General features: G+C 74.7%; 98 protein-coding genes, 1 tRNA gene and 1 pseudogene (1 of these 100 only partly in view). 55 read left to right on the plus strand and 45 right to left on the minus strand.

The features are described 5' to 3' along the window. The 6 genes from hpnH to PV410_RS10875 form a co-directional block, all read left to right on the plus strand. Positions 1-626, plus strand: partial view of an adenosyl-hopene transferase HpnH gene (gene hpnH, locus PV410_RS10850; RefSeq protein ID WP_500323860.1) — the 3' portion only. It extends 403 nt beyond the left edge of the window; only the last 626 of its 1029 coding nucleotides appear in the window; the start codon falls outside the window, past its left edge; its stop codon occupies positions 624-626. A gap of 7 nt (positions 627-633) precedes the next feature. Next, positions 634-1800 (plus strand): flavodoxin-dependent (E)-4-hydroxy-3-methylbut-2-enyl-diphosphate synthase, encoded by a 1167-nt coding sequence (ispG, locus tag PV410_RS10855; protein WP_500323861.1) that lies wholly within the window; start codon positions 634-636, stop codon positions 1798-1800. A gap of 37 nt (positions 1801-1837) precedes the next feature. After that, positions 1838-3763 carry a 1-deoxy-D-xylulose-5-phosphate synthase gene (dxs, locus tag PV410_RS10860; RefSeq protein ID WP_500323862.1) on the plus strand — a complete coding sequence of 642 codons (1926 nt, stop codon included), beginning with the start codon at positions 1838-1840 and terminating at the stop codon, positions 3761-3763. Further along, a complete protein-coding gene (locus tag PV410_RS10865) occupies positions 3744-5147 on the plus strand; it encodes an aspartate aminotransferase family protein (RefSeq protein WP_500323863.1) in 1404 nt (467 codons plus the stop codon). Before dxs ends, PV410_RS10865 begins: the two co-directional genes overlap by 20 nt. Before the next feature lie 83 nt (positions 5148-5230). Then, positions 5231-5848: a helix-turn-helix domain-containing protein gene (locus PV410_RS10870; protein ID WP_500323864.1), complete on the plus strand. Its 618-nt coding sequence runs from the start codon at positions 5231-5233 to the stop codon at positions 5846-5848. A 14-nt stretch (positions 5849-5862) separates the two neighbouring features. Further along, entirely contained in the window at positions 5863-5988 is a 126-nt protein-coding gene (locus tag PV410_RS10875) for a DUF6126 family protein (RefSeq protein WP_500323865.1), read from the plus strand. 20 nt (positions 5989-6008) lie between these two features. Here the strand turns inward: PV410_RS10875 and PV410_RS10880 are convergent, their stop codons facing one another. After that, on the minus strand, positions 6009-6833 hold the full coding sequence (locus PV410_RS10880) for a tyrosine-protein phosphatase (protein WP_500323866.1): 825 nt from the start codon (positions 6831-6833) through the stop codon (positions 6009-6011). Positions 6834-7077: 244 nt separating this feature from the next. Between PV410_RS10880 and PV410_RS10885 the strand changes: the two genes are divergently transcribed. Further along, on the plus strand, positions 7078-7869 hold the full coding sequence (locus PV410_RS10885) for an SGNH/GDSL hydrolase family protein (protein ID WP_500323867.1): 792 nt from the start codon (positions 7078-7080) through the stop codon (positions 7867-7869). A gap of 31 nt (positions 7870-7900) precedes the next feature. Here PV410_RS10885 and PV410_RS10890 read toward each other — a convergent pair whose 3' ends face one another. After that, positions 7901-8281: an ATP-binding protein gene (locus PV410_RS10890; RefSeq protein ID WP_500323868.1), complete on the minus strand. Its 381-nt coding sequence runs from the start codon at positions 8279-8281 to the stop codon at positions 7901-7903. Between the two features lie 214 nt (positions 8282-8495). On the opposite strand from PV410_RS10890, the gene PV410_RS10895 reads away from it, so the two are divergent. Further along, on the plus strand, positions 8496-9362 hold the full coding sequence (locus PV410_RS10895) for a Sco1979 family transcriptional regulator (protein ID WP_500323869.1): 867 nt from the start codon (positions 8496-8498) through the stop codon (positions 9360-9362). Positions 9363-9447: 85 nt separating this feature from the next. After that, positions 9448-10254: an SAM-dependent methyltransferase gene (locus tag PV410_RS10900; protein WP_500323870.1), complete on the plus strand. Its 807-nt coding sequence runs from the start codon at positions 9448-9450 to the stop codon at positions 10252-10254. A gap of 21 nt (positions 10255-10275) precedes the next feature. Here PV410_RS10900 and PV410_RS10905 read toward each other — a convergent pair whose 3' ends face one another. The 6 genes from PV410_RS10905 to PV410_RS10930 are packed head-to-tail and all read right to left on the minus strand — an operon-like array spanning position 10276 to position 16432. Continuing rightward, positions 10276-11166 carry an STM4011 family radical SAM protein gene (locus tag PV410_RS10905; protein ID WP_500323959.1) on the minus strand — a complete coding sequence of 297 codons (891 nt, stop codon included), beginning with the start codon at positions 11164-11166 and terminating at the stop codon, positions 10276-10278. Positions 11167-11177: 11 nt separating this feature from the next. After that, complete coding sequence (locus tag PV410_RS10910) at positions 11178-12557, minus strand: STM4012 family radical SAM protein (RefSeq protein ID WP_500323871.1); 1380 nt, start codon at positions 12555-12557, stop codon at positions 11178-11180. After that, a complete protein-coding gene (locus PV410_RS10915; RefSeq protein ID WP_500323960.1) occupies positions 12554-13363 on the minus strand; it encodes an STM4013/SEN3800 family hydrolase in 810 nt (269 codons plus the stop codon). Before PV410_RS10915 ends, PV410_RS10910 begins: the two co-directional genes overlap by 4 nt. Position 13364: 1 nt before the next feature. Beyond that, a complete protein-coding gene (locus PV410_RS10920; protein WP_500323872.1) occupies positions 13365-14522 on the minus strand; it encodes an STM4014 family protein in 1158 nt (385 codons plus the stop codon). After that, complete coding sequence (locus PV410_RS10925; protein WP_500323873.1) at positions 14503-15468, minus strand: STM4015 family protein; 966 nt, start codon at positions 15466-15468, stop codon at positions 14503-14505. Before PV410_RS10925 ends, PV410_RS10920 begins: the two co-directional genes overlap by 20 nt. Positions 15469-15475: 7 nt before the next feature. Then, the gene (locus PV410_RS10930) at positions 15476-16432 is read right to left on the minus strand and encodes an STM4015 family protein (protein ID WP_500323874.1); all 957 of its coding nucleotides are present in this window, start codon (positions 16430-16432) and stop codon (positions 15476-15478) included. A gap of 221 nt (positions 16433-16653) precedes the next feature. Between PV410_RS10930 and PV410_RS10935 the strand changes: the two genes are divergently transcribed. Both PV410_RS10935 and PV410_RS10940 read left to right on the plus strand, forming a co-directional pair. Beyond that, positions 16654-16980: a DUF8820 family protein gene (locus tag PV410_RS10935; protein ID WP_500323875.1), complete on the plus strand. Its 327-nt coding sequence runs from the start codon at positions 16654-16656 to the stop codon at positions 16978-16980. Between the two features lie 21 nt (positions 16981-17001). Beyond that, positions 17002-18090: a DUF6745 domain-containing protein gene (locus PV410_RS10940; protein ID WP_500323876.1), complete on the plus strand. Its 1089-nt coding sequence runs from the start codon at positions 17002-17004 to the stop codon at positions 18088-18090. Here the strand turns inward: PV410_RS10940 and PV410_RS10945 are convergent. From PV410_RS10945 to wecB, 5 genes are all read right to left on the minus strand, one after another. Further along, complete coding sequence (locus PV410_RS10945; protein WP_500323877.1) at positions 18066-18989, minus strand: carbohydrate kinase family protein; 924 nt, start codon at positions 18987-18989, stop codon at positions 18066-18068. The two genes, PV410_RS10940 and PV410_RS10945, sit on opposite strands and share 25 nt — an antisense overlap. 170 nt (positions 18990-19159) lie before the next feature. Continuing rightward, entirely contained in the window at positions 19160-21322 is a 2163-nt protein-coding gene (locus PV410_RS10950) for a glycosyltransferase family protein (RefSeq protein ID WP_500323878.1), read from the minus strand. Then, entirely contained in the window at positions 21319-23136 is a 1818-nt protein-coding gene (locus PV410_RS10955) for a hypothetical protein (RefSeq protein ID WP_500323879.1), read from the minus strand. The genes PV410_RS10950 and PV410_RS10955 overlap by 4 nt, the downstream gene beginning before the upstream one ends. Beyond that, positions 23136-23777 carry a class I SAM-dependent methyltransferase gene (locus PV410_RS10960; RefSeq protein WP_500323880.1) on the minus strand — a complete coding sequence of 214 codons (642 nt, stop codon included), beginning with the start codon at positions 23775-23777 and terminating at the stop codon, positions 23136-23138. The genes PV410_RS10955 and PV410_RS10960 overlap by 1 nt, the downstream gene beginning before the upstream one ends. Next, on the minus strand, positions 23770-24855 hold the full coding sequence (gene wecB / locus PV410_RS10965) for a non-hydrolyzing UDP-N-acetylglucosamine 2-epimerase (RefSeq protein ID WP_500323881.1): 1086 nt from the start codon (positions 24853-24855) through the stop codon (positions 23770-23772). Before wecB ends, PV410_RS10960 begins: the two co-directional genes overlap by 8 nt. A gap of 62 nt (positions 24856-24917) precedes the next feature. On the opposite strand from wecB, the gene PV410_RS10970 reads away from it, so the two are divergent. From PV410_RS10970 to PV410_RS10980, 3 genes are read left to right on the plus strand one after another with little or no spacing between them, the layout of a single operon-like run. Next, on the plus strand, positions 24918-26348 hold the full coding sequence (locus tag PV410_RS10970) for a glycosyltransferase (protein ID WP_500323882.1): 1431 nt from the start codon (positions 24918-24920) through the stop codon (positions 26346-26348). 18 nt (positions 26349-26366) lie between these two features. Continuing rightward, positions 26367-27626, plus strand: coding sequence for a nucleotide sugar dehydrogenase (locus tag PV410_RS10975; RefSeq protein WP_500323883.1), 1260 nt, complete (start codon positions 26367-26369; stop codon positions 27624-27626). Next, positions 27626-28777, plus strand: a complete 1152-nt coding sequence (locus PV410_RS10980) for a glycosyltransferase (protein ID WP_500323884.1) — start codon at positions 27626-27628, stop codon at positions 28775-28777. The genes PV410_RS10975 and PV410_RS10980 overlap by 1 nt, the downstream gene beginning before the upstream one ends. Positions 28778-29091: 314 nt before the next feature. Here the strand turns inward: PV410_RS10980 and PV410_RS10985 are convergent, their stop codons facing one another. Beyond that, a complete protein-coding gene (locus PV410_RS10985) occupies positions 29092-30123 on the minus strand; it encodes a saccharopine dehydrogenase family protein (protein WP_500323885.1) in 1032 nt (343 codons plus the stop codon). A gap of 229 nt (positions 30124-30352) precedes the next feature. Here PV410_RS10985 and PV410_RS10990 point away from each other — a divergent pair, with 229 nt between their 5' ends. Continuing rightward, positions 30353-31264 carry an alpha/beta hydrolase gene (locus PV410_RS10990; RefSeq protein WP_500323886.1) on the plus strand — a complete coding sequence of 304 codons (912 nt, stop codon included), beginning with the start codon at positions 30353-30355 and terminating at the stop codon, positions 31262-31264. 320 nt (positions 31265-31584) lie between these two features. On the opposite strand, the gene PV410_RS10995 is transcribed toward PV410_RS10990, so the two are convergent. Then, positions 31585-32040, minus strand: a complete 456-nt coding sequence (locus PV410_RS10995; RefSeq protein WP_499515234.1) for a hypothetical protein — start codon at positions 32038-32040, stop codon at positions 31585-31587. A gap of 49 nt (positions 32041-32089) precedes the next feature. Here PV410_RS10995 and PV410_RS11000 point away from each other — a divergent pair, with 49 nt between their 5' ends. After that, positions 32090-32281, plus strand: a complete 192-nt coding sequence (locus PV410_RS11000) for a hypothetical protein (protein WP_500323887.1) — start codon at positions 32090-32092, stop codon at positions 32279-32281. Between the two features lie 136 nt (positions 32282-32417). Here the strand turns inward: PV410_RS11000 and PV410_RS11005 are convergent, their stop codons facing one another. The 3 genes from PV410_RS11005 to PV410_RS11015 are packed head-to-tail and all read right to left on the minus strand — an operon-like array spanning position 32418 to position 36118. Then, on the minus strand, positions 32418-33485 hold the full coding sequence (locus tag PV410_RS11005; RefSeq protein ID WP_500323888.1) for a maleylacetate reductase: 1068 nt from the start codon (positions 33483-33485) through the stop codon (positions 32418-32420). Continuing rightward, entirely contained in the window at positions 33482-34348 is an 867-nt protein-coding gene (locus tag PV410_RS11010) for a dioxygenase family protein (RefSeq protein ID WP_500323889.1), read from the minus strand. The genes PV410_RS11005 and PV410_RS11010 overlap by 4 nt, the downstream gene beginning before the upstream one ends. Positions 34349-34360: 12 nt before the next feature. Beyond that, positions 34361-36118, minus strand: coding sequence for an FAD-dependent oxidoreductase (locus PV410_RS11015; protein ID WP_500323890.1), 1758 nt, complete (start codon positions 36116-36118; stop codon positions 34361-34363). 69 nt (positions 36119-36187) lie between these two features. Between PV410_RS11015 and PV410_RS11020 the strand changes: the two genes are divergently transcribed. Genes PV410_RS11020 through aroQ form a run of 3 tightly spaced genes read left to right on the plus strand, consistent with a single transcriptional unit; the run spans position 36188 to position 38645 of the window. Then, positions 36188-37333: a helix-turn-helix domain-containing protein gene (locus tag PV410_RS11020; RefSeq protein WP_500323891.1), complete on the plus strand. Its 1146-nt coding sequence runs from the start codon at positions 36188-36190 to the stop codon at positions 37331-37333. 60 nt (positions 37334-37393) lie between these two features. After that, positions 37394-38155: a pirin family protein gene (locus tag PV410_RS11025; protein ID WP_500323892.1), complete on the plus strand. Its 762-nt coding sequence runs from the start codon at positions 37394-37396 to the stop codon at positions 38153-38155. 22 nt (positions 38156-38177) lie between these two features. Next, positions 38178-38645 carry a type II 3-dehydroquinate dehydratase gene (aroQ, locus tag PV410_RS11030; RefSeq protein WP_500323893.1) on the plus strand — a complete coding sequence of 156 codons (468 nt, stop codon included), beginning with the start codon at positions 38178-38180 and terminating at the stop codon, positions 38643-38645. A 43-nt stretch (positions 38646-38688) separates the two neighbouring features. On the opposite strand, the gene grpE is transcribed toward aroQ, so the two are convergent. Continuing rightward, positions 38689-39384 (minus strand): nucleotide exchange factor GrpE, encoded by a 696-nt coding sequence (gene grpE, locus PV410_RS11035; protein WP_500323894.1) that lies wholly within the window; start codon positions 39382-39384, stop codon positions 38689-38691. Next, a complete protein-coding gene (dnaK, locus tag PV410_RS11040; protein ID WP_500323895.1) occupies positions 39381-41249 on the minus strand; it encodes a molecular chaperone DnaK in 1869 nt (622 codons plus the stop codon). Before dnaK ends, grpE begins: the two co-directional genes overlap by 4 nt. Positions 41250-41391: 142 nt before the next feature. Here dnaK and PV410_RS11045 point away from each other — a divergent pair, with 142 nt between their 5' ends. The 3 genes from PV410_RS11045 to PV410_RS11055 all read left to right on the plus strand — a co-directional run bounded on the left by PV410_RS11045 (position 41392) and on the right by PV410_RS11055 (position 43378). Beyond that, positions 41392-42237: an NUDIX domain-containing protein gene (locus PV410_RS11045; RefSeq protein WP_500323896.1), complete on the plus strand. Its 846-nt coding sequence runs from the start codon at positions 41392-41394 to the stop codon at positions 42235-42237. 53 nt (positions 42238-42290) lie between these two features. Next, entirely contained in the window at positions 42291-42821 is a 531-nt protein-coding gene (locus tag PV410_RS11050; RefSeq protein WP_500323897.1) for an O-acetyl-ADP-ribose deacetylase, read from the plus strand. Positions 42822-43117: 296 nt separating this feature from the next. Next, positions 43118-43378 (plus strand): hypothetical protein, encoded by a 261-nt coding sequence (locus PV410_RS11055; protein ID WP_500323898.1) that lies wholly within the window; start codon positions 43118-43120, stop codon positions 43376-43378. 41 nt (positions 43379-43419) lie between these two features. Here PV410_RS11055 and PV410_RS11060 read toward each other — a convergent pair whose 3' ends face one another. Genes PV410_RS11060 through PV410_RS11070 form a run of 3 tightly spaced genes read right to left on the minus strand, consistent with a single transcriptional unit; the run spans position 43420 to position 47101 of the window. Beyond that, on the minus strand, positions 43420-44955 hold the full coding sequence (locus PV410_RS11060) for an ATP-dependent DNA ligase (RefSeq protein ID WP_500323899.1): 1536 nt from the start codon (positions 44953-44955) through the stop codon (positions 43420-43422). A gap of 47 nt (positions 44956-45002) precedes the next feature. Continuing rightward, entirely contained in the window at positions 45003-46139 is a 1137-nt protein-coding gene (locus PV410_RS11065) for a site-2 protease family protein (protein ID WP_500323900.1), read from the minus strand. Between the two features lie 17 nt (positions 46140-46156). After that, positions 46157-47101, minus strand: coding sequence for an AraC family transcriptional regulator (locus tag PV410_RS11070; RefSeq protein ID WP_500323901.1), 945 nt, complete (start codon positions 47099-47101; stop codon positions 46157-46159). Between the two features lie 362 nt (positions 47102-47463). On the opposite strand from PV410_RS11070, the gene PV410_RS11075 reads away from it, so the two are divergent. Together PV410_RS11075 and PV410_RS11080 are read left to right on the plus strand one after the other, a co-directional pair. Next, positions 47464-47703: a hypothetical protein gene (locus PV410_RS11075; RefSeq protein WP_500323902.1), complete on the plus strand. Its 240-nt coding sequence runs from the start codon at positions 47464-47466 to the stop codon at positions 47701-47703. A gap of 525 nt (positions 47704-48228) precedes the next feature. After that, the gene (locus PV410_RS11080; protein ID WP_500323903.1) at positions 48229-48879 is read left to right on the plus strand and encodes a DUF4360 domain-containing protein; all 651 of its coding nucleotides are present in this window, start codon (positions 48229-48231) and stop codon (positions 48877-48879) included. Between the two features lie 69 nt (positions 48880-48948). On the opposite strand, the gene PV410_RS11085 is transcribed toward PV410_RS11080, so the two are convergent. Then, positions 48949-49833: an alpha/beta fold hydrolase gene (locus PV410_RS11085; protein WP_500323904.1), complete on the minus strand. Its 885-nt coding sequence runs from the start codon at positions 49831-49833 to the stop codon at positions 48949-48951. A gap of 68 nt (positions 49834-49901) precedes the next feature. On the opposite strand from PV410_RS11085, the gene PV410_RS11090 reads away from it, so the two are divergent. From PV410_RS11090 to PV410_RS11110, 5 genes are all read left to right on the plus strand, one after another. Next, a complete protein-coding gene (locus PV410_RS11090) occupies positions 49902-50537 on the plus strand; it encodes a GNAT family N-acetyltransferase (RefSeq protein ID WP_500323905.1) in 636 nt (211 codons plus the stop codon). 39 nt (positions 50538-50576) lie between these two features. Further along, positions 50577-50978 carry a hypothetical protein gene (locus PV410_RS11095; protein WP_500323906.1) on the plus strand — a complete coding sequence of 134 codons (402 nt, stop codon included), beginning with the start codon at positions 50577-50579 and terminating at the stop codon, positions 50976-50978. A gap of 139 nt (positions 50979-51117) precedes the next feature. Beyond that, a complete protein-coding gene (locus tag PV410_RS11100; RefSeq protein ID WP_500323907.1) occupies positions 51118-52965 on the plus strand; it encodes a DUF2264 domain-containing protein in 1848 nt (615 codons plus the stop codon). A gap of 7 nt (positions 52966-52972) precedes the next feature. Next, entirely contained in the window at positions 52973-53401 is a 429-nt protein-coding gene (locus PV410_RS11105; RefSeq protein ID WP_500323908.1) for a PPOX class F420-dependent oxidoreductase, read from the plus strand. Between the two features lie 310 nt (positions 53402-53711). After that, entirely contained in the window at positions 53712-54878 is a 1167-nt protein-coding gene (locus PV410_RS11110) for an MBL fold metallo-hydrolase (protein WP_500323909.1), read from the plus strand. Positions 54879-54958: 80 nt separating this feature from the next. Here the strand turns inward: PV410_RS11110 and PV410_RS11115 are convergent, their stop codons facing one another. From PV410_RS11115 to PV410_RS11135, 5 genes are all read right to left on the minus strand, one after another. Beyond that, entirely contained in the window at positions 54959-56125 is a 1167-nt protein-coding gene (locus PV410_RS11115; RefSeq protein ID WP_500323910.1) for an MFS transporter, read from the minus strand. Beyond that, positions 56122-59082 carry a glycoside hydrolase family 2 TIM barrel-domain containing protein gene (locus PV410_RS11120; RefSeq protein WP_500323911.1) on the minus strand — a complete coding sequence of 987 codons (2961 nt, stop codon included), beginning with the start codon at positions 59080-59082 and terminating at the stop codon, positions 56122-56124. The genes PV410_RS11115 and PV410_RS11120 overlap by 4 nt, the downstream gene beginning before the upstream one ends. Positions 59083-59395: 313 nt before the next feature. Then, complete coding sequence (locus tag PV410_RS11125; RefSeq protein WP_500323912.1) at positions 59396-59950, minus strand: P-loop nucleotide/nucleoside kinase family protein; 555 nt, start codon at positions 59948-59950, stop codon at positions 59396-59398. An 89-nt stretch (positions 59951-60039) separates the two neighbouring features. Beyond that, positions 60040-61917 (minus strand): tetratricopeptide repeat protein, encoded by a 1878-nt coding sequence (locus PV410_RS11130; protein WP_500323913.1) that lies wholly within the window; start codon positions 61915-61917, stop codon positions 60040-60042. Between the two features lie 165 nt (positions 61918-62082). After that, positions 62083-62805, minus strand: coding sequence for a transporter substrate-binding domain-containing protein (locus PV410_RS11135; RefSeq protein WP_500323914.1), 723 nt, complete (start codon positions 62803-62805; stop codon positions 62083-62085). Positions 62806-62978: 173 nt separating this feature from the next. Here PV410_RS11135 and PV410_RS11140 point away from each other — a divergent pair, with 173 nt between their 5' ends. The 5 genes from PV410_RS11140 to PV410_RS11160 are packed head-to-tail and all read left to right on the plus strand — an operon-like array spanning position 62979 to position 75525. Next, on the plus strand, positions 62979-63833 hold the full coding sequence (locus PV410_RS11140) for a DUF4132 domain-containing protein (protein ID WP_500323915.1): 855 nt from the start codon (positions 62979-62981) through the stop codon (positions 63831-63833). Continuing rightward, positions 63830-68809 (plus strand): hypothetical protein, encoded by a 4980-nt coding sequence (locus tag PV410_RS11145; RefSeq protein ID WP_500323916.1) that lies wholly within the window; start codon positions 63830-63832, stop codon positions 68807-68809. Before PV410_RS11140 ends, PV410_RS11145 begins: the two co-directional genes overlap by 4 nt. Next, a complete protein-coding gene (locus tag PV410_RS11150; protein ID WP_500323917.1) occupies positions 68806-69975 on the plus strand; it encodes an ATP-binding protein in 1170 nt (389 codons plus the stop codon). Before PV410_RS11145 ends, PV410_RS11150 begins: the two co-directional genes overlap by 4 nt. 4 nt (positions 69976-69979) lie before the next feature. Next, positions 69980-73747: a vWA domain-containing protein gene (locus PV410_RS11155; RefSeq protein ID WP_500323918.1), complete on the plus strand. Its 3768-nt coding sequence runs from the start codon at positions 69980-69982 to the stop codon at positions 73745-73747. Continuing rightward, positions 73744-75525 carry a hypothetical protein gene (locus PV410_RS11160; protein WP_500323919.1) on the plus strand — a complete coding sequence of 594 codons (1782 nt, stop codon included), beginning with the start codon at positions 73744-73746 and terminating at the stop codon, positions 75523-75525. Before PV410_RS11155 ends, PV410_RS11160 begins: the two co-directional genes overlap by 4 nt. A 34-nt stretch (positions 75526-75559) precedes the next feature. On the opposite strand, the gene PV410_RS11165 is transcribed toward PV410_RS11160, so the two are convergent. The 3 genes from PV410_RS11165 to PV410_RS11175 are packed head-to-tail and all read right to left on the minus strand — an operon-like array spanning position 75560 to position 79428. Then, on the minus strand, positions 75560-75868 hold the full coding sequence (locus tag PV410_RS11165; RefSeq protein WP_500323920.1) for a ribosomal protein L7/L12: 309 nt from the start codon (positions 75866-75868) through the stop codon (positions 75560-75562). Between the two features lie 33 nt (positions 75869-75901). Continuing rightward, positions 75902-76756, minus strand: a complete 855-nt coding sequence (locus PV410_RS11170) for an ABC transporter permease (RefSeq protein WP_500323921.1) — start codon at positions 76754-76756, stop codon at positions 75902-75904. Then, entirely contained in the window at positions 76753-79428 is a 2676-nt protein-coding gene (locus PV410_RS11175; RefSeq protein ID WP_500323922.1) for an alpha/beta fold hydrolase, read from the minus strand. The genes PV410_RS11170 and PV410_RS11175 overlap by 4 nt, the downstream gene beginning before the upstream one ends. A 119-nt stretch (positions 79429-79547) precedes the next feature. Here PV410_RS11175 and PV410_RS11180 point away from each other — a divergent pair, with 119 nt between their 5' ends. Beyond that, positions 79548-80513, plus strand: a complete 966-nt coding sequence (locus tag PV410_RS11180) for an aldo/keto reductase (protein ID WP_500323923.1) — start codon at positions 79548-79550, stop codon at positions 80511-80513. A 241-nt stretch (positions 80514-80754) separates the two neighbouring features. On the opposite strand, the gene PV410_RS11185 is transcribed toward PV410_RS11180, so the two are convergent. Both PV410_RS11185 and PV410_RS11190 read right to left on the minus strand, forming a co-directional pair. After that, the gene (locus PV410_RS11185) at positions 80755-81696 is read right to left on the minus strand and encodes a transketolase family protein (protein ID WP_500323924.1); all 942 of its coding nucleotides are present in this window, start codon (positions 81694-81696) and stop codon (positions 80755-80757) included. A gap of 29 nt (positions 81697-81725) precedes the next feature. Continuing rightward, a complete protein-coding gene (locus tag PV410_RS11190; RefSeq protein WP_500323925.1) occupies positions 81726-82427 on the minus strand; it encodes a thiamine pyrophosphate-binding protein in 702 nt (233 codons plus the stop codon). Positions 82428-82481: 54 nt separating this feature from the next. On the opposite strand from PV410_RS11190, the gene soxR reads away from it, so the two are divergent. Then, positions 82482-82961 (plus strand): redox-sensitive transcriptional activator SoxR, encoded by a 480-nt coding sequence (soxR, locus tag PV410_RS11195; protein WP_500323926.1) that lies wholly within the window; start codon positions 82482-82484, stop codon positions 82959-82961. Here soxR and PV410_RS11200 read toward each other — a convergent pair. Continuing rightward, positions 82942-83232: a YiaA/YiaB family inner membrane protein gene (locus PV410_RS11200; RefSeq protein WP_500323927.1), complete on the minus strand. Its 291-nt coding sequence runs from the start codon at positions 83230-83232 to the stop codon at positions 82942-82944. The genes soxR and PV410_RS11200 overlap by 20 nt on opposite strands. 181 nt (positions 83233-83413) lie before the next feature. Between PV410_RS11200 and PV410_RS11205 the strand changes: the two genes are divergently transcribed. Together PV410_RS11205 and PV410_RS11210 are read left to right on the plus strand one after the other, a co-directional pair. Further along, positions 83414-83487 (plus strand) — tRNA-Pro (locus tag PV410_RS11205). A gap of 336 nt (positions 83488-83823) precedes the next feature. After that, a complete protein-coding gene (locus tag PV410_RS11210; RefSeq protein ID WP_500323928.1) occupies positions 83824-85638 on the plus strand; it encodes an ABC transporter ATP-binding protein in 1815 nt (604 codons plus the stop codon). Between the two features lie 18 nt (positions 85639-85656). Here PV410_RS11210 and PV410_RS11215 read toward each other — a convergent pair whose 3' ends face one another. After that, positions 85657-86136 (minus strand): winged helix-turn-helix transcriptional regulator, encoded by a 480-nt coding sequence (locus PV410_RS11215; RefSeq protein WP_500323929.1) that lies wholly within the window; start codon positions 86134-86136, stop codon positions 85657-85659. Between the two features lie 143 nt (positions 86137-86279). On the opposite strand from PV410_RS11215, the gene PV410_RS11220 reads away from it, so the two are divergent. The 3 genes from PV410_RS11220 to PV410_RS11230 all read left to right on the plus strand — a co-directional run bounded on the left by PV410_RS11220 (position 86280) and on the right by PV410_RS11230 (position 88474). Beyond that, a complete protein-coding gene (locus PV410_RS11220; protein ID WP_499515277.1) occupies positions 86280-86636 on the plus strand; it encodes an MmcQ/YjbR family DNA-binding protein in 357 nt (118 codons plus the stop codon). Beyond that, positions 86633-87667, plus strand: coding sequence for a TIGR03617 family F420-dependent LLM class oxidoreductase (locus PV410_RS11225; RefSeq protein ID WP_500323930.1), 1035 nt, complete (start codon positions 86633-86635; stop codon positions 87665-87667). Before PV410_RS11220 ends, PV410_RS11225 begins: the two co-directional genes overlap by 4 nt. Before the next feature lie 123 nt (positions 87668-87790). Beyond that, on the plus strand, positions 87791-88474 hold the full coding sequence (locus PV410_RS11230) for a RibD family protein (protein ID WP_500323931.1): 684 nt from the start codon (positions 87791-87793) through the stop codon (positions 88472-88474). 689 nt (positions 88475-89163) lie between these two features. Here PV410_RS11230 and PV410_RS11235 read toward each other — a convergent pair. Next, the gene (locus tag PV410_RS11235; protein ID WP_500323932.1) at positions 89164-89970 is read right to left on the minus strand and encodes a CDP-alcohol phosphatidyltransferase family protein; all 807 of its coding nucleotides are present in this window, start codon (positions 89968-89970) and stop codon (positions 89164-89166) included. Between the two features lie 116 nt (positions 89971-90086). Between PV410_RS11235 and PV410_RS11240 the strand changes: the two genes are divergently transcribed. The 5 genes and pseudogenes from PV410_RS11240 to PV410_RS11260 all read left to right on the plus strand — a co-directional run. Next, the gene (locus PV410_RS11240; RefSeq protein ID WP_500323933.1) at positions 90087-91067 is read left to right on the plus strand and encodes a zinc-dependent alcohol dehydrogenase; all 981 of its coding nucleotides are present in this window, start codon (positions 90087-90089) and stop codon (positions 91065-91067) included. 24 nt (positions 91068-91091) lie between these two features. Beyond that, positions 91092-91490 carry a 6-pyruvoyl trahydropterin synthase family protein gene (locus tag PV410_RS11245; protein WP_499515282.1) on the plus strand — a complete coding sequence of 133 codons (399 nt, stop codon included), beginning with the start codon at positions 91092-91094 and terminating at the stop codon, positions 91488-91490. Further along, a complete protein-coding gene (locus tag PV410_RS11250) occupies positions 91487-92611 on the plus strand; it encodes a glycosyltransferase family 4 protein (protein WP_500323934.1) in 1125 nt (374 codons plus the stop codon). The genes PV410_RS11245 and PV410_RS11250 overlap by 4 nt, the downstream gene beginning before the upstream one ends. Beyond that, positions 92608-93477, plus strand: a complete 870-nt coding sequence (locus PV410_RS11255; protein WP_500323935.1) for a methyltransferase domain-containing protein — start codon at positions 92608-92610, stop codon at positions 93475-93477. Before PV410_RS11250 ends, PV410_RS11255 begins: the two co-directional genes overlap by 4 nt. A gap of 59 nt (positions 93478-93536) precedes the next feature. After that, positions 93537-94304, plus strand: a pseudogene (locus PV410_RS11260) (lysylphosphatidylglycerol synthase transmembrane domain-containing protein); the annotation flags it as partial. A gap of 107 nt (positions 94305-94411) precedes the next feature. On the opposite strand, the gene PV410_RS11265 reads toward PV410_RS11260, so the two are convergent. From PV410_RS11265 to PV410_RS11275, 3 genes are all read right to left on the minus strand, one after another. Further along, the gene (locus PV410_RS11265) at positions 94412-94921 is read right to left on the minus strand and encodes a GNAT family N-acetyltransferase (RefSeq protein WP_500323936.1); all 510 of its coding nucleotides are present in this window, start codon (positions 94919-94921) and stop codon (positions 94412-94414) included. Between the two features lie 510 nt (positions 94922-95431). Then, positions 95432-96883 (minus strand): MDR family MFS transporter, encoded by a 1452-nt coding sequence (locus PV410_RS11270; protein ID WP_500323937.1) that lies wholly within the window; start codon positions 96881-96883, stop codon positions 95432-95434. Between the two features lie 142 nt (positions 96884-97025). Further along, positions 97026-97802, minus strand: coding sequence for an enoyl-CoA hydratase-related protein (locus PV410_RS11275; RefSeq protein WP_500323938.1), 777 nt, complete (start codon positions 97800-97802; stop codon positions 97026-97028). Between the two features lie 133 nt (positions 97803-97935). Between PV410_RS11275 and PV410_RS11280 the strand changes: the two genes are divergently transcribed. Further along, positions 97936-98721 (plus strand): tyrosine-protein phosphatase, encoded by a 786-nt coding sequence (locus tag PV410_RS11280; RefSeq protein WP_500323939.1) that lies wholly within the window; start codon positions 97936-97938, stop codon positions 98719-98721. Between the two features lie 91 nt (positions 98722-98812). On the opposite strand, the gene PV410_RS11285 is transcribed toward PV410_RS11280, so the two are convergent. Beyond that, positions 98813-99469: a maleylpyruvate isomerase N-terminal domain-containing protein gene (locus PV410_RS11285; protein WP_500323940.1), complete on the minus strand. Its 657-nt coding sequence runs from the start codon at positions 99467-99469 to the stop codon at positions 98813-98815. A gap of 98 nt (positions 99470-99567) precedes the next feature. Next, positions 99568-100527, minus strand: a complete 960-nt coding sequence (locus PV410_RS11290; RefSeq protein WP_500323941.1) for a LysR family transcriptional regulator — start codon at positions 100525-100527, stop codon at positions 99568-99570. A 116-nt stretch (positions 100528-100643) separates the two neighbouring features. Between PV410_RS11290 and PV410_RS11295 the strand changes: the two genes are divergently transcribed. The 6 genes from PV410_RS11295 to PV410_RS11320 are packed head-to-tail and all read left to right on the plus strand — an operon-like array spanning position 100644 to position 107466. Next, positions 100644-101516, plus strand: a complete 873-nt coding sequence (locus PV410_RS11295; protein ID WP_500323942.1) for an FAD binding domain-containing protein — start codon at positions 100644-100646, stop codon at positions 101514-101516. A gap of 1 nt (position 101517) precedes the next feature. Then, on the plus strand, positions 101518-102039 hold the full coding sequence (locus tag PV410_RS11300) for a (2Fe-2S)-binding protein (RefSeq protein WP_500323943.1): 522 nt from the start codon (positions 101518-101520) through the stop codon (positions 102037-102039). Then, the gene (locus PV410_RS11305) at positions 102036-104408 is read left to right on the plus strand and encodes an aerobic carbon-monoxide dehydrogenase large subunit (RefSeq protein ID WP_500323944.1); all 2373 of its coding nucleotides are present in this window, start codon (positions 102036-102038) and stop codon (positions 104406-104408) included. The genes PV410_RS11300 and PV410_RS11305 overlap by 4 nt, the downstream gene beginning before the upstream one ends. Positions 104409-104416: 8 nt before the next feature. After that, a complete protein-coding gene (locus tag PV410_RS11310; protein WP_500323945.1) occupies positions 104417-105376 on the plus strand; it encodes an XdhC family protein in 960 nt (319 codons plus the stop codon). Then, positions 105366-106265 carry an AAA family ATPase gene (locus tag PV410_RS11315; protein WP_500323946.1) on the plus strand — a complete coding sequence of 300 codons (900 nt, stop codon included), beginning with the start codon at positions 105366-105368 and terminating at the stop codon, positions 106263-106265. The genes PV410_RS11310 and PV410_RS11315 overlap by 11 nt, the downstream gene beginning before the upstream one ends. 34 nt (positions 106266-106299) lie before the next feature. Beyond that, the gene (locus PV410_RS11320; protein WP_500323947.1) at positions 106300-107466 is read left to right on the plus strand and encodes a vWA domain-containing protein; all 1167 of its coding nucleotides are present in this window, start codon (positions 106300-106302) and stop codon (positions 107464-107466) included. A gap of 40 nt (positions 107467-107506) precedes the next feature. On the opposite strand, the gene PV410_RS11325 is transcribed toward PV410_RS11320, so the two are convergent. Together PV410_RS11325 and PV410_RS11330 are read right to left on the minus strand one after the other, a co-directional pair. After that, positions 107507-108493 carry an NAD-dependent epimerase/dehydratase family protein gene (locus PV410_RS11325; RefSeq protein ID WP_500323948.1) on the minus strand — a complete coding sequence of 329 codons (987 nt, stop codon included), beginning with the start codon at positions 108491-108493 and terminating at the stop codon, positions 107507-107509. Between the two features lie 33 nt (positions 108494-108526). Next, positions 108527-109246, minus strand: a complete 720-nt coding sequence (locus PV410_RS11330; RefSeq protein ID WP_500323949.1) for a TetR/AcrR family transcriptional regulator — start codon at positions 109244-109246, stop codon at positions 108527-108529. A gap of 144 nt (positions 109247-109390) precedes the next feature. Between PV410_RS11330 and PV410_RS11335 the strand changes: the two genes are divergently transcribed. Together PV410_RS11335 and PV410_RS11340 are read left to right on the plus strand one after the other, a co-directional pair. After that, on the plus strand, positions 109391-110908 hold the full coding sequence (locus tag PV410_RS11335) for an APC family permease (RefSeq protein ID WP_500323950.1): 1518 nt from the start codon (positions 109391-109393) through the stop codon (positions 110906-110908). A gap of 82 nt (positions 110909-110990) precedes the next feature. Next, positions 110991-112643 carry an amidohydrolase gene (locus tag PV410_RS11340; protein ID WP_500323951.1) on the plus strand — a complete coding sequence of 551 codons (1653 nt, stop codon included), beginning with the start codon at positions 110991-110993 and terminating at the stop codon, positions 112641-112643. Positions 112644-112658: 15 nt separating this feature from the next. Here the strand turns inward: PV410_RS11340 and PV410_RS11345 are convergent. After that, the coding region (locus tag PV410_RS11345; protein ID WP_500323952.1) for an AbrB/MazE/SpoVT family DNA-binding domain-containing protein at positions 112659-112842 on the minus strand (184 nt) is incomplete at its 5' end.

Raw genomic sequence — 112842 nt, forward strand, 5'->3', positions numbered from 1 at the left:
TGCGTGAGCGGCACGACGAGTCGGTCGCCAAGGAAGGCGTCTTCGACGAGGCGGTGGAGGCGATCAAGGAGGCCAAGCGGCGCGGATTCCGGGTCACCACCAATTCGACCTTCTTCAACACCGACACCCCGCAGACCATCATCGAGGTGCTCAACTTCCTCAATGACGACCTGCAGGTCGACGAGATGATGATCTCGCCGGCCTACGCCTACGAGAAGGCTCCCGACCAGGAGCACTTCCTGGGCGTGGAACAGACCCGGGAACTGTTCAAGAAGGCCTTCTCGGGCGGCAACCGGAAGAAGTGGCGGCTCAACCACAGCCCCCTCTTCCTGGACTTCCTCGAAGGCAAGGTCGACTTCCCCTGCACCGCCTGGGCGATCCCCAACTACTCCCTGTTCGGCTGGCAGCGCCCCTGCTACCTGATGAGCGACGGTTACGTGACCACGTACAAGGAGCTCGTCGAGGACACCGACTGGAGCAAGTACGGCCGCGGCAAGGACCCGCGCTGCGCCAACTGCATGGCGCACTGCGGCTACGAGCCGACCGCCGTCCTGGCCACGATGACCTCCCTCAAGGAGTCCATCAGGGCCACCCGGGAGACCATCGCCGGCAACCGCGGGAAGTGACGTCGCGATGACAGCTGTCGAGCCCGTCCAGCTCGGCCTGCCCTCCGTCCCGGCCCGGCCGCTAGCGGAGCGCCGCCGTTCGCGGCGCATCCAGGTCGGGTCGGTGGCGGTGGGCGGCGACGCCCCGGTCTCCGTCCAGTCCATGACGACCACGCTCACCGCCGACGTCAACGCGACCCTGCAGCAGATCGCCGAACTGACCGCGGCGGGCTGCCAGATCGTACGGGTCGCCTGCCCCTCGCAGGACGACGCGGACGCGCTGCCGCAGATCGCGAGGAAGTCGCAGATCCCGGTGATCGCGGACATCCACTTCCAGCCGAAGTACGTGTTCGCGGCGATCGACGCGGGCTGTGCGGCGGTGCGGGTGAACCCGGGCAACATCCGGCAGTTCGACGACAAGGTGAAGGAGATCGCCAAGGCGGCCTCCGAGGCGGGTGTGCCGATCCGGATCGGGGTGAACGCCGGGTCGCTGGACAAGCGCCTGCTGGAGAAGTACGGCAAGGCCACCCCGGAGGCGCTGGTGGAGTCGGCGCTGTGGGAGTGCTCGCTGTTCGAGGAGCACGGTTTCCGGGACATCAAGATCTCGGTGAAGCACAACGACCCGGTGGTGATGGTCAACGCGTACCGCCTGCTGGCGGCGCAGTGCGACTATCCGCTGCACCTGGGCGTGACCGAGGCGGGTCCGGCGTTCCAGGGCACGATCAAGTCGGCGGTGGCGTTCGGTGCGCTGCTGAGCGAGGGCATCGGGGACACGATCCGGGTGTCGCTGTCGGCTCCTCCGGCGGAGGAGGTCAAGGTCGGCATCCAGATCCTGGAGTCGCTGAACCTGCGGCAGCGGCGGCTGGAGATCGTCTCGTGCCCGTCGTGCGGTCGTGCGCAGGTGGACGTGTACAAGCTGGCGGACCAGGTGACGGCGGGCCTGGAGGGCATGGAGGTCCCGCTGCGGGTCGCGGTGATGGGCTGTGTCGTCAACGGTCCGGGCGAGGCGCGCGAGGCCGACCTGGGGGTGGCCTCGGGCAACGGCAAGGGGCAGATCTTCGTCAAGGGCGAGGTCATCAAGACCGTGCCGGAGTCGAAGATCGTGGAGACCCTCATCGAGGAGGCCATGAAGCTCGCCGAGCGCATGCAGGCCGACGGAGTGCCGTCAGGAGAGCCCCAGATCAGTGTGAGCTAAAGCGAAACAATCCCCGGCAGGGGAGCGAGGTGGGAAAGTGTCGCTGCTCGAGAACATCCGTGGTCCACGCGACCTGAAGGCCCTTCCGCCGGAGCGGCTGGGCGAACTCGCCGTGGAGATCCGTGAATTCCTGGTGCAGGCGGTGGCCAGGACCGGGGGGCACCTGGGACCCAATCTGGGCGTGGTCGAGCTGACGGTCGCCCTGCACCGGGTCTTCGACTCGCCGGCCGACCGCATCCTGTGGGACACGGGTCACCAGTCCTACGTCCACAAGATCCTGACCGGCCGTCAGGACTTCTCCAAACTGCGCGGCAAGGGGGGCCTGTCCGGCTACCCCTCGCGCGCCGAGTCCGAGCACGACCTCATCGAGAACAGCCACGCCTCCACGGTGCTCGGCTGGGCCGACGGCCTGGCCAAGGCCAACCAGGTGCTCGGCCGACAGGACCATGTCGTGGCCGTCATCGGGGACGGCGCGCTCACCGGCGGCATGGCCTGGGAGGCGCTGAACAACATCGCCGCCGCCAAGGACCGTCCGCTGATCATCGTCGTCAACGACAACGAGCGCTCCTACGCCCCCACCATCGGCGGCCTCGCCAACCACCTGGCCACCCTGCGCACCACCGACGGCTACGAGCGCTTCCTGGCCTGGGGCAAGCAGGTGCTCCAGCAGACGCCCGTGGTCGGCAAGCCGCTGTACGAGTCCCTGCACGGCGCCAAGAAGGGCTTCAAGGACGCCTTCGCCCCGCAGGGCATGTTCGAGGACCTGGGGCTGAAGTACCTCGGCCCGATCGACGGCCACGACGTGACCGCGGTCGAGTCGGCGCTGCGCCGGGCCCGGCGCTTCCACGGCCCCGTCCTCGTCCACTGCCTCACCGAGAAGGGCCGCGGCTACGCCTTCGCCGAGCGCGACGAGGCGGACCGCTTCCACGCCGTGGGCGCCATGGACCCGCTCACCTGCGAACCGCTCACCCCGTCGAGCGGCCCGAAGTGGACCTCGGTCTTCGGCAACGAGATGGTCCGGATCGGCGCCGAGCGCCCGGACGTCGTGGCGATCACGGCGGCCATGCTGCAGCCGGTCGGGCTGGAGAAGTTCGCCAAGGCGTTCCCCGACCGCGTCTACGACGTCGGGATCGCCGAGCAGCACGCGGCGGTCTCGGCGGCGGGCCTGGCGACCGGCGGGCTGCACCCGGTGGTCGCCGTGTACGCGACCTTCCTCAACCGCGCCTTCGACCAGGTCCTGATGGACGTCGCGCTGCACAAGTGCGGTGTGACCTTCGTGCTGGACCGGGCGGGCGTCACCGGCGACGACGGCGCTTCGCACAACGGAATGTGGGACATGTCGATCCTCCAGGTCGTCCCGGGCCTGCGGATCGCCGCGCCGCGCGACGCCGACCAACTGCGCGCCCAGCTCCGCGAGGCGATCGACGTCGACGACGCGCCCACCGTCGTCCGCTTCCCCAAGGAGACCGTCGGCGAGACCCTGCCGGCCATCGACCGGGTCGGCGGCATGGACGTGCTGCACCGCGGCGACCGGCCGGACGTGCTGATGGTGTCCGTCGGCGCCCTGGGCTCGGTCTCCCTGGCCGCGGCCGCCCTGCTGCGCGAACGCGGCGTCGGCGTCACGGTCGTCGACCCCCGCTGGGTCAAGCCGCTCGACGCGGAGCTGCCCGCGCTCGCCGCCCGGCACCGCATGGTGGCCGTCATCGAGGACAACGGCCGGGCCGGGGGCGTGGGTTCTGCGGTGGCGCAGGCCCTGCGGGACGCGGAGACCGACGTGCCGGTCCGGGACTTCGGCATCCCGCAGCAGTTCCTGGCGCACGCCAAGCGCGGCGAGGTGCTGGCCGACATCGGGCTCACCCCGGCCGAGATCGCCGGCCGGATCGGGGCCACCCTGACCCGTCTCGCGGTGAACGAGCAGCACCCGAACGAGAGGCACGTGAGCGATGACATCGCCCGAACCTGAGCCCAAGGGGTTCGATCTGGCGACGCTGCTGGCCGAGCGCGGAGCCGAGCGCTACGACCTGCACGCCAGGTACCTCAATCACCAGTTGCCGCGGATGCTGCACACCATCGGCTTCGACAAGGTCTACGAGCGGGCCGAGGGCGCGTACTTCTGGGACGACGAGGGCCGGGACTACCTCGACATGCTCGCCGGCTTCGGGGTGATGGGCCTGGGCCGCCACCACCCCGTGGTCCGCAAGGCGTTGCACGACGTCCTGGACGCCGGGCTGGCCGACCTCACCCGCTTCGACTGCCAGCCGCTGCCGGGCCTGCTCGCGGAGAAGCTGCTGTCGTACGCGCCGGGGCTCGACCGGGTGTTCTTCGGCAACAGCGGCACCGAGGCCGTCGAGACGGCCCTGAAGTTCGCCCGTTACGCCACCGGCAGGCCCCGCGTGCTCTACTGCGACCACGCGTTCCACGGGCTGACCACCGGCTCGCTGTCCGTCAACGGCGAGGTCGGCTTCCGCGAGGGCTTCGACCCGCTGCTCCCCGACACCGCCGTGCCCCTGGGCGACCTGGCGGCCCTGGAGCGGGAGCTGGCCAAGGGCGACGTGGCCGCGCTGATCGTCGAGCCGATCCAGGGCAAGGGCGTGCACGCCGCGCCGCCCGGTTACCTGCGGGCGGCGCAGGAGCTGCTGCACCGGCACAAGGCGCTGCTCATCGCCGACGAGGTGCAGACCGGCATCGGCCGCACCGGCGACTTCTTCGCCTACCGGCACGAGGAGGGCGTCGAGCCGGACCTGGTGTGCGTGGCCAAGGCGCTGTCGGGCGGCTACGTGCCGGTGGGCGCCACCCTCGGCAAGGACTGGATCTTCAAGAAGGTCTACTCCTCCATGGACCGGGTGCTGGCGCACTCCGCCAGCTTCGGCTCCAACGCCCAGGCCATGGCCGCCGGGCTGGCCACCCTCACGGTGATGGAGGACGAGAAGGTCGTCGCCAACGCGCGGGCCACCGGGGACCTGCTCCGCGACCGCCTCGCCGCCCTCGTCGACCGCTACGAGCTGCTGCACGAGGTCCGCGGCCGGGGCCTGATGATCGGCATCGAGTTCGGCCGGCCGAAGTCGCTGGGGCTGCGCAGCCGCTGGACGATGCTGCAGGCGGCCCGCAAGGGCCTGTTCGCGCAGATGGTGGTGGTGCCGCTGCTGCAGCGGCACCGTATCCTCACCCAGGTCTCGGGGGACCACCTGGAGGTGATCAAGCTGATCCCGCCGCTGGTCATCGGGGAGCGCGAGGTGGACCGTTTCGTGGACGCCTTCACCGCCGTGATGGACGACGCACACGGCGGCGGTGGCCTGATGTGGGAGTTCGGCAGGACACTGGTGAAGCAGGCCGTCGCCAACCGCTGACCCGGGCCCGCGTCCGGCCCACGGTGCTTTGCCCCTGAGGCAAACTTTTTGCCTCAGGGGCGAACCACGTCTATACCTGAGGCATGACCTCACCATCCGCGGACGAGGCGCCCCTGCCGGACGTCGCCCCCCAGTTGCGCGCGCTGCGCCGCAGGGGCGGGCTGACGCTGGAGGCGGCCGCGGCCCGCGCCGGGCTGTCGCCCGCGCACCTGTCCCGGCTGGAGACCGGGCAGCGGCAGCCTTCGCTCCCCATGCTGCTGACCCTCGCCCGCACCTACGGCACCACGGTGTCCGACCTGCTCGGCGAGACCTCCCCCGAGCGCGATCCGGTCGTCCGTGGCGGTTCCGTGCCGCCCGCGGAGGCCGGCGGCTGGACGTACTGGCCGGCCGGGAACCCCGGGCGGGCCATGCAGGCGCTGCGGCTGCACGTGCCGCCCGGCCCCCAGGAGGGGCTGGTCCGCGTCCACGCCGGCGAGGAGTGGCTGCACGTCCTGGGGGGCGAGCTGCGGCTCACCCTCGGGGACGCCGTGCACCGGCTGGTGCCCGGCGACAGCGCCCACTTCGACTCGCTCACCCCGCACCGCATCGCGGCGGCCTCGCCGAACGGTGTCGATCTGCTGTTCGTCCACACGCTGCTGCGGAGTTCCGTCGTAGAGCTGTGCCTGGGCGACGGCCGTTCCCCGCGCCCCCACGGCGCATGACGAGAGGACTGACCGTGTCCGGCAACTCCGGGGGCAAGGCCCCCATGGGCTTCAAGGTGCGCACCTTCATCTACCTGGTGGGGGTCCACGTCATCGCCGCGTTCTTCTTCCTGATCTTCCACCTGGCCGGGGCCAAGTAGGGCGGCCCCGCCGCCTCGTGTCAGGCCGGCTGCGCGCCGTCCAGGAAGAGCGCGCGCAGCCGCTCGCGACGCCCGGGGGTGAGGCCGAGCCCCTCCTCCAGGTAGCGGTCCACCGAGCCCCAGTGCTCCTCGATGGTGTCGAAGGCGGTCTCCAGGTACTCCTTGCGCGCGTCGAAGAGCGGGCCGAGCAGCTCCATGACCTCGGGGGTGGTCGCCGGTTCCGCGTCGTCGCCGCGCTTGATGCGGTAGCGGCGGTGGGCCTCGTTGCTCTTGAGGTAGTCCTCCACGATCGCGTCGCGCTCGACCCCGAGGGCGAGCAGGATGACGGCGACCGAGGTCCCGGCCCGGTCCTTGCCCGCGGCGCAGTGCAGCAGCGCCGGCACCGACTCGTCCTCGGCGAGCAGTTCCAGCATGCGGGCGTGCTCGGCGGTGCGGTCCAGCACGATGCGGCGGTAGGCCTGCACCATGCGCGCGGCGGCGCGGCCCTCCCCGAGGATCTGGCGCAGCGCCGCGATGTCGCCGTCGCGGACCGTCGTCCAGAACTCGGCGCCCGAGGCCGGGTCGCTCAGCGGCATGTTGACGTTGCGCACGCCGGGCAGCTCGACGTCCGGGCCCTCCAGCTTCATGTCGGAGGCGTTGCGGAAGTCGAAGACCGTGTGCAGCCCGAGGGTGGAGAGGAAGGCGGCGTCGGCGGCGGTGGCGTGCGCCAGGTGGCCGCTGCGGAAGAGCCGTCCGTACCGCACCCGGCGGCCGTCCGTCGTCGGGAGGCCGCCCACGTCGCGGAAGTTGCGCACCCCGGTCAGCTCGGGTTCCGACGGGGCGGTCTGCGGCGTCTGCTCGGTCACCGGGGCTCCTTCGGTTCAGGGGCCGGACGGTGCGGATCACCGGCGGCCGGACCACTCCCGACCTTACGACACCCGTGGCGGCCCGTACCGCGCGGTATGTGATCGCGGGAGGGGGCTGTGCGCGGCGGGCGCGGCACCGCCGTATTCCGCTTCCGGCGGATCCAGCCGGGTGGGATACATCACCCCCCGTCAACCCTTGGTTACGGTGGCGTAGGTCACTTGAGGAGGTGAAGTATGTGCTGACGTGCCAGACGATTCGAAGAGAAACAACAGTGCCGCCATCGGGTCGTACACCGCCCTGGGGGACAGCTTCACCGAAGGTGTGGGCGATCCGGGTCCCGACGGGACGTTCATCGGCTGGGCCGACCGGCTGGCGGTCCTCCTGTCCGACCGCCGCCCGGAGCACGACTTCCGGTACGCGAACCTCGCGGTGCGCGGCCGCCTACTCGACCAGATCGTCGAGGAGCAGGTGCCGCGGGCCGTGGAGCTCGCGCCCGACCTCGTGACCTTCTGCGCGGGCGGCAACGACATCCTCCGCCCCGGCAGCGACCCGGACGACGTCGCGGAGCGCTACGAGGCGGCGGTCGCCCGCCTCACCGCGTCCGTCGGCACCGTCGTGCTGTGCACCGGTTTCGACACCCGCGGCATCCCCGTGCTGCGCCATCTGCGCGGCAAGATCGCCACCTACACGGCCCATGTGCGCGCCATCGCCGACCGGTACGACTCCCCGGTGCTGGACCTGTGGTCGCTCCGTTCCGTCCAGGACCGCCGGGCCTGGGACTCCGACCGCCTCCACCTGTCGCCCGAGGGACACACCAGGGTCGCGCTGCGCGCCGCGCAGGTGCTGGGCCTCGAGGTGCCCGCCGACCCCGACCAGGCGTGGCCGCCGGAGCCGTTCCGCGCGCCCGCCGAGATCCGGCGGGACAACATCCAGTGGGCGCGCGAGTACCTCGTGCCCTGGATCGGCCGGCGGCTGCGCGGGGAGTCCTCCGGCGACAACGTGGAGCCCAAGCGCCCGGACCTGCTGCCGCTGTAGCCGGCGGGCCCGGGGCGCACCGCGCGCGGCGTCAGAAGGGCGAGGCCCCGGAGGCGAGTTCGGCCCACACGACACGGCCGCCACCGTCGTCGGTGGGCCGGACGCCCCATGCCTGCGAGAGCGCGCCCACCAGCAGCAGCCCGCGGCCGCCCTCCTCGTCGACGCCCGCCGCCCGCGGCCGGGGCGCAGTCGGCGCGTGCCCCTGATCGCTGACTTCCAGACGCAGCCGGGTGCCGTCGTAGCGCAGCCCGCAGGTGATGAACTCACTGCCGGTGTGCATGACGGCGTTGGTGAAGAGCTCGGAGACGATCATCTCGGCGTCGTCGCGGAGTCCCTCGTCCGCGTCCCACTCCCGCAACCGTGCCCGCACGCGGTGGCGTGCGTCGGCGACCGAGGACCCGTGAGCGGGCAAACGGAAGAGGTCCTGGCAGCGAAGGGCGTCGAGGTCGCCACGGCGCTCTAACCGCAGAGCGTCTGGTGAGGAGGCCACGTCGCTAACTATGCGGTCCCGTTCTCACTGTTGGCAAGATGCGATCTGTAATTTACAGAACGGCCGATGCGCACTGTCGGTTTTCGTTGACGGCATGACACACTGCTTGTGGCAGAGGGGAGTTGGGGAAGTGGTCGTGACGGACGCGCGGTCAGCCGGTGCCCCCACCGTCCTCCGTGTGGTGCTCGGAAAACGGCTCCAGGACCTGCGTGAGAAGGCCGGACTCTCCTTCGAGGACGCGGGCCGGGCGCTCGACGTCACCCACGCCACCGTCCGCCGCATGGAGAAGGCCGAGGTCGGCCTGAAGATCCCCTACGTCGAGAAGCTCCTGCGCACCTACGGGGTCGGCGACCCGGAAGAGGTCGAGGGGTTCCTGGCGCTCGCCCGCGAGGCCAACCAGCCGGGCTGGTGGCACCGCTACCGCGACGTCCTGCCCGACTGGTTCAGCGCCTTCGTGAGCCTGGAGGGCGAGGCCGGCGTCATCCGCGCCTACGAGCCGCACTACGTCCCCGGACTGCTGCAGACCGAGGACTACGCGCGCGAGGTGCTGCGGGCGGGGAACCCGGGCGCCGGCGACGCGGAGATCGAACGCGGGGTCGCGCTGCGCATGGAGCGCCAGGCCCTGCTCACCCGTGAGGACGCGCCGCTGGTCTGGATCGTCATCGACGAGACGGTGCTGCGAAGACCCATCGGCCTTCCGGCGGTCATGCGCGCCCAGATCGCCAAGCTGATCGACTCCTGCGCGCTGCCCAACGTACGGCTCCAGATCATGCCGTTCACGGCCGGACCGCACCCCGCCATGTACGGCCCGTTCCACATCTTCCGGTTCCAGACGCACGAGCTCCCGGACGTCGTCTACTCGGAAAGCCTGGTCGGGGGCGTCTACTTCGACGACCGCGACGACGTCTCGGCGTTCCTGGAGGCACTGGACCGGATGTGCGCACAGGCCGCGCCCACCCAGAGCACCGAGCGGATCCTCGTCGGCATCCAGAGGGAGACGTGACCATGGAGCGGACCCACGACGGCGACGAGATGACCGCACCGACCTCGACCCGCAAGGGTCACCGGAATCCGAACGGAGCAGGGCGTTGACCGACAAGGGCTTCCCCGCGGAGGAGATCGACACCAGCCGGCCGCACCCGGCCCGGATGTACGACTACTACCTCGGCGGCAAGGACAACTACGAGGCCGACCGCGAGGCGGCCGAGATGGTGATCCGCATGACCCCCGACGCGCGCCCCAGCGCCCGCGCCAACCGGGACTTCATGCAGCGCGCGGTGCGCTACGCGGCGGGGCAGGGCGTCCGGCAGTTCGTCGACATCGGCACCGGCATCCCCACCTCGCCCAACACCCACGAGGTCGCCCGCTCCGTCGTCCCCGAGGCCCGGGTCGCCTACGTCGACAACGACCCCATCGTGGCCGCCCACGCCGGCGCGCGGCTCACCAACACCGGCAACGCCGGCTTCTTCCTCGGCGACGTCCGTGAGCCCGAGACCATCCTGGAGCACGCCACCATCCGGGAGCTGATCGACTTCGACGAGCCCGTCGCCCTGATGCTCGTCGCGCTGCTGCACTTCGTCCGCGACGACGAGGACCCGGCCGGGATCGTGCGCACCCTGACCAAGAACCTCCCGTCCGGCAGCTTCCTGATCCTCAGCCACGGCACGACCGACTTCCACCGCGACGTCGACGCCGACGCCGGTGAGGCGTACAAGAACGCCACCTCCACCCTCAACCTGCGCAGCAAGCCGCAGATCGAGCCCTTCTTCGAGGGGTTCTCCCTGGTCGAGCCGGGCCTGGTGCAGGTGCCGCGGTGGCGCCCGGACTCCCCGTCCGCGCAGGAGGGCGAGCACGCCCGTGCCGCCTTCTGGGGAGGGGTCGGCCGCAAGGGCTGACGCGGGGGCGTCGGCCGCCCGCTAAGGGAGCGGGAGCGGCAGGAGCGGGAGCGGTGTCCGCCCCGGCGGCGGCGCGGCGGGGATCCGCTCCAGGACCCCGCCCGCGAACACGTCGTACAACGGCAGCGTCTCCAGGTGGACGTAGCCGATGTGGCAGTCGCAGACGGCCAGCGGGCACGCGCGCGGGCGCAGCGCCGCGCGGTAGGAGCCGTCGTAGAGGTTGCCCAGTTCCTCGGGGACGAAGTGGCAGCGGCGCACCGTGCCCTCGCCGTCCACCGAGATGACCGACTCGCCCGTGCGGCACGGCAGGCCCGCGCTGCGGTGCGGATGCCGGCTGTACGGGAAGAGCGGGTCCAGCGCGGTCCACCGCGCCGCCTCGGCGTCGGTGTAGGTGTGGCCCTCCGCGGCGTTGACCCACAGGTAGACGTGGTCCGGGAGGTCGGCCCGCAGCCGGCCGGCCAGTCCCAGGTGCTCCGGCAGCCCGACGACGCCCACGCTGTGGCGGACGCCGCGGTCCGCCAGCTCGCGGCAGCTGGCCAGGAAACGGTCGTAGGGCGTCTGGCCGGGGTGGAAGGTGCACCACAGGGCCAGCGTGTCCAGGTCGGCCTCGTCCAGCCACTGCGTGCGGCAGCTCAGATTGGTCTGGATCGCCACCCGGCGCACGTGCGGAAGCCGGCTCAGCTCCGCCAGCGTCCGCCGGTACCAGGAGCGCACCAGTCCCTCGCCCCACGGGGTGAACAGCAGGGAGAGCCGGTCGTCGGTCTGCCCGGCCGCCCAGCCCGCGAAGCGCTCCAGCGCGACGCGGTCGGCGGTCAGCTGGGCGCGGCTGTCACGGCGCTTGGCGAAGGGGCAGTACGGGCAGTCGTAGTCGCACGAGGCCAGCGGGCCGCGGTAGAGGATCGTCAGGTCCATGGCGGGGGCGCTCACTTGGGCTCGTAGGCGGCCATGCGCCGGTGGACGGCGGCGGAGAACAGCTCGGGTCCGGCCGCGTCGGAGTGGGCGAGCCCCTCGGGCGACAGCCGCAGCACCTCCGGCCCCGCGGCGGCGTCGAGCCAGCCCCGGTCGGCGAAGCGCTGCAGCTCCCCGGCGAAATCCTCCCCGGGAGCCGTGCCGAACCGGGTCCGGTACTCCGCGACGGGCAGGCCCTCGGCCTGCAGCAGGGACTGCAGCAGATGACGGCGGCGGGCCTCCTCGGCGTCCATCGCCCAGCCGAAGTCGGCGTGGGCGAACTCCTGCGTGGTGCGCGCCGTGTACTCGTCGAGGATGCCGCGGATGTGGTGCATGTCGACGGCGTAGTCGAAGGAGTAGTGCAGCGAGGAGGTGTACGAGCGGGCGCCGCAGCCCAGGCCCACCATGCCGTCGGTCTGGCAGGCGTAGTCCCCGCCGCCCGTGGTGGGCGCGCCCGCACGGCGGAACATGCGCATCGACACCTGCTCGTAGCCGTGCGCCAGCAGATGGTCGCGGCCGTGCCGGTACAGCCGCAGCCGCTGCTCGTCCCACGCCGCTTCGCCCCGCGCGGCGTCGGCCGCGTGGCGGCCGAGGCCGGTGAGCGGGCGGACGTACAGGGGGTACAGGTACAGCTCCTCGGGCCGCCAGGCGAGCGCCGCGTCGAGGGACTGCGTCCAGGAACCCTCGGTCTGGCCGTCGATGCCATAGATCAGGTCGATGTTGAGGACGGGGATGCCCGCTTCCCGGATCCTGCCCAGCGCCGCCTCGACGTCGGCCCGGCGCTGGGGACGGACGGCGGCGCGCGCCTCGGCGTCGACGAAGCTCTGCACCCCCAGGCTCAGCCGGGTCGTGCCGCGCTCCGCCAGCACCGACAGCCGGTCGGCGGTCGCGGTGGCCGGCGAGGCCTCCACGGAGAGCGGTATCGCCCGCAGGTCGGCCCCCAGGCCACGTTCGGCGAGATCGCAGAGCCGCTCCAGCTCGGCAGCCTCCAGGTACGTGGGGGTGCCGCCGCCGAAGGCGGCGTTGGCGAACCGCGCGCCCTCGCCCAGCGCCTCCCGCACCGCCGTGGCCTGGCGCTCCAGCGCGTCCAGGTAGGCGGTCGCCAGGCCGTCGGGCGCCCCGATCCTGGTGAAGAGGTTGCAGAAGCCGCAGCGGACCTCGCAGAACGGGATGTGGAAGTAGAGGGACAGCGCGTCCTTCGGCTCGTCCGCCCACAGGTCGCGCAGCCGGGCGTGCTCGCGGGGCAGCGCGCGGTAGGCCGTCTTGTGCGGGTACGCGTACACGTAGTGCCGGTACGGGCGCACGGCGGCCGTGGCCGGGGGCGTGGCGGAGAGCGTCACGTCGGTGAGGGTCATCGGGCGGCCCCGTCGAGGAGGAAGTGGGCGTAGGGCACCGTCCACACGACCTCGTGGCCGATGCGGTGGCCGGTGTGGCCGTCCTCGCCGTACGCTGTGCCGTGGTCGGAGCATACGACGGCCAGGCACGGACGGCGGCTGGAGGCGGCGGCGAAGAGCCTGCCGATGTGGCGGTCGACGTACTCCAGGGCGGCGGCGTGGGTGGCGCGCGAGTCGCCCGCCTCCCGGGTGGCACCCGGCAGGTGGAACCAGTTGGGCTGGTGCAGCGCCGACACGTTCACGAACAGGAAGAGCCGCTGCTGCGGCGGCAGGGCGGCGACGACCTCCTCGGCGCGGGCCACCTGGGCCTCGAAGGAGGTCGGGGAGGGCACCCCGAACTCCGGCTCCCAGTGGCTCTCCTGGAAGAGCCCGGGCAGCACCGAGCCCAGCGGCGCCTGCTTGTTGAAGAAACCGACGCCGCCGATGCACACCGTGCGGTAGCCGGCCCCGGCCAGGCCCGACACCAGGTCGGGGGTGTCGTACACGAAGGTGCCGTCCGCGGTGCTCTCACTGCCGGCGAAGCGCGCCGCGAACAGCCGCGGGTGGGGACCGGGCGTGGTGGGTGTGGGCAGGAAGCCCGCGAAGATCGCCTGGTGGGAGGCGTAGGTGAAGCTGCCGGGCGCGTGCCGGCGCTCCCACCGGCCACCGGGCAGATGGCGGGCCAGGTGGGGGATGCGGCCGGCCGCGGCGAGCTCCTCGGCCACGTCGTGGCGGAGGGTGTCCAGGGTGACCAGCAGGATGTCGTGGCTGCCCACGATCTGGTTCATGTCAAGCGGTGGCGTCATGGTGGTGCTCCTCGCGTCGCGCGCCGTGCATCGCGGCCGGTACGGCGGCGACCTGGGCGGCGTAGGTGTCCAGGCCCTCGGCGCCGCTGCCGGGGAGGCCGGTGAGCCGGGGCAGCAGATCCCCGAAGGCGTTGACCTCGCCGACGGCGAAGCGGCGCCAGCCGGTCGCGGGCAGGACGTCCACGCCCACGCAGAGCGTGCCGGGGAAACACGCGGCCGCCCGTTCGGCGGTCGTCAGCACGTCCCCGAAGTCGCCGCCCGCGGCGCGGATCGCCGCGCGGGCCGTGTCCAGGTCGCCGCGGGCGCCGCCGAGGTGCAGATTCGTCATGGGGTGCGGGCTGGTGCGGACGACGGCGTGCGTGGCGCGGCCCGCGACCACCACCACCCGCAGGTCGGCCGCCCGCCCGTGCTGGGACGCCTTGGGCAGCCAGCGCTCGACGTGCAGCCCGTCCGGGGCCAGCGCGTCCACGAGGGCGGCGACCTCCTGCTCCGTGCGGTACTCGCGGACCCGCAGCGAGTTGAACAGGCGTCCGTCGGCGGTGGTCTCCACCGAGGTCGTGGCCTTGACCCGGCCGGGGCCCGCCATCGCCAGCGCCACCACCCCGGAGGCGGAGGAGCCGTGCGCGGGCTTGAGGAACGCCCGGGAGATCCGGGCGGACCGCAAGCGCTCCCTGAGCTCGGCCCAGCCGCGCACCGGCGGCCCGTCGGGAGCGGGCGGCACCGGGACGCCCGCGGAGGTCAGCCGGGCGTGGCAGCGCCGCTTGTCGAACAGCACGGCGACCTCCCCGGCGTCCGCCGACGGCACCGCGCCGGCCCGGCGGGCCGCCTCCGTCACCTCGTGCACGGCGGCGGTGAAGCGGCGGTACCACAACGCGGTGCCCTCGACCCTGGCCGGGTCGTCGGCGCCCCGCAGCAGGCGGTCGACCTCCGCGTCCTCGCCGGGCGAGTCGACGCGCACGAACTCACCGGGCGCGAAGGCGTACCGGCCGCGCAGCACGTCGCGCCACGCCAGCACACGGGGCGCGGGATGGCCCGCGGCACGCACCGCGTCGGCGAAGAGGGTCGTCCTGCGGTTGCCGGGGTTGCCGACGACGGCGATGCGGAGCGCACCGCCGGTACCGCTACTCGGAGACGGCGACATAGCGCCACTCCTCGTTCCGCCAGTGATGCGGCTCGCGGTGCTCCGACAGGTCGACCTCGGTGCCCGCGGAGCCCACGACGGCGCGCAGCCGCTCGGCCACGGCTTCGCTCAGGTAGTGGTGGTGCAGGTCGAGCCGCTTGAGGTGGGTGAGCGGCTGGCCGCCCAGCAGTGCCTCGGCGCCGGTGTCGGTGAGGGTGCCCATGGACAGGCTCAGCGTCTCCAGCTGCGCGACGACGGGAGCGGAGGCCACGGCCGCCGCGATCTCGTCCTGCAACTCGCTGTCCTGCAGGCCGAGGTGGCGCAGCGCGGGGAAGCGGCCGCCGGCCAGGACCGGCGCGAGGTCGGCGACCGTGGAGTCCCCTCCGTACTGCTCCACGCCGAGCCACAGCTCCAGCCGCTCCAGCGCGGGCAGCTCGCAGGCGCCGACCGCCCGCACCACCGTGCCGGGGAGCCCGCCGGACTCCAGGCGCAGCACGCGCAGCGCCTCGTGACGGACGGGACGCAGCGACAGCGGCTCCTCGCCCAGCCCCTGCGAGTCGCCGCCACGGACACCGAACTCCTCCAGCAGCGGGAAGCGTTCGAGGACGGGCGTGACGTCGGTCAGCTGCAGCCAGGAGACCTCGCACTCCTCGCCGGTCACGTCGGCGAGGAACAGGGCGCGCAGCGCGGGGAAACGCTCCGCGTCCGCGAGCACCAGTTCCAGCGCGGGACGCAGTTCGGAGTACTCGTCGTCCCACCAGGGGCCGAGGACCAGCGCGCGCACCCGCGTGGTGTCGACCGCCGCGGTGAAGTGGCCCCACAGCTCGGGGAAGGGGATCTCGCCGGCCTCGAAGCAGTCCAGCCGCCAGGCCACGGCGTCGGGGCCGGGCAGCTCGGCCGTGCCGGCCTCGGGCAGCGTGTGCACGCGCAGCCCGTGGAAGGTCTCCAGGTGACGTGTGACGGTCATGACGGCCTCACTCCGCGACGGCGGTGTAGCGGTGGACCTCGCCGTCCCACTCGTCCTCGTCGCCGGGTTCGGAGAGGTCGACCTCGACGCCCGAGGGCTCGAGGGCGGCCCGCACGCGCTCGGCGACCGGCTCGGTGACGAAGTTGTGGTGCAGGTCCAGCCAGTTGAGGTGGGTCAGCGGCTGGCCGGCGAGCAGGGCGGTCACACCGTCGTCGGTGAGCACGCCCAGGGACAGGTCGAGCGAGGAGAGCTGGGCCACGACGGGGGCAGCGGCGACGGCGGCGGCGATCTCGTCCTGGATCTCGCTGTTGCGCAGGCCGAGATGGCGCAGCGCAGGGAAGCGGCCGCCGGCCAGGACCGGCGCGAGGTCGGCGACCGTGGCGTCGCCGCCGTACTCCTCCACGCCCAGCCACAGCTCCAGGTGCTCCAGCGCCGGGAGTTCGCTCGCGGCGACACCGCGGACCACCTCACCGGGCAGGCCGCCCGCCTCGAAACGGAGCGTGCGCAGCCGCTGGTGGTGGGTCGCAGGGAAGCGCAGTCCGGTGCCGCCGCGGACGCCGAACTCCTCCAGCCGCGGATAGGCCTCGAGCACCGGCGTCACGTCGGACTGCTCGATCCAGGAGATCTCGGCCTCCTCCATCTCCAGGTCGCCGAGGAACACGGCCTCCAGCGCGGTCAGCCGTTCGCGCGCGTCCACGAGCAGCCGCACGAGGACACCGGAGTCGTTGTCGTACGGCTCGCCCCACTGGCCCAGGACGAGGGCCCGCACGCCCGCGGGCTCGACCGTCTCCAGGAAGCGGTCCCACAACTGCGCGAAGGTCTCCTTCGCGTCGTCCTCCCAGGGGTTGACGGCCAGCCGCCACGCCACCGCGCCCGCCGCCGGGAGCTCCTGCCGCGCGCCGGGCGCGGGGAAGTCGAAGGCCGGCAGGCCGTTCAGTTCCTGCAGATGTTCGACGTGGGACATCGGTGGTCTCCCGAGGTGGACGGACGCGGTGCCTTGACGTGGTGGTGCCTTGACGTGGAGGTGCTTCGAGGCGGTGGTGCCTCGCTCGCGAAGAGTTCTACCAAGCCGCTCCGACAGTGCCTGCCGCGGGCTGTGCACAAGCCGTCGGGGGCGTTGTCACACCCCGCGCGTAGCGTCGTGGACATCGGGTCGGCGGGTGCCGACGGCGGAGGGAGACACGCATGTACCGGCAGGGGGACGTCCTGATCGTGCCCGTCGCGGAAGCGGCCGTGCCGCCGGGCACGGACCGGATGCCGCGGCAGGCGAGGGACGCGCGGGGCAGGCTCGTGCTGGCCCTCGGCGAGGTGACCGGGCACGCCCACGCGGTGGTCGGGCCGGGGACGCTGGTGCGCGAGCCCGGGCCGTTCGGGGCGGCGTACCTCCATCTCCCGGACGGCGGGCGGGTGGTCCACGAGGAGCACGCCGCGATACCGCTGCCGAAGGGGTGGTACCGGGTGGTGCGGCAGCGCGAGTACGTGCCCGGCGCGGTCCGCGTCGTGGCGGACTGACCAGGACGGGGGAGCGGAGCGATGACGACGGTGGCGAGCGCGGTGACGAGCGCGGTGACGGGTTCGGGCACGGGTACGGCGACGGAGCCGGCGGTGGACACGACGGCGCTGTGGCGCGAGGTCGTCGCGGCGACCGGACCCGCGGACCGGGCGGCGGCGGAGGAGGGGGTGCGCCTGGCCTACCGGCTGGCCGGGCTGCCCGAGCCGGAACGGATCGTGTGGGCGGCCTCGCCCCTGGAGGCGGTGGTCCTGGCCGTGCGCCTGACGGCGGACGGCACGGCGGGCGGCAGCGTCCGCGACGCCGTGCGGACACGGCCGTGGGCGGCCGCGCGGGAGCGGGTCGCCGACCGGCTCGGACCGGCCGGGTGGGCGGACCACTGGGCCGTCACGGGCGCGCAGTTGTGGGACACGACGGTGCTGCTGACCGAGCGGATACGGACCGCCGTGGTGGACGCCGGACCGAGGGTGCCCGGCGGCGGGCAGGCCGTGCGGCTCGCGTTGCTCGACGCCGTGCTCGGGCAGCACGACGCGGCGTGGCTGGCCGCCTTCGACGGGCAGGAGGGCACGCGGGAGCTGGCCGGGATCGCTGCGGTCGCCCGGAACGCCGGCTGGTGGTGGCCGTACGAGCGGACGGCGGTCGTCGCCGAACGCCCCCTGGAGCTGCACCGGGACGAGGCGGGCCGGCTGGACCGCGGCGACGGCCCCGCGCTGGCCTACGCGGACGGCTTCGCGCTGCACGCCTGGCGGGGCATGCCGGTCCCCGCCGAGTTCCTCGACGGGCTCGCCGGGCTGACCCCGCGCCGCATACGCGAGGAGGAGAACGCCGAGCTGCGCCGGGTGATGCTGGAGCACTACGGCTATGAGCGCTACCTGGAGGAGTCCGGGGCCGAGCCCGTGCAGCGGGACGCCGCCGGCGTGCTGTGGCGGATCGAGCTGGAGGGGGACGAGCCGCTGGTGATGGTCGAGGTCGTCAACTCCACGCCGGAGCCGGACGGCACCCACCGCACCTACTGGCTGCGGGTGCCGCCGCGGACCCGGACCGCCCGCGAGGGCGTCGCCTGGACCTTCGGACTGGAGGAGGCCGACTACGTGCCGGAGAGGGAGACCTGAGCGGACTCCAGCGTCGCGGCGTCGATGAGGGCGAGGTTGCCGCCAGCGGTGCAGGTGTGGGCACCAGCCGTCGCGCCGAGGCGGGCGCAGGACTCGAAGTCCAGTCCGCGCATGCGCCCGTGGAGGAAGCCGCAGAGGAAGGCGTCGCCCGCCCCGTTGGAGTCCACCACCGGGCCGGGCGGGGTGACGGCCGGGATGTGCCGGGGCGTGCTGCCCCCGTCGCGCGCGAGCAGGTAGGCGCCGCCCGCGCCCGCGGTGGCGATCACGGCCTGGGCGCGGCCGTCGCGCAGGATCGCGCGCATGATGTCCGCGATGCGCTCGCCCGCTCCTGCCGCGCTGAGGAAGACCAGGTCGGAGCGGCGGGCGAACTCCCGCTGGTGCTCGGCCAGTCCGTCCCAGTCGTGCAGGTCGGTCGAGACGGGCAGGCCGAGTTCCTCGATGTCGTCGTAGAGGAAGCGCGTGAAGTGCGAGATCGACAGGTGCACGTGCCGGGCCCGGCGCAGGTGCGGCAGGTAGAACTCGCGCGGCATCCGCAGGTGCTCCGGGTCGCGTCCGTCGTAGAAGGACATCCGGCGGCCCGTGGCGTCCACGAGGTTGACGGCCCGCCGGGTCCCGGCGGGGGAGATCAGCGGCTCGAAGTCGACGTCGCCCTTGGCCAGGCGCTCCCTGAGCAGGGTGCCGATCCAGTCGTCGCCGACGAAGTCGAGGAACTTCACGGTCATGCCGAGCGCGCGGCAGCCCAGCGCCACGTTGCCGCCGGTCTGGCCGGGCCACTCCCGGACCGGCTCCACCCCGAGGGAGTCCACGAGCGGTACGGGCAGGCTGTCCACCCGCACGACGGTGTCCACCCCGGAACCGCCCACGACGAGCACGTCGTACGGCGACTCTTCCGTGGTCATGTGCACCTCCAGTCACCACCCCGGCGCCATGTTACGGCCGTCCGGTGTCCCCCGGTGTCCGGTCACTGATGTGCTCGGCCGCCCAGGCGCCCCATTCCTGCTGCATCCTGCTGAAGCGCAGCCCCCACTCCAGGGTCAGCCGCCCGTAGAAGGCGAGGTCGCCGCGGGCGTCACGGCGCTGAGCCGGTGACCAGTTCCGTCCACGCCGCGCGGACGGTGTCGAGCCCGAAGGACGCGCGTAGCCAGTCGCGGGCCTGCTCGCCCGCCTCCTGCCAGCCGTCGGCCGCGAGCGCCGCGATCGCGTCCGCCATGGCCGATGGGGAGTCGTGGATCCAGCGGCGTTCGTAGATCGCATCGGCGCCCGGCCAGGGCAGCAGGGCGGGCACCGCGCCGGAGGCCATGCCCTCGGCGGGCGCGAGGTGGAAGCTCTCGTCGTCGCTGGTGGAGAGCACGAAGCCGACGCGCCGCAGCCAGCTCGCCACGTCGGGGCCGAAGTCGTCGAAGACCACGGCGTCCTCCAGCGGACCGGACTGCACACGGCGCAGCACGGCGTCGTAGTGCGCCCGCTCCTCGGGCTTGTTCCAGATCCACCAGTAGTCCCAGGGCATCTTGGACTTCACCGACAGCCGCCACCGCGGGTCCCTGGCCCGCAGCGCCTCGAGCACGTCCAGGCCCAGGTCGAGCCGCTTGCGCGAGGGCGCGATGCCGATCATGCCGAGGCGGTAGCGGGCGTCGGGGACCTTGGGGCGGTCCAGCTGCCGGTCGTCGACCCAGTTGGGGACGGTGACGAGCTTCTCCTGCGGCCAGCCGGTGCGTTCCCGCGTGAGCCGGTTGTAGTGCGGGCTGACGCACACGACGCGGTCGACGGCGTCGATGTCGACCTGCGCGGGGTAACCGGCGTACAGCTCGAAGCGGTGGAGGCGTACCAGCAGGCGGGAGCCGCGGCGCTTGTGGCGGCTGTACCAGACGGCCGCCGGCCCGCACCACTCCACGACCACGACGTCGGCCCAGGCGGCGAGTTCGCGGCCGGCGGCCGCGTCGTGCCGGGCCAGTGCCTCCCAGGCGTCGACCCGCACCTCGACCCCGGGCAGGGCCTGGAGGTGGTCCAGCAGACGGGTGAAGAACTTCAGGTCGTGCCCGGCGACGACGACCCGCAGCGGTCGGCCGCGTCCGGCGAGCGCGACCGGCGCCGCCGGCAGCGCCCGTTCGACCAGGCCGCGCAGCCGTTCGGCGGCCCGGTCCAGTGAGAAGTGCGCGGCGGCCTCGCGGCAGCGCCGGGCGGCCGTGCGGTAGGCCTCGGGGGAACGGGCGGCGATGGCGACCGCCTCCGCCGCGTCGTCGAGGGTGCCGCGACCGGGGACGAACAGCGGGTAGTCGGCGCCGAGCAGCGCCTCGTGCGCGGGCGTGCGGTTGAGCACGACGGGCAGCCCGAGCGTCCCGAACTCCAGCACCTTCGTGGACAGTTCCAGGCTCGCGTCCAGTTCCGGATGACGCCAGCCCAGCCCCAGGTCGCATCCCGCGGCGATCCGCATGGCCGCCTGGCGGGGGGTGCCGCCGTGGTGCACCACGCCGGTTGCGCTCCGCAGCGCACGCTCCATGGCCGCGTGGAAGCCGGGGTGCCGCGGGTCGTCGTGGACCTTGTCGCCGACGGTGTGCAGCTCGGCCCGGATCCCGCGGGTGGCCAGCGCGGCCGGCAGTTCCGTCATCTCCAGGGTGTTCCAGCGCGGTGCGAACTTGCCCGTGTACACCAGGCGGACGGGGTCGCGCGCCGCGTCGTGCCCCGGCACCGCGAAGTCCGGGACGGGCACGCTCGGCGGGTACAGCACGCACTTGCCGCACGCGGCCGGCACCCAGGCCTCGATGAAGCAGCGCAACTCCTCGGTCTGGCACAGCAGGTAGCGGGAGGCCTCGGCGATCCGGGTCAGCTCGTCGACCGCCTCGTCCGACATCTGCGCCGCCGACTGCGGGATGTCGGTGAGGTACGCCCAGATCCGGCCGTCGAAGGCGCCGTCGGCGACGACCTGCGCCACCAGCCGGCGACCGCGCAGCACCAGCAGGTCGCACGGCTCCCGTTCGTCCTGCTCGCGCAGCACCCGCGAGGCCTGGACGGGGGACAAGGCGTGCCCGGTCGGTACGACGGACACCCCCGGCAGCTGCGCCAGCGGATCGACCAGCCGTCCGGTGCGCACCGGAGCCTTCAGCACCAGCCGGGTCCCGCAGCCGGCCCGCGCCAGCGCCTGCACCGTCGACTGGGCCCACACCGCGGAACCGTCGATGAGGTTGAGGTCCACGTCCCCGTAGACCATCGCCCTGACCGTGCGCGTGCCCGTCATCGGACCTCCTCCGGGCGGATCGTGAACAGCCGTGCCGCCCCGGGGGACGGCCAGAGCGTCCTGCGCAGCAGGGCCGGGCGGAAGCCGTTGACGTGCGGAACGAAGCCCGGGGCGTCCGCGCTGAAGCCCACCGCGTCGGCCCCGGAGCACTCCTGGGCGCACATCAGGTCCAGCAGGTGGACCGCCGGCCGTTCCTCGGCGAGGTCCGACCAGTCCGCGACCCAGGGTGCGCCCGGCCCGTCCGCCGTGGCCCGTACGGTGACCCCGCCCGCGGTGAGTTCCGCGTAGGCCGCCCCGGGAACGGGCACCAGCACCTCGGCGGGGCGGAGCCGCTGCGCCAGCACCTGCGCGACCAGGCGTGACACCTCGGAGCCGTCACGCGGGTCGGCCACCACGGCCACCCGCCGGGCGTCCAGCGGGTCCGCCGCCCCGGCGATCCGGGCGAGCTCCGACAGCCGGACCCGGGTGGCCCGGGAGGTGAAGATCTCCCGCAGGTCGCCGCGGTCCACCGACGCCGGGTCCAGCCGGGCCGGCTGCACCCCGGTGTCCCCGTCGAGCACGGCGTCCCAGGGGAACGGGGCCAGCCCCGGCGCGGCGGAGGCGGGGGCGTCCCGCCACAGCACGGCGGTACGGCCGAGCGCGTGGACGGTGGCGAGGAGTTCGGCCAGCCGCCGGTCCAGGTCGGGGGCGGTGCCCGTGCCGGTGTGCGCCCACGGCCCGGCAAGGCAGGCGCTGAGCTGTACGACGAGCACGTCCGGGTCGGTGCGTTCGGCGACCTGCCGTGCGTCGTGCGGCAGCACGCGGTTGACGACGGCGTCGTGGGCGAAGTCGGCGGCGGTCGTGGCGTCCAGGACGCCGGCGATCACCAGCCGGTCGCGGGGGCCGGCCGTGAACGCCCGGTGGGCCAGGTGCAGGTGTCCGTCGGCCGCCGGACCGCCCCCGTCCGGTGCCGGGGAGGCCGCGGCCGGCGCGCCCGGCCGGGCTGCCGCGGGGCGACCGCCCTTGCCGCGGCCGCGCCACATCCCGTACAGCTCGCGCGGCAGCCGCGTCGAGCCGCGCAAGGGGGAGCGCGCGGCCGAGACCAGCGCCTGGCCGACCCGCAGCGAGGTCGAGCCCTGCAGCATGGCGACCCGGGTCTCCAGCACCCCGATCCGCTCCCTGGCGCGTCGCAGCTCGGCCGCGAGCCGGTCGCGTTCGTGCGTCACGGCCGCCGTCCGCTCGCCGTCCGTGCCGTCCTGCAGTGCCTCCAGCGCGCGACGGTCCTCCTCGTGCCGCCGCTCCAGCTCCAGCACCCGCGCCCGCCCGGCACGCGAGACGAACTCCGCCAGCACGTACTCGCCGGCCACCCGCAGCGCGGTGGTCTCCCGGCCGGGCACGGGCCGCCCGGCCGGGTCCAGGAGCGGGAGCAGCGCCTCGGTGCAGGTGAACACCGCGCCGCCGTGCAGGTGCAGGTAGTCAAGGCCGGCCGCCCGCAGCACCTGGCAGCGGTGCGCCACCAGGGCGTCGAGCAGCCGGTGGTACGGCAGTTCGGCACCGGCGTGGCCGAACACGATCAGGCCCTTGCCGCCCGGGCGCATGCGCCGCAGCGCCGCGAGGCACGCGTCCTCGTCGCCGTGCCGGGCGGGGTCGGGGCCGAAACTGAGCAGGGCCAGCCGTCCCTCGCCGACCGGGTCCTGGTCACCGGCCGGGGAGGGGCACAGCCGGACGCCGCCCGGCAGGTGCAGGTACGGTTCGAGCGGGATGCCGCCGCCGGTCGCGTCGACGACCTCGGTCACCCCGTCCAGGTGCGGGTGGAGCAGATCGAGAAGGCGCATCAGGAGGTCCTCGTGAAGACGTGGAAACCGACCCTGTTCTCCCGGAAACCGTACGGCGTGAAGCCGCCGTACCGCAGTCCGAGCGGTTCGACGGCGGCGCGGTACTCGGCGGCAGGGCGGTGCAGGATGTAGTCGCCGCGCGCCACGCGCCCGGGCGCGTCCTCGTCGGTGACGACCAGCCGGCCGGTCAGCCGGACGAGGGAGGCGAGGTTGACCAGCGCGGCCCGCCAGGCGGTGTCGTCGAGCACGTGGAAGAGCACGTCCACGGCGAGCACCACGTCGTACAGCCACGGGCTGCGCCAGGCCGACAGCTCCGCCACCGCGTAGCGGGGGCCGCCGCCGAGCGCGCGGCCGTGGTCCACCGCCGAGGGACTGGCGTCGACCGCGTCGACGAGGTGGCCGCAGCGGGCCAGGGCCCGGGCGAAGTGGCCCTTGCCGCAGCCCGCGTCGAGTACGAGCAGCGGGTCGTTGGCCCGTTCGAAGTCGCCGGTGATGCGCAGTACCTCCGCGAAGCGCAGCGCGTAGAAGATCTCGTTGCCCGGCCGGTCGAGGCCGATGTGGCCGCCGGAGGCGAGGTCGTCGTGCTCGCGGTGGCGGCTGTCCCAGTACGCGAGGGGGTCGTCCAGGCGCGGCTCAGACATGGTGGTCCAGCCACTCGGTGATGACGCGGGCGATGCGGGGCCCCGAACGCCCGTCCCACAACGGGGGGCCTTCGGGGGCTCGGGCTTCGCCGTCCAGCGCCTTGAGCAGGGCCGGGACCAGCCCGTCGGGGGCCACGAGGCGGTTGGTGCCGTGGGTGACCGTCACGGGCCGCTCGGTGTTGGGCCGCAGCGTCAGGCAGGGCACGCCCAGGACGGTGGTCTCCTCCTGCACCCCGCCCGAGTCGGTGACCACCGCGGCGGCGCCCCGCAGCAGCCCCATGAACTCCAGGTAGCCGAGCGGCTCCAGGATCCGGATGCCGGGCGTGTCGCCGAGCCCCGCCGCCTCCAGCGCGGCCCGCCCGCGCGGGTGCAGCGGGACCGCCAGCTCCAGGTGCTCCGCCGCCCCGCGCAACGCCGCCACGGCGGCGGCCGCGGCGGCCGGGTCGTCGACGTTGGCGGGACGGTGCAGCGTCACGACGCCGTAGCGGCCGCGCAGCCCGTGGGCGGCGCGGGCGGCCTCCGGGTCGAAGCGCGGCAGGTGGGCCATCAGGGTGTCGATCATCGGGTTGCCGACGAAGTGCACCCGGGCGGTGTCCACGCCCTCGTCCCCCAGATGGCCCACCGCCTCCGGGCTGGTGACGAAGAGCAGGTCGGCGAGCTGGTCGGTCAGCCGCCGGTTGACCTCCTCCGGCATCGTCATGTCGAAGCTGCGCAGGCCCGCCTCGACGTGCGCCACGGGCAGCCCCAGCTTGGCGGCGACCAGGGCGGCGGCGAGCGTGGAGTTGACGTCCCCGTAGACCGTGACCAGGGCGGGCGCCCGGGCCGACAGCTCGTCCTCCAGGGCGGTCAGCAGGGCGGCGGTCTGCCGGGCGTGGCTGCCGGAGCCGACGCCGAGGTCCACGTCCGGCTCGGGCAGGCCGAGCTCCCGGAAGAAGACGTGCGACAGGCGTTCGTCGTAGTGCTGTCCGGTGTGCACCACCGACTGCGGCTGCCCGGCCTCGCGCAGCGCGGCGACGACCGGGGCGGCCTTGACGAAGTTGGGCCGGGCACCGACCACGTGGACTACCGAGCCGAGCACGGTGCCTCCCGTTCACTTGCCGTGCTTAGGGTGGGATTGTGCGTCGTCGTACTCTTCGTGCCTTGATTCTCGCCGCCTCCGTGGCGGTCCGTCATCTGCGGGACGACCCGGTGCGTGCGGCGTCCCTGGCCCTGAGGGTCGCCCCGGGGCCGGCCCGGCGACCCGCCCGGTGGGCGCTGGCCCGGCTGCCCGAGCGCGATCCGCACCGCGTGCGCGGCGGCGCCACCGCCTACGGGCCGCGGGGTGTGCCCGCCCCGGCCGGTGCGCCGGGGACGGCGGTGCCGGGGCGGGTGCTGCACCTGGTCACCAACTCCCTGCCGTACCGCAACGCCGGCTACACCGTCAGGACGCACGCCATCGCGCGCGCCCAGCGGGAGGCGGGCCTGGACCCGCAGGTCGTCACACGGCTGGGCTTCCCCGTGGCGCAGGGCGTCTGGGACGGACGGCCGGCGCAGGTCGTGGACGGGGTGCCGTACCACCGCCTGCTGCCGGTGCGGATGCCGGGGACGCCCGCGGCCGCCCTCGCCCGCAACGCCGAGCTCGCCGCCCGGCTCGTCGAACGGCTCCGCCCCGCGGTCCTGCACGCGGCCACCGATCACCCGAACGGCCGAGTGGCGCTCGCACTGCGCGAATCGTTCGGCCTGCCGGTCGTCTACGAGGTGCGCGGCTTCCTGGAGGAGACCTGGCTGACGCAGGGACCCGGGCGTGACCGTGACAGCGCGTCGTACCGGGAGCGGCGCGCCCTGGAGACGCACTGCATGAAGGCCGCCGACCTGGTGCTCACCCTCGGCGAGGCGATGAAGGCGGAGATCGTCTCCCGGGGGGTCCCCGAGGAACGGGTGCGGGTCGTGCCCAACGCCGTGGACGACGTCTTCCTCCAGCCGCTGCCCGACCCCGGTGACCTGCGCACCCGTCTCGGCATCGGCCCGGACGAGCTGGTCGTCGGCACGGTCTCCACGCTCACCCCCCACGAGGGCATCGGCACCCTGCTGCGCGCCGGGGCCGTGCTGCGCCGCCGGGGTGTGCCGCTGCGCCTGCTGATCGTGGGAGACGGCCCGCAGCGGCCCGCGCTGGAGCGGCAGGCGGCGGGGCTCGGCCTCGGCGGGAGCGCCCTGTTCACGGGCCGTGTGCCGTACGCCGAGGTGCGGGCCCACCATGCCGTGCTGGACGTCTTCGCGGTGCCCCGGACGGGAGAGCGGGTGTGCCATCTCGTGACCCCTCTCAAGCCGGTGGAGGCGATGGCGAGCGGTCTTCCCCTTGCAGCAAGTGATGTCACGGCGATGGGGGAGCTGGTCGAAGACCAGGTGAACGGACGGCTAATTCCGTCAGGAGACGTAAATGCCTGGGCAGATACGCTCGAAATATTGCTCTATAGTCCAAATCAACGGCGGATGATGGGCGACGCCGCCCGCGCACGAGTGGCCCGCGACCGTACGTGGGCCCACATCGCGGGGCGGACGCGCGACGCCTACCGCGGTCTGGGGGCCGTATAGCGCTCTGGATGGTGCGGCATGACGGTGGATCTCGCAGTCGTAGGCCTCGGGTACGTCGGGCTGCCCCTTGCCAGGGAAGCCGCGGCGGTGGGACTGAGCGTCGTGGGACACGACCTGGACCCCGCGGTCGTGGACGCCCTCAACTCCGGCCGCTCGCATGTGGACGACGTCCGCGACGACGACCTGCGGCGCATGCTGGCCTCCGGGTTCACCGCGACCACCGGCCAGGAGTGCCTGGGGGAGGCCCAGGCCATCGTCATCTGCGTCCCCACCCCGCTGTCCGAGGACGGCGGACCAGACCTGACCGCGGTCACCGGGGCCGCCGAGGCGGTCGCCGCGCGGCTGCGCCCCGGCGTCCTGGTCGTGCTGGAGTCGACGACCTACCCCGGCACGACCGACGAGGTCGTCCGGCCCCTCCTCGAGGCGGGCTCGGGGCTGCGCGCCGGGGCGGACTTCGCCCTCGCCTTCTCGCCCGAGCGGATCGACCCGGGCAACCGGACCCACGGCTTCCGCGACACCCCGAAGATCGTCGGCGGGCACACCCCCGGGTGCGCGGCGCGCGCCGTCGCGTTCTACGGCAAGCTCGTCGACACCGTCGTGCGGGCCAAGGGCACCCGCGAGGCCGAGATGGCCAAGCTGCTGGAGAACACCTACCGCCACGTCAACATCGCGCTCGTCAACGAGCTGGCCATACTCTGCCGCGAACTGGGCGTCGACATCTGGAACGTCATCGACTGCGCCGCCACCAAGCCCTTCGGCTTCCAGGCCTTCCGGCCCGGCGCGGGCGTGGGCGGCCACTGCATCCCGATCGACCCCAACTACCTTTCGTACAAGGTCCGTACGCTCGGCTACGAGTTCCGCTTCGTCGAACTCGCCCGGGAGATCAACCACCGGATGCCGGAGTACGTGGTGCGCCGGGCGCAGGACCTGCTCAACACGGCCGGGAAGGCGCTGCACGGCTCACGGGTGCTGCTGCTCGGCGTCACCTACAAGCCCGACATCGCCGACCGGCGCGAGAGCCCCGCCGTCCCCGTGGCGCGGCTGCTGCGCCGGCTCGGCACGGGGATCTCCTTCCACGACCCGTTCGTGGAGGCCTGGGAGGTCGACGGCGAGCCCGTCCCCCGGGCCGGCGACCTGGCCGCCGCTCTGCGCGATCACGACCTGACGGTCCTCCTGCAGGACCACAGCGCCTACGACCTGCAGGTGGTGGCGGACCGGGCCCGCCTGCTGTTCGACACGCGCGGACGGATCTTCCGGCCGGACGTCGAGGTGCTGTGATGCACGTACTGGTCGTCACCGTCGTGCACCACCCCGAGGACGCGCGCATCCTGCACCGTCAGATAGCCGCCCTCATAACCCACGGTCACACCGTCACCTACGCCGCGCCCTTCACCGCGCGGGCGACCCCGCCCCGCCCCGGGGTCGAGGGCGTCGACCTGCCCCGGGCCACCGGACGGGACCGGCGTGCGGCCGTCCGTGCGGCCCGGCGCCTGCTGGTGCGGCGCGGGCCCACCGTCGACGCCGTCCTGCTCCACGACCCCGAACTGCTGCTCGCCCTGCCGCGGGCGCTGCGGCACTGGCACCGCACCGGCGCCCGGCGGCCGGCCGTGGTGTGGGACGTGCACGAGGACACCGCGGCCGCCCTCACCATGAAGGGCTGGGTTCCGCGGCCACTGCGCCCGCCGCTGCGCCTGGTGGTCCGCGCGGCCGAACTCGCCGCCGAGCGGCATCTGCACCTGCTGCTCGCCGAGGACGCCTACCAGCGGCGCTTCCGCCGCGCGCACCCCGTGGTGCCCAACCTGGTCACCGTCCCCACGGACCCCCCGCCGGCGCCGGGCGACGACCGCGTGGTCTACCTCGGGCAGCTGTCCCGGGCCCGCGGCGCCGAGGAACTGGTCGCCATGGCACGGCTGCTGGCCCCGGACGTCCATGTCGAGCTCATCGGCGCCGCCGACGGGGACGTCCGCGGACTGCTCGCGGCGGCCGACCGCGACGGCGCGCTGCGCTGGCACGGTTTCCTGCCCAACGACGCGGCCCTGGGCCGGCTGCGCGGCGCCCTCGCCGGGGTGTCGCTGCTGCGCGACGAGGCGAACTACCGCCACTCGCGGCCCACCAAGGTCGTCGAGTACATGGCCTACGGCATCCCCGTCGTAAGCACCCCCAACCCCCTCGCCGCCGAGCTGGTCCGCGGGCACGACTGCGGCCTCCTCGTCCCCTTCGAGGACCCCGCGGCCGCCGCGGACGCGGTCCGACGGCTGCGCGACGACCCGGAACTGCGCCGCGCGATGGGCGCCCGCGGCCACGCCGCCGCCCGTGGCGGGCTGCACTGGCCCGACTGCGCGGCGCAGTTCGTCACGAGCCTGGAGGGCTGGGCGGTGGCGGCGGCCACCGCCGCCACGGCGCGCGCCTCGGCGGCGCGTCCGTCGTAGCGGGAGCCCCGGCCGGCCCGGGGGCCCGGTCGCGGACCGGTGCCGCGGTTTCGGCGGCAGGGTCGGGGGCCGCGGTTGCGACTCACCGCAGGGCTGTCGGAGGCCAACGTCGTCCGGACCTTGCTGCGGCGCGGGTGCGTGCGCCCGGTCGCGGGAGTGGGCGCGTGGTGGCGCCCTTCTGCCGTAGCCCTTCAGGGACCGGCCGACCGCGGCGCGGGTCGGCCTTGGCGACCGCGTCCCGCGGCGGCGGATCCGTCGTAGCGGGAGCCTCGGCCGGCGCGCGCCTCGGCCGCGTCCGTCGTAGCCGCGGGGGATCAGCTGACGTGGGGTCCGTCCCGGCGTACTCCGTCCAGTTCCAGGACGAAGTCGGCGCCGAGGGCCGAGGAGGGGGTCTGGGTGCCGTGCGGGAGCCGCGGCAGCCGGGTCACGATCCGCAGCACCGAATCGACGGTCAGCGCGTAGCCGTTGGGGGCCGACAGCGCCGCCTGGGCCTCACCGCCGTGCGCGTCGCGGGCGCGGGCCCACACCTGGGAACGGGTGCGCGCCCGCGCGCGCTCGCCGGGGCCCGTCAGGAGACGGTCGACCCCCGCGCGGGCCAGTCGCCGTACCGGGCCGACCCCGAGCACGCGTACCACCAGCGGGGCGCCCGGCAGCCAGGTGTACGTCGAGATGTTGGGGATGCCGGTCGAGTGGTAGGCCGTGCTGACGTCGCCCCAGGCGATGCCGGCGACCTGGCGCCGGCCGCTGCGGAAGGACGCCGTCAGCCGGGGGTGCCCGAGCGGGACGTCGCGGATGACCCCGTCGACGCGGGCACGGCCGCCGGCGCCCTTGTCGAGCGCCTCGAGCGCGGAGCGTGCCGTGCCGGGGCTCGCGGCCCCGCCGGCCACGAAGGCGATGTCCAGATGGGTGGCGGTGGGCAGCGCGGCGGCGACGGTGGCGGCGAGGCAGTCGGTGGGGACGACGTCGAACCCCGCCCCGGGCAGCAGGACCACGCCCGCCGCGCGGGCCCGGGCGCTCATCGCGTGCAGCGCCTCGAGCACGTCGATCTCGCCGGTGATGTCGAGGTAGTGCGTGCCGGTGTCCAGGCACGCCTCGGCCATCGGCAGCGCCGTCGCGGAGAAGGGCCCCGCGCAGTGGGCCACGGCGTCCACGTCCGCGAGCGCCGCGCGCAACGCCGCCGCGTCGCCGAGGCCGACCACCCGGTGGTCCAGGCCCAGTTCGGCCGCGAGCGGGGCCAGCGCGGCGGCCGACCGGCCCGCGAGCACGGGGCGTTCCCCGCGGGCCACGGCCTCCCGTGCGACGAGGCGGCCGGTGTAGCCGGTGGCTCCGTACAGCAACCAGGTCATGCGTGAGTGCTCCCTCGTCGGTTCCGGCCCCCGCGGCGGGGCCCCCGGCACCGAACCTACCGGTCGGTCATCGCACTTCGCCCCCGGTGCGTCGCGGGCTTGCGGCGCGCCGAGGGGAACCGCGGCGGCCGTTGAACCACTCCCGGCCGCCGTCCGTTACCCCGGGTAAAGGGAGTGCGCCCGGTCCGTGCGCGCCCCGTCGCGCACCTGTCCTGTGAGGAGCCACCCCATGACCCCCAGCACCGCACGCGCGCCCGGAGGGACCGCCGCCGAGGTGCCCTCCGCGACCCGCGTCGACGCACGCACCTGGGACCTGACGGTCGCCTCGGCAGCGCTCGGCCGCCCGGCGGCGGTGCGGATCGTCCTGCCCACGGACTTCGCGCGTGCGCCCGGGCGCACCTGGCCGGTGCTGTACCTGCTGCACGGGCCGCACGAGGACCACACCGCCTGGAGCCGGCAGGCGGGCGTCGAGCGGCTCACCGAGGGCGGCGGCCTCATCCTCGCCATGCCGGACTGCGGCCCCGCGGGCCTGTCCAGCCACTGGCTCGACGGCTCCGACTACGAGACCTTCCAGCTGGGCGAAGTCGACGCGCTGCTGCGCCGCGACTACCGGGCCTCCGGCGTACGGGCCGTGGCGGGCGTCTCGACCGGCGGCCACGGCGCCATGGCCCACGCCGCCCGCCACCCGGGGGCGTTCCGCGCCGCCGCCTCCTTCAGCGGTGTCCTGGACACCACCTTCGCCGGGGTGCCCACCGCCCTCGACGCCCTCCTGCTCCGCGAGAGCCTCTGCCCCGGCTCCCTGTGGGGCGACCCCGTGGACCGGTGGGACACCTGGCGGTCCTTCAACCCGACGGCGCGCGCGGGAGGGCTGCGCGGCACCGCGCTGTACGTGTCCTGCGGAAGCGGTGCCGCCGCCCCGGCCGCGGGCGGTGGCACCGAGCTGCTGCCGGAGGTGCTGGAGAGCACCCTGTGGCCCGCCACGCACGTCTTCGCCACCGCGCTGGAACTCCGTGACATCCCGGTGACGACGCACTACTACGAGGGCGGCCGACACGAATGGGCATACTGGCGACAGGAGTTCGCGATGGCGTGGCCGCTGCTCGCCCACGCGCTCGGGCTGCCGGGACCTGCCGTCGCGTGACGATGAGACGATGAGCGGGTCAGAGGGTGAGTGGAAGGCCCCTAACGAGGGGGGCGCGCTCACTCGTTCCAGTGGCACTGCCCGCTCCGGACGTACCACCGGCGCACGAGCGGCGTTGCAAGGGGACATGGACAGCAGCACATCCTCGACCCGTGGATGCCTTCTCCAGGGCCACCCGGACCACCACCGGACCTTCGCCGAACTCACCGGCGCCTATTGGATGGACCCGCCCATCTACACAGAACTCCTCGCCGACTGGCGGGCCCACGGGCGCGCCGTCCCCGGCTATGCGGGGCCGGACGTACCGCGCGCGGCCTCCTTCAGCGGCGGCAGTCTGCCGCAACTGCTGCCTGGAACAGGGCCAGTTCCACCACGGTAGGGGTGTGGAGGGTGCCCGTTCCGTCGGGGGGTACCAGCCACCGCAGGGCCCCCGCGGCCCGGTACGGGGGCGGGACGGCGATCCAGGCGCCCCTGCCGGCGTAGCGGATTCCGGTGCCCACCCATCTGCTGACGGGGTCCGGCGGGAGGAAGAAGCCGACCCGGCGGGAGGCCGTGTCGGCGAGGGTGGGCCCGGGTTCCGTGCGGGGGAGGCGCAGCAGGGCGTCGAGGGCCAGCAGGCCGAGGTCCTCGGGCACGCTGAGCACGTCCCAGAAACGCCCGGCGGGCAGCAGGACGGTCCCGCTCTCGCCGTGCTCCCATTCCCGCTTGCACGCCCGCGGATCCGCCGCGGCGGCGGCCAGCCACTCCATTGCCTGTTTCGGTGCCGCATTTCTCATACGCTCAACCTTGGTAGATATTTCTAACCGGCGGAAGGGGTGGCGGGGGATGGCGTTTTGGAGCGCGAAACGCCTGTTTTCCGTACGCCTGTGCGGCGTTGTGGAGCGGGCCCGCCGTGCCCTGCACGGCGGGCCGCGGGACGGTGCCGCACTGGAACGGCTGGTGAGGACGGCGGAGCGGCTGGACTACGGCGGCGGGCCGCCCGCGGCGCCGGACCGGGAGGCCCGGCGCCGGGGCTGAGGGAATCCCGCGCGCCGGCGGAACACGGGTTCCGCCGGGAATTCCGGGACCGTTGCCGGGGAATGCGCTCGGCCGCACGGTCGAAAAGCGCAAAGGTGTTCGCGTGTGTACGGGGAATGCCCGGGCCGGAATCCGGTCAGCCCGTCGGCGGCGCCCCCTCGTACGCCGCCGTCAGCAGCGCGCGCAGCTCTTCCGCGTCCGCCGGGCGCGGGTTGGCGTACGAGGCCGCGCCCACCAGCTCCACGACGCGGCCGATGCCGTCGGCCGGCAGACCGACCTCGGCCAGCGAGCGCGGCGCGCCGAGCCGCCCGCCCAGCTCCCACAGTGCGCGCGCCGCGTCCCCGGTGCCCAGCGCCCGGCGCAGCGCGGCCGTCGCGGCCGGGGCGGCCGGGGCGTTGAAGGCGAGGACGTACGGCAGCAGCACCGTGTGCGTCGCGGAGTGCGGCAGGTCGAAGGCGCCGCCGAGCACATGGGCCAGCTTGTGGTGGAGGCCCATCGTGGTGGCCCCGAGGCACGCCCCGCACAGCCATGCCCCGTACAGGGCGTGTCCGCGCGCGTCGAGGCCGCCCGGGTCGGCGACGACACGGGGCAGCGCGTCCGCCAGGGCGCGCACCCCCTCCTCGGCCATCAGCGACACGATCGGGGTGGCGTCGGGGGCGTACAGCGCCTCGACGGCGTGGGCGAGGGCGTTGACGCCGCTGGTGCCGGACAGCGCCGGCGGCATCGACAGGGTGAGCTCCGGGTCGTAGACGACGCTGCGCGGCAGGACACGGCGGTCGCGGCCGGTGCGCTTGACGCCGTCCTCCGTCAGGCCCCAGACCGGGGTCATCTCGGAGCCCGAGTACGTCGTCGGAACGGCCAGCAGCGGCAGCCCGGTGCGCAGCGCCACCGCCTTGCCCAGGCCGACCGCGGAACCGCCGCCGACCGCGACCAGCCCGTCGGCGTCCAGTTCCTGCGCCACCGCGACGGCCTCGTCGGCCACCTTCACCGGCACGTGCATCACCGCGCCCGGGTGGACGCCCACGCAGACCGCCCCGAGCGACGCGGCGACGGAGCGCGCGGTGTCCTCACCGTGCCGGCCGGACAGCACCAGCACGCGGCGCAGGCCGAGCCGGCCGGTCTCCTCCGCCACGGCCGTGGTGGCGGCCCCGGCGCGGAAGACGACCCGCATCGGCAGCGCCTCGTGGACGAACTCCAGGCTCATGACCGCTGCAGCACGATGTCGAAGGTCGCCAGCCGGAAGGGGTTGGGAACCCCGTACCCGGCCGCCCGCTCCGGGTCGTCCACCTCGGCGAACTCCTGGACCAGGCTCTTCTTCACCGCGAAGACCGCGTCCGAGTCCAGGTACGGGCTGTCCTGGACGAACACGTGCGTGGTGACCGGCTGGTGGCCGGCGGCGGCCGCGATGAAGTGGATGTGCGCGGGCCGGTACGCATGGCGCTCCGTGGCGTCCAGCAGGTCGCCCACCGGGCCGTCGGTCGGGATCGGGTAGTGCGCGGGCACGACGGTGCGGAACCGGAAGCGGCCCTCCCCGTCGGCCTCGAACAGCCCGCGCCCGTTGCCCTGGGGCTGCTCGCCCGGCTGCTGGACGTCGTAGAAGCCGTGCTCGTCGGCCTGCCAGACGTCCACCGTGGCGCCCGGCAGCGGTGTGCCGTCCACGGAGACCACGCGCCCGGTGACCACGCAGGGCTCACCCGAGCCGATCATGTCGATCGCGTCGCCGAACTCCCGCGCGGGGGAGCCGACCATGTGGAACGGGCCCAGCACGGTGGAGTCGGTGGCCCCCTCCCCGGCCGACTTCCGCTGGTTGATCGTCTCGACCAGCATCGACACCCCGAGCACGTCGGACAGGAGGATGAACTCCTGCCGTGTGTCGGTGCACGCCTGGCCGGTGCGGGTGAGGAAGCCGATCGCCCCTTCCCACTCCTCCATCGTCGGCTCGACGTCCCGGACGAAGTCGTGGAGGTGCCGGGTCAGACTGCCCAGGATCTCCCGCAGCCGAGGGTCGGGCGTCCGCGCGAAGCTCTCCACGACGGCCGGCGTCGCGCTCTGTTCGGTGAAGTCCATGCTCTCTCCTCGTCAGTCCCGTCCCAGGATGCGCCGCAGCGCGGAGCCGAGCACGGCCCGCGCCTCGGCGTCGTCGGCGGCCCCGTCGGCGCGCCGGAAGGCCACGTACAGGTCCGGCCGGACGAGCAGCGCGCCCGTGTCGCCGATGCCGCGCACGCGCGCCCAGTCGCCGTACGGGTCCTCGTACTCCCGGCCGGGGCCGATCACCGCGGTCGCGATGTCCAGCCCCAGCTCGGCGCCCGCAGCGCGGGCCGCCGACACCCAGGCCTCGCCGCCGATGCCGGTCAGCAGCGCGAACCGGCCCCCGCCGCCGAGGTCGAGGGTGGACAGCGTGCGGGTGCCCGCCGTCAGCCATGCGTGCGGCAGCTTGGCGCCGGGGCGGCTGCTCGGCTGGTGGTACAGCTCGGGATCGCGGTCGAAGCCCGGGTCGGCGGTGCCGTCCGGGACGACCGCGGCCGAGGCGTAGCGCTGGTTGAGCTCCACGCCGTGCGCGTTGAACTCGTACCGCTTGAAGTCGATCGCCTCGCGCAGCCGTGCGCGCCGCTTCTCGCCGGCCGGGGTCGCGTCCTTGCGGGACTCCATGTTGGCGATCAGTTGCCCGGGGCTCTGCGGGGTGAGCAGGTCCAGCGCGTCGAAGACCGGGGCGGTCTCGCCGATCGACTTGTTGGCGCGGGTGACGATCTGCTTGCCGACGGGCGCCCGCTCGGCGGTGTAGGTGTCCAGCAGCGAGGGCGCGGCGGTGCCGTCCAGGACCAGCTTCAGCTTCCAGGCCAGGTTGTACGCGTCCTGGATGGAGGTGTTGGAGCCGAGGCCGTTGGACGGCGGGTGCCGGTGGGTGGCGTCGCCGGCGCAGAAGACCCGGCCGTGGGAGTACGTCTCGGCGTACATCTCGTTGACCGTCCACGCCGAGGAGGAGCGGATGGTCACCGGGACGTCGTCGTCGCCGATCAGCTGCCGGACCACCGACAGGGCGTACTCCTCGGTGAGGTCCGGGGGCGCGCCCTCGACGTCGTAGCCCCACACGATCAGCCACTCGTTCCACGGCCGCACGCAGCGCACCAGGCCCGCGCCGATGCCGCCCACGGTCGCGCCGGGGGTGAGCACCCAGTACAGGGTGCTGGGGCGGTGGGCGACGTACCGGGACAGGTCGGCCTCGAAGACGATGTTGACGCTACCCGCCACGCCCATCTTGCCGCCCATGGGCAGCCCCGCGTCCTCGGCGACCTTGCTGCGTCCGCCGTCGGCGCCGATGAGGTACTTGGCGCGGATGGCGTACTCGTCGCCGCGCAGCCGGTCCTCCACCACGGCCGTCACGCCGTCGGCGTCCTGCTCGAAGGACGTGTAGACGGTGCCGTAGCGCAGCCGGGTGCCGCGCGCCACGGCCGCCTCGACCAGCACCGGCTCCATCCAGTTCTGCGGCATGTCGCACATGCGGCTCGGGCTGGCAAGGTCGTGCGCGGCCTGCACCAGCGGGTCGTTGCCCCAGGAGCGCAGCCGCCCCAGCTCCTCGCCCGCGAGGCTGGTGCAGAAGACGGTGTTCCCCATCAGGTGCTGGGGAGTGGCCTTGGCGACGACCTCCTGCTCGACGCCGAGGTCGCGCAGCACCTCCATGGTGCGCTGGTTGGTGATGTGGGCCCGAGGGGTGTCGGCCAGCCTGTCGTAGCGTGTGACGACGATGTTCGGCACCCCGTACGTGCTCAGCGCGAGCGCGGCGCTCGCGCCGGCTGGCCCACTGCCCACGATCAGCACGTCGGTCTCGACGGTCTCCATCAACGCGGCTCCTTGACGGATAATTGAAATGGCAACGAACCGATCGTGGATCAGAGGGAGACCGCCGGCGTGTCTCAATCCGATACATCCCCCGAAGAGCTGCTGCTCGGCGCCTACCTGCGCGAGCGGCCGAACGGCCGGGCGGTCGTCGCGGCCGACGGCAGGACGCGGATCGTGAGCGCCGAGGCCGCGCGGCGGCTGTCCGACGAGTCGCTGGCGCTGCTGGAGCGCCGGGCCGGCGGCATGGTCCGCGACGGCCGGACCGAGGGGTACGAGCTGCCCCTGCCGGACGGCGGCTGGCGGGCCCGGCTCAGCCCCGTCCTGGACTCCGGCGAGGTCATCGGTGCCGTCGCCGTCCTGTCCGCGGCGGCGGAGGGCTCCGGCGGGCCGCCGGCGGTCCCCGAGCCGAGGCTGCCCGGGCTCGTGGGCGCGTCGCTGTCCTGGCGCGCGGCGGTGGCCCGCGCGGTGCGGCTCGGGGGCGAGCAGGGGCCGCTGCTGGTGACGGGAGAGCCCGGCACCGGCAAGACGACGCTGGCCCGGGCCGTCCGGGCCGGCGACGTGGAGCTGGACGCGGCGCTGGTGAGCGGTGCGGCGGCCCGTGACTGGGTGCGGCGGCTGGCCGTGCGCCCCGTGCCGGGCCGGGTGCTCGTGCGCCACGTCGAGGCGCTGGACGGCGGTGCCGCGGCCGCGCTGGTGGCGCTCCTCGAACAGCGCCCCGTCCTGCGGCTGACCGCCACCCACACCCCCGGGGACCGTACGGACCCGTGCCTGGACCGCCTGCTGGGCCGGCTGGCGGCGCGCTCGCTGTCCGTACCGCCGCTGCGCGAGCGCCCCGAGGACCTCCCGGTGCTGCTCGCCGCCCTCAGCCCGCGACCGGCTCCCGGCCACCCGCCGCTGACCTGGACCGTCGAGGCCCGGCGCACCCTGGAGCGGCACACCTGGCCGGGCAACGTCGCCGAGCTGGCGACGGTCGTCAGGACCCTCGCGGACGAGCGCCGGCTGAGCGGTCCGGTGCGCCCGGAGGAGTTGCCGGACGCCGTGCGCGGCGGGGCCGGCGGCCGCCGTCTGGGCAGCCTGGAGCGGGCCGAACGGGACGCGATCCTGGAGGCGCTGCGCACCCACGGCGGCAACAAGGCGCGGGCGGCGAAGGCGCTGGGCATCGCGCGGGCCACGGTCTACCGCAAGCTGCGGAGCTACGGCATCCAAGGAATATAGTTCGAGATTCAACATGTTAGGTTGGGCGACAGAGACGCACCCCGCAGAAGGAGATCCCCGATGGCCACCCAGCTGGATGTCCGCCGCGCCGGCCAGCGGTTCCACACCCGCGCCGGCTGGCTCGACTCGCACCACTGCTTCTCCTTCAGCCACCACTACGACCCGAAGAACACCCACTTCGGTCTGCTGCTGGTCTCCAACGACGACGTCGTCGCCCCCGGCACCGGCTTCGACACCCACCCTCACCGGGACATGGAGATCGTCACCTGGGTGCTCGACGGCGGCCTGGTCCACCAGGACTCCGAGGGCCACAACGGCGTCATCTACCCGGGCCTCGCCCAACGGATGAGCGCGGGCACCGGCATCCTGCACAGCGAGAAGAACGACAGCTGGAAGCTGACTGGTGCGCCGGAGCACAAGGACCCCGTGCACTTCGTGCAGATGTGGGTCTTCCCCGACGAGCAGGGCATCAAGCCGGGGTACGAGCAGCTCGACATCAACGACGAACTCGCCCGCGGCGGCTGGGTCACCGTCGCCTCCGGAATGGACCGCGACCGCGACGAGCGGGCCATCTCCATCGCCCAGAAGCACGCCGCGCTGCAGGCCGCGCGCATGACGCCGCAGCAGACCCTGGCCCTGCCCACCGCCCCCCTGGTGCACCTGTACGTCGCCAGGGGCGAGGTCGCCGTCGAAGGCGCGGGCCTGCTCGCCAAGGGCGACGCCGTGCGCGTCACCGGGGCCGAGGGCCAGCGGCTCACCGCCGGCGCCGAGGGTGCCGAGGTGCTGGTCTGGGAGATGGACGCCGCCGTCAGCTTCGGGTGATCACGTGGTAGACCTTGGGGCCATGACCCGCACCCTCGCGAGCGCGCCGATCATGGTCCTCAACGGTCCCAACCTCAACCTCCTCGGCCGGCGGCAGCCCGAGATCTACGGCTTCGAGAGCCTCGCCGACGTCGAGGCCCTGTGCGCCGCGACGGCGGCGCGGCTCGGCGGGACCGCCGACTGCCGGCAGAGCAACCACGAGGGACAGCTGATCGACTGGATCCACGAGGCCCGCGAGCACCACGCGGGCATCGTGATCAACCCCGGCGCCTACTCGCACACCTCGGTGGCGATCCTGGACGCCCTGGGCGCCTGCGACGGCCTCCCCGTGATCGAGGTCCACATCTCCAACATCCACCGGCGCGAGGCCTTCCGGCACCACAGCTACGTCTCGGCGCGGGCCGACGCCGTGATCGCGGGCTGCGGCGTCCAGGGCTACGCCTTCGCCGTCGAGCGGATCGCCGCGCTCCTGGACGCCGGCGCCCGCTGAACCGCCGCCGGGCCGCGGCCCGACCGCCCCCGGACCGCCGTGCTCAGGCCTCGCCCGGCTGCCAGTCCGGCCACTCGCCGGGGTGGTCGGCCCAGTGCACCTGGTCGGGGTCCGACACGTCGATGTCCGGGAAGGTCCCGCGCACCCGCAGCTCGAACTCCTCCCGCTCCAACTGCTCCCAGCCCACACCCCGGATGTGCACCCTGCGGTAACGGTGGTCGGCCCCGAGCGGGGCCACGTCGACCTTGTGGGTTGTCTCCATGCCTCCAGGGTGCACCCGGGCCGGTGCCCCCGCAGGTCCGGTGACCACCACCTCCGCGGGGCGCAGCAGGTGCCCGCCGACCCGGTAGCCGGACCGTACGACGGTGCCGCAGACGAGTCGGTCCGCGCCGTAGGCGCCCGATGAGCCGACCGCCTCGTGACGCGCCGGGTCGAAGGGATCCCCGGGCTCGCCGAACGACCGCAGGCCGAGTTCCGCCAGCCGCGCCTCCAGCACGTCCACCACGGCGCGGAAGCCGCCGGTCACCTCGCCCAGCTCCCGCGCCCGGTCGACGGCGTCCAGCACCGGCAGCAGTCCGTGCAGCACGTTCGCGACGGCGATCTCCCGCACCGCCAGCCGGTCCCGGTGCACGCGCTTGCGGTAGTTGTCGTACTCGGCCTTGAGCCGTTGCAGGTCCGCCGTGCGTTCGACGAGCCGCGCCCGCAGCCCGCCGCCCGGAGGCGGACCGGCCCGGTTCACGCCGTGCCTCCCTCCCGCTTGTCGTCGTCGACGATCTCGGCGTCCACCACGTCCTCGTCGCCCTCCGGCGGCGCCGCGTGCGGGGCCCCGCCCTCGCCCGCCGCGGACCGTTCCGCCTGGGCCTGGGCGTACATCGCCGTGCCGATCTTCTGCGCCGAGGCGGTCAGCCGCTCGGTCGCCCGGCGGATGCCGGCGGAGTCCTCGCCCTTCAGCTGCTCCTTCAGGTCCGCCACCGCCGACTCGACCTCCGACTTCAGGTCGCCCGGGACCTTGTCGGGGTTGTCACGCAGCAGTTTCTCGGTGGAGTAGACCAGGCTCTCCGCGTTGTTGCGCGTCTCGGCCTCCTCGCGGCGCTTGTGGTCCTCCTCCGCGTACTGCTCGGCCTCGCGCATCATGCGGTCGATGTCGCTCTTCGGCAGCCCGGAGCCGCCGGTCACGGTCATCTTCTGTTCCTTGCCGGTGCCGAGGTCCTTCGCCGTCACGTGCATGATGCCGTTGGCGTCGATGTCGAAGGAGACCTCGATCTGCGGGATACCGCGCGGCGCCGGCGGCAGACCGGTCAGCTCGAACACCCCGAGCTTCTTGTTGTACGCCGCGATCTCGCGTTCGCCCTGGTAGACCTGGATCTGCACCGACGGCTGGTTGTCCTCGGCCGTCGTGAAGATCTCCGAGCGCCTCGTGGGGATGGTCGTGTTGCGCTCGATCAGCTTGGTCATGATGCCGCCCTTGGTCTCGATGCCGAGGGACAGCGGGGTGACGTCCAGCAGCAGGACGTCCTTGACCTCGCCCTTGAGCACCCCGGCCTGGAGGCTGGCGCCGATCGCCACGACCTCGTCCGGGTTGACGCCCTTGTGCGGCTCCTTGCCGGTCAGCGACTTCACCAGCTCCGTCACCGCCGGCATCCGGGTCGAACCGCCCACCAGGATCACGTGGTCGACGTCGGCGACGTTGATCCGTGCGTCCTTCACCGCCTGGTGGAAGGGACCCTTGCAGCGCTCCAGCAGGTCCGCGGTCAGCTGCTGGAACTGGGCGCGGGTGAGCTTCTCGTCCAGGTGCAGCGGGCCCTCGGCGGAGGCCGTGATGTAGGGCAGGTTGATCGTCGTCTCGGTGGACGAGGACAGCTCGATCTTCGCCCGCTCGGCCGCCTCGCGCAGCCGCTGCAGCGCCATCTTGTCCTTGGCCAGGTCCAGCCCGTACGCGTTCTTGAAGCGCTCCACGAGGTGGTCGACGACCCGCTGGTCCCAGTCGTCGCCGCCCAGCTCCGTGTCGCCGTTGGTGGCCTTGACCTCCACCACGCCCTCGCCGATGTCCAGCAGGGAGACGTCGAAGGTGCCGCCGCCCAGGTCGAAGACGAGGATCGTCTGGTCGTTCTCCTTGTCCAGGCCGTACGCCAGGGCCGCGGCCGTGGGCTCGTTGATGATCCGCAGCACGTTCAGGCCGGCGATCTCCCCGGCCTCCTTGGTCGCGGTGCGCTGGACGTCGTCGAAGTACGCGGGCACGGTGATCACCGCGTCCGTGACGTCCTCGCCCAGGTACGCCTCCGCGTCCCGCTTCAGCTTCTGCAGCACCCGGGCCGAGATCTCCTGGGCCGTGAAGCGCTTGCCGTCGATGGTGCCGGAGTCGGGGAACCGCCAGCCGGGGTCGCCCATGTGCCGCTTGGCCGAGCGGGCGGTCCGCTCCACGTTGGTCACGGCCTGGCGCTTGGCGATCTCGCCGACGAGGACCTCGCCGCCCTTGCTGAAGGCCACCACCGAGGGTGTGGTCCGTGCCCCTTCCGTGTTGGTGATGACGGTGGGCTCGCCGCCCTCCAGGGCGCAGACCACCGAATTGGTGGTGCCGAGGTCAATACCGACCGGACGTGTCATGTCAGCTCGCCTCCTCCCCTCCAGGGTGCGACGCGCGCGGGCCGACCACCAGACGGCCGCCGCAACCCGCGCCGGGCAGCGCAGGGCAATGTCCCGGAATAATCGCGGGGCCCGGACAGTGGGCGCTGCTAGCGTCGGCGGGATGTCCTCACTGCATGCGGGAGTGATCCTCTTCCACGACCAACGCCTCGCCGTACACAGCGACTTGAGCCTGCCGCAGGCCCCCGTCCCGCCTCGCGGCGACCCCGCGGAAACCGCCCGCGCGGCGGCGCGCGACGGCCTCGGCATCGACGTCAGGACCGATGTCCGGCCCTGCCTGGAGGTCCGCGCGACCGGCGGCACCCATCTGTACTACCGGGCCGCCGTGCCGCTGCCGTCCGGCCCCGCGCCCACCCGGCTGCTCAGCAGGTCCGAGGCCCTGCACCTGCCGCTCGCGCCCTGGACGGCGTGGGAGGCCATCCTGCGGTCCTGGGACGGCCCGCCCTGGTGGCGGGGCCGCCTCGTACTGGAGGAGCCGCTCGGCCGGCCGCCCAAACGGACCCGGGCCGGCGCGGTGATCATCCGCGACGGGCGCATGCTGCTGATCCGCTACCGCCACCGGCGCGGCGACTACTACGAGATCCCCGGCGGCGGGGTCGAGCCGGGGGAGACCCCCGAGACGGCCGTCCTGCGCGAACTCGCGGAGGAGACCGGACTGAGCGGCACCGTCGGGCAGGAGATCGCCCGGGTGAACCGGGTGCACCGCGGCTCGCACCCCGGGCACTACTTCCTCGTCGAGGCGCACGGCAAGATCGGCCCCCGCTCCTCCCTCGACCTGGGCGAGGCCGCCGCCCCCGTCTGGGTCCCCGTCGACGACCTGCGGCACCTGCCGCTGTGGCCCAAACGGCTGGGCTGGCGCATCGCGCACTGGCACCGCGAGGGCTGGCCGAAGCCCGCCGCGGAGTTCTGCGACTCACTGCTCGACCTGCGGGTGCCCTGCGACTGGTGACCCGCTGGGAACGGCCGGGCGCCCGGGCACCTCGCGGTGGCAGGATCACGGGTATGGCACGCATCACCCTCGTCCGGGGCGACATCACGCAGCAGTCCGTCGACGCCGTCGTCAACGCCGCCAACTCCTCGCTGCTCGGGGGCGGCGGCGTCGACGGCGCCATCCACCGCCGCGGCGGCCCGGAGATCCTCGAGGAGTGCCGTGCGCTGCGCGCCTCGCGGTACGGGCGCGGTCTGCCGACCGGACAGGCCGTCGCCACCACGGCCGGCCGGCTACCGGCCCGCTGGGTGATCCACACCGTCGGCCCCGTGCACAGCGCCGGCGAGGACCGCTCCGAGCTGCTGGCCTCCTGCCACCGCGAGGCGCTGCGGATCGCCGACGAGGTGGGCGCGAAGACGGTCGCCTTCCCCGCGATCTCCACCGGTGTCTACCGCTGGCCCGTCGAGGACGCCGCGCGCATCGCCGTCGCCACCGTCCAGGACACGGACACCGAGGTCGAGGAGGTCCGCTTCGTCCTCTTCGACGACGCGGCCTACGCCGCGTTCGCGGCGCGACTTCCCGGAGAAGGGCTCGGTGAACGGTGACCTCGGCATCCGGGAGCGGAGCGCGGAGCGGTGCCCGGCCCGTGGTGCGGGTTAACCGGGGCGGAACTCTTGGTCATCGATTCCTTTGGGAAAGCTCCGGGACCGCAAGCCCTGCCTAGCATGAGGTGATCACGCACCGTACGACCCCGGGGGCGGCCCGCAATACCGTCGTCCGGCCCCGGGCCGCGGCTCTCGCGTCCGGGCGTACTCGCCCGGATCCTGGGCGCGGACTGGTCACAGGCCCGCATGGGTCCGGCCCGACCGGGGCCGCGGGCACACGAGATCCTGGAGAACACGTGCAGTTCGAGCTGACCGGACGGACCGGCTTCGGCAGCGGCGGCGACCTCGGCACCACCGCCCGGGCGACCCCCGACGGCACCCGGGGGGACCTGCCGGAGCCCGACCGTGAGCCGGGCCACGCCGAGGGGGCCCTCGCAGCGTCCGCCCCGGACGGCGAGCGGACCGCGCTGCCCCGGCTGAGCCGCGCCCAGCGGGAGACGGTGGACGCCGTTCTCGACGAACTGGTGGAGAGGCTCGCCCTGGTGGCCCACCGGTGATCCCGGCCCGCCGCGGTCACCCCGACCGCGCCGGGCCACGCTCAGGGCCGCAGGGCCAGCACCGTCTCGACGGTGTCCGCCTCGGCGGCCGTCTTGTCCTCGCGGTAGCGCAGGACGCGGGCGAAGCGCAGCGTGACGCCCGCGGGGTAGCGGGTGGAGCGCTGCAGGCCGTCGAAGGCGATCTCCACGACGAGTTCCGGGCGGACCCGGACCACCCACCCGTCGTCGCTCACGGCCAGTTCCCGCAGGCGCCCGGTCTGCCAGGCGAGCATGGCGTCGGTCAGGCCCTTGAAGGTCTTGCCCAGCATCGCGAAGGTGCCGTCGGGGCGGCGGGCGCCCAGGTGGAGGTTGGACAGCTTGCCGGTGCGGCGGCCGTGGCCCCACTCGGCCGCGAGGACCACCAGGTCGAGGGTGTGCACCGGCTTGACCTTGAGCCAGGCCGCCCCGCGCCGCCCGGCGCTGTACGGGGCGTCGAGCGCCTTGGCGACGATCCCCTCGTGGCCCCGTTCCAGCACCTGCTCCGCGAAGTCGCGGGCCGCCTGCCGGGTGGCCGGGTCGGCCGGGTCGGCGGCCACCAGCCGGCGCACCCTGCGCGGTGCGGGGGCGACCCGGGCCAGTTCCTCGTGGCGCTCGGCGGTGGACAGCTCCAGCAGGTCGCGGCCGTCGACCGACAGCAGGTCGAAGAAGACCGGGGCCACCGGCAGCGACTCCTGGGCGGCCGCGACGTCCAGCCGCGAGCCCACCCGAGAGGAGGTCTCCTGGAAGGCGCGGGGGCGGCCGTCCTCGCCGAAGGAGATCACCTCGCCGTCGAGCACGGCCTCCTCCACGGCCAACTCCCGCGCGGCGGCGACGACTTCCGGCAGCCGGCCGGTGATCTCGTCCAGCGTGCGGGTGTACACGCGCACGTCCTCGCCCATGCGGTGCACCTGGACGCGGATGCCGTCCAGCTTCTCCTCCAGCGCGCACGGGCCCAGCCGGTCCAGGGCCTCGTCCACGTCCTTCGCGGTCTGCGCGAGCATCGGCTGCACCGGCCGCCCCACCTCCAGCCGGAACGCCGCGAGCGCCTCCGGCCCCCCGGCCAGCAGCGCCCGCGCGACGGCGCCCAGGGAACCGCCCAGCATCACCGCGCGCCTCACGTCCTGCGGGGGCGCCTCCGCCGCCACGGCGAGTGCCTCGACCGCGAGCGCGTCGAGCGCCCCCTGCCGCAGCTCCCCGCCGATCAGCCCCAGCAGGAACGCCTGCTCCTCCTCCGTGGCCGCACCCATGAGCTCCGCCACCAGTCGTTTGCGTTCGGCCGCCGCCCCCTTGCCGGTGACCGCGGCGATCCGATCGAGCGTCCCGTGGACCTCGTGCACCGTCAGCCGGGGCACCGGTGCGGGCTCCTGCCGCTCCCGCAGGGTGCTCCAGCCCACCCCGGTGCGCCGCTGGGGCAGTCGCCCCGCCAGGTACGTGATCACCACGGGCGCCTCGTCGGGCTCCGCGGTACGCAGCAGCCGGGCCAGCGCCGCCACCTTCTCCGACCGGGCGGACGTGGCCGCCACCTCCCGGGACGTCCGGGCGAGCTCCGCGAGCAGCATGGCTCCATCCTGGACCGCCCGCGCCGGGCGCGCAGCCGTCGGGCGGGTCAGACGGGGGGCCGTCCGCCCGTCATGCGGCGGTGCTCGACGAGCCGGGTGACGTCGGTGCCGGTGACGATGCCGATGGGGCGGCCGCCGTCGACGACGACGACCCGGACGCCGCCGGCGCCGGGCTGGAGGCGGTCGAGCGCGTCGTTGACGAGTTCCTCCGGCGTGCCGGTGGTGGTCCTGGACAGCGGGACGGCGACGTCGCGGACCCGCACGTCGGCGCGGCGGTCCGCGGGGACCGACGTGAGCCGGCGCAGCTGCACCACCCCGCTGAGGCGGCCGTCGAAGTCGACCAGGGGCAGGGTGGAATGGCGGGCGGCCACCGCGACCTCGTCGATGAAGCGGTCCACCGGCAGCCAGTCGGGGCCGGTCACGACGGGGGCCGACATGGCGTCCGCGAGCCGTACGCCGCGCAACGCGGCGCTGATGACCGCGCGCTGGCGCTCGGCGCCTGCGGTGAGGGCCATGAAGAGCCCGACCAGGGCGAGCCACAGGCCGCCGGCCATGCCGCGGGCGAAGGCGAGCCACCCGGCCACCACGAAGAGGAAGCCGAGTACCTGCCCACCGCGCCCGGCCACCCGGTCGGCGCGGTCACGGTCCCCCGTCCGCCACCACAGCAGCGCCTGCAGCACCCGGCCGCCGTCCAGGGGCGCGGCGGGCAGCAGGTTGAAGACGCCGAGCAGCAGGTTCGCCCAGCCCAGCCAGATCAGCAGCGCCCCCGGCACCGAGCGGTGGGCCGCCGCGTCGACGCCGATGCCCGCGCCGAGCGCGGCGCCGCCGATGACCAGGCTCGCCAGCGGGCCGCTGACCGCCACCAGGAAGGCCGCGCCCGCGGAGCCGGGCCGCCCCATGCGCGTCATGCCGCCCATGGCCCACAAAGTGACGTCCTCGACCGACAGGTGCTCGCGCCGGGCCGTCGCCGCGTGGGCGACCTCGTGCGCGAGCAGGCTCGCCATCAGCAGGACCGCGCCCACGGCCGCCGCGACGGTGTAGGCGGTCGCCGACAGGCCCGGGACCCAGGCGGGCAGCGTTTCGCGGCCGAGCCCGTAGGCGAGCAGCACGACGAGGACGGGGACGCTCCAGTGCATCCGGAGCGGAACCCCGAAGACGCGTCCCACAACGACCGAACCGTTCATGACTCCTCTCTCCAGTGTCACTCCGCCCGGGCCGCGCCGACGCGGTGCTCCTGGGGGCTCACCCCCCGCACCCGCTTGAAGGCGGCGCTCAGCGCGAAGGGGCTGCCGTAGCCGACCCGGCGGGCGACCGCCCCGAGCGTGGCGTCCGGTTCGAGCAGCAGATCGGCGGCGAGCGCCAGCCGCCAGCCGGTCAGGTACGCCATGGGCGGCTCGCCCACCAGTTCGCCGAAGCGCCGGGCCAGTGCGGCCCGCGACACGCCCGCCTCGGCGGCCAGCCCCGCCACCGTCCACGGGTGGGCCGGGTTGTTCTGCAGCAGCCGCAGCGCCCGGCCCACCACGGGGTCGGCGAAGGCCCGGTACCACGCGGGGGCCGCCTCGCCGCGCCGGGCGAACCACGCCCGCAGCACGGAGATCAGCAGCAGGTCGAGCAACCGGTCCAGCACCGCCTCCTGCCCCGGATCGTCCTTGACGATCTCCTCGGCCAGCAGCGGCGGCAGCGGGCTCTCCCACTCGCGCGCCGGCAGCACCAGGAGCGGGGGCAGCGCGTCCAGCAACCGGCGGCCGACCGCGCCGTCCACCTCGTAGGTGCCGACCAGCATGACGTCGGAGCCGTCGGCCCGGTTGCCCCAGGTCCGCACCCCCAGCGCCATCGCGTCGGCCAGGTCGTGGCCGTCCGCTGTGCGGCACACCGCACCGGGGAGGATCCAGGCGTGCGGCGGGGTCGAGGGGAGGTCGGCGACCGCGTACGGCACGGGGCCGCGCGCCACGGCCACGTCCCCGGGCCGCAGCCGCACCGGCGCGCCCTCCTCGGGCACGACCCAGGCGCCGCCGCGCGCAACCGTCATCACGCACAGCGGCGCCCGGTCCTCGATCCGCACCGACCACGGCGGTTCCATGACCATGCGCAGCAGGAAGGCACCCCGCGCACGGGGTCCGTCGAGCAGGCCCGAGAGTGCGTCCATGTCCCCCAGCGTAGACATCCGCGTATGGGAACGGGCCGTTCACCCATGGTCCGTCTCAGCCGGCGCGGCTTGACTGAGGCCATGACACCGACATCCGCACGGCACCGGACCGGGACCGCACTCGTCCTCGGCGGTACCGGCAAGACCGGCCGCCGCGTCGCGACGGCCCTCGCGGCGCACGGCTTCGCGGTGCGCACCGCCTCCCGCGGCGGCGTGCCGCGCTTCGACCGGGCGGACCGCGAGACCTGGGAGCCCGCGCTCGACGGCGCGGACGCGGCCTACCTCGCCTACCACCCCGACATGGCGACCCCGCGGCCGCGGCCACCCTGGGCGACTTCGCCGCCCTCGCGGCCGCGCGCGGGGTGCGCAAGGCCGTCCTGCTCTCCGCCCGCGGCGAGGACCTGGCGCTGCCGGCCGAGCGCGCGGTACGGGACGGCGGCGCCGACTGCACGGTGCTCCGGGCCAGTCGGTTCTGCCAGAACTTCACCGAGGGCGTGCTCCGCGACGGCGTCCTCGACGGCGGGATCGTCTTCCCGGCCGGCACGTCGGCGAACCCTTCGTCGACACCCGGGACATCGCGGACGTCGCCGTGGCCGCCCTGACCGGGGACGGCCACGCGGGCCGCACGTACGAGCTGACCGGACCGCGCCTGCTGACGTTCGGCGAGGCGGCGGCCGAAATCGGCGCGGCGACGGGCCGGGACGTCCGCTACACCGCGGTCCCGCCCCGGGAGCACGGGGCGCTGCTCGAGCGGTCCGGCCTGCCGGGCGAGGTCGCCGGCTTCCTCACCGGGCTCTTCGGCGACCTGCTCGACGGCCGCAACGCCCATGTCACCGACGACGTACGGCGGGTGCCGGGGCGGGCGCGGGCCGCGCGACTTCGGCGGCTTCGCGCGCGAGGCGGCCGCGGCGGGGGAATGGCGGGAAGCCGACCCTCGTTACGCCGGGTGACTGTCCGGATCTCATGCGTCACTTCCGCGCCAGGGGTGACGGCGGTCGGCCATTCCTGTGGGGAACCTGTGGGGATCCTGTACGTGAACGGTGACGCATGGTGTCGTGTACGCGACACCGGAACGGGGTGCACGACCCGGTGTCGCGACCCCTCAACGACCTGAAGGGAATCCCCCCATGACGTTACGTGCGTTGGCCATGAGCGGCGTGGCGGCCGCCTCGCTGCTCGGCCCGCAGGCCTGGGAGCCGGGCGGCGCCACCCTGCCGCCGCCGGACCGGATCGTCATCGACGTCGCCACCGTCAACGGTTCCGGCTGTCCGGCCGGCACCGCCGCCGTGGCCGTCTCGCCGGACAACGAGGCCTTCACCGTCACGTACAGTGCCTACGTCGCCCAGGTGGGCGTCGGCTCCAAGCCGACCGACTTCCGCAAGAACTGCCAGCTCAACCTGAACGTGCACGTGCCGCAGGGCTTCACCTACGCGATCGCCGCGGCCGACTACCGCGGCTTCGCGCACCTGGAGCGCGGCGCCTCCGGCGTGGAGAAGGCCAGCTACTACTTCCAGGGCTCGCCCGAGACCAACGCCATCAGCCACACCTTCCGCGGCGCGCTGGACGACAACTGGCAGACCACGGACAGCGTCGACGTCGCCGCGCTGGTCTGGGCGCCCTGCGGCGAACTGCGCAACTTCAACATCAACACCGAACTGCGGGTCAGTGCCGGCAGTTCGGACCCGTCGCGGACCACGAGCTTCATGACGATGGACTCCACGGACGGAAGCATCAGGACCACGTACCACCTGGCGTGGAAGGAGTGCCCCGGCGCGTAGCCCGCGGCGCCCCGCGGGTCGGGCCCCGGGCGGGAAAGGGGCCCGGCCCGCGTCACCCGGCAGCCCCGCTCACGGGGCGGTGATCGCGTCGGCGACCCGTTCGGGCTCGTCGACCTGCACGTAGTGCCCGGCGCGCATCAGCAGGCGCAGTTCGCTGTGGGGGAAGATCACGGAGAACTGCCGGGCGACGCGGGTGTTGAGCCACCGGTCCCGGGTGCCGAAGACCACCCGGACCGGTGGCTGGAACTCCCGCATCTCCGGGATGCGCCGCCGGCGGCTCAGCACCGCGTGCAGCAGCTCGTCGTTGAGCCCCCAGAACGCCGGGCGTGCGGCGGGGTACTGCGCGTAGAGCCGCTCGACGTACGTCCCGCGCAGCTCCGGGTCGCGGATGAAGGCACCCACCTGCCAGGCGTAGAGCCTGCGGTCCAGGCCGGGCCGGCGCCTGGCGACGGCGCGGGCCGCCGAGCGCAGCAACGGGGTGGAGTACAGGGCGATCGCCGGAGGGCGGCGCAGCGCGGGGGTCCAGTGGTAGTAGGTGTTGAGCAGCACCAGCCGGGCCACGCGGTCGGGGTGCTCCAGCGCCCAGTCGATCGCCGGCGGTCCCGAGGCGTCGTGCGCCACCAGCACCAGGCGCCGGGCGGTGCGGCCCGCCGCGAGGGCGTCGGCCACCGCGGCGAGGTCGTCCACCTGCTGGGCGACGGTGTAGGCGTGGCCGGACGGCTTGTCGGAGCGTCCCCACCCGAGGAAGTCGAACCGCACCACCGGCAGCCTGCCCTCCAGGTGGGGCAGGAGGCGGTCGTACAGCCGGCTGCTGTCGGGGAAGCCGTGCATCAGGACCGCGGGCGCGCCGGGGCCCGGCGTGATCTCGGCGTGCAACCGGTAGGGGCCGTGCGACACGGCCAGCGCCTCGGCGGCCGGGGCCATGGCGACCTCCCTCGGCCTGTGGGCCCCCATGTGGTTCAGCCTAACGCGGTACGTCACAGGGGTTGTGGGAGCGCTCCCATGGCCGTCATCATGCCCGCATGACCCCACGCGCCGTGATCCGCCCGTACCGCCCGGAGGACCGGGCCGCCGTCTACGACATCTGCGTGCGCACCGGCCACGAGGGCGGCGACGCGCGGCACCTCTACACCGACCACGACCTGCTGCCGGACAACTTCGCCGGGCCCTACGCCCACCTCGAGCCCGAACTCGCCTTCGTCGTCGACGACGGCGCGCGCGCCGTCGGCTACATCGTCGGCACCGCGGACACCGCCGCTTTCGTGCGGCGCTTCCGCGCCGAGTGGCTGCCCCGGCTCGAACACCGCCACCCCAAGCCGTCCGGGCCGCCCTTCACCCCGGACGAGGAGATGGCGGACCTGCTCCACCGCCCGGAGCGCATGATCGTGCCGGAACTCGCCGGGTACCCCGCGCACCTGCACATCGACCTGCTGCCCGAGTACCAGCGGCGCGGTTACGGGCGGGAACTGATGGGGCGTCTCCTGGCCGCGCTGGCCGCCCGGGGCGTCGGCGCCGTCCACCTCGGCATGGTGACCGCCAACACCGCGGCCCGCGCCTTCTACGACCGGATGGGCTTCCGTGAGCTCCCGGTCCCGGACCCCGGCCCCCTGACGTACCTGGGACGCGGGACGTCTGCGCCGGCGACGGCCGGGGGCTGAGAGGATCGCGGTGTGCCGCCGGTGGGAGAGGAGCGTCGCATGGAGGTGCCCGGCCCCGAGGCCGACTGGGAGCCCGCGCCGCAGTACCAGGGCGGCAAGCGCAACCCCGCCCTCCAGATCGGGCTGTGGGACTGGGTCGCCTGTGACTTCCGATGTCTCGCGAGGCTGGATCCGCCCCTGGAGGCGTTCGCCGCGCGGCTGAGGCTGTCCGTCGAACGCAGTTGGCAGGACCTCGGCGACGTGGGGGTCGCCGTCTTCCGCATCGGCAGGACGGAGTACGCGCTGCACGAGTTCGACGGGGGCTCGTACGGCACATACGCCTGGGTCCACCATTCCGTGGACGACCACGAGGAGGCACTGGACGTCCTGTTGCGTGCCCTCGGCGTGGGGCGTGCCGTGATCCGTCCGGGCACGCTCTCCACGGACCCGGAGGGGCCCTGACGGCCCCGGCTGAGGCCGACGCGCTCTGGAAAGCGTTTGCGGCGCGGCGGTAGAGTCGCCCGCCGGCCGGGCGCCGCCGGGAGGCCCGGCGTCCGGCGCAGAAGCCGTTCCCCGACCCCGGAAAGGCCGTATGCGAACCGTGACCCGGAAAGCGCCGGCGCACCCCTTCCAACTGCCCCCCGAGGACCGGGAGCTGAGCCCGTACACGGGGTGGACCCGCGCCCACTGGGAGGCGGTCGCCGACGGGCTGCTCGCCGCCGTCGCCCCGCACGCCACCCCCGGCGGGGCGCTCTACCACCTCCCCGGTGACCGCAACAGCGCCTCTGGCGCCCGCTCGGACGGCCTGGAGGGGTACGCGCGGACGTTCCTGCTCGCCGCGATCCGCGTGGCGGGCGCGAACGGTGACGATCCATCAGGACTGTTGCAGCGGTACGCCGACGGCCTGGCCGCCGGCACCGCGCGGCCCGGCGGGGACGGGCCGGAGGACTGGCCCGTCGTGGCCGACCGCACACAGCCGCTGGTCGAGGCCGCGTCCATCGCCATCGGGCTCCGGCTGACCCGCCGCTGGCTGTGGGACCGGCTCGACGGGCCCGTGCGCGAACGCGCCACCGCCTGGCTCGCCCGGGCGGCCGCCGCGCAGGCGTGGCCCAACAACTGGGAGATGTTCCCGGCCACCGTCGGCGGTTTCCTCGGCGACCGGGACGCCGTGGCGCGCGGACTGCGGCGGATCGAGCGCTGGTACGTCGGCGACGGCTGGTACACCGACGGCGACCTGCCCGCCTTTGACCACTACAACGGGTGGGCGCTGCACCTCTACCCCGTGCTGGAGGCCTGGTTCTCAGGCGACGCCGACCTGCTGGACCGCTACGGCGAGCGGCTGCGGATCCATCTCGCCGATCAGTCCCGCCTGTTCGGCGCCGACGGCTCGCCCCTCCACCAGGGCCGCTCGCTGACCTACCGCGTCGCCGCGGCCGCGCCGCTGTGGCTCGGCGCCCTCACCGGACACACCCCGCTCGCCCCCGGCACCACACGGCGGCTGGCCTCCGGCGCCCTACGCCACTTCCTGGACCGCGGCGCGGCGGGCCCCGACGGACTGCTGTCCCTGGGCTGGCACGGTCCCTACGCGGGTGTCCTGCAGGACTACTCCGGGCCCGGCTCCCCGTACTGGGCGAGCAAGGGCTTCCTCGGCCTGCTGCTGCCGCCCGGACACGCGGTGTGGACGGCGCCCGAGGAGCCCGCCCCCGTCGAACGCGGCGACGCCCTGACCACGCTGCCCGCGCCCAACTGGCTGATCCAGTCGACGACCGCCGACGGCCTCGTACGTCTGCACAACCACGGCAGCGAGGACACCCGTTACGCCGCCCACTACACGCGGTTCGCCTACTCCACGGCCACCGCTCCGCTGACCGGGGACACGCCCCCCGACAACCACTTCGGCCTCCTGGACGGCGACGGCGGTGTCACCGCGCGCACCGGGCTCACCCCGCTCGGCGCGGGCGAGGGATGGGCCGCCTCACGCTCCCGCGCCGGTGACCGGGTCCGCGTCGTGAGCCTCGTGATGGCCAGGGGTGCCGCCGAGATCCGCGCCCACCTGGTCAGCGGGGCGCCGCCCGGCTCGAAGGTACGACAGACCGGCTGGCCCGCGGGCGAGGGCCTGACCTCGGAACTGCTGCCCCAGCACGGCCTGCGGGCCGCCCCCGGCCTGCCGCCCGCCCCGACCGCGTGCACCGGACGCGCGGTCACCCCCGTCCTCACCGGCGAGACCACCGAAGGCGGCGGCAGCCGCGGCGACCTCTTCCTCTGCGCGGCCCGGCTCACCAGCGCCGCCGACGCGGAGCCGCTGTCCGCCCTCGTCCGGTCGGAGGTCGCCGTGTCGCCGTCAGGGGTCCACGAGGTGACCGTCACCTGGGCCGACGGAGCCACGCACCGGGCGCGGCTGACCACGGCGGACGCGGTCGTGGAATCCTCGCCCCCGGACGCTCGTTGAGGCTGCCATGAGCGACAAAGACCTCCTCCGCCTGCTCGCCGACACCAAGGGGGGCGTGCTCGTCACCATCAAGCGTGACGGCCGCCCCCAGATGTCCAACGTCATCCACCACTACGACCCGGACACGGGGGTGCTGCGGGTCTCCCTCACCGACGACCGCGCCAAGACCCGCAACCTGCGCCGTGACCCCCGCGCGAGCTACCACGTCACCACGGACGACCGCTGGGCCTGGACGGTCGCGGAGGGCACCGCAGAACTCACCCCCGTCGCGGCGGACCGGGACGACGCGACGGTCGAGGAGCTCGTCGACCTCTACCGAGCCCTGCAGGGCGAGCACCCGGACTGGGACGACTACCGCCGCGCCATGGTCGCCGACAAGCGCCTCGTGCTGAAGCTCCACGTCGAGCGCGCGTACGGCCAGCCGCGCGGCGCGTAGCCGCCCCTCCGGTGCGCCCCCGCCGCCCGCTCCCCGTGGGGGCGGGCGGCATGCGGCCCGCGACGGTGGCAGCATCGACACTGCGCGAGACTGCGCGACATTGCGGGGACGGTCTCCCGCACCGGGGAACCGCCTGGTCACAGTCGTCCCGCCGGTCGTGGGCGGGAGCCGGTGGGCCGCCGGCGGCCGATCCCACAAAGGGGCGCGGAACCGGAATGACCGGTGTAGGAGTTGTCGCTGTACATACTGGTTCTGCCGGGGCCCGGACGGCTCACGGCACGTTCGTGACCGCCGACCAACGGGAGGTGCCGTGTCCGGCTCCAGTCCGAAGCGTTCCCTGCTCTCCAGCCTCATCCCCGCCTTCGGAGACAACCCCTACGGGGAGAGGATGGAGCGCATCCGGCGGTCGCCGAACTTCGCCGACGGGGTGTTCACCAACCCCCTGGGCGCACGTACGGCGCCCTCCGGATCGATGCTGCGGTTCGCCCGGACGTACTTCCGCAAGGAGGAGCGGGTCCGCAGGGCCCCCGCCGGGGACATCCCGCTGCACGCCACGACCCTCGCCGACCTGGCCGCACCGCCCGCCTCGGGCCTGCGCCTCACCTGGATGGGCCACTCCACCGTGCTCGCCGAGATCGACGGGCGCCGCGTCCTGTTCGACCCCGTCTGGGGCGAGCGGTGCTCCCCCTTCTCCTTCGTCGGCCCCAAGCGCCTCCACCGGCCGCCGGTACCGCTGGAGGAGCTGGGCGAGGCCGACGCGATCGTCATCTCGCACGACCACTACGACCACCTCGACATGCCCACGATCAAGGCGCTCGCCGGGACCGGCACCCGCTTCGTCGTGCCGCTGGGCGTCGGCGCCCACCTGGAACGCTGGGGCGTCCCCGCGGACCGCATGACCGAGCTGGACTGGCACGAGTCGACGCAGGTCGCCGGGCTCACCCTCACGGCGACCCCGGCGCGGCACTTCTGCGGCCGGGCGATCCGCAACACCCAGCACACCCTGTGGGCGTCCTGGGTCGTCGCCGGGCCCGAGCACCGCGTCTTCCACAGCGGCGACACGGGATACTTCCCCGGTTTCACGGAGATCGGCGAGGCCTACGGGCCGTTCGACGCCACCATGGTGCAGATCGGCGCGTACAGCGACTTCTGGCCTGACATCCACATGACCCCCGAGGAGGGCGTCCGCGCCCACCAGGACCTGCGCGGCCGGCTCATGCTCCCCATCCACTGGGGCACGTTCAACCTGGCCCCGCACCCGTGGGAGGAGCCCGCCGAGGGCACTGTTGCCGCGGCGCGCGCCGTGGGGGCCCGGGTCGCCGTGCCGCGCCCCGGGGAGCCCTTCGAGCCCGCGGCCGGGGTACCGCTCGACCCCTGGTGGCGGGCGATCGCGCACGGGGCCGCCGCCCGCACCTGGCCCGCGCTCACCGACGACCCGCGGCCGGCCGCCCCGCAGCCGGACAGCGCCCCGGCGTGAGCGGGTCGTGAGCCGGTCTTGAGCGAGGAGGGGGCGGGGCGCCTGCCGTACCCGTCCCCTCCCGCACGGGCGGTCAGCCGTCAGCCGTCGCCCGCCGCCCGCGTGAGCCAGGCCGTTGCCGCCAGGCTCGCCGCCGACAGCAGGAGCAGCAGCAGGGGGACAGCGCCGATGCCGGAGGCCTCGATGCCCTTGCCAAGCGCCGGCGGAGCGGCCACACCGCCGATCATCGACGCGGCGATGACCCACGCCCCCGCGCGCCGCGCCCCGGGCACGGCCCGGGCCAGCCACGGCAGCCCCGTCGGGAAGACCGGGGCGATGAACAGGCCGACGCCCGCGTAGGCGTACGGCGCGAGCGTGGGCACGGCCGCCAGGGCCAGACAGCCCGTCATCCCGGCGCAGCACACCAGCAGGATCCGCGGCGCCGGGTAGCGCAGGGCCAGCGGGACGACGAGGAACCGGCCCGCGGTCATCATCAGCCAGTACACCGCCGTCGCGGACGCGGCGTACGCCACCGGGTGGCCGAGCGACTGCAGATGGGTCGGCTCCCAGCCGCCGACCCCCGCCTCCACCCCCACATGGAGGACGTACAGCACCACGAAGCCCAGCAGCACCGGCGTGACCAGCCGCCCCCGCGCCCCAGGCCGGGCGGCGGGCGCGGGCCCGGGAGGCTGTGTCCGCACCCCGCGCGTGCACAGCGCGAGGGCGCCCGCGAGGACGGCGCATTCGGCGAACACGGACGCATAGCGGTCCGGACCCAGCGCGCCGAGCAGGGCGGGCCCGGCGACCGCGCCGATCCCGAAGTGGGCGTTGAGGACGTTGAGCATCGCCGCGCCGCGGTCCCCGAAACCCACCGCGAACAGCTGGTTGAGGCCGTAGTCGATGCCGCCGAAGCCGAGCCCCGTCAGCAGCGCCGCGCCCAGCGCGAACGGCCAGTCCGGCGCGAGCGCGAAGGCCCCGCTGCCCGCCGCCATCAGCGTGTACGCCACCGTCAGCAGCCTGCGGTCGCCGATCCGGCCGCGCACCGCGTCGAAGACGAGCACCCCCGCGACGCCGCCGACGAAGTGCGCGCTCAGCCCCAGTCCGGCCATGGACGGGGACAGCCCGTGCTCCTGCCGCAGGGCGGGCAGCGCGGGACCGTACAGCGCCTGGAGGGCGCCGATGAGCACGAACCCGGCGCAGGACGCCACCACCGCGGGCCGGCTGAAGGGCCGCGCCGCGGGCGTGGTCTCCCGCAGGACGGCGGTCACCGGCCGTCCGCGAGGGTGGTGAAGGTGAAGCCGAACGAGGCCTCGGCGGCCGCCAGCCGGTAGCGGGGCAGCACTCCGGGCCCGCAGGACTGGCTGCCGATGCCGTGCAGGGCGTGGTCGAGGTTGACCCACAGGATGTTCCCCGGCACCAGGTCGCAGGTGTGCGCGGCGGCGTCCAGTTCCTCGCCCGTCCAGCGACGGGCGGTGAACCAGAAGGGCGGGCCGCCCTCGATCGCCACTCCCGTCCCGTCCTCCCGGCGCAGCCGCACCCGGCGCACGTCGGCGCGCGCCCCGTTCTCCTGCGGACGGACGTACGGGGTCTGCAGCGCGTCGACCGTCGCCGTGTGGAGCCCGATCCGGGACGCGGCCCGCGTGTCGGGGTAGGCCTCGCCGGGGCCGCCTCCGTACCACTCGGCCCGGGTCAGCGTGCCGCACAGCCCGAGGCGGACGCCGAGCCGGGGCAGCGGCAGTGTCCACCGCCCCTCGGGGGCCACGTCCACCGTCAGGTGCAACCGGTCGCCGTCGGCGGTCCACCGGTAGACCGTGCGCAGCCCGAAGTAGGCGGCGGCGGGGGCGACCCGCGTGGTGACGGTGAGCGCGTCGTCCTCGGCCTCGACGCCGTCCACCCGGTGCCGCATCCGGTGCAGTCCGGCCTCCCGCCACAGCAGGCCGAAGCGCGGGTCGGACTGCCAGGGGGCGCCGAGGTCGTTGTCCGTCGGGGCCCGCCACACGTCCAGCCGGGGGCCGGCGAGGGCGAAGCCGTCGAGCAGCCGCAGTTCGCCGCCGGCCGCGTCGAAGGTGCCCGGGCCCAGCAGCACCACACCGCCCTCGGCGTGCCGGGGGCGGTGCGGGCGCCCGGGTTCGGGGGCCGTCCGCCGGCCGCCCGGGCGTTCCGCGGCGGGCCACTGGCCCCACGCCACCTCGTGACCGGCCGCCGCCCACGGGGTGTCCCGCGCCAGGACCGCCCGCACCAGCCAGAACGCCTCCCCGGACGTTTCCGCCGCCGCAGGCTCCGGCAGCTTCAGCTCCGTCGTGCCGCCCGCGGCCAGCGGCGGCACCTCCAGGTCACCCTCGGCGACGGCCACCCCGTCGGCCTCGTACGACCAGGTGAAGCGCAGGTGCGAAAGATCCGCGACGTCATGGCGGTTGGTGATGCGGACCGTGCCCCCGAGCGGGTCGCCCTCGATCCGCACCGGCTCGATCACCTTCTTGTACTCGACCAGGCCGGGCGAGGGCGTCCGGTCCGGGAAGAGCAGCCCGTCGCAGACGAAGTTGCCGTCGTGCAGCTCCTCGCCGAAGTCGCCGCCGTAGGCGAACCAGCGCCTCCCGTCGGGGGTGCGGCGTGCGATGCCGTGGTCGATCCACTCCCAGACGAAACCGCCCTGCAGCCGCTCGTGGGTCTCGAACAGCCGCTGGTACTCGCCCAGTCCGCCCGGTCCGTTGCCCATGGCGTGCGCGTACTCGCACAGCAGGAAGGGCATCGCGCGCCGTCTGGCGTCGAGCGCGGGATCGTCCAGCGGCGCCTCCTCACGCCTGCCGATCCGCTCGACCTCGGCGTGCCCGGCGTACATGCGGGAGTACAGGTCCGTGTCGGCACAGGTCGGATCGCCCTCGTAGTGGAGGGGCCGGTCCGGGTCCCGGTCGCGGATCCACCGCGCCATGGAGGTCAGGCCGCGGCCGGTGCCGCACTCGTTGCCCAGCGACCAGACGAGCACGCTGGGGTGGTTCTTGTCGCGCTCGACCATGCGGGCGGCACGGTCCAGCAGCGCCGGGGTCCAGCGGTCGTCGTCGACGGGGTTGCCCTCCCAGCCGGTCACGGCGAAGCCGTGGGTCTCCAGGTCGCACTCGTCGACGACCCACAGGCCCAGTTCGTCGCACAGGTCGAGGAAGGCGGGGTGCGGCGGGTAGTGGCTGGTGCGCACGGCGTTGATGTTGTGACGCTTCATCAGCAGCAGGTCCTCGCGCATGGTGGCGATCTCCAGCGCGCGGCCGTGCTCGGGGTGGAACTCGTGGCGGTTGACCCCGCGGAACAGGATCCGGCGGCCGTTGACCTTCAGCACCCCGTCCTCGACCGCGACCGTACGGAAGCCGACGCGGAACGGGACGCGCTCGCCCGGGCCGGTGAGGACGGCCTCGTACAGCCGCGGGACCTCGGCGCTCCACGGCTCGGCGGGCACGGTGACCGGCTCGCCCGCCGCGACGTCGACGCCCAGCTCCGGCACGGTGACCCGGCCGCCGGACGGCGCGTCCACGCGCAGGGTGCCCTCGCCGGTGGCGTGGTCCCAGGCGGCGTGCACGAAGAAGTCGGCGACACAGCCGGCGGGCCGGTGCAGCAGCGTGACGTCCCGGAAGACGCCGGGCAGCCACCACATGTCCTGGTCCTCCAGGTAACTGGCCGAGGACCACTGGTGGACGCGGACCGCGAGCACGTTCCCCTTCGGCCGCAGCAGGTGCCCGACGGGGTACTCGGCGGGCAGCCTGCTCCCCTTGAAGACCCCCACCTCACGGCCGTTGAGCCAGATCCGGGCACAGGACTCGATGCCCTCGAAGCGCAGCACGGTCTCGCCGCCGGCGGGCCAGTCGTCCGGCAGCGCGAAGGTGTGCCGGTGGTCGCCGGTCGGGTTCTCGGTGGGGACCCGGGGCGGATCGACGGGGAAGGGGTAGCGGACGTTGGTGTAGGCGGGCGCGCCGTGGCCGCCCAGCACCCAGTGGCCGGGGATGGCGAGGATGTCCCAGCGCGAGGCGTCGAAGTCCGGCCGTGCGAAGGAGGTGTCCTCGGCCCCGGCGGTCGGCGAGAGCCGGAACCACCACATGCCGCCCAGGTTCAGCCGGGCCGCGTCGGAGGCGGGCACCCAGGCCCGGGGCGGCAGGGCGCCGTGGCCGGGGGAGAAGTCCTCGTAGTAGGGGAGTTCCGGCCGCGCGGCCGGGGAGCCGGACGGGTGCGCGGGCATGGTCATACGACTCCTCGGTCGGCCCTCGATGCCGGTCTGCCGTTCGCTGCGGTGTGCCGCCGGTGCGCGCGGGTGCGGTCGGCGCGGCGCTCCCCGGAGGTAGGTGGCGGAAGGGCGCGCGGTGGGGACGGCGACCCGCCGCCCGCGGTTGTCGCGCGGGCGTTGCCGGGCCCGCGCGGCCCGGCGCGGGCGGCCGCGCGGAGGGCACGCGACGTCCGCTCCACCCCCGGGTCCCCCTCCCGTGCCGCCGCCGACGGGAACACACGCTAGGCGCCGGGCGGGAGCCGGACAAGCGCTTCACGCACACCCCCGCCGGACGTCACGGCGCCGGGGACGGGCCGCCCGCGATCCGGCGGGCCAGCGCCGCGACGTCCACCGGGCGCGAGGTGTCCACCCGGTGCACGCTGCCCAGGCCCAGCGGCTCGGCCATCTCGGTCCAGAACCGCCACTCCTCCTCCGGGAAGCGCGCGCCCTCGGTGTGCACCGGGTGCCGCGCGGGCGCCCGCTCCCGGAACCTGCGGCGCGCGGTGTCGGGCGGCACGGCGCACCACACCTCGTGCACCTCGGACGCGCCCGCCCGCGTCAGGCCCGCGGCCACCACGGGACGCATGTGCGCCAGCCACGGGCTCTCCAGCACCGCCCCGACCGGTGCGTCGGCCAGCAGCGTCCACAACGTCTCGCCCGCCGCGGCCCCGAGGCAGCGGCTCCACTCCCGCCCGCCGCCCTGCGCCGGGCGCAGTGCGGCCAGCGCGTCGGCCAGGGTCTCCTTCACGGAGTCCTTGCTGAACAGCGGGAGCTCCAGTTCGCGGGCGAGCATCCGGGCGAGGGTCGTCTTCCCCGCTCCGGGCAGTCCGTTGACCAACACAGCTAACATGCCGCGACCTTAACGACGCCGCGGGCGGCGGTGGAGTACGCCGCCCCGCCGCCCGCGCGCCACGGGGTGCCTCGTGGGCGGGCGGTGCCTCACGAGTGGGCGCCGGCCGGATCCTCCGTGACGTCGATGCCCGTGAACCGGGCCCAGTTGCGTCCGATCTCGCTCCAGCCCGCCACCGGTCCGCCGCCCAGACGGCCCGTGAACAGCGGGCGCAGGTCCGTGTCGCGTTCTGCCCAGGCCGCCGAGAACTGGCTGCGGGTGACCCGGAGACTGGTGTTGAGCTGGACGACGGCCGCCCGCACACAGTCCTCGCGCCATTCGTCGTCCGTCCAGGCTGCGGAGCCGACGGGGGGCCGCGCCGCCAGTGCCAGGCTGAGGAAGCAGGCGGCGTTGTAGTTGACGAGGTATCCGGCGGCGGCCCGGTTCGAACCGCGGTGCCTGGGCGCGGAACCGGCGATGCCCGCCCGGCGGTGGGCGTCCCCACCCGTGTGGTCCGCGCCCGTGTGGTGGTCGGCGTAGAGCAGACGGCGCAGCCCCCAGTCGGGCCCGCCCCACAGCCGGCCCCACCGCGCCCAGCCCCCGGTGACCTCCCTCGCCACGTCGCGGAACGCCGTCCGCAGCTCCCGCGGACCGGGGGAGACGTTCTCGCGCAGCACCTCGGCGGCGCTGGCGATCCGCACCGCCGCGCGGAAGGAGCGGCGGCGGGTGCGCAGGGCGGGACGGGGCCGCTCCATGGCCCACCACTGCCGCCAGTAGCGGCGTTCGCCGAGGTTGCGGCGGCCGGGGAGCCAGGTGCGGGCGTACCGGCGCAGGATGGCGCGCCGCGACAGCCGCCCGAGCAGCAGCCGCAGGTGCTCCCGTGAACGGGGTTCGCGGCGCCTCGCCCGCTCGTCCCTGTGCGCCGGGTGGCGGCTCTCCTCGGCGCGGGCGATGGAGAGCCGGTAGGCCGTCTCCATGTGCTCGGGCCACAGCTGGACGCAGTACTTGTAGATCTCCACGGCCTGCCGGATGTAGTCACCGGGCTCGGCGACACCGGGGAACTGGCTCATCAGCTCCAGGACGCCCGCCTGGTGCAGCCGGACGGTGAGGTTCCCCGGCACCAGCGCCGCGGCCTCCTCGAAGCGCTCCAGGGCCCGCTCGTGCCCGGCCCGTTCCCCGGCCACGTCCCGGCGCTTGTTCGCGGCCAGCGCGTCCTCCTGCGCCTTGGTGCCCATGCGGTAGCAGCGGTACGCGTCGGGGTCGTCGCCCCAGCTCTCCCAGCGGGGGATGCGGTCCTGCGAGCGCGGGTCGGCGAGGATCTTGACGGTGCAGTAGCAGGCGACGCGTTCGTACAGCTCCCGGTCGGCCTCGCGCCTGCCGCCGTCCGCCGCGCCGGGCTCCGGCGCGCGGCCCTGCATGATGGCCGCGGCCACCACCGTGTTCTTCGGCACGTACAGGATCCGCACCGAGAAGCGGGTCGGCTGATCGCCCGTCGTCAGGCAGTGCAGCATCACGGGGTACGCCCGCGGACGGAAGAACGCGAGCCGCTTGATCACGTCCACCCAGCCGTGCGGGGAGGAGGCGGTCTCCGGCGCCGGATCGGGCCCGATGGTCGTGCCGCTGCCGGGGGTCAGGACGTTCGGGCCGAGCGCGTCGGCGGCCATGTGCTCCGTGATGTACGCGGCCAGTTCGGCCGTGGCCGCGGACTCGTGGCCGTGGTCGGGGCCGCCCGGGCCGGCGCCGTTGCCGCGGTGGCCGTTGCCGTGGCCGCCGAGCAGTCCGCGGTCCTCGCACACCACCACGGGCAGCAGTCGGTTGCCGCGGTGGCGGCGCAGCAGCCCCGACCCCAGCCGTACCAGGCCGATGAACACGGCGACCGCGAAGATGCCGAGCACCCACACGGCGGTGCCCCCGGACTGCTCCCAGAACCCCTGGGGCCACGGGCCGCCGTCCCCGGCGGCCGCGGGCGCGGCGAAGACCGGCCCCATGGCACATCCCCCCGTCACATCCCCCTTGTGTGCTCTTGTGGTGATCCCCGCAACCGGAGATCACCAAGCCCGTGCGGGGATGGCGAATCGTCACACCGTCAACTCCCGTGCGTGCGGGGGGTGTCGTGCGACGCATGGGGGCGGATCGCACCGAGGGGGGATCGGTCAGGCGGGCGGGGCGACCAGCGTGCCGGACTGCCCGGCCCGGCGCAGGGCCCGGGCGACGAACCCGTCCGCCTTCAGCTCCTCGACGACCTCGCGGAGGAAGGCGACCGACTCCGGCAGCCGGTCCACCGTCGTGCCGACGGCCTGCCGGATCTGCATGAACGCGCCCTCGACGAGGCGGAGGTCGGGGTGCTGCGCGACGTATCCGGCCATCGGCTGCCCGATCCCGGCCGCGACCTCCAGGCCCTCGGCGCGGAAGACGTCCACGCCTTCGTCGCCGCGGACGACGGTGGCGTGGCGCAGCGTGCGCGACAGGAAGAGGTCGTAGGCGGAACCGCGCTTCACGCCGATCCGGACACCCGCGCGGTCCACCTCGTCCACCGCGCCGACCTGCGAGTCGCGGGGCACGGCGAACACCCCCTCGATCACCACGTACGGCGCGGTGAAGGCGACCTCCGCCTCCCGGGCGGGCTCGACCGCGAGGAAGCAGATGTCGGCCCGGCCCGACGCCATGGCCTCGAACGACTTGCGTGCCGCGTCGAAGCAGACCGGTTCCACCGGCACGTCCAGCCGGGCGCCCACCTCGCGCGCGATGTCGACGGTGACTCCGCCGGGGGACTGCGCGGTGCCGTGCGCCAGCACCGGGTTGCCCAGGTTGATCGACGCCCGCAGGACGCCCGTCGGCGCCAGGTCCCTCACGACGGCGGCAGTCACGGTGCTCATGGTGCGGAGTGTAGGCCCGCCCTCGCCGGCGGTCCGGCACGGCCCCCGCCGACGTCCGCCTCCGCCTCGTTCCGGTTGCGGCCCGGCGCCTTGTCAACAAGGTGACGGGGGCGTTGTCGGTGGCCTCGCCTAGTGTTCCGGTCACTTGATCACGGCGTTGCAGGGAGGCACGCATGGGGTGGGTCACGGCGGGCGACTACGAAGTCGCCCTCCACGAAGGGAAGGTCGTGTGCCGCAACGCGGCCGGCCGCCGGCTGAAGTCGGTGCCGGCCAAGCTGGCGGACGACCCGGCGGTGACGGGACTGCGGCAGCTCGCCGAATGGCTGGAACGGCACGAACGCCGGTGCCTGGCCGACGTCGAGCGCTGGATGGTGCGTTCGCTGCCCGTGCCCCTCGCCGTGATCGGCCGCGTGTGGCCCGACCCGGCGTGGCGGGCGGCCCTGCGCGACCTCGTCGTCACCGGGGAGGACGGTCAGGTCGCCGGCTTCCTGCGGGACGCCGACACCGAGCGTGGACTCGGCCTGGTCGACCTCGACGGCGACACCGTGCGCATCGCCCCGGACATGGTCCGCATCCCGCACCCCGTGCTCCTCGACGACCTGGAGGAGCTGCGGGAGTTCGCCGTCGAGCTGGGCGTGGAGCAGACGGCGCAGCAGCTCTTCCGCGAGGTGTGGCGGCGGCCCGCCGGGCTCGACCCCGAGGGCACGCTCGTCGAGGAGTACGCGGGCGGCACCTTCAAGGAGCTGCGCTTCCTGCACGGCCGCGCCACCTCGCTGGGCTACCGCGTGCGCGGCGGGCACAGCGTCTGCCCCGTTCTGGAGGACGGCCGCGCCGTCGAGGCCCGCATCTGGATCGGCGACTACGACGGCTGGAGCGAGACCGAGACCGGATCCCTGTCCTGGACCGACACCGCCGGGAAGACCCTGACCTTCGCCCAGGTCGGCGCCGTCGCCTGGTCGGAAGGCATGCGCATGGCGGCCGCGCTCTACGCGGGACGCGACATCGAGGACGAGGAGCAGGCGGCATGACCACGTACGACCCCACCACCACGGCCGCGCTGCTCGACGCGGGCGCCGTGCTGCCGCCCGGCACCAGCACCCGCGAGGACGCCGACACGCTCACCGTCCGCACCTACACCCACCCCGTGCTGGACGACCGCCGCGTCGTCCGCCTCGTGCCCGGCACCCTCGGTGAGGCCGAGGACCTGGCCCTTGACTTCCTCGGCCTGACCCGCGAGGACGAGGCCCCCGAGGTCGGCCAGGTCCGTCGGGAGACCCTCGGGTTCCCCGCCTGGGCCCTGGTCAACGACCCGGCCAACGGCCACCACGCGCTCGCCCTGGTCAAGGACGTCGAGCGGCTCGCCCGGATGGCCAAGTCCCGCGCCGGCGCCGCCAAGGACGGCTTCGACGCGCTCGCCGAGCGTCTGGGCCGCGCGGTACCGCACTTCCTGCCCACCTTCCACGAGCAGGCGGCGCGCGTCTTCCTCCAGCACGAGAACACCACGTACGCCGCCGCCTTCTTCGGCAAGGCCCGTGCCGCCGAGGGCGTCCACGGCCTCACCGTCGACGAGGACCGCCAGCGCGCCGTCTTCCTGGAGTTCGCCTTCGCCGGCGCCCTCACCGTCAAGGCCCTCAAGGAGCACGTCAAGGACCTCGCACGGCGGCTGGACCCCGCCGAGGCCTGGCGGCAGTTCCGGCAGCTGACGGTGGAGCGCTGCGCCGCCGGGATGCCCCCGTACGCGTCCCTGCCGCAGGACGCCCGCAGCCTGATCAAGGCAGCGGGCCTCGACCGGGTCACCGAGGAGTGCGCCCTCGTCGCCGACCTCGTCGCCTCGCCCGCCGTCGTCCGTGCCCCCGGTTCCTTCTGGACCGCCTACCGCGCCACCCTGGCCGTCCTCGCCGAGCGCGAACCGGCCGTCCGGGCACGGCTGCTGGAGATCATGCCGGCCGGACTCGGCCGCGACGCCGAGGGCGACGAGTTCTGGCTCGCCCTGCTCGTCGAGACCGGTGCCGACACCCTGCTCACCGGCGAGGCGGGGGAGGCCTCGCGGGCCGTCGACGCGGCCGACTGGCTCAGCCGCTGGGCGAGCCACCGCAAGCACGGCTCCAGCGCCCCCGAACGCTCCGCGGCCACCCTCGACCTCGTCAGCCGCATGGCGCCCCGGCTGCGGGCCGACGGCAGGCCCGTCGACCTCTTCACGGGCCGCTGGCACCACGGCGCCGAACTCGACCTGCTCGACCTGTGCGCCGCCGAGCGTGTGCCGCTGACCGTCCCCGCCGAGGACGTGACCGTGCACCTGCCGCTCCACCGCTGGCTGGAGACCGCCGACCCGGCCCGCCGCGACCTCGTCGCCACCGGTGCCGACCCGCGCTTGCGCCGCCTGCTGCACAAGGCCGTCGGCAGCCTCGGCGAGGACCGCGGACTGGCCGGCGTGCTGGAGGTCCTGGCAGGCCACCCGGTGCTCGGCGACGTCCTGCGCGCATGGCTGGAGGAGGCCGCCGCGCAGTTCACCCGTGCCACGGGCCTGCCCGCCGCCCGCAGCGCCATCAGCCGGATGCGCCCGTTCCGTTCCGTCGCGGCCCGGGTCAACCCGCAGGCAGTGGCCCGGGTCGCCGCGCAGGAGATCGCGCCGCTGCTCGGCCGGACGCTGCGCGAGGGCATCCTCGACGAACTGGGCTGGCCCGCACTCGACGAGGGCCTGCGCCTGCTCGACGCCGCGGTCGCCAAGAACAGGGACCACGCCCTGGCCGTCGCCGAGGCCTGGCCCGCGCTGATCCTCGCCCGCGGGGACAAGGCCGTCGTCGTCGGGCCCGACAAGGTGCTGCTCGACCACGACCTGCGCATCCCCGTCGAACTCGACCGCTGGAACCGCCCCCACTTCCGCTGGGCCGACGGTGAACTCCTCGTCATGTGGCGGCAGGACGACAAGCAGCTCGGCTACTGGTCCGCCCGGCCCGCCGAGGTGTTCACCCTCGGCGGCGAACAGCTCCCGCACTGGTGGCACGGCCACATCGCCGCCCCGTCCATCCCGCTGCCCGGCGGCGGCCGCGCCACCGGCGGCCGCACCCTGCACGCCGGAGACACCGTGCTGCCGGCCGGCCGCCCCGTCCTCGGCGACGGCACCGCGCTCTGGCGCCAGGGCAAGCAGGGCCGCCACGAGGTGTGGATGGAGTACGACCCGGCCTCCGGCACCCACGGGCGTGCCTCGCTGCCCGCCTTCCTCCGCTCCGGCATCCTCGACGGCGCACGGCTCAGCCAGGAGGACTGCGAGGTCCTGCCGCTGCAACCCGGGCTCGAGCGGAGCCCCTTCGGCACCGACGGCACCGTCCTCGGCCGCTGGGTCCGCGTCGAGGGCGAGGGCGGCGGGTCCCGCACCGTCGCGGGCACCCCGGACGGCCGTACCGTCGCCCTCCCCACCCGTAAGCAGGGGTGGGCACGCCGCGTACCGCTCGGCGCACTGCGGCTGCCCGGCGGGGCCGAGCCCGTCGTCGCGCTCACCCACCAGAAGGTGTCGCTGTACGCGGCGGGCGACGTCACCTGCGACGACGAGCTGGGCAGCGTGACGCTCACCGAGCAGGGCGGCGAGTTCGCCGCCGGCACCCGCTACGTACCGCCGCTCGCGTACTGGCACGCCCTGCGCCCCCGCGACGAGGGGGCCTCGGCGGTGCTGCGCGCCCTCACCGACGAGCAGGCGGCCGAAACGCTGCGCGCCGCCGCCCACGCCCTGGCGGAGCATCAGGCCGAGGTGAAGAGGACGAAGAAGTACACCGGTCCGTCCGCGGAGACCGTCGCGCGGGCCGCCGTCGCCGCCGCCCTGCCGGCCCTCGCGGACGAGCGGCTGATCATCGGCGTCACCGCCCTCGTCCGGGGCACGCTGCGCCACGCCGAGTCCGTCGCCTCCTTCGTCGCCCCGCCCACCGACAAGCCGCGGCAGTCGCTCCCGCGCACCCAGGGCATGTTCGCCGACCACAAGCCGCCGCACGGTGACGACGGCACGCTGCGCACCGCCCTGGACGGCATCGCGGGCCGGAGCGGTCACTGGTGGAGCAGCAGCCCTCAGTGGAGTGCCCTGCAGCAGATCCGGGCGGTCAACCACGTCCTGTCCGGCAAGGCGGCAGAGGGCAAGCCGCTGCCCGACCGGGCGGAACTGGGTGACCCGGTCGACGGCTGGCACAGCGACGAACACACCGTCCCCGGCATGGGCCTGGGGTGGCTGCCCGCCCTGTCCGCGCTGCGGCCGCTGGCCTACCGGGCGGCGTCGCCCGCCATCACGCAGGCCGCACGCGAGGCCCTCCTGCTGCTCTTCGACGCGATCACCGAGGGCCCGCTGGCGGTGCCCGGGAGCGGACTCCGCGAGATCGTCCTCGTGGAGAAGCACGGGAAGCAGCGGCGCGCCGGCCAGGTCCTGCGCAAGGACGGGCGCACCGTCGTGATCCTGGGCTGCCAGAGCGTCGACGGCGACCGCGACCGCGTCCACTGGCTCGCTCTCGACCACGATCCCACCGGCGCGTTCGGCACCGTCGCCCACTTCACCCTGGAGGACGAGACGGACCGTACGCCGGTCTTCCCCGCCGAGCGGCTCACCGCCGTCAGCCGCCTCATCCGCGACAAGGGCCCCGCGCCCTGGCGCCCCGACGCCCCTGCCGCGCTCGCGGCGGCGACCCGCGGCGGCCTCGGTCCCGTCCAGGCGACCCTGCTGATCGCCGGGCGGCCGCAGGAGCCGGACGCCGAAGCCCTCGCCCGCATCGACCTGAAAGCACGCCAGAAGGGCCTCGGCGAGGGCCTGCTGAGCTCCCTCTCCGAGGACGACCACGCGGCCGTCCTCGGGGCCCTGCTGCCCGACGACCCCGCCGACCTGTGGGGCAGCGGCCCCGACACCGCCGCCGCCGGCCGCGTGTGGGGGCAGCGCCTCGGCTCCGTCGTCCGCCTGCCGGAGGACGTCGCCGCCGAACTCGCCGGAGTCACCACCGCGTCCGCCGAGGCCGTGCTCAACCCCGCACTGACGCCCTGGCTGAGCCGCACCACCGTGCAACGCCCCGACAAGGACGGCAACCTCGTCCCCGCCGACCCCTCGGCCCTGCCCGGCCGGCACGACATCACCGGTGCCGTCGCCGTGCTCGCCGGGCTCGCCTACGGACTGCCGTGCGGGCATCCGCTGCGCGCCGCCCTCCCCGAGGGCCTGGCGGCGCTGCGGCGGCGGATCGCCGACCCGGGGCTGCTGGTCGACCTCGACATCGCCTGGACGGAGAAGGGCGGCCCCACCGCCGTCCGGATCCGCACGGCGTACGGGCTGCCCGCAGCCGGCGGCGCCGACGCCCACGGCCTGACCCACGCGGGCGACGCGCTCGTGCTCCGGCCCTGGTACGGCGACACCGAGACGGTGCTCGTCCGCCCGGCCGGGCTGACCGGTTCCGAGGACCCCGTCCTCGGCCTCGTCGAGGGCCTCGTCGGCCTCCGGGGCGGCGGCATCCAGGCGCTGCGCGCCGTGCTCGGCGACGACCTCGCCCGCGCCGTCGCGGCGGGCGGTGGGCCCGGCGCACCCGCCGGTCACGCCCAGGACCCCACGGTCTCCGTGCCCGCCCTGGTCGCCGAGGTCGCCGCGGCCCACGGCCTGGACGAGGACGCCGCCGCGCTCTACCTCCAGTTGCTCGCCCTGCCCGACCCCACGGACCGCAACTGCGCCCGCTGGACGGACTGGAAGCCCGCCCGGATGAAGAAGGCCCGCGCCGAGCTGGCCGCGACCGGCCTCGTCGTCGAGGCCAAACGTCCCCGAGCCGGCCGCACCCTCTTCCTGCCCTGCGGCTGGCGCGACCTCAAGGCGCCCGCCCTTCCCGTGGAGACCTGGAAGGAAGGCCTCTACCCGGTCCGCGACCACGCCCGCGTCGTGCCGCTGCTGCCCGTGCCCGAGCTGTTCGCCCGCGCCTGGGAACGCGTCCGCGCCGGCGACGCCCCCGGCTTCGAAGAACTCACCACCCGTGCCACCCGGAAGGGCCGCCGCCGATGACCACCACCGCCCCCGTCCCCGTCGCGCGGCAGATCACCCCGCCCGAGGACCGGTACGCCACCGAACTCGCCTTCCTCGCCGCCCACGACGGCGGACCACGTCCGCCCGCCTGGCGGCTCACCCCGCGTGCCGTCGTCACCTTCGTGATGGGCAGCGACGGCCAGGCCCTGCGCCTGCCCGACGACGCCGAGGTCCCCGAGGGCGTACCGCGCCGCCTCGTCGTCGAGGGGAAGTTCGTCGGCGACCGCGCCCTGGTGGAGCGGTGCGTCGTCACCCTCGCCGGGGAACGCGGCCTGCTCCTCGTCGGCGAGCCCGGCACCGCCAAGTCGATGCTCTCCGAGCTGCTGTCGGCCGCGATCTGCGGCACCAGCGGGCTCGTCGTCCAGGGCACCGCCGGCACCACCGAGGACCAGCTCAAGTACGGCTGGAACTACGCCCTGCTGCTCGCCCAGGGCCCCAGCCGGCAGGCGCTCGTCCCCTCACCCGTGCTCACCGCCATGTCGCGCGGCGCCATCGCCCGCGTCGAGGAGGTCACCCGCTGCCTGCCCGAGGTGCAGGACTCCCTGGTCTCCCTGCTCTCCGAACGCCGCATCGCCGTCCCCGAACTCGCGGGCGGCGACGACGCCCTGGCGCACGCGGCGCCCGGCTTCAACCTGATCGCCACCGCCAACCTCCGCGACAAGGGCGTCTCCGAGATGTCCGCCGCCCTCAAACGGCGCTTCAACTTCGAGACCGTCGGACCCATCGGCGACCTCGACGCCGAGACGGCGCTCGTGCGCAGCCAGTCCCGCGCCGCCGTCGAACGGGCCGGTGCCCCCTACGAGGTCGACGACGCCGTCCTGGAAGCCCTCGTCACCGCCTTCCGCGACCTGCGCGAGGGCCGTTCCGCCGAAGGCTGGGAGGTCGAACGGCCCTCCACGGTCATGAGCACCGCGGAGGCCGTCGCGGTCGCCGGCGCGCTCGGCCTGGCCGCGGCGTACTTCCCCGGTGACCGGGACGTGCTCGGCCTGCTGCCCGGCCACCTCCTCGGCGTCGTGCGCAAGGACGACCCGGCCGACGCCGCCCGGCTGCTCGGCTACTGGGACGGCCCCGTGCGGCGCCGCGCCGAGCAGGGCTCCCCGACCTGGCGCACCCTGTGGGAGCTGCGCGCCGTCCTGGAAGGCTGAGCCCGTGTCCCTCACCCCGGACGAGGCCGTCACGGTCCTCACCGACCCGGCGGCGCCCTACCTCGTCGGCGTACGGCACCACGCCCCGTCGCTGGCGGCCGCGCTGCCCGCCCTGCTCGACGGGGCGAAGCCCGACGTGCTACTCGTCGAACTCCCCGGCGAGATGCAGGAGTGGCTGCCCTGGCTCGCGCACGAGGACACCCGGGCCCCCGTCGCCCTCGCCGCCGCCCCCGGCGACGGGGGCGGCGGTCCCGCCTTCTACCCCTTCGCCGACTTCTCGCCCGAACTCGCCGCCGTCCGCTGGGCGGCGCGGCGCGGCGTTCCCGTCGTCGCCTGCGACCTGCCGCTCGCCGACCGCGCCTGGGACGCCGGACGCACGACGGCCGCGCCGGGCGACTCCGGTCCCGGGCTGCAGGGGGCCCTGCACGCCCGCCTCACCGGCCGCCCCGGCGACGACCTGTGGGACCGCCTCGTCGAGGCCGCCGCCCCGGGCTCACCGCCCGAAGCGCTGCGCCGTGCCGCCCTCCTGACGGGATGGGCGCTGCGCCGGGACGCCGCCGAGGGCGCGGGGGTCCCCGTACTCGACCTGCGCCGCGAGCAGTGGATGCGGGCCCGCATCGCCGAGGCCACCGCGGACGGCCGCCGCGCGGCCGTCGTCGTCGGTGCCTTCCACGCGTCCGCCCTGGTCCCGGCCGACGCGTGGCCGGAGGGCACCGCCCCCGTGGAAGGCCCGGACGTACCGCCGGCACCCGGGGGCGGCACGACCTGGACGACCTCCCTGATCCCCTACGCGTACCCGCTGCTGGACGAACGCTCCGGCTATCCGGCGGGCATCCGCGACCCCGAGTGGCAGCACATGGTGCTGGAGGCGGCCGGCGACCCCGCCGCGCTCGACGAGGCGCTCACCCGCGCCGCCGTCCGCATCTGCGCCGAACTGCGCGCCCAGGGCCACCCGTCGGGCCCGGCCGACGCGCGCGAGATCAGCCGGCTCGCCGGTGACCTCTCCCGGCTGCGCGGGCTGCCCGCGGCCGGCCGCGGGGAGCTCGTGGAGGCGGTGCAGACCGTGCTCGCCCAGGGCGAGCCGTACGGCCGCGGACGGGCCGTGGCGCGCGCCATGGAACGGGTGCTGGTCGGCACCCGCGGCGGACGCCCCGCACCGGACGCGCCCCGCAGCGGCCTGGCCCCCGCCGTCGAGGCGGAACTGGCCGCACTGGGCCTGCCCGCCCCCGGTCCGGACTCCGGTGCCCCGGCCGAGGCGCGGGACCTGCGCCTGGATCCGCTGCGCTCCGAGCTCGACCGCCGCCGCGAACTCCTGCTGCGCAGGCTGTCGGTGTGCGGCGTGCCCTACGCCGAGCCGAAGGACGTCACGGGCGCGGCCGGCACCGAGGGCCTCACCACCCGCTGGGAGGTCCGCTGGACACCCGCCACCGCGGCCATGCTCACCGCGGCCGGGGTCCGTGGCGTCACCGCCGCCCAGGCCGCCGAGGGCGTGCTGCGCGAACGCCGCCGCCAGGAGACGGACGAGGGTGGCCCCACCGCGGCGCAGACCCTCGCCGGACTGGCCCGGGCCGCGGAGTGCGGGCTACCCGGGCTCGCCGGGGAACGTCTCGCCGAGACCGCCGACGTGCTCCCCGCCTCCGGCACCCTCCCCGAACTCCTCGCGGGACTCGCCCTGCTGGACCGCGTCCGGGCCGGCCACATCGCCGGCCTCGGCGCCGACGAGGCCCGCACCGCCCGCGCGACCGCCGTCGCCGAGCTGCTCACCGCGGCGGCGGTCCGTCAGGTCGACGGCCTGACCGGGTCCGAGGACCCCGCCGACGCACACGCGCTGCTCGAACTCGCCCACCGCGCGGACCTCCTGGGCGGCGTCCGGCTCACCGACGCCCTCGCGCGGCTCGCCGCGGACGGCTCCCCGCTGATGCGCGGGGCGGCAGGTGCCGTCCGGGTCCTCCTCGGCCACGAGGCGCCCGAGACCCTCGGCGCCCGCGTCGCCTCCTGGGTCGACGCCGCGGGCGACCCCGACTCCCGCGCCGCCCTCACCGCCCGGCTGACCGGGCTGCTGACGGCGGCCGGCCCGTTGCTCGAGGCGGCCGCCCCCGCCCTGGAACCCCTGCTCGACCGCGTCCGCGACCTGCCCGACCAGGCCTTCCTGCCACGGCTCCCGGCCCTGCGCGGCGGCTTCGACACCCTCAGCCCGGCCGCCCGCGACCGTCTCCTCGCGGCCGTCGAGGAACGCCTGGACGCCGACGACATCGCCGACACCGCGGGCGTCGACCCCGTCGCCCTCGCGACCTGGACCCGCGCCGACCTCGCCGCCCGCGCGACCCTGTCCCGGCTCGGCCTGCTCTCGCACGAGACGCCCGAGGCGGCCCCAACGGCCGACAGCGCTTCGAGCCCCACCGGCCCGGCGGCAACGGTGTTCCCGGCAGGCCCCGCCGCCACGGCGTCGCCGGATGCACCGCACGGTGCCACCACCCCCGACGCGGCCGTTCGCGACGATGGTTTGGTCGCGGGCCCGGATTCGTCCGCCGGCCGTGCTGCAGGCACCACGCCCGTACGGTCCGCCGACGCGGCGTCGCCGGGCACGCAGCAGCCCGCCACCGCCCCCGGCGCACCGGGCGAAGCCCCCGCCGCCGCGGCCCGCACCCTCGCGCCCGCCGACCGGTGGCGCCTCGTGCTGGGCCGGCGAGGCGACCGGCTGCCGCCTTCCGCCGGGGCCCTGGCCACCGCGCTGGACGAGCTGTACGGCAACGGCCGGGGCGAGGGCAGCCGCGGCGACCTCGGCGGGCACGGCGGGGCCGGCAGAGCCGGCGGTGGCCGTGGTGGCCGCGAGGCGCCCTACCCCGGGGTGCGCGAGTGGTCAGAGGAGCTGGCGGCGCTGTTCGGGCCCGGTATCCGCGAGGAGGTGCTGGCGGCCGCCGCCGCGTCCGGCCGCAAGGACGTGGTGGCCGAACTCGACCCCGACAGCGTGCGCCCCTCCGTGGACCTGCTGCGCACCGTCCTGCGGCACGCGGGCGGACTGCCGGAGGCCCGGCTGGCCGCGCTGCGCCCCCTCGTACGGCGCCTGGTCGAGGCCCTCACCCGGCAACTCGCCACACGGCTGCGCCCGGCGCTGCACGGGACCGCGCTCCCGCGCCCCAGCCGGCGCCCCGGGGGCGGCCTCGACCTGGCCCGTACGCTGCGCGCCAACCTGGCCACCGCACGCCGCGGTCCCGACGGCACCGTCCAGGTGATCCCGGAGCGGCCGGTGTTCCGCGCCCGGGCCCAGCGGGCCGCGGACTGGCGGCTGATCCTGGTGACGGACGTGTCGGGGTCCATGGAGGCCTCCACGATCTGGGCCGCGCTCACCGCCTCCGTCCTGGCCGGGGTGCCCACCCTGTCCACGCACTTCCTCGCGTTCTCCACCGAGGTCATCGACCTCACCGACCACGTGGCGGACCCGCTCTCCCTCCTCCTGGAGGTGAGCGTCGGCGGGGGCACCCACATCGCCGCCGGGCTCCGGCACGCCCGCGAACTGGTGACCGTGCCCTCGCGCACCCTCGTCGTGGTCGTCAGCGACTTCGAGGAGGGGTATCCGCTCGGCGGCCTCCTGGCCGAGGTCCGCGCCCTGGTCGGCGCCGGCTGTCACGTCCTGGGCTGCGCCAGCCTGGACGACGCCGGGCGCCCCCGTTACTCCACGGGCGTCGCCGGACAACTCGTCGCCGCGGGCATGCCCGTCGCCGCCCTCAGCCCCCTCGAACTCGCCCGCTGGGTAGGGGAGAAGATCACATGAGCCAGCAACTCCCCCCGGTCGCACCGGCCGTGACCGCGGAACTCGTCGGGGCGCTTCCGCCCCGGCTGCGCAAGCGCCTCGACGCCGGCGTGGCCAAGCTCGCGGCCCGCCCGGTCGTCGTCGACGGCGACGCCGTGCGGATCGCCGTGGACGACGACACCGACCTGGAACTGCACGCCCCCGGGGGCACGGTGACCCGGGCGGAGGACGTGCGCTGCGGCTGCCTGCTCGCTCCCGACTGCCTGCACCGCGCCGCGGCCGCCTCGGCCGCACCCGTCGCCGAGGCAACGGCGCCGACCGCCGAAGGAGCCCCATCCCAGGCCCTCGGGGAGGCGGGGCCCGAGCCCGAGAACGCCACCCCGCAGCAACACGCCGCCGCCGACGCCCTGCGCGCCGCGGGCGCCGCCGTCCTCGACGCGGGCATCGACGGCTCCGGCGCCGTCGTCCAGGCTGAACTGCTGCGGGCCGCGCACTCGGCCCGGCTGAGCGGGCTGCCGCGCGCAGCCGCGGCGGCCGTGTCCGTCGTCACCCGGCTGCGCGCCGCCCGCGCCGCCGACCCCGGGCACCGCCTCGCCGACCTGGTCGCCGCGCTGCGCGAACTCCTCGGCACCGCCCACCGGGTCCCGTACGCCACCGGTCCCGAACTGGCCGCCGTGCGCGGCACCGCGCGACAGCCGTACACCCCGGACGGCTCGCTGCGGCTGTACGGCCTGTTCTCCGAGCCCGTCCTCACCGCGAGCGGCTACGCGGGCGCCGTCACCTGGACGGCGGACGCCGACGGCCGCCTCTACACCGTCTCCGACGTCGCGCCCGGCGGCCCCGGCCGCGCCACGGGCGCCGCCGACCGGGCCGTGCGCATCGGCGACACCGCCCTCAGCCACCGCGAACTGTCCCGCGCGGGCCTCGCCGTGTCCGGAGCGACGGTCTCGCCTACCGGCAGGCTCGGCGCGGGAGCCGCCGTCCGCGCCGTACGGGCCCCCGGCGCCGCCTGGACGGCCGAACCTCTGGACCGCCTGTGGCGGGTGCCCGTCGCCGAACAGGCCGTGCGCGCCCTCACCACCGGAGACGGCCTGCTCTTCCTCGACGTCACCCTCATCGGCACCGTCCGCGAGGCCGGCGGCGCCTGCCTGCTCGCCGAATGCGACGGCCTGACGCTCCGGCTCGCCGCCGCGCTCGACCATCCCGCGCTGCCCCACCGCGACAACCTGCGGCTGCTCGCGGGCGTGCCGGGCACCCCTCTGCGCGTCATCGCCCGGCTCGACCCGGCCCCGCACCCGCGCGCGCTGCTGCTGGCCACCAGTCATCCCGCCGACCCCGAGGCCCGCGTGGACACCGGCCTCGACCGCCTGCAGCGCGCCGACCTCCCCGCGGTCCAACCCCCGGTCCCACTCCCGCTCCCGCCGTCCGCGGCTCCCGACGAGGCCCCCGTCCACCTGCTGCTCCGCCGCGTCCACCAGGCCGCCTCCGGCGGCCGCCGTGTGCTCGCCCTCCCCACGAACTCCGCCTCCGACGCCCGGCGCCTGCGCCGCGCCGCCCTTCCGACCGCCGCGGACCTCCTGCAAGACCTCGACCGCGCAGCGGCCGACCGCGGCCGCGACCCCTTCGGCCGCCTCCTGCCCGCCGACACCGACCGCTTCGCCCTCGCCTGGCTCGCCGCCGCCGTCTACGCAGACGAACTCTCCCGCGCCCTGTGCGCCGCCACCTGGAGCGCGGATCCGTCAGCTGATCCGTCCGCCGCGGCGGTGTCGCCCGCCGGGGCGGCGGGCGGCCCGGTGTAGCGGTTCAGCCGCGGAGGAAGCGGTGTGCCGGCGGTCAGCCTGACGCCGACCATGCGGGAGGTGTGCACGGCTGCTCGTCGCCGGGCCCGGTGCCGGGGGCGAAGACGCACCCGCTCCATGTGCAGCGCACCCGGGCACCGGCGCGCGCCGCATCGAGCAGCCGCGGCGTCCTCGGCCGCCTCCACCGGGTCTGCTCCACGACCACGAGCGGCACGGCATCCAGCAGTTGCCTGCTCCGCCAGGCGCTCCGCCCCGTCACGGACCGCAGCGCCCGGACGACGTCCAGCTTCCGGTCCGCGTCCCCGGCCCCGGTCAGCAGCACGCTGTACCCCGGCTCCTCCACCGTCCCCCCTTCGCGCTCCCGCGCCCGCGCCCCTCAGGACACGATGTCCTTCCCCCGGAAGCCGCGGAAGGCCAGCGCGAAGAACACCACCGCGAAGGACAGCGACACCGAGGTGCCCTTGAGCATGCCCGACCATTCCAGGCGGGGCTGGAGCGCGTCGATCCAGGCGTACTGCCAGTGCGTCGGCAGGACGTCCCGCAGCGAGCCCAGGGCGGTGATCGCGTCCAGGATGTTGGAGAGGATCGCGACGCCCACGGCCCCGCCGACCGCCCCCAGGGGCGCGTCGGTGAGCGTGGAGAGCCAGAAGGCGAAGCCCGCGACGGCCAGTTGGCCCACGAAGACGTAGAGGGCGGCGATCGCGAGCCGGCCCGTCGCGGTGCCCGGGGGCAGCGAGCCGGCCGTGGTGAGTTCCAGGTCGCCCCATCCGTAGGCGAGCGTGCCGACCCCCAGCGCCACCGTGGGCAGCGCCAGCACGGCGGCGGCGCTGAAGACCAGGGACACCAGCGCCTTGGAGCCCAGCAGCCGGGCCCGGGGCACCGGGGCGGCCAGCAGGTAGCGCAGGGAGGACCAGTTGGCCTCCGAGGCGATCGTGTCGCCGAAGAAGAGGGCGACGGGGATCGTCAGCAGGAAGCCGGAGGAGACGAAGAGCACCGCCAGCGAGAAGTTGACGCCCGAGGCGGTGGCCACGTCCATCATCGTCGGGCCGGAGTCCCGCCCCCGCGGGGTGCCGCCGATCGCGAAGGCCGCCCACACGATCACGGGCAGCCCGAGGACGACGGCGAACGCGACGAGCGTGCGGCGCCGCAGGAACTGCCGCACCGCCTCCACCCGCAGCGGCAGGGTGCGGCCCGGACGGTACCCCGCGGCCAGTTCCAGGGTCTCGGTCACGCGGGACCTCCGATCAGGGTCAGGAACGCGTCCTCCAGGCGGCGGTGCGGGCCGACGCGCTCCACCGGCACGTCGAGCCGCAGGAGTTCGGACAGCAGCTCCGGCACGGTCATGGTGCCCGGCCGGACCAGCAGCCCGTCGTCCGCGGACTCGGCCGTCTCGACGCCGGGCAGCGCCGACAGCTTCGCGGCGACCGCCTCGCGCTCCTCGTCGCCCATGCCCGGCGCGCCGACGAAGAGCGTCCGCCCGCTCCCGGCGATCTCGCCCACCGGACCGGCCGCCACGAGCCGCCCCTTGTCCATGACGACCAGGTGCGTGCAGCTCTGCTCGACCTCCGACAGCAGGTGGCTCGAGACGAGGACGGTACGGCCCGCCGCCGCGTAGCGCCGCACCACGTCGCGCATCTCGCGGATCTGCGGCGGGTCCAGCCCGTTGGTCGGCTCGTCGAGGATGAGCAGGTCGGGCAGGCCCAGCATGGCCTGCGCGATGGCGAGCCGCTGCCGCATGCCCTGCGAGTAGGTGCGCACCGCGCGCTCCAGGGCCTCGCCGAGGCCGGCGATCTCCAGGGCCTCCTCGACGTGGGCGTCGGCCGCCGGCCGGCCCGTGGCCCGCCAGTACAGCTCCAGGTTGGCCCGCCCCGTCAGGTGCGGCAGGAAGCCCGCGCCCTCCACGAAGGCCCCGACCCGGGACAGCACGGGCGCGCCCGGCCGGATCGCGTGGCCGAACACGCGGATGGTTCCGGCGTCGGGCCGGATGAGGCCCATCATCATGCGCATCGTCGTCGTCTTGCCCGCGCCGTTGGGGCCGAGCAGCCCCAGCACCTGGCCCCGTTCCACCCGGAAGGACAACTCCCGCACGGCGTAGCGGTCCGCCGCGCCGTGGTAGCGCTTGGACAGCCCGGAGATCTCCAGGGGTACGTCCGTGAGGGCCGGGTCCGGCGGCTGCCGCACCGCGCCCGCCCGGCGGCGGCCGGTCAGCAGCAGCGCCGCCGCCAGCGCGAGCGCGGCGACCGGCAGCAGCCACACCCAGACGGGCAGCGTGCCCTGGGCGGTGGTCAGTTCCGGGTCCGTGGGCACCGTCAGCGCGGCGCCGGCGGGCAGGGACACCCGGTACGTGGCGGCCGCGACGGGGGAGGCGTAGCCGAGGTCGGTGGTGGACAGCACCAGCCGCAGCCGGTGTCCGGCGGCGAACTCGTGGTCCACGGCGGGCAGCCGCACCTGCACCGTGCCGGCGCCGGCGACCCGCAGCGGCGCGACCAGTTGGTGCGGCAGGGTCTCGTTGCCGCCCGGGCCCACGTCGTACAGCTTCGCGAAGAGCACCGCACCGGCGGGTGCGTCCGTGTCGACGGTGACCCGTGTCGTCGCCGCGCCCGTCAGGCGCAGCGACGAGGTCAGCGGCGCCGAGTCGAAGGCGGCGCGCTGACCGGGGAAGTCCAGCGACAGCGACAGCCCCTGGCCGAGGTCGGAGAGCTGGGAGAGGGCGCCCACGCCGGGCACCGCCGAGATGGCGGGCGGGCTGCCGCCGGCGGGGTTGGCCACCGTCCGCGCGCGGCCGCCGAGCGGGACCGTCCGGGTCCGGGTGCCCTCCAGCCCCGGGTACGCGTCGGCGTCCGCACCGCGCCGCACGGCCCTGCCGTCGGTGGTGTCGACGCCTCCGGTCCGGGTGACCCGGAACGCGGGCCCGGTGTCGGTGCCCTCGTCCTTCTTCAGCCAGCGGTCGAACCAGGCCGTGGTGCGCGCCTCGATCCGCGAGGTCTCCTGGTCGCCCCCGTCGTGCCCGCCGGAGAACCAGTCGACGGCCACGGGCGCGCCGTTCGCGGCGACGGCACGCGCGATGGCGTCGCCCTGGTCGAGCGGGAAGAGGGAGTCGTTCTGGCCCTGCACCACCAGGGTCGGCACCTTGATGCGCCCGGCCACGGAGGAGGGGCTGGAGCGCGTCAGCAGCCGCAGCGTCGCGGCGTCCGGGCGGCCGGCCACGGCCGACCGGTCGTACATCGCGCACAGTTCGGCGGTGAAGCCGCAGGCGGCGCCGCGCGAGCCGGTGGAGAAGAAGATCCCCGCCCACAGCTTCTTGAACACGCCCTGCGGGAACAGCGCTTCGCCCAGGTCCCACCAGGTGATCGCGGGCGCGATGGCGTCCACCCGCCGGTCGTACCCCGCGGCGAGCAGCGAGATGGCTCCGCCGTACGAGGCCCCCGCGACGCCGACCCGCGGGTCGTCACGGCCGTCGCGCAGCACCTCGGGCCGCCGGCCCAGCCAGTCGATGAGCCGTGAGACGTCGGCGACCTCGGCGTCGGGGGAGTTGAGCCCGATCCGCCCGCCCGAGGCGCCGAATCCCCGCGCGGACCAGGTCAGTACGGCGTAGCCGCTGCGGGCGAGGGACTCGGCTTCGGCCCGCACGTCGTCCTTGGTGCCGCCGAAACCGTGCGCGAGCAGGACCGCCGGGCGCGGCGCCGACCCGCCGGAGGTGAAGTAGGAGGTGTCGATCCGCACCTTCGCGGTACTGCCCGGGGCCTCGGGCAGCGAGAAGACCCGGTCCTGGCGGCGCACGGGCGCGGGGGCGTCGGCCGTCGCGAGGGTGACGGCGCCGCCTGCGGCGAGCACGGCGAGGGCGGCGGCGCCGGCCGCCAGCCGCCGCCGGGTGCGCCAGGTCCTGGGCAGGGCGAATCGCATGCGTGATCCTCGGACGGGGACGACGAGTGTGACGGTCCCACTATGCATTCCGGTGATCACCCGCGACGTCCGCCTCAGGCACCGGATCGGCGTACTGCACCGGGAGTACGGTGGCGACCGTGCCCCTCGAACGACTCGTCACCGCCCCCCTGCCCCGGCTGGGTCTCGGCCTCGCCGCCGTCGGCCGTCCCGCCTACATCGACCTCGGCCGCGCCGCCGATCTGCCCGCCGACCGCACCGTCGAGGCGATGCGGGACCGTGCCCACGCGGTCCTCGACACCGCCTACGCGCTCGGCATCCGCTACTTCGACGCCGCCCGCTCCTACGGCCGGGCGGAGGAGTTCCTGGCCGGCTGGCTGGACGCCCACCCCGAGGCGACCGACGTCGTGATCGGCAGCAAGTGGGGCTACACCTACACCGCCGGGTGGCGGCCCGACGCCGAGGTGCACGAGGTCAAGGACCACGGCACCGCCACCTACGACCGGCAGATCGCCGAGACCCGCGCCCTGCTCGGCGACCGCCTCGACCTCTACCAGATCCACTCCGTCACCCCGGACAGCCCGGCCCTCGCCGACCGCGACCTCCACGAACGCCTCGCCCGGCTGGCGGCCGACGGGGTGGCCGTCGGCCTGTCCACCAGCGGTCCGCTGCAGGCCGAGGCGATCCGCGCGGCGCTGAAGGTGACGGTGGACGGGCGGCGCCTGTTCTCCGTCGTGCAGGCCACCTACAACCTGCTGGAGCCCTCCGCCGGGCCCGCCCTGGCCGAGGCGCACGACGCGGGACTGACCGTGATCGTCAAGGAGGCGATGGCCAACGGCCGCCTGGCCACGGCCGATCCCGACTCCCCCCTCGCCGAGGTGGCCGCCCGGACCGGCGCCACGCCCGACGCCGTCGCCCTCGCCGCGGTCCTGCGCCGCCCCTGGGCCCGTGTCGTGCTCTCCGGCGCCGCGACGACCGGCCAGGTCACCGCCAACGCCCGGGCCGCCTCCGTCGGCCTCGACGCGGAGCACCTGGCCCGGCTCGCCGCCCTGGCCGAACCGGCCCCGGCGTACTGGCGGCACCGCGCGGAGCTCCCCTGGAGTTAGGGCGTGTCTGATGAATCCCGCCTGGCTCGCGACGCTCCCCCAGTTGGCGCTGGGAGGTGCCCCCCGGCACGGCACTCCCCCAGCGGCCGGGGTGCCCCCACGCTGCGTTGTCGGAGTCGTCCACGTACGTCCAGTACGAGGCCGATCCTCCGCCTTGCGATAGCACGCACCAGCCGCCACGAGCCCCGCCCTCCGGGCGGACGGCGCTGTTCATCAGACACGCCCTAGCGGACGCCCGGAGCTAGCGGACGCCCGAGCCCGCGAGGCCCGCTGTGCGGCGGGAGCCCGCCAGGAAGCCCCCGATGCGTGCCCGCAGCCCGGCGGCGTCCAGGCCGTGCGCCGCAACGTGTTCCTGCCAGGTGCCGTAGCGGCGCAGCTCCGCGCGGGCGGTGCCCAGGGCCAGGACGCGGTGGGGCAGGTCGAGCAGGGCCTCGGCGGCGAAGGGCGCCGAGGTGCCCGCCAGGTACGGCTCGACGAGCACCACGTCCGCCGCGTCCGTGCCCGCGACGGCCGCCCGCAGCCCGGACGCGTCGAAGGGGCGCACCGTGGAGGCGTACAGCACGGTCACGTCCATGTCCGCGACCGCCGCCAGCGTGGCGTCCAGGAGCGGGCCCACGGCGACGACCACGCCCGCCCGGCCCTCGCGCAGCACCCGGAACCGGCCCGGCGAGACCGGCCGTGCGGTGCGGTTGGACTGCTCGCTGAGCCGCACGTAGACCCGGTTGTCGTCGTCGGCCGCCGCGTGCCGGACCAGGGCCTCGGCCTCGTCGGGGTGGCCGGGCACGTGCACGGTCCAGCCGTCGAGGGTGTCCAGCAGGGCGACGTCACCGGGGGCCTGGTGGGTCCGGCCGCCCGCGGCGATGTCGTACGAGGCGCCCGCGCTGACCAGCACCGCGCCCGCGCCCTGGTGCCCCAGGTCCAGCTTGACCTGCTCGAAGGGGCGTTCCACCAGGAAGCTGCCGAAGGTGTGGACGATCGGCCGCAGCCCGGTCAGCGCCAGCCCGCCCGCGACGCTGACCAGCAGCTGCTCGCGGATGCCGACGTCGATCACCCGGTCGGGGTGGGCGCGGGCGGCGTCGGTGAAGCGGTCCCCGGAGATGACCGCCAGCACGACGGCCAGACGGGGGTCGTCCTCCAGCAGGCGTCCGGCGATGGTGGTGAAGCGTTCACGCATGGTGTCCACGGGAAGGTCTCCTCGGCTCGGGGCGGCGGTCAGCGCTTAGACTCGACACGGGCGACGACGGCGTGCGGCCGTCCGGGGTGGGGCATGGTGAACGCCTCGTACAGGGCTTCGTGGTCACGGCCGTCGACGGTGGCCACGGACCAGCCCTCGGCGGCGAAGAGCGAGGCGGGACCGCCGGGGCGCCGATAGGTGGCGGAGGTGTTGTCGACCGCGACGACGTGCAGGCCCTCCAGGCCGACGGCGCCGGCGAAGGCGACGGCCTCGTGGTTGCTGCCCTCGTCCAGTTCGGCGTCGCCGACCAGCACCCACACCGCGGCGTCGGTCAGGCCCTGCGCCCGCAGGCCCAGGGCGCTGCCCACGGCGATCGGCAGGCCGTGGCCGAGTGAGCCGGAGCCGATCTCGGCGCCCGGCACGAGCACACGGTCCGGGTGGTGACCGAGCGGCGACCCGAAGGAGCCGAAGCCCGGCAGCCACTCCTCCGGGACGAAGCCCTTGGCGGTGAGGACCGCGTAGTACGCCATCGGGCCGTGGCCCTTGGAGAGCAGGAAACGGTCCCGCCCGGCGTCCTCAGAGGTCCCCGGGGTCACCCGCAGCACGCGGTCGTAGAGCACCCACAACACGTCGAGGGTTGAGGTGGCGGCGGGCCCGTGCTTCTCGTCGCCGGTCATGAGCGACATCAGCCGCCGCAGGTCGTCGTAGCCGTACGCGGTGTCCGTGCTGGTCGGAGTCATATGGGGATGGTGCAACTTCAAGTCGGCTTGAGGTCAAGCGGTACCCTCGGGCCCATGAGCGACCCCGCACCGCGCCGCGACCGCCTGGCCATCGGTGAGCTCGCCGCCCGCAGCGGCCTGGCCACCTCGGCCCTGCGCTACTACGAGGAGCTCGGCCTCATCCGCTCCGAGCGCACCGCCGGCGGGCAGCGCCGCTACGCCCGCGCCACGCTCCGCCGTGTCGCCTTCATCCGGGCCGCCCAGCGCGTCGGCCTGTCGCTGGAGGAGGCCGGCGCGGCCCTCGCCAGGCTCCCCGAGGACCGTGCCCCCAGCGCCGCCGAATGGAACACCGTCGCCCGCACCTGGACCCGCCGCATCGACGAGCAGATCGCGGAGCTCGAACGGCTCAAGGGCAACCTCACCGGCTGCATCGGCTGCGGCTGCCTCTCCTTGCGCAAGTGCGCCCTGTACAACCCGGACGACACCGCCGCCGCCAAGGGCCCCGGCGCGCGCTACCTGCTGGGCGACGAGTCGGCTACACCCCGTCGACCTTGAACGGGTCGTGCTCGGCCAGCAGCTTGTCCAGCCGGGCCTGGTCCACCCGGCTCGTCACCTGGCCGGCCTCCTGCCGGTCGCGGACGACCTTGGCGAGCGTGAACGCCGAGGTCACCACGTAGAGCAGCCCCACCGCCAGGAAGGCCCGCACCCACGGGCCGACCGGCAGGTAGGCGATGCCCACGACCATCGCCCCGAGGGCGACGGCGAACGAGATCGCGGCCTGGGCCGAGAAGGCCGCGGTCGTCTGCTGCTGGATCGGATTCGCCATGACCGAAGCATCGGCCGTCGTGGCCCGCGCCACATGAGTACGGCTACTCATCCCGGGCCGGGTACCCCGTCGCGGCGGCGCCCGGCGTGCTGCGGGAATGGTGCGAGCGAGCACCCGACGACGTGCGGTATTGTTCTCGTGCGCGGTCGGCCGGGCGGGAAGCCCGGGACGAAAGCGACACCGGGACGTGGCGCAGCTTGGTAGCGCACTTGACTGGGGGTCAAGGGGTCGCAGGTTCAAATCCTGTCGTCCCGACGGTGTCGACCAGCGGGTTTGTCATTCATGACAAACCCGCTGGTTGCGTTTGCGGCACATGAGGCGCGGCCGGAGCGGTACGACCCCGGCCGGCCGTCCCCCGGGCGGGCCCGCGCCGCCCCCGGCCGCCGGGGGCCGCGCGCGTGCGCCGGGACGCCTCCGTGCGCCGTGCCACCGGGCCGGAAAACGCTTGGACTCCACGTGGGCCGCCGCGGGACACTGCCACTTCCGGACCGCCCACTCATGCGCACCTCGGCGCCGCCGTACCGCCACGGCGGCAGCGGCACCTCCCGGAGAAGCTCGCGGCAGCACGCCGCACGACACCACAGGGTGGAGATGGGATCGCCTGAATCACGCAGGTTCCGGCCGGCCAGGGGCCCGGTGCTCCTGGCACTGCGCTACTACGGAGGGGAGTTGGCCCGGTTCCGGTGGCTGACGCTTCCGGCGATGCTGTCGCCGGCCCTCGGCAACATCGGCATCAACTACGTCGCACCGCTGATCGTCGCGAAGCTCGTCGGCGGCTTCGTCGACGGCACCGCTCCCGGCATCGGCTCGACCCTCCCCTACGTCCTGGCCTTCGCCGGCGTGCTGCTGCTCGCGGAGACGCTGTGGCGCATCGGCCTGCACTGCCTGAACCGCCTCGACGCCCGCGGCATCGAGCACCTGTACGTGGTCGGGATGGACGAGCTGTTCGCCAAGGACGCGTCGTTCTTCCACGACAACTTCGCGGGGTCCCTCACCAAGCGGGTGCTGAGCTTCGCCTCGCGCTTCGAGGAGTTCGTCGACACGCTGACCTTCAGCGTCCTGGGCAGCTTCGTCCCGCTGCTGTTCGGGTCGGTGGTGCTGTGGGCCTACGAACCGCTGCTGGTCGTCGGCCTCTTGGCGATGATCGCGGTGACGGCGCTGTGCGTGGCGCCCCTCATCCGCCGGCGCCAGGTGCTCGTCCGCCGGCGCGAGGAGGCGATCGCCCGGGTGTCCGGGCACGTTGCCGACAGCCTGATGAACATGGACACGGTCCGGGCGTTCGCCGCGGAGGAACGCGAGGCCGCCGAGCACCGCTCCCGTGTCGCCGAGTCGCGAAGGCTCACGCTCAAGTCGTGGGACTACGGCAACCTGCGCATCGACACCCTGGTCGCACCGCTGTCGGTGCTGACCAACGCGCTCGGCCTGCTGCTGGCGGTCACGCTGGGTGCGGGCACGCACGGCGTGGAGGCGGTCGTGGTGGCCTTCACGTACTACTCCAACGCGACGCGGATCATGTTCGAGTTCAACCAGATCTACCGCCGCCTGGAGAGCTCGATGACGGAGGCGGCGCAGTTCACCGAACTGCTGCTGAAGCCGCCCACCGTGCTCGACCCGCCCGCGCCGGAACCGCTGCGGTCCCGGGGCGCCGACGTCCGCTTCGAGCACGTGACCTTCTCCCACGGGGGCGCGGAGCCGCTCTTCGAGGGGCTCGACCTGGCCGTGCCCAGCGGTGCCAGGATCGGGCTGGTCGGCCGGTCCGGCGGCGGCAAGACCACGCTCACCCGGTTGCTGCTGCGGATGAACGACATCGACGGCGGCCGGATCCTCATCGGCGGGCAGGACATCAGCCGGCTGCGCCAGGCCGACCTGCGCAGCCTGATCTCCTACGTGCCGCAGGACCCGGCGATGTTCCACCGCTCGCTGCGGGACAACATCGCCTTCGCCCGGCCGGACGCCACCGAGGGCGAGATCCGCCGCGCGGCCCTGGCGGCCCACGTCACCGAGTTCGCCGACGCGCTGCCCGGCGGCTTCGACACCATGGTCGGCGAGCGCGGGATCAAGCTCTCCGGCGGACAGCGGCAGCGGGTCGCGCTCGCCCGGGCGATCCTGCGCGACGCGCCGATCCTGCTGCTGGACGAGGCGACCAGCGCCCTGGACTCGGAGAGCGAGGTCCTCGTCCAGGAGGCGCTGTGGCGGCTGATGGACGGGCGGACGGCGCTGGTGGTGGCGCACCGGCTGAGCACGGTCGCCGGGATGGACCGGCTGGTCGTCCTGGACCGCGGGCGCATCATCGAGCAGGGCACCCACCAGGAACTGCTCACGGAGGAGGGCGCCTACGCCAAGCTGTGGCAGCACCAGTCCGGAGGCTTCCTGGACGACACCGCCGAACGGGCCGACCTGCACTGAACCAGGCCGCCCGGTCGGTCAGGGCGTCCCGGTGGGCTGCGTCACCGCGATCGACACGTCGGTGCCGGGCACCTCGCGGCCGTCCTCGGTGAGGAAGCCGACGTGGACGGCGTGGCCGGTCGAGCGCGTCCGCCGGCGCGCGGAGGGGCCGGACGGGCGCGGCCGGTGGCGGTCGCCCCACTGCTGCAGCGAGGCCATGACGAGGTCGAGCTCCCGCCCGGCCTCGGTCAGGTGGTAGCTCTGCCGCTGCCGGCTGCCCGGCTCCTGGTACGTGCGGGTGCACAGCACCCCGGCCTCGACGAGCAGCTTGAGGCGGGCGCTGAGGAGGTTGGGCGCGATCCCGAGCGACGTCTGGATCTCGGCGAAGCGGTGCCTCCCGGCGAAGACCTCGCGCAGCACCAGCAGGGACCAGCGCTCACCGAGGATCTGCAGGCTCCGCTCGATGGAGCAGGCCGGCTGGTCCTCCTGGGGGCCCGACACGTGCCGTCCGTTCGTCACCGCGGCTCACCTCCTGCCCGATGCGGCGAAAGGACAGTCTACACCTAGGTTTCCTCCTGCTACTCAGCCCCGGGCGGGAGGGGCCCGGAGCGGCCGGGGGACGCGTCACGGCCGTTGTCGGAGGCGATGGCTACGGTGGTCGCATGCCCGATTCCGAAGACGTCCGCCGCATCGCCCTCTCGCTCCCCGAGACGGTGGAGAAGGAGGCCTGGAGCATGCCCACGTTCCGGGTCGCCGGGAAGATGTACCTCACGCTGCCCGACGACGAGACGTCCTTCGCCGTGCGCTGCCCCATGCACGAGCGGGGCGAGCTGATCGCGGCCGAGCCGGGGAAGTTCTGGGTGCCGCCGCACGAGGCCGGATCGAACTGGGTGCGGGTGCGGCTCGCCGCCCTGGACGACGTGGACGAGCTCCGGGACATCGTCGCCGACTCCTGGCGGCAGGCCGCGCCGCCGCGGCTCACCGAGACGGCGGGCCCGGCCGGGGGAGCCGGCGCGTGACGACCCCGTCCCCGACCCCGCCGCTCAAGGCCGACTTCACCTTCACCGGCCGGATCGAGCGGGCCGCCACCGAGGCCGCCCGCGCCGAGGCGCACGGCGCGGACGGCGTGCTGGTCAACGAGATGCGGCACGACGCCTTCCTCCAGCTGGCCCTCGCCGCGGGCGCCACCCGGCGGGCCGACCTGGTCAGCGGCGTGGCGATCGCCTTCGCCCGCAACCCGATGACGGTGGCCACGGCCGCGTACGACGTCCAGCGGCTCTCCGGCGGGCGGATGACCGTCGGCCTCGGCTCCCAGGTCAAGCCGCACATCACCCACCGCTACGGCATGCCCTGGTCGCGGCCCGCCGCCCGCATGAAGGAGTTCGCGGGCGCGCTGCGCGCCATCTGGCACAGCTGGCAGACCGGCGAACGGCTCCGCTTCCGCGGCGAGTTCTACACCCACACGCTGATGACGCCGATGTTCGACCCGGGCCCCCTCCCGTCCGGGCCGCCCCGCATCTGGCTCGCCGGCGTCGGCCCCCTGATGACCGCTGTCGCGGGCGAGGTCGCCGACGGGCTGATCTGCCACGCCCTCACCTCCGCGGACTACCTGCGGCAGGTGACCCTCCCGGCCGTGCACAAGGCCAGGGAGTCCTCCGAGCACGCGGGGCAGCCCTTCGACGTGGTGGGCAACGCCCTGGTCGCGACCGGCCGTACGCAGGAGGAGTACGCCGCGGCCCTCACCGCCACCCGCGAGAGGATCGCGTTCTACGCCTCGACGCCCGCCTACCGCGCCGTGCTCGACCTCCACGGCTGGGGCGAACTCCACGACGAGCTGCACCGGCTGTCCGTGCGCGGCCGCTGGTCCGAGATGGGCCGGCTGGTCGACGACGACGTCCTGGACGCCTTCGCCCTCCACGGTGAACCGCGGGAGGTCGGCCGGGCCGTGCGCGACCGCTTCGCGGGCCTGTGCACACGCGTCACCGTCTCCCTCTCCCACGACGCCGACGACACCCTCGCCCTCGACGTGCTGGCCGGGGTGCGGGACTGACGGGCCACCGGGCCCTGACCAGGCCCGCACGATGATCGGCGGACCCTACATCCATCCGGCCCCCGGCACCTAACTTACGGAAGCTTCACGTCCGCGAACGCCGCCGTGCGGCAATGTGTCCCCATGAGATCGCGCCCGTACGTACTGATGTCCGTGGCCTCCTCGCTGGACGGATGCCTGGACGACACGAGCACGACCCGGCTGCTGCTCTCCAACGAGGAGGACTTCGACCGGATCGACGAGGTCCGCTCCGGGGTGGACGCCATCCTCGTCGGGGCCAACACCATACGTTCCGACGACCCGCGGCTGCTGGTGTGCTCCGCAGAGCGCCGCGAACGGCGCGTCCGCGCCGGGCTCCCGCCGACCCCGGTGAAGGTCACCGTCACGGAGAGCGGGAAACTCGATCCCGGCGCCCGGTTCTTCACCACCGGGGAGTGCGAGAAGGTCGTCTACACCACGTCCTGCGCGAGCGACTGCCTCCGCGAACGCCTGGGGGACGTCTGCTCCGTCGTCGACGCCGGCGACCCGCTGGACGTCCGGCTCCTGCTCGCCGACCTCGCCGGGCGCGGCGTCGAACGGCTCATGGTGGAGGGCGGGGGAGTCGTCCACACCATGTTCCTCAGCGCCGGACTCGTCGACGAACTCCACCTGGTGTACGCGCCGTTCTTCGTCGGCCAGGCCGACGCCCCGCGCATGGTGCACCCCGCGGTCTTCCCGCAGGGCCCCCAGCACCGGATGACGCTCGCGGAGACCCGGCAGATCGGCGACGTGGTGCTGCTGCGCTACCTGCCGCGTCAGGACGCCTGACCGCCCGGGACGGGCGGGGCGCGTTCGGGGTCGCAGACCCTCCGAGGCCCCCGGACCGGCGACGCGGTAGGACGACGCCCGATCGCCGGCGGGCACGGGCCGCGGAGGGGCCGTGAGCGGGACCTGGTGTCCTTCAGCTCTGCTGAACCGGGCTGCTCTCCAGGGTCCGGAGCCCAGGCGCGATGCGACGCGCCGCTCCTCGCGCGTCAGGCCGAGGTCCCCGGCAGCGCGTGACGCCGGCGGGAGCCCGAACGCGCCGGGTCAGGAGGTGCGGCCGCTCGCGGCCGAGGGTCCGGAGGGGCGGGTGCTCTGTGGCGCTCGCCCGGCGCTCACGATGGCCGCCGCCGAACGATCACACCGGCGGCGCCGACGCGATGGCCCCGGGACCGTCGGTGTCCCCGACCGGTGGCGGCGGGGACCGCGGCCTGCGGTGCCTTCGAAAGCCACTGCACTCGAGGGCCCGTCGGCCGGGCTGATACCCGTGGCCCGCAGGTCCCGGGCGGCGGCTGACGTCGGCGGGAAGCGTGAACGGGCCGAGTCGGGACGTCCGGCCGCCGGTGGGCAGGAGTCCCGGACAGGCCACGAGGGGACCGACGCCCCGCGGCGCGGCGCCGTGCCGGTCCACGGCCGCAGGCGCGGGCCCGTGGCCCCGGCGGGGAGGACCTCGCCGGGGCCACGGATGTGCCGGGTCAGGAGGTGCGGCCGCCCGCGGCGGAGGAGACCAGCACGCGGGTCTCCTCCGCCGCCGCGCCCGCCCCCGCGAGGCCCCCGGCGGGCCCGGAGCGCGGTGCCGGGCGGTGGCGCCACAGCCAGAGCACGTCGCGGCCGAACGACCACACCAGCGAGGCCAGCGCGAGCACCGTCAGGGCGGCCGAGACCCCCGCGGGCAGGAGCCCCGAGCAGGCGGCGAGCAGGACGACGCCCTGCAGTGCCGCAACGGTCTTGCGGGCGAAGCTCGGCGGGAGCGCGGCGTTGAGCCACGGCAGCACCCACGCCGCCGCCACGAAGGCGTAGCGCATGGCGCCGATCACCAGCACCCACGGGCCCAGCGTCAGGGCGAGCCGCGCGCTCAGCACCAGGATCAGGAAGGCGTCGACCTCCATGTCGAAGCGCGCGCCCAGGGCGGACGACGTGCCCGTACGCCGTGCGACCTTGCCGTCCACCGCGTCGAGGGCCAGGGCCACCGCGGTCAGCCCGGTCAGCAGCGGCGCGCCGTGAGCGACGCCTCCCGCCACCATGGCCGTCACGCCGCCGACGAGCACCGTGCGGGCCAGGGTGACGTGGTCGGCCGGGCCCAGCGAGCGGCGACCCGCCCGCCGCAGGCCCGCCGCCAGCAGTGCCCAGGTGCCCGCCGCGTAGACGGTCCCGGTCAGCCAGCCCACGGTGTCCAGGCCCACGGTGGCCCACAGCGCGGCGAGCAGCGCCAGCTGGGCTGCTGCCGCCCCGGCCTGCTCACGCCCCGCGGTGCCCCCACGGAACTCGGATCCAACGGTCATCACGGTCATGAGACGTCCCCGCTTGTCGCCTGTGCGGCACAGCCGCGTACGGTACGGGCCCGGCACCACCCGGATGGCGGGTGCCTGTTGCCCGCCATGGAGTACGGAGGAAATCGGTGGAGCGTTCGGCGCGTGCGTTCTGGCTTCGAGAACCCGGCGAGGGCGAGGTCAGAGAGGTCCCCCTGGCGGAACCCGGTCCGGGGGAGGTCCTGGTGCGCACCCTGTACTCCGGGGTGAGCCGCGGCACCGAGACCCTGGTCTTCCGGGGCGGGGTGCCCGTGAGCCAGCACCAGGCGATGCGGGCGCCGTTCCAGGACGGCGAGTTCCCGGGGCCGGTGAAGTACGGCTACCTCAACGTGGGCGTGGTCGAACAGGGGCCGCCCGAACTGCTCGGCCGCACCGTCTTCTGCCTCTACCCGCACCAGACCCGGTACGTCGTGCCGGCCACCGCCGTGACGCCCGTGCCCGACGACGTCCCCGCGGGACGGGCGGTGCTGGCGGGCACCGTCGAGACCGCGGTCAACGCGGTCTGGGACGCGGGCCCGCAGATCGGGGACCGGATCGCCGTGGTCGGCGCCGGCATGGTCGGCTCCAGCGTCGCCGCCGTCCTCGCCGGCGTGCCGGGCGTGCGGGTGCAGCTGGTCGACGTCGACCCCTCCCGCGCCGCCGTCGCCGAGGCGCTCGGCGTCGGCTTCGCCCACCCCGACGCGGCGGAGGGCGGCTGCGACCTGGTCGTCCACGCCAGCGCCACCGAGGCGGGGCTCGGCCGCGCCCTGGAACTGCTGGAGCCGGAGGGCACCGTCGTCGAGCTGAGCTGGTACGGCGACCGGCGGGTCAGCCTGCCGCTGGGCGAGGCCTTCCACTCCCGCCGCCTGGTCGTGCGCAGCAGCCAGGTCGGCACCGTCTCACCCTCGCGCCGCACCCGGCGCACCTACGCGGACCGGATGGCACTGGCCCTGCGCCTGCTCGCCGACCCGGTCTACGACGCCCTCGTCACCGGCGAGAGCGACTTCGAGGAACTGCCCCTGCTGATGAAGGAGATCGCAGGCGGTGAACGTTCCGTGCTCTGTCACCGTATTGCCTACCGTCCCGGTTAGGCCTTTGGGGAAGGTTGTCCTCGCGTGTTCAGTATCACCGTCCGCGACCACGTCATGGTCGCCCACAGCTTCCGCGGCGAGGTCTTCGGACCCGCGCAGCGGTTGCACGGCGCCACGTTCCTGGTGGACGCGACGTTCCGCCGCCAGGAGCTCGACGCCGACAACATCGTCGTCGACATCGGCCTGGCGACCCAGGAACTGGGCGCGGTGCTCGCCGCGCTCAACTACCGCAACCTCGACGACGATCCGGACTTCGCCGGGATCAACACCTCCACCGAGTTCCTGGCGAAGGTCATCGCCGACCGGCTCGCCGACCGCGTGGCCGCGGGCAAGCTCGGCGAGGGCGCCCACGGCCTGACCGGCATCTCCGTCACGCTGCACGAGTCGCACGTCGCCTGGGCGAGCTACGAGCGTTCCCTGTGAGCACGCCCGCGCGCACGGCCGCCCCCGCTCCGGCGGGGGCGGCCCCCGCGTACGTCGTCCTCCCGGGCGACGTCGACGACGCCACCGCGCCCAGCGGCGGCAACGTCTACGACCGCCGCCTGAGCCAGACCCTCGCGGCGGCGGGCCGTCCGCTGCGGGAACTCCCCGTGCGGGGCACGTGGCCCCGTCCGGACACCGCCGCCCGCCAGGCACTGGCCGGGGCGCTCGCATCGGTGCCGGACGGCGCCGTCGTCCTGCTCGACGGACTCGTGGCCTGCGGCGTCCCGGAGATCGTCGTCCCGCAGACGCGCCGGCTGCGCACCGCCGTCCTGGTGCACCTGCCCCTGGCCGACGAGACCGGCCTCGACCCCGCCGCGGCCCGCGCACTCGACGCCCTGGAGCGCGAGACCCTGCGGGCCGCCGCCGCGGTCGTCGCCACCAGCCCCTGGGCCGCCCGGCGCATCGCCGAGCGGCACGCGCTGCCCGCCGGCCGGGTCCACGTCGTCATCCCCGGCACCGATCCCGCGCCGCTCGCGCCCGGCACGCAGGAGGGCACCCGGCTGCTGTGCGTCGCCTCGCTGACCCCGCGCAAGGGCCACGACCTGCTGGCCGGGGCGCTCGCCGCCGTCGCCGACCTGACCTGGACCTGTCGCTGCGTGGGCCCGTTCGGCCGCGACCCCGAACACCTCGCACGCGTAACCGCGCTGATCGGCCGGCACGGCCTCGACGACCGCGTGCACCTCACCGGCCCGCTCACCGGCGAACCCCTCGCGGCCGAGTACGCCGCCGCCGACCTGCTCGTCCTGCCGTCCCGCGCCGAGACCTTCGGCATGGTCGTCACCGAGGCCCTGATGCGCGGCACACCCGTACTGGCCACCGCCGCCGGGGGAGTGCCCGACGCCCTCGGCCTGGCACCGGACGGCACACCGCCCGGCCTCCTCGTCCCCCCGGACGACACCACCGAACTCGCCGCGGCGCTCCGCCGCTGGCTCGACGACGCCGACCTGCGCGGCCGGCTGCGCACGGCGGCCCGCCGGCGGCGCGAGACGCTGCACGGCTGGGAGCACGCCGCGCGGCACATGGACGCGGTACTGGAACTGCTGCGGGAGGGAACCCGATGACCACGTCCGACACCGCCCCCTTCACACCGCACTGGCTCGCGCTGCGCGAGGACGCCGACGCCGCGGCCCGCGCCGCGGACCTGCTCGGCCCGCTCCGCGAGCACCTCGCGGGAGCGTCCCGCGGCACCGGCAGCGGCACCGGCGCCGGCCCGCTCGTCGTCCGCGACCTCGGCTGCGGCACCGGCTCCATGGGCCGCTGGCTCAGCGGACGACTGCCCGGACCGCAGCACTGGATCCTGCACGACCACGACCCCGCCCTGCTCGACCTGGCCGCGGCGAGCCTTTCCGGCCTCACCGCGGGCGGCGGTCCCGTCACCGCCGAGACGCGCGAGGGCGACCTCACCCGGCTCACCCCCGCCGACCTCGCCGGGACCTCGCTGGTCACCGCCTCCGCGCTGCTGGACCTGCTCACCGCTGCCGAGATCGACGCCCTCGCCGCCACCTGCACCGCCGCAGGAGTGCCCGTGCTCCTCGGTCTCTCGGTGGTCGGCGAGGTCGAACTCGGGCCCGCCGACCCGCTCGACGCGGAGATCAGCGCCGCCTTCAACGCGCACCAGCGGCGCACGGCCGGCGGCCGCGCACTACTGGGCCCCGACGCCCTCGACGCAGCCGGCCGGGCGTTCACCCGGTACGGCGCCACCGTCACGACCCGTCCCAGCCCGTGGCGGCTCGGCGCGGACCGGTCCGCGCTCACCGCCGAGTGGCTGCGCGGCTGGGTGGGCGCCGCCGTCGAGCAGGAACCCGGCCTGGCCGCCCTTGCGGAGCCCTACCTGCGCCGACGGCTCGTAGACTGCGCGGCCGGGCGGCTGACCGCCGTCGTCGGCCACGGCGACCTGCTCGCCCTGCCCGGAGGTGACGCCCGGTGAGGCAACGACTGTGGGCCTGGCTGCGGCTGCTGATCGGCGCGGGCATCCTCGCCGCCCTCGTGTGGCGGCTCGGCACCGGCGCGTTCGTCGACGGCCTGCGGGTCGTCGACGGCCCCGCCGTCCTCGCGGCCCTCGCGATCGGCCTGTTCACCACCGTCACGAGCGCCTGGCGCTGGTGCCTGGTCGCCCGCCGGCTCGGCCTGCGGCTCCCGATGGCCCGGGCCGTGTCCGACTACTACCGGGCGCTGCTGCTCAACGCGGTGCTCCCGGCCGGCGTCCTCGGCGACGTCGACCGGGCGGTCCGCCACGGCAGGCACTCCGGCGACGTCGGCCGCGGCGTGCGCGCCGTCGTCCTGGAACGGGTGGGCGGGCAGGTCGTCGTCCTCGCGCTCGGCGCGGCCGTCCTGCTCACCCGACCCGCCCTGGTCACGGCCATCGCCGGGGACCTCGTGCCGGGCCGGGCCGCCGCGGAGGTCACGGCCGGCGTGCTCCTGGCCGTCGTGGTGCTCGGCGGATGGCTGCTGTGGCGGCGCGGCGCCAGGGGCCGGCGGGCCCTGGCCACCGGGCTGGCCGACGTCCGCAGCGGACTGCTCGCCCGCGGCACCTGGCCGGGCGTGGTCGCGCTGTCCGCGGCGGGATTCGCCGGCCACATCGCCCTGTTCGTGGTCGCGGCCCGCGTCGCGGGCTCGTCGGCACCGGTCACCACGCTCGTGCCGCCGCTCGTCCTGGCCCTGCTCGTGATGGGACTGCCCGTCAACATCGGCGGCTGGGGCCCGCGTGAGGCCGCCGCGACGCTCGCCTTCGGCGCGGCCGGGCTGGGCGCGACGCAGGGCCTTGCGACCGCCGTCGTCTACGGGGTGCTCACCCTCGTCTCCAGCCTCCCCGGGATCGCCGTGCTCGCCCTCCCCGGCCTGCGCGCGCTCGCCGCCCGCGTTCAGCCTGCGGAGGACGGCGCCGTGCCGTCCCCCAGGGCGCGGACGAACCGGAGCCCGGGGCGGCCTGCCAGCTCGACCGTGCCGGCTGACACGAACCCCGTACGGGTCAGCACCGTGCGGGAGCCCGCGTTGTCCAGCGTGGTGACCGCCCACAACGTCGTCAGCCCGTACTCCCCGGCCGCCAGGGCGCACACCTCGTGAACCGCGGCCGTGGCGAGCCCCCGCCCGGCCGCGCTCTCGGCGATCCGGTACCCCAGCTCCGCCGACCCGTCCGTCACGTCCACCACGTTGACCCGGCCCAGCACCTCGTCGTCCGCGCCGACCAGCACGTGGAAGTGGCAGGACCCGGCGTCCTGCTCGGCGAGCAGCGCCTGGTGCCGCGCGTCGAAGTACGCGAAGTAGTCGTCGCCCCGGTCCGGTATCGACGCGGCGAAGTACGCGCGGTTCGCCCGCTCGAACTCCAGGAGCGCGGTGGCGTGGTCGGCACGGAGACGTTCCAGGCGAGGCATGGGTCGATGTTAGGGCCTGACGCGGCGGCGGCATGTCGGGGCACTCGGCGTCGGCCGCCGGTCTGCGGGTGCCGCTGAGCCCTGTCGCACAGTCCCCCGGGCCTTCGGCCGGGGGTGCCCCCGGGCACCGGCCGGTGCCCGGCAGCGGGAGGACGCCGGCCGGTGCTCGGCCTTCCTTGCCCCTCGGCCTTCGGCGGAGGTGCTGCGTCGGCTGCTGGTTGCCGTGCTCGCGCACCCCGGAAGGCTGCACGTGGTCCCGGCCCGGTGCCCCGGAGCCGGAGGGCCGTGCCGTCGGTCCCGGGGACCGTGGCCCGCCCGCGCGCCCGGCGCGAGCTGTGACGGACCGGCACCCGGCGGCGGCCCGCAGGGCGGGCGCTGGAGCCGGCGCCCGGACGCCTTCCCGCCGTTGCCCGGAAGCCTGATCGGCGGTCAGGCGCCGCCGGTGCGCCGCGGGACGGTCCCGCACCGCGACGACACGGCGGCAGCCTGCGGGGCACCCGTGGCACGCGGTCAGGTGGCCGGCGAGGCGGCGGCGTCGGGGCGGGCGTGGCGGCCCGGGCGGGGGCTCTCGACGCGCAGGGCGTCCTTGTCGGAGACGAAGAGCGCGGCGACCGCCGAGATCAGGGCCAGGCCCGTGCAGAGCACGAAGCCGGCGTGGTACGCGCCCAGGTTGGCCGTCGTGGTGCCGCCCGCCGCCACGGTGGTGGTGCCGACCGCGGTGAGGAGCGTGGCGATGAGCGCGGTCCCGAAGGCACCGCCCAGCTGCCGCTGCATGTTGAACACGGTCGCCGCCCGCCCCGTCGAGGGAGGGGGGATCGTGGCGAAGGCGGCGTTCTGCGCCGACATCATCACGTGCCCGATGCAGTAGCCCAGGACGAACAGCACCCCGCGCAGCACCCACGGCGAGGTGGCCGTCGTGAACCCGGTCATCACCGCCACGCACACGCCCATGCCGGCCGAACCGCCCACCATGAGCCACCGCGGCCCGATCCGCCGGTACAGCCGCGGGGCGATCTGCGCGGCGGCCATCACGCCCACGGCCTCCGGCCAGGTGGCCAGGCCGCTCTCGAAGGCGTTGAAGCCCAGCGCCTCCTGGAGGAACATCGGGTAGAGCCACACCGTGCCGAGGAAGACCGCGCTGAGCGGGAACATCACGACGGTGTTCGCGCGGAACAGCCGGTCCCGGAAGAGCTCCAGGTCCAGCATCGGCATCGTGATCCGCCGTTCCACCAGCACCATCGCGCCCAGCGCCGCGAGCCCCACGAGCAGCGGCACGAGGATGCCCGCGGTGCCCCAGCCGTCCTTGGCGCCGTTGGTCAGCGCGTACAGCGTCAGCGACAGCCCGCCGCCGGCCAGGAGGAAGCCGACGAGGTCGAAGCGGCCGGGTCGCTCCAGCCGGTAGTCCGGCAGGAAGAGCAGACCGAAGACCACGGCCGCGGCGCCGACCGGCAGGTTGACCAGGAAGACCCAGTGCCAGGACACGGCGTCGCACAGCCAGCCGCCCAGCACCGGGCCCACGGCCGGGGCGATCGCGGTGGGCACCATCAGCGCGCGCTGCGCCTTGATCCGTTCCGCGGGCGGGTACGCCCGGAACAGCATGGTCTGGCCGACCGGGACCAGCAGACCGCCGCCGGCGCCCTGCAGGATCCGGTAGAGGGTGAGCTGTTCGAGGCTGGTCGACATCGCGCACAGCGCCGATGCCGCGGTGAAGGCGACCAGCGCGGCGAGGAACACCCTGCGGGTGCCGTACCGGTCGGACAGCCAGCCGGCGACGGGGATGAAGACCGCCAGGCTGACCAGGTAGCCGATGTTGACGCCGCCCAGCCCGGAGGCCGGCACGCCGAAGTCCTCACCGATGGCCGGTACGGCGACGTTGACGATGGTGGTGTCCATGATCGCCATGAACAGCGCGGCGACGAACACCACGGCGACCGCGGTGGTCGGCGGAATCCTGCGTGCCAAAAGGAAGCTCCTCGCTCGGGGGCGCCTCCTGCGCGGCGGACCGCGTCCGGACGACACCGGTCACGGCTTCCAGGTAAGCCCGGTCCCCGGCGTGGCGCACGCCGGAGTCACCCGCGTGCGTGTATCCGCCGGTTACCGGGGCTCAGCGGCCGGTCCAGCGGGGCGGGCGCCGGTCCAGGAACGCCGCGACGCCCTCGTGCCGGTCCTCGGAGGCCATCACGGTGCGGGTCGCCTCCTCCGTGGCCCGCCAGCCGGGTCCGTCGGAGCCGGACAGCCATGCGTCCATCGCCACCAGGCTCGCCTGGACCGCGACCGGTGCGTTCTCGCAGACGCGCGCGGCGAGTTCGAGCGCGCCCGCGAGCGCCCCGCCCTCAGCGGTGACCCGGTTGACCAGCCCGGCGGCGTGCGCCCGCGCGGCGTCGACGGGGTCGCCGGTCAGCACCATCTCCCTGGCCAGGTTGACGGGCAGCGCGCGTGGGCCGCGGAACAGGCCCGCACACGTGGGCACCAGGCCGAGCCGGACCTCCGGCAGCCCGAAACGGGCGGTCGCCGCGGCCACCACCAGGTCGCAGGCGAGGACCAGTTCCATCCCGCCGCCCAGGGCGGCGCCCTCGACGGCGGCGACCAGCGGCTTGCGCCGGTGACGGCGGATCAGCCCGTACTCGCCGCCGCGCTCGGTGACGTAGTCGCCGATGGCGTTCAGATCGCTGCCCGCACTGAAGACCCCGCCGGAGCCGGTGAGCACCCCGGCCCACAGCTCCGGGTCGTCCTCCAGGGTGTTGAACGCCGCGTCGAGCGCCTCGGCCAGGTGCCGGTCCACGGCGTTGCGCTTGTGCGCACGGCACATCCGGACCACCAGGACGCGGCCGTGCCGCTCCGTCCGCACCGACGGCTCCACGGGCGGCTCGAGCTGGGCCATGGCGGGCACCTCCGGTCGGTGGTCGGCGGGGAGTCCCCGGGATCAGGTGACGATATCCCCGGGGCGGCGGTCGCCGGTGGACCGGGGCGGCCGCGCACGGCACGATGGCCAGGGGCTTTACGAGGAGGGCGCCTTGGAGACGACGCGGGACGGAGCGACCGGTGAGACGCCGCGCTGGCTCGAGCTGGCGGAGGTGGACAACATCCGCGACCTCGGCGGTCTGCCGGTGCGGGGCGGGGGCACGACCCGGCGCGGTGTGGTGTTCCGGGCCAGCACCCTCCAGGAGGCCACGGCCGGCGACGTCGAACTGCTGCTCGGCCGCTACGGGCTGCGTACCGTGCTCGACCTGCGCGGCCCGGACGAGGCGGCCCGCGAGGGGCACGGCCTGCTCGCGGACGCCGCGGTGCGCCGGATGAACCTGCCGGTCAGCCGGGTACGCGCGCTGGTCACCGACGCCGTCCCGGCGACGACCGCGGACGACGGCGACGCGACCGGCTTCTACCTCGGACTGCTCGACGGCAGCGGGGAGTCGCTGGTCGCCGCGGCGCGCGTCGTCGCCGACACCGACCAGCACGCCGTCGTCTTCCACTGCGCCGTCGGCAAGGACCGCACCGGTGTCCTCGCGGCCCTCCTGCTCGACGCGGTGGGCGTGCCCGCCCCCGCCATCGCCGCCGACTACGCGCTCACCGCACAGCGCGTCGTCCGCATCCGCGCCCGCCTGGCCCGCTTCCCGTCCTACCGTGACCTGCCCGCCGTGGAGCACGCCTTCATGGCCTCGGAACCGCGCGTCATGCACCGCTTCCTGGACGTCCTGCGCACCGGGCACGGCGGTGCGGGCCCCTGGCTGCGCGACCGCGGCCTGACGGCGGCGGAACTCACCCGTCTGAAGGAAGTCCTGGTCACCCCGGCCCCGCACTGACCGCTGCCGTTCGTGCGGGCGCGCCCCGGTTCCGGGGTGCCGCGGTGTGGGTCCGGTGGGGGCCGAGCGCGGTCGTGCCCTCGGGCACGGCCTATGCCCGGGGCGTGCCGTCCCAGCGCCACGACGTGGGACGAGGGTGTCCGGGCAGGTCGGCGCGTCCGGTGGCCCACAAGAGGGTGGACCAGGAATCCGTGGACGACGGCGCGTGCGGAAACAGCCGGGCGAGCACCCGGGAGCACAGATCGGCAGGCGGGCTCCATACGAGATCGAGCCCTTGTGCCAGGTCGTGCGTGTGCACAAGCGTCTCCACGATCCCCATCGCGGCGAACCCCTCGGGGTCCGAGACGCCGAAGACGTGGTGAGCGCGGGTCTGCGGTGGCGTCGTGCGCACCATGGCGACCAGCAGCGCCCCGCTCGCTTCCAGGACCTGCAGCAGACCGGCGGGCCCCGCCGCGCGGTTCGCGTGAATCGCGTTCGCCGGGCCGCCGGGCCGCCGGCTCTCCCATACGAAGGGCACCTCGCCGTCCAAGGGCGGTGTCCTGGGGCCCAGTTGTGCCGCGTAGGCGAAGAGGTCGTCGCTGAGGTGCTCGACGGTCTCCCAGCAGTCCCATTCCAGCGAACCGGCCTTGCCCTCCCAAGCAGCCGGGGGCGCCTCGCGGAGGACCGCCACCGCGAGCTGCACGGCGAGGTCGAGGTCGTCCGCGGTGACGGGTGACCGGGAGGGGCCGGCATCGGCTGATCGGGACATGGCAGGAGCGTACCGCGGCCGAAAGGCCCCTCCCATGGGTCACCGGCCCCCCGGACCTGGGCCGGTCCGGGAGTCCGCGCCGCATGCCCGGGGCGGGGTCAGGCGGTGGGCCAGAGCGTGACGTGGATGGCGGGGCGGAAGCGGGACGGGGTGATGCCGGTGCCGGGGGCGCCCATGATGCGGGTGGCGACGGCGGTGTGGAGGAAGTGGAGGAAGACGTCGGTCGCGGGGGAGCGGAAGCCGGGGGGCAGGACGGTGGCGTACCAGGTGGCGTCCGCCGGGGTGGCCGGGGTGTCGAGGAGGCGCAGCTCGTCGCGCCGCAGGCGCGGGGTGACCAGGTGCGCCACCGCGGGCGCCACGCCCGCGCCCTCCGCGGCGGCGTCCCAGGCCGCGGTCTGGTGCGGGAAGACCCGGACGCGGGGTTCCGGCACCCGCAGCCTGCGCAGCAGGCGGCCCGTGTCGGCGCCGGGGTCGGTGCCGGAGGCGTCGACCAGCCACGTCCAGCGGGACGGCGGTCCCGCCGGCCGGGGTGCCCGGGGTCCGGTCACCGCGACCAGCAGGGCCCGGAAGACGGGCTCGCCGATCAGCCCTCCGCCGCGCACCGCACCCAGGTCGGGGCCGAGTGCCACATCGGCCAGGCGGTGCTCCACCAGCGCCCGCATCTCGCTCGTGGTGGCGGTGCCGAAGGACGTGTCGATGCGGCGGCCCGTCCGTTCGGCGAAGGCCTCCGTCAGTGACGGCAGCACGAACTCCGCGAGCGTGCCCGCGGCCACCACACGCAGTTCGTCGGGCCCGCCCTGCGCCGCCCGCACCGCGGCCTCCGCGTCCGCGCTCAGCGCGACCATGCGCGAGGCGACCGGGAGCAGCCGCGCGCCCGCGGGGGTGAGCCGCATCCCGCCGCCCGGCGCCCGCCGGATCAAGGGGTCGCCGAAGTGCGCGCGCAGCGCGCCGAGCGACTGCGACACGGCGGACTCGCTCACGTTCAGCGTCCGCGCCGCGGCGGTGACCGAACCGAGCCGGGCCACCAGCACGAAGGTGCTGAGCTGTGTCACGGTCACCCTTCGATTTTCTCCCTTTCACCCCGATAAGTGAAGCCTTATCGGCCCATTGCACCGGCGCGGCGGCGAGGCGCAGCATCGCGGCACAGGGGGAACGCCCGGACCAGGAGGGCGCCATGCAGGTTCCGGCCACGTTCCAGTACGCGCGGGCGACCGGCGTCGAGCACGCCATCGAGCTGCTCACCCGGTACGGGCCCGAGGCCCGCGTGGTGGCGGGCGGGCACAGCCTGCTGCCGATGATGAAGCTGCGGCTCGCCCAGCCGGAGGCGCTGATCGACATCAACGGCCTCGACGAGCTGACCCGCATCCGGGTGGACGGCGGTGAACTGGCCGTCGGCGCCATGGTCCGCCACGCCGACCTGCTGGCCTCGGCCGTGGTCGGCGAGCACTTCCCCGTCCTGCGCGACGCGGAGCGGATGATCGCCGACCCGCTCGTGCGCAACCGCGGCACGGTCGGCGGCTCGCTGTGCCAGGCCGATCCGTCCGAGGACCTGTCCGCCGCGTTCTGCGCGCTGCGCGCGACCCTGGTAGCCCAGGGGCCGGACGGCCGGCGGGCCGTGCCGGTGCGGGAGTTCTTCATCGGCCCGTACGAGACCGTCCTCGGCGAGGCGGAGCTGCTGCTGGAGATCAGGGTGCCGATCCGCTCGCACGCCAGCGCCTACCGCAAGGTGGAGCGCCGAGCCGGTGACTGGGCGGTCGCCGCCGCGGCCGCGGTCCTGGAACTGTCGGCGGGCCTGGTCACCGAGGCGGGCATCGGGCTGACCGCCGTCGGTGCGCCCCGGTTCGTCGCCGAGGAGGCCGAGCGGTACCTGCGCGGGGGACCGCCGGGCGAGGAGCGGTTCACCGAGGCCGGCCGGATCGCGGGGGAGGAGTGCCGCCCCTCCGCCGACCAGCGCGGCCCCGTCGACTACAAGCGGCACCTCGCCGCCGAGCTCACCGTGCGGGCGCTGCGCGCCGCGGCCGCCCGCGCCCACGGGCAGGAGGGCTGACATGCAGATCACGGTCACCGTGAACGGCGAGCGGTACACCCGGGACGTCGAACCCCGGCTGCTGCTCGTGCACTTCCTCCGCGACGAGCTGGGCCTCACCGGGACCCACTGGGGCTGCGACACCTCCAACTGCGGGGTCTGCGCCGTCTGGCTGGACGGCGCGCCCGTCAAGTCCTGCACGGTGCTGGCGGTGATGGCCGACGGCCACGAGGTCCGCACCGTCGAGGGCCTGGCCGACGGGGCGGAACTCGACCCCGTCCAGCAGGGGTTCGTCGCCTGCCACGGACTGCAGTGCGGCTTCTGCACCCCCGGCATGATGATGACCGCCCGCTGGCTGCTCGACCACGACCCCGACCCCTCCGAGGAGGACATCCGGGAGGCCATCTCCGGCCAGATGTGCCGCTGCACCGGCTACGAGAACATCGTGCGCGCCATCCGCTGGGCCGCCGAGCAGGGCCGCACCGCGCGACCCGCCGAAGGGACGGCGCAGGAGGCCTCCGGCCGTGAGGAGGTGCGGACATGACCACCACCGGGGAGCGGCCGGTCGGCTTCGGGCGGATGACCCGCAAGGAGGACGCCCGCTTCGTCCGCGGCCACGGCACCTACGTCGACGACGTACGGCTGCCCGGCATGCTCTACGGCGCCGTCCTGCGCAGCCCGCTGGCGCACGCGCGGATCGTGTCCGTCGACACCTCCGCCGCCGAGGCGCACCCGAAGGTCAAGGCCGTGATCACCGGACGGACCCTGGCCGGTCTGGGACTTGCCTGGATGCCGACCCTTTCGTACGACACCCAGGCGGTGCTCGCCACCGACAAGGTGCGCTTCCAGGGGCAGGAGGTCGCCTTCGTCGTCGCCGAGGACCGCTACGCGGCCCGCGACGCCCTCGAGCTGATCGACGTCGAGTACGACCCGCTGCCGCCCGTCGTCGACGCCCGCAGGGCGCTCGACCCCGACGCGCCGCTGATCCGCGACGACAAGGAGGGCCAGACCGACAACCACGTCTTCGACTGGTCCGCGGGCGACAAGGAGCGCACCGACGAGGTGTTCGCCCGCGCCGACCTCGTCGTCACGCAGGACATGCTCTACCCCCGGGTGCACCCCGCCCCGCTGGAGACCTGCGGCACCGTCGCCGACATGGACGCCGTCACCGGCAAGCTCACCGTGTGGTCCACCACCCAGGCCCCGCACGCGCACCGCACCCTGTACGCCATGGTGTCCGGCATCCCCGAGCACAAGATCCGCATCATCTCCCCGGACATCGGCGGCGGCTTCGGCAACAAGGTCGGCATCTACCCCGGGTACGTGTGCGCGGTCGTCGGCTCCCTCGTCACCGGAAAGCCCGTCAAGTGGATGGAGGACCGCTCGGAGAACCTGATGAGCACCTCCTTCGCCCGCGACTACCACATGCACGGGGAGATGGCGGCGGCCTCGGACGGGCGGATCCTGGGCCTGCGCGTGAAGGTCGTCGCCGACCACGGCGCCTTCAACGCCACCGCCCAGCCCACCCATTTCCCCGCCGGCTTCTTCGGCGTCTTCACCGGCTCGTACGACATCGAGGCGGCGCACTGCGAGGTCACCGGCGTCTACACCAACAAGGCGCCGGGCGGCGTCGCCTACGCCTGCTCCTTCCGCGTCACCGAGGCCGTCTACCTCGTGGAGCGCATGGTCGACGTGCTCGCGGCCGAACTCGGCACCGACCCCGCCGAACTGCGGATGCGCAACCTGCTGCGGCCCGAGCAGTTCCCGTACCGGAACAAGACCGGCTGGGAGTACGACTCCGGTGACTACCCACGGGCCCTGCGGCTCGCGATGGACCTCGCGCACTACGACGACCTGCGCCGCGAGCAGGCCGACCGGCGCGGGCGCGGCGAACTCATGGGCATCGGCGTCAGCTTCTTCACCGAGGCCGTCGGCGCGGGCCCGCGGCGGCACATGGACATCCTGGGCCTCGGCATGGCCGACGGCGCGGAACTGCGCGTCCACCCCACCGGCAAGGCCGTGCTGCGGATCTCCGTGCAGACCCAGGGGCAGGGCCACGAGACGACGTTCGCGCAGATCGTCGCCGAGGAACTGGGCATCCCGCCCGAGGACATCGAGGTGGTGCACGGCGACACCGACCAGACGCCCTTCGGGCTCGGCACCTACGGTTCCCGCTCGACCCCCGTGTCCGGCGCGGCCGCCGCGCTGGTCGCCCGCAAGGTCCGCGAACGGGCCCGGCTGGTCGCCTCGGCGATGCTCGAGGTCAGCCCGGACGACCTGGAGTGGACCAAGGGCCGCTGGTTCGTCACCGGCGACCCCGACCAGGGCCGCACGATGGCCGAGATCGCGCTCGCCGCGCACTCCAGCCTCGAACTGCCCGAAGGCGTGGAGGGACACCTGGATGCGACCTGCGTCTACAACCCGCCCAACCTCACCTTCCCCTTCGGCGCCTACATCTGCGTCGCCGACGTCGACGCCGGCACCGGGCAGGTCAAGGTGCGGCGCTTCATCGCGGTGGACGACTGCGGCAACCGCATCAACCCCATGATCGTCGAGGGGCAGGTGCACGGCGGCCTGGCCGACGGGCTCGGCATGGCGCTCATGCAGGTGATCGCCTTCGACGAGGACGGCAACTGCCTCGGCGGGTCCTTCATGGACTACCTGCTGCCCACCTCCGTCGAATGCCCCTCCTGGGAGCTCGGCGAGACCGTCACCCCGTCGCCGCACCACCCGATCGGCGCCAAGGGCGTCGGGGAGTCCGCCACCGTGGGTTCGCCCGCCGCCGTCGTCAACGCCGTCGTCGACGCCCTGCGACCGCTCGGGGTACGCCACATCGACATGCCCCTGACCCCGGCGGCGGTCTGGCGGGCCGCACGGGGACGGCCGTTCCGCAGCGACCTGGCGATCACCTGAGGCCCCCGATGACGAGTACGGAACTGCTCAACCGCGCGGACCAACTGCGGCACGGCCGCACCCCGTTCGTCCTCGCCACGGTCGTCCGCGCGCAGCGCCCCACCAGCGCCAAGCCCGGCGACAGCGCGCTGGTGCTGCCCGACGGCACCGTGGAGGGCTTCGTCGGCGGCGTCTGCGCCGAGTCGACCGTGCAACTGCAGGGGCTGCGCCTGCTGGAGACCGGGGAGTCGGTGCTGCTGCGGATCACCCCCGGCGGCGCGGAGGGCGCGGCCGAGCGCGGGGCGGACGGGGGCGGGGCGGAAGGCGAGGGCCTGGTCACCGTCGCCAACCCGTGCCAGTCCGGCGGGACCCTCGACATCTTCCTGGAGGCCCATCTGCCCCCCCTGCTGGTGCACGTGCTGGGCCACGCGCCGATCGCCCGCTCCCTGCTCGACGTCGGCCGGGCCCTCGGCTACGACGCCAGGCCCGCGGAACCCGGGACCCCGCTGCCCGGCGACCTGGACGCCGTCGTGATCGCCTCGCACGGCCGTGACGAGGAGGCCTCGCTGGCCGCGGCGGTGCGCGCGGGGGTCCCGTACGTCGGGCTCGTCGCCAGCCCCCGGCGCGGCGCCGCCGTCCTCGCCGGGCTCGGGCTGACGCCGCAGGAGCGGGCCCGCGTCCACACCCCGGCGGGGCTGGACATCGGGGCCCGGACCCCGGCGGAGATCGCCGTGTCGGTGTACGCCGAGGTCATCGCGGTACGACCGCGCCCCGCCGCCCGCCCTGGCGGCCACCCCGGCGCGGGCGAGCCCGCGGCGTCCCCGCGGCCCGTCGCGGAGGCCGTGGATCCGGTGTGCGGCATGACCGTCGCCGTCACCCCCGGCACCGTCGCGCTGACGGGGCAGGGCGGCGGAGCCGTCTACTTCTGCGGCCCCGGCTGCCGGCACGCCTACACCGACGACCCCACCCGCTACGCACATGCCTCCTGACCCCGACGCCCTCGTCCCCGACGTCCCCGCCCTGCGCGCCCGGCTCGACGCCGCCGACTACCTCGCCGACGACGCGCTCGCCACGGCCCTGCTGCTCGCCGTCCGCATGCGCCAGCCGATCCTGCTCGAGGGCGAACCGGGCGTCGGCAAGACCGAGGCGGCCCGCGCCCTGGCCACCGTCCTCGACACCCCGCTGATCCGCCTCCAGTGCTACGAGGGGCTGTCCGCCGCGGAGGCGCTGTACGAGTGGAACTACCCGCGCCAACTGCTCGCGATCCGGCTCGCCGAGTCCCGGGGCGAACCCCTGCGCGACGCCGACCTGTTCACCGAGGACTTCCTGATGCCGCGGCCCCTGCTCGCCGCCATCACCCATCCGGGGCCGCGGCCGGCGGTCCTGCTGATCGACGAGGTGGACCGCGCCGACGACGAGTTCGAGGCCTTCCTGCTGGAGCTGCTGGCCGACGCCGCCGTCACCGTCCCCGAGCTCGGCACGCGCACCGCCACGCTGCCGCCCGTCGCCGTCCTGACCTCCAACCGCACCCGTGACCTGCACGACGCGCTGAAGCGGCGCTGCCTCTACCACTGGATCGAGTACCCGGACACGGAGCGCGTCGCCGCCGTCATCCGGCGCCGCGTCCCCGGCGCGGGGGAGTGGCTGGCTTCCCGCGTGGCCGGCGCGGTGGACCGGCTGCGCGCCGACCACCGGCTCACCAAGCCGCCCGGCATCGCCGAGGCCGTCGACTGGGCGGCCGCGCTGCGTGCGCTGGGTCTCACCTCGTTCGACGCGGACGCGGCCGACCGCACCCTCGGCGCGGTCCTCAAGTACGCCGAGGACCTCGCCGCGGTCCGCGCCGAGGGTCTCGCGCACCTGGTGGACAGCGATGCATGAGCCCGGAGGCGACGCAAGTAATGCGAGGGTCGAGATGGCTCCGGTACCAGGGCTGGCGGAGGTGGTGGCCGCGCTCGGCGAGGCCCTGCGGCGGGCGGGGATACCGGTGGGACCGGACAGGGCCGCGCGGTTCGCGCGGGCGGTGACCGTGCTGGCTCCGGTGACGACGCCGCAGTTGCGGCACTGTGCCCTGGCCACGCTGGTGGCGGACCCGGAGCAGATCCCGGCGTTCGACGCCGTGTTCCGGAAGGTGTTCGGCGGTGAGGGTCCCGGGCACCCGGTCGCACGGGGGCAGCGGGGCGACCCGCCGCGGTCGCCCGCCGGGGCCGGCCGTGCCGCCCCACGGCGTGGTGCCGGGCGGCCCGCGGAGGACACCCCGGGGCGGGCGCGCGAGGTCGGGGCACCGACCACGGCCAGCCCCGCCGACCGGCTCGCCACCCGGGATTTCGCGGAGCTGACCGAGGACGAGCTCGCCCTCCTGGCCCGGGCGATGCGCGCGATCGTGCTGAACACCCCGCTCCGTCCGTCCCGCAGGCGCCGGCCCGCGCACCACGGAGACCGCATCGACCTGCGCCGCACCCTCGCCGCCGGGCGCCGCACGGGCGGGTACCCGCTGCGGCTGCGCCGCTTCGTGCCGCGGCCCCGCCGCCGCGGCCTGGTCGTCCTCTGCGACATCTCGGGGTCGATGGAGCCGTACGCCCGGGCGATGCTGCAGCTGCTCTACTGCGCGTCGCGCGGCGCGCGGGCCGAGGTCTTCACGTTCGCCACCCGGCTCACCCGGCTGACCCCCGTCCTGCGGCGGCCCGGCCTGCCCTCCGACGCGCTGGCGCGCGCCGGGCGTACGGCGCCGGACTGGTCGGGGGGCACGCGGATCGCGGCGTGCCTGGGGGAGTTCAACGAACGGTACGGACGCCGTGGCATGGCCCGCGGCGCCGTCGTGGTGATCGTCTCGGACGGCTGGGACACCGGCGACCCCGCCGTCCTCGCCCGGCACATGGCGGCGCTCGCCCGGGTGGCCTTCCGTGTCGTGTGGGTCAACCCTCGTACCGCCAGCCCCCGTTACCGTCCGCTCGTGGGCGGTATGGCCGCGGCGCTGCCGTACTGTGACGCCGTGGTCAGCGCCCATGACCTGGCGGCCCTGGGCGACTTCGCCGCCGCGCTGTCCGCGCCGGGGGGTCGTCGCGGCGCGGGGCAGGCGTGACGCAGGGCTGTGCACGGGTGCCGGTGCCGGGCGGTGGGACTCAACCGCCCAGCACCTTGGCCTCCTTCTCCGGGGCGAGGCCCACGGTGGGCCGGTCGGGGCGCTGGGGTGCCGTGCCGCCCAGCGAGCGCAGCCACTCCCAGGTGTCGGCGACGGTCTCGGCGACGGGGCGGCAGCGCAGTCCGGTGGCGAGGGCACGGGAGACGTCGGCGGTGTGGAGCGTGTCGTAGAGCTCGCCCGGGGGGAGCCAGACCGGCAGTTCGGTCCAGGGCTCGATGCCCGCGGCCAGGACCGTCTCCGGGTCCGTCCAGCGCAGTTCGGCGTCGGAGCCGGTCACCGCGGCGCAGGCGGCCAGGAGTTCGCCGGTGGTGGTGTGCCCGGGCGGGCTGACGAGGTTGTAGGCGCCGCCGAGGCCGGATTCCGCGGCGTCCAGGATCCATGCGGCGAGGTCGCGGGCGTCGACGTACTGCAGGGGGAGGTCGCGGGGGCCGGGGGCGAGGACGGGGCCGCCGCGGGCGACGCGGGTGAGCCACCAGGGGAGGCGGCCGATGTTCTCGTAGGGGCCGAGGATGAGGCCGGCGCGGGCCAGCAGGGCGTGGTCGCCGAAGGACTCGGTCGCGGCGAGTTCGCCGCCGCGCTTGGCGCGTGCGTAGTCGACGTCGGGTCCGTCGCCGGGGGAGGTGTCCACGACGGGTCCGTCCTCGTCGAGTCCGGCGGGGGCGGGGTAGGTGTAGACGGAGCGGCTGGAGACGTAGGCGTACGTCCGGGCGCGGCCGGCCAGGAGGCGGGCGGTGTCCCGTACGGCGGCCGGTGCGCCGGACCAGGTGTCGACGACGGCGTCCCACTCGCCGTGCGCGAGGGCGGCGAGGCCGCCTTCGGTGCCGCGTTCCCCGAGCAGCACGGTGGCGCCGGGCGGTGCTTGGTGCCGGCCGCGGTGGAACACCGTGACCTCCCAGCCCCGCTCGAGCGCGTCCTCGACGACGGCGCGTCCCACGAATTCGGTTCCACCCAGGGTCAGCAGCTTCATACCGGCCACTGTGCCCCGCGGTGCGGCCGGGCGTCAGCGATCACGCTGTGGGCGCAATCGTGCGGCGAGGGCGGTGAGCATGAGGTCGACGGCGGTGCCGAAGGAGCTGCCGGCCATCAGGTGCAGGTGGCCGCGGACGGCGGACAGTGCGGGGAAGGCCTGTGGGTCGACCGTCGCGGAGCGGTACTCCTGGGTCCAGGCGCGCCGGTCGGCCTCGCGCTGGGCGCGCGGCAGCGCGAGGTGGGCGGCGTCGAGGGCGGCGTGGCCGAGGACGGTGTCGATGAACGCCAGGTAGAGGGGGACGGCGCTGTCGGGTGCGAAGCCCGCCCGCAGCAGGATGCCGATGCCCGCCTCCACGGCGCGGAACTCGTGTTCGCGGCGGGTGATCCGGTACGAGGCCATGGCGGCGGCGCGGGGGTGCGCGAGGTATCCGTCGCGGACCCGTACGGCCATGTCGCGCAGGGAGGCCTGCCAGTCGTCGCCGGGAGTGAAGCCGTCCATGGCGTCGCCGATGATGCGGTCGGCGACGGCGAGCAGCAGGTCGTCGGTGTTGTGGAAGTAGCGGTAGACCGCGCTGGGGTCGCAGCCGAGGGCCGCGCCGAGGCGGCGGACGCTCAGTGCCTCGGGGCCGTGTTCGCCGATGAGGCGCAGGGCGGTGTCGACGATGAGCGGGGCGGACAGCAGGACGCCCGAGCGGGTGGGGCGGCGGCGCTTGCGTTCCCGGGGGACGCGGTCGCCGGTGGCGGCGGTCATGGGCGGGCCCTTCTGTCGGCGTCGCGCACAGTGAAGGGGCCCGGCAGCCTTATGTCAACACCATTGACGGTAGGTGAACGCGGGTTGTTTCATCACAACCCCGCGCGGCTCTTCCCCGTCCGTCCTCCCTCAGAGGAGCCACAGATGTCGACCACCGGACCCGCCTCCGCCCCCGGACCCGCCAGATCCCCCGCCCAGTTGCGCCGTTCGCTGGGTGTCGTCGACGGCGTCGCCATCGCCGCCTCCAGCACTGCGGCCACCACCAGCATCGGCGTCGGCATGGGCGCGCTGGCCGCGACCGTCGGACTGCAGGCGCCGGTGGTGCTGCTGCTGGCGTTCCTGCCCGTGCTCGGCATCGCGACCGCGTACGCCCGGCTCAACCGCTCCGAGCCGAACTGCGGCAACGGCTACACGTGGGTCGGCGCGACCCTGGGACCGTGGCCCGGTTTCCTGACCGGCTGGGTGACCCTCGCCGGTTCCGTGGTCTTCATGGCGTACACCAGCGCCATCACCGGCTCGGTGATCCTGGCGTTCGCGAACAAGGCGGGGCTCACCGAGGTCGCGGGGCTCGCCCTGGACCCGGGGTCGACCGCGGTGAGCACCGTGCTGGGCCTGGTGGTCCTCACCGGTGTCACCGTCCTGGCCGTCACGGGGGTGCGGGGCGCGACCCGGCTGCAGGCGGGGTTGCTGGTCTTCGAGTACGCCGTCCTCCTCGTCTTCTGCGGCCTGGCGTTCCTGCGCGGGGGTCACGCGGTGCGGGCGTCCTGGTTCGACCCGTTCGCCGTGCACGACGGCACGGCCTTCGCCCAGGGCCTGGTGCTCGCGGTGTTCTTCTTCTGGGGCTGGGACGCGGCGTTCAGCGTCAACGAGGAGACCCGTGACGTCGGTGACTCCGCGCGCGGCGGCACGATCGCCCTGGTCGCGATGCTCGGCATGTTCCTCTTCGCCTCCGTGGCCTTCCAGCGTGAGATGAGCCTGCCGGAGCTGATCGAGAACGGCCCGCAGGCGCTGCCTCACCTCGGTGCGAAGCTCGCCGGCGAGCCGTGGGCGAGCCTGCCGCTGCTCGCGCTGATGTTCTCGGCCGTGGCCTCCGTGCAGTCCTCGGTGATCCCCACCGCCCGCGGCATGCTGGCCATGGGACGGGACCGCACGATGGGGCCCGTCTGGACCCGGATCCACCCGCGCTTCGGTACGCCCGCCGTGGGCACCGTCCTGGTGATGGCGGTCGCCGCCGTCATCGCCCTGCTGGCGATGGCCATCCCGCGGCTCAACGACATGCTGCTGGCGGCGGTCAACTCCGTCGGGCTGCTCGTGGCCCTCTACTACGGCCTGACCGCGGTCGCCTGCGCGGTCCGTTTCCGTGGCGCGCTGCGGGCCGGGGCCCGCGAGGCGCCGCTGTCCGTGGTGGTGCCCGGCCTGTCGGGCGCGGTGCTCCTGGGCGCCGGCTGCTACCTCGGCCACTCGTACGCCACGATGAGCGACCACTTCGAACTCAGCCCCGGCAACGGCTGGTTCATGCTCGCGCTGCCCGGCGGGATCGTCCTGGCCGGCCTGGTGATGGCCGCCTGCGCCAAGTACCTGCGACGCTCTCCCTACTTCGCCACCGGCCGCGGCACGGACGCGGACGCCCTGACCCTGCCGATGGACCGTACGACGGTCTGACGCACTGCCCGAAGCCCGAAGCCCGAAGCCCGAAGTCCGAAGTCCGAAGCCCCCCGCGACCCCTGCCCCTGGAGCGCACGCGATGTCCCACCCGCACGCCGACCTCGTCCTCACCGGCGGCCCGGTGCACACCGTCGACCCCGTCCTCGGCCGGGCCACCTCGGTGGCGGTGCGCGACGGCCGCATCGCCGCCGTCGGCCACGACGAGGTACGGGAGCTGATCGGGCCCGGCACCGAGGTCGTGGACCTGGCCGGGAAGATGCTGCTGCCCGGTTTCCAGGACGCCCACGTCCACCCGCTCGGCGCCGGCATCGAGCTGGGCCAGTGCCATCTCGCGGAGGCCCACGAGGCGCGGGAGTACCTGCGGCTCGTCCGCGCGTACGCCGACCGGCATCCCGGCGCCGAGTGGATCACCGGCGGTGGCTGGTCGCTGGACGCCTTCCCCGGCGGCACCCCCACCGCCGCGCTCCTGGACGGTGTGGTCGCCGACCGTCCGGTCTTCCTGCCCAACCGGGACCACCACGGGGCCTGGGTCAACTCCCGTGCCCTGGAACTCGCCGGGATCACCCGGGACACCCCCGACCCCGCGGACGGCCGCATCGAGCGCGACGCCGACGGCAACCCCACCGGGATGCTCCAGGAGGGCGCCCTCCACCTCGTCGGCCGGCTCCTGCCGCCGGTCACCCCGGGCGAGCGGACCGCCGCGCTGCTGCGTGCGCAGCGCGTGCTGCACTCCCTGGGTGTCACCGCCTGGCAGGACGCCATCGTCGGCGACTACGCGAACATGACCGACCCGGTGTCCGCCTACCACGCCCTGATCGCCGACGGGCTGCTCACCGCGCGCGTCGTGGGTGCCCTGTGGTGGGACCGGGCGCGCGGCGCCGAGCAGATCCCCGAACTCCTCGAACGGCGGGCCGCCGTGAGCCGGGGCCGCTTCCGCGCGACCAGCGTCAAGATCATGCAGGACGGCATCGCGGAGAACGGGACGGCGGCGCTGCTCGGCCCCTACCTCACCGCCTGCGGTTGCGCCTCCGCCAACAGCGGCATCAGTTTCGTGGACCCGGCGGCGCTGGCGAAGCACGTCACCGAACTGGACGCGCTCGGCTTCCAGGTGCACTTCCACGCCCTCGGCGACCGGGCCGTCCGTGAGGCGCTGGACGCGGTGGGGGCGGCCCGTTCGGCCAACGGCTTCCGCGACACGCGGCACCACCTCGCCCATCTGCAGGTCGTCCACCCGGACGACGTCGGCCGCTTCCGAGCGCTGGGCGCCGCCGCGAACGTCCAGGCGCTGTGGGCCGCCCACGAGCCGCAGATGGACGAACTCACGCTGCCGTTCCTCGGTCCCGAACGGGCCGCCCGGCAGTACCCGTTCGGTGATCTGCTCCGCTCCGGCGTGACGCTCGCCGCCGGCAGCGACTGGCCGGTCAGCAGCCCCGACCCGTTCCAGGCCCTGCACGTCGCGGTCAACCGCCGCACCCCGGACGCCCCGGACGGCACCCCCGTCTTCCTGCCGGAGCAGCGCGTCGACCTGGCCGCCGCCATCGCCGCCTACACCGCGGGGAGCGCGTACGTGAACCACCTCGATGACACCGGCACGCTCACCCCGGGCAAGCTCGCCGACCTCGTCGTCCTCGACCGCGACCCCTTCGCCGGGCCGCCCGCGGAGATCGCCGCGACGCGGGTACTGCAGACCTTCGTGGGTGGCGAGCGGGTCTACGCGGCGCAAGACGCGTAGGCGCCCGCGGGCCGGTCAGTCCTCCGCAGCGTGGTCGGGGCGGACGGCGATGTGGTCGGGTTCGAGTTCGAGCATGACGCGGCTGCGGATGTCGAGGGCCTGGGTGTAGTCGCGGGGGAGCTGGAGGCGTCCGGAGCGGTCGACGGTGGCGTACTCGCTGGCGTGGACGGTGGTGCGGCCTTCGTCGTCGACGCTGGTG

It is taken from the genome of Streptomyces sp. PA03-5A (assembly GCF_033792725.1).
In the GTDB taxonomy this organism is placed as follows: Bacteria; Actinomycetota; Actinomycetes; order Streptomycetales; family Streptomycetaceae; genus Actinacidiphila.

Excerpts from the sequence above, each read along its gene's own strand:
- ispG (WP_500323861.1), top strand. The coding sequence starts at position 634 with ATGACAGCTGTCGAGCCCGTCCAGCTCGGCCTGCCCTCCGTCCCGGCC.
- PV410_RS10865 (WP_500323863.1), top strand. The coding sequence starts at position 3,744 with ATGACATCGCCCGAACCTGAGCCCAAGGGGTTCGATCTGGCGACGCTG.
- PV410_RS10870 (WP_500323864.1), top strand. The coding sequence starts at position 5,231 with ATGACCTCACCATCCGCGGACGAGGCGCCCCTGCCGGACGTCGCCCCC.
- PV410_RS10905 (WP_500323959.1), bottom strand. The coding sequence starts at position 11,166 with ATGGACCTGACGATCCTCTACCGCGGCCCGCTGGCCTCGTGCGACTAC.
- PV410_RS10910 (WP_500323871.1), bottom strand. The coding sequence starts at position 12,557 with ATGACCCTCACCGACGTGACGCTCTCCGCCACGCCCCCGGCCACGGCC.
- PV410_RS10915 (WP_500323960.1), bottom strand. The coding sequence starts at position 13,363 with ATGAACCAGATCGTGGGCAGCCACGACATCCTGCTGGTCACCCTGGAC.
- PV410_RS10920 (WP_500323872.1), bottom strand. The coding sequence starts at position 14,522 with ATGTCGCCGTCTCCGAGTAGCGGTACCGGCGGTGCGCTCCGCATCGCC.
- PV410_RS10925 (WP_500323873.1), bottom strand. The coding sequence starts at position 15,468 with ATGACCGTCACACGTCACCTGGAGACCTTCCACGGGCTGCGCGTGCAC.
- PV410_RS10930 (WP_500323874.1), bottom strand. The coding sequence starts at position 16,432 with ATGTCCCACGTCGAACATCTGCAGGAACTGAACGGCCTGCCGGCCTTC.
- PV410_RS10935 (WP_500323875.1), top strand. The coding sequence starts at position 16,654 with ATGTACCGGCAGGGGGACGTCCTGATCGTGCCCGTCGCGGAAGCGGCC.
- PV410_RS10940 (WP_500323876.1), top strand. The coding sequence starts at position 17,002 with ATGACGACGGTGGCGAGCGCGGTGACGAGCGCGGTGACGGGTTCGGGC.
- PV410_RS10945 (WP_500323877.1), bottom strand. The coding sequence starts at position 18,989 with ATGACCACGGAAGAGTCGCCGTACGACGTGCTCGTCGTGGGCGGTTCC.
- PV410_RS10950 (WP_500323878.1), bottom strand. The coding sequence starts at position 21,322 with ATGACGGGCACGCGCACGGTCAGGGCGATGGTCTACGGGGACGTGGAC.
- PV410_RS10955 (WP_500323879.1), bottom strand. The coding sequence starts at position 23,136 with ATGCGCCTTCTCGATCTGCTCCACCCGCACCTGGACGGGGTGACCGAG.
- PV410_RS10960 (WP_500323880.1), bottom strand. The coding sequence starts at position 23,777 with ATGTCTGAGCCGCGCCTGGACGACCCCCTCGCGTACTGGGACAGCCGC.
- PV410_RS10975 (WP_500323883.1), top strand. The coding sequence starts at position 26,367 with ATGACGGTGGATCTCGCAGTCGTAGGCCTCGGGTACGTCGGGCTGCCC.
- PV410_RS10980 (WP_500323884.1), top strand. The coding sequence starts at position 27,626 with ATGCACGTACTGGTCGTCACCGTCGTGCACCACCCCGAGGACGCGCGC.
- PV410_RS10985 (WP_500323885.1), bottom strand. The coding sequence starts at position 30,123 with ATGACCTGGTTGCTGTACGGAGCCACCGGCTACACCGGCCGCCTCGTC.
- PV410_RS10990 (WP_500323886.1), top strand. The coding sequence starts at position 30,353 with ATGACCCCCAGCACCGCACGCGCGCCCGGAGGGACCGCCGCCGAGGTG.
- PV410_RS10995 (WP_499515234.1), bottom strand. The coding sequence starts at position 32,040 with ATGAGAAATGCGGCACCGAAACAGGCAATGGAGTGGCTGGCCGCCGCC.
- PV410_RS11000 (WP_500323887.1), top strand. The coding sequence starts at position 32,090 with ATGGCGTTTTGGAGCGCGAAACGCCTGTTTTCCGTACGCCTGTGCGGC.
- PV410_RS11005 (WP_500323888.1), bottom strand. The coding sequence starts at position 33,485 with ATGAGCCTGGAGTTCGTCCACGAGGCGCTGCCGATGCGGGTCGTCTTC.
- PV410_RS11010 (WP_500323889.1), bottom strand. The coding sequence starts at position 34,348 with ATGGACTTCACCGAACAGAGCGCGACGCCGGCCGTCGTGGAGAGCTTC.
- PV410_RS11015 (WP_500323890.1), bottom strand. The coding sequence starts at position 36,118 with ATGGAGACCGTCGAGACCGACGTGCTGATCGTGGGCAGTGGGCCAGCC.
- PV410_RS11025 (WP_500323892.1), top strand. The coding sequence starts at position 37,394 with ATGGCCACCCAGCTGGATGTCCGCCGCGCCGGCCAGCGGTTCCACACC.
- aroQ (WP_500323893.1), top strand. The coding sequence starts at position 38,178 with ATGACCCGCACCCTCGCGAGCGCGCCGATCATGGTCCTCAACGGTCCC.
- dnaK (WP_500323895.1), bottom strand. The coding sequence starts at position 41,249 with ATGACACGTCCGGTCGGTATTGACCTCGGCACCACCAATTCGGTGGTC.
- PV410_RS11045 (WP_500323896.1), top strand. The coding sequence starts at position 41,392 with ATGTCCTCACTGCATGCGGGAGTGATCCTCTTCCACGACCAACGCCTC.
- PV410_RS11050 (WP_500323897.1), top strand. The coding sequence starts at position 42,291 with ATGGCACGCATCACCCTCGTCCGGGGCGACATCACGCAGCAGTCCGTC.
- PV410_RS11060 (WP_500323899.1), bottom strand. The coding sequence starts at position 44,955 with ATGCTGCTCGCGGAGCTCGCCCGGACGTCCCGGGAGGTGGCGGCCACG.
- PV410_RS11065 (WP_500323900.1), bottom strand. The coding sequence starts at position 46,139 with ATGAACGGTTCGGTCGTTGTGGGACGCGTCTTCGGGGTTCCGCTCCGG.
- PV410_RS11070 (WP_500323901.1), bottom strand. The coding sequence starts at position 47,101 with ATGGACGCACTCTCGGGCCTGCTCGACGGACCCCGTGCGCGGGGTGCC.
- PV410_RS11080 (WP_500323903.1), top strand. The coding sequence starts at position 48,229 with ATGACGTTACGTGCGTTGGCCATGAGCGGCGTGGCGGCCGCCTCGCTG.
- PV410_RS11085 (WP_500323904.1), bottom strand. The coding sequence starts at position 49,833 with ATGGGGGCCCACAGGCCGAGGGAGGTCGCCATGGCCCCGGCCGCCGAG.
- PV410_RS11090 (WP_500323905.1), top strand. The coding sequence starts at position 49,902 with ATGACCCCACGCGCCGTGATCCGCCCGTACCGCCCGGAGGACCGGGCC.
- PV410_RS11095 (WP_500323906.1), top strand. The coding sequence starts at position 50,577 with ATGGAGGTGCCCGGCCCCGAGGCCGACTGGGAGCCCGCGCCGCAGTAC.
- PV410_RS11105 (WP_500323908.1), top strand. The coding sequence starts at position 52,973 with ATGAGCGACAAAGACCTCCTCCGCCTGCTCGCCGACACCAAGGGGGGC.
- PV410_RS11120 (WP_500323911.1), bottom strand. The coding sequence starts at position 59,082 with ATGACCATGCCCGCGCACCCGTCCGGCTCCCCGGCCGCGCGGCCGGAA.
- PV410_RS11125 (WP_500323912.1), bottom strand. The coding sequence starts at position 59,950 with ATGTTAGCTGTGTTGGTCAACGGACTGCCCGGAGCGGGGAAGACGACC.
- PV410_RS11130 (WP_500323913.1), bottom strand. The coding sequence starts at position 61,917 with ATGGGGCCGGTCTTCGCCGCGCCCGCGGCCGCCGGGGACGGCGGCCCG.
- PV410_RS11135 (WP_500323914.1), bottom strand. The coding sequence starts at position 62,805 with ATGAGCACCGTGACTGCCGCCGTCGTGAGGGACCTGGCGCCGACGGGC.
- PV410_RS11140 (WP_500323915.1), top strand. The coding sequence starts at position 62,979 with ATGGGGTGGGTCACGGCGGGCGACTACGAAGTCGCCCTCCACGAAGGG.
- PV410_RS11145 (WP_500323916.1), top strand. The coding sequence starts at position 63,830 with ATGACCACGTACGACCCCACCACCACGGCCGCGCTGCTCGACGCGGGC.
- PV410_RS11150 (WP_500323917.1), top strand. The coding sequence starts at position 68,806 with ATGACCACCACCGCCCCCGTCCCCGTCGCGCGGCAGATCACCCCGCCC.
- PV410_RS11160 (WP_500323919.1), top strand. The coding sequence starts at position 73,744 with ATGAGCCAGCAACTCCCCCCGGTCGCACCGGCCGTGACCGCGGAACTC.
- PV410_RS11175 (WP_500323922.1), bottom strand. The coding sequence starts at position 79,428 with ATGCGATTCGCCCTGCCCAGGACCTGGCGCACCCGGCGGCGGCTGGCG.
- PV410_RS11190 (WP_500323925.1), bottom strand. The coding sequence starts at position 82,427 with ATGACTCCGACCAGCACGGACACCGCGTACGGCTACGACGACCTGCGG.
- soxR (WP_500323926.1), top strand. The coding sequence starts at position 82,482 with ATGAGCGACCCCGCACCGCGCCGCGACCGCCTGGCCATCGGTGAGCTC.
- PV410_RS11200 (WP_500323927.1), bottom strand. The coding sequence starts at position 83,232 with ATGGCGAATCCGATCCAGCAGCAGACGACCGCGGCCTTCTCGGCCCAG.
- PV410_RS11210 (WP_500323928.1), top strand. The coding sequence starts at position 83,824 with ATGGGATCGCCTGAATCACGCAGGTTCCGGCCGGCCAGGGGCCCGGTG.
- PV410_RS11220 (WP_499515277.1), top strand. The coding sequence starts at position 86,280 with ATGCCCGATTCCGAAGACGTCCGCCGCATCGCCCTCTCGCTCCCCGAG.
- PV410_RS11230 (WP_500323931.1), top strand. The coding sequence starts at position 87,791 with ATGAGATCGCGCCCGTACGTACTGATGTCCGTGGCCTCCTCGCTGGAC.
- PV410_RS11235 (WP_500323932.1), bottom strand. The coding sequence starts at position 89,970 with ATGACCGTTGGATCCGAGTTCCGTGGGGGCACCGCGGGGCGTGAGCAG.
- PV410_RS11255 (WP_500323935.1), top strand. The coding sequence starts at position 92,608 with ATGACCACGTCCGACACCGCCCCCTTCACACCGCACTGGCTCGCGCTG.
- PV410_RS11265 (WP_500323936.1), bottom strand. The coding sequence starts at position 94,921 with ATGCCTCGCCTGGAACGTCTCCGTGCCGACCACGCCACCGCGCTCCTG.
- PV410_RS11275 (WP_500323938.1), bottom strand. The coding sequence starts at position 97,802 with ATGGCCCAGCTCGAGCCGCCCGTGGAGCCGTCGGTGCGGACGGAGCGG.
- PV410_RS11285 (WP_500323940.1), bottom strand. The coding sequence starts at position 99,469 with ATGTCCCGATCAGCCGATGCCGGCCCCTCCCGGTCACCCGTCACCGCG.
- PV410_RS11295 (WP_500323942.1), top strand. The coding sequence starts at position 100,644 with ATGCAGGTTCCGGCCACGTTCCAGTACGCGCGGGCGACCGGCGTCGAG.
- PV410_RS11300 (WP_500323943.1), top strand. The coding sequence starts at position 101,518 with ATGCAGATCACGGTCACCGTGAACGGCGAGCGGTACACCCGGGACGTC.
- PV410_RS11305 (WP_500323944.1), top strand. The coding sequence starts at position 102,036 with ATGACCACCACCGGGGAGCGGCCGGTCGGCTTCGGGCGGATGACCCGC.
- PV410_RS11310 (WP_500323945.1), top strand. The coding sequence starts at position 104,417 with ATGACGAGTACGGAACTGCTCAACCGCGCGGACCAACTGCGGCACGGC.
- PV410_RS11315 (WP_500323946.1), top strand. The coding sequence starts at position 105,366 with ATGCCTCCTGACCCCGACGCCCTCGTCCCCGACGTCCCCGCCCTGCGC.
- PV410_RS11320 (WP_500323947.1), top strand. The coding sequence starts at position 106,300 with ATGGCTCCGGTACCAGGGCTGGCGGAGGTGGTGGCCGCGCTCGGCGAG.
- PV410_RS11325 (WP_500323948.1), bottom strand. The coding sequence starts at position 108,493 with ATGAAGCTGCTGACCCTGGGTGGAACCGAATTCGTGGGACGCGCCGTC.
- PV410_RS11330 (WP_500323949.1), bottom strand. The coding sequence starts at position 109,246 with ATGACCGCCGCCACCGGCGACCGCGTCCCCCGGGAACGCAAGCGCCGC.
- PV410_RS11335 (WP_500323950.1), top strand. The coding sequence starts at position 109,391 with ATGTCGACCACCGGACCCGCCTCCGCCCCCGGACCCGCCAGATCCCCC.
- PV410_RS11340 (WP_500323951.1), top strand. The coding sequence starts at position 110,991 with ATGTCCCACCCGCACGCCGACCTCGTCCTCACCGGCGGCCCGGTGCAC.